The 115343-nt window shown below is 35.6% G+C and carries 124 protein-coding genes and 2 tRNA genes (2 of these 126 only partly in view); 73 read left to right on the forward strand and 53 right to left on the reverse strand.

The features are described 5' to 3' along the window. From J7E44_RS14220 to J7E44_RS14250, 7 genes are all read left to right on the forward strand, one after another. Nucleotides 1–440: the 3' portion of a hypothetical protein gene (locus tag J7E44_RS14220; protein WP_214830999.1), read on the forward strand. 70 nt of this gene lie to the left of the window's left edge; only the last 440 of its 510 coding nucleotides appear in the window; the start codon falls outside the window, past its left edge; the stop codon is at nucleotides 438–440. Beyond that, nucleotides 440–946 (forward strand): Imm26 family immunity protein, encoded by a 507-nt coding sequence (locus J7E44_RS14225; RefSeq protein ID WP_214831006.1) that lies wholly within the window; start codon nucleotides 440–442, stop codon nucleotides 944–946. Before J7E44_RS14220 ends, J7E44_RS14225 begins: the two co-directional genes overlap by 1 nt. A 301-nt stretch (nucleotides 947–1247) precedes the next feature. Further along, nucleotides 1248–2312: a hypothetical protein gene (locus J7E44_RS14230; RefSeq protein WP_214831008.1), complete on the forward strand. Its 1065-nt coding sequence runs from the start codon at nucleotides 1248–1250 to the stop codon at nucleotides 2310–2312. 132 nt (nucleotides 2313–2444) lie between these two features. Continuing rightward, nucleotides 2445–2555 carry a DUF1877 family protein gene (locus tag J7E44_RS14235; protein ID WP_251040600.1) on the forward strand — a complete coding sequence of 37 codons (111 nt, stop codon included), beginning with the start codon at nucleotides 2445–2447 and terminating at the stop codon, nucleotides 2553–2555. A 105-nt stretch (nucleotides 2556–2660) separates the two neighbouring features. After that, nucleotides 2661–4448 carry an RHS repeat domain-containing protein gene (locus tag J7E44_RS14240; protein ID WP_353050491.1) on the forward strand — a complete coding sequence of 596 codons (1788 nt, stop codon included), beginning with the start codon at nucleotides 2661–2663 and terminating at the stop codon, nucleotides 4446–4448. Nucleotides 4449–4979: 531 nt separating this feature from the next. Next, on the forward strand, nucleotides 4980–5267 hold the full coding sequence (locus tag J7E44_RS14245) for a hypothetical protein (protein ID WP_214831010.1): 288 nt from the start codon (nucleotides 4980–4982) through the stop codon (nucleotides 5265–5267). After that, nucleotides 5264–5494: a hypothetical protein gene (locus tag J7E44_RS14250; protein WP_214831013.1), complete on the forward strand. Its 231-nt coding sequence runs from the start codon at nucleotides 5264–5266 to the stop codon at nucleotides 5492–5494. The genes J7E44_RS14245 and J7E44_RS14250 overlap by 4 nt, the downstream gene beginning before the upstream one ends. Before the next feature lie 154 nt (nucleotides 5495–5648). On the opposite strand, the gene ltrA is transcribed toward J7E44_RS14250, so the two are convergent. Further along, nucleotides 5649–7463: a group II intron reverse transcriptase/maturase gene (gene ltrA, locus J7E44_RS14255; RefSeq protein WP_214831014.1), complete on the reverse strand. Its 1815-nt coding sequence runs from the start codon at nucleotides 7461–7463 to the stop codon at nucleotides 5649–5651. Between the two features lie 190 nt (nucleotides 7464–7653). On the opposite strand from ltrA, the gene J7E44_RS14260 reads away from it, so the two are divergent. The 4 genes from J7E44_RS14260 to J7E44_RS14275 all read left to right on the forward strand — a co-directional run bounded on the left by J7E44_RS14260 (nucleotide 7654) and on the right by J7E44_RS14275 (nucleotide 10959). Continuing rightward, on the forward strand, nucleotides 7654–7995 hold the full coding sequence (locus J7E44_RS14260) for a hypothetical protein (RefSeq protein ID WP_214831023.1): 342 nt from the start codon (nucleotides 7654–7656) through the stop codon (nucleotides 7993–7995). A 221-nt stretch (nucleotides 7996–8216) separates the two neighbouring features. Beyond that, nucleotides 8217–8990: a helix-turn-helix domain-containing protein gene (locus J7E44_RS14265; protein WP_214831025.1), complete on the forward strand. Its 774-nt coding sequence runs from the start codon at nucleotides 8217–8219 to the stop codon at nucleotides 8988–8990. Between the two features lie 156 nt (nucleotides 8991–9146). After that, on the forward strand, nucleotides 9147–10628 hold the full coding sequence (locus J7E44_RS14270) for a DoxX family protein (protein WP_251040581.1): 1482 nt from the start codon (nucleotides 9147–9149) through the stop codon (nucleotides 10626–10628). A 58-nt stretch (nucleotides 10629–10686) separates the two neighbouring features. Then, nucleotides 10687–10959 (forward strand): DUF6520 family protein, encoded by a 273-nt coding sequence (locus tag J7E44_RS14275; RefSeq protein WP_214831027.1) that lies wholly within the window; start codon nucleotides 10687–10689, stop codon nucleotides 10957–10959. A 32-nt stretch (nucleotides 10960–10991) separates the two neighbouring features. Here the strand turns inward: J7E44_RS14275 and J7E44_RS14280 are convergent, their stop codons facing one another. From J7E44_RS14280 to J7E44_RS14300, 5 genes are all read right to left on the reverse strand, one after another. Then, on the reverse strand, nucleotides 10992–13520 hold the full coding sequence (locus tag J7E44_RS14280; protein ID WP_214831035.1) for a S9 family peptidase: 2529 nt from the start codon (nucleotides 13518–13520) through the stop codon (nucleotides 10992–10994). Beyond that, a complete protein-coding gene (locus J7E44_RS14285) occupies nucleotides 13510–14883 on the reverse strand; it encodes a RagB/SusD family nutrient uptake outer membrane protein (RefSeq protein WP_214831042.1) in 1374 nt (457 codons plus the stop codon). The genes J7E44_RS14280 and J7E44_RS14285 overlap by 11 nt, the downstream gene beginning before the upstream one ends. Before the next feature lie 11 nt (nucleotides 14884–14894). Beyond that, nucleotides 14895–17981: a SusC/RagA family TonB-linked outer membrane protein gene (locus tag J7E44_RS14290; RefSeq protein ID WP_214831045.1), complete on the reverse strand. Its 3087-nt coding sequence runs from the start codon at nucleotides 17979–17981 to the stop codon at nucleotides 14895–14897. A 146-nt stretch (nucleotides 17982–18127) separates the two neighbouring features. Beyond that, entirely contained in the window at nucleotides 18128–18955 is an 828-nt protein-coding gene (locus J7E44_RS14295) for a FecR family protein (protein ID WP_214831047.1), read from the reverse strand. 86 nt (nucleotides 18956–19041) lie between these two features. Further along, on the reverse strand, nucleotides 19042–19572 hold the full coding sequence (locus tag J7E44_RS14300) for an RNA polymerase sigma factor (RefSeq protein WP_214831049.1): 531 nt from the start codon (nucleotides 19570–19572) through the stop codon (nucleotides 19042–19044). 283 nt (nucleotides 19573–19855) lie between these two features. Here J7E44_RS14300 and J7E44_RS14305 point away from each other — a divergent pair, with 283 nt between their 5' ends. Both J7E44_RS14305 and J7E44_RS14310 read left to right on the forward strand, forming a co-directional pair. Next, on the forward strand, nucleotides 19856–20572 hold the full coding sequence (locus J7E44_RS14305; protein ID WP_214831051.1) for a hypothetical protein: 717 nt from the start codon (nucleotides 19856–19858) through the stop codon (nucleotides 20570–20572). Between the two features lie 198 nt (nucleotides 20573–20770). After that, entirely contained in the window at nucleotides 20771–21364 is a 594-nt protein-coding gene (locus tag J7E44_RS14310; RefSeq protein WP_214831065.1) for an RNA polymerase sigma factor, read from the forward strand. A gap of 388 nt (nucleotides 21365–21752) precedes the next feature. Here the strand turns inward: J7E44_RS14310 and J7E44_RS14315 are convergent, their stop codons facing one another. The 3 genes from J7E44_RS14315 to J7E44_RS14325 all read right to left on the reverse strand — a co-directional run bounded on the left by J7E44_RS14315 (nucleotide 21753) and on the right by J7E44_RS14325 (nucleotide 25690). Next, nucleotides 21753–24428, reverse strand: a complete 2676-nt coding sequence (locus J7E44_RS14315; protein WP_214831066.1) for a TonB-dependent receptor — start codon at nucleotides 24426–24428, stop codon at nucleotides 21753–21755. Nucleotides 24429–24432: 4 nt separating this feature from the next. Then, nucleotides 24433–25287: a GLPGLI family protein gene (locus J7E44_RS14320; protein ID WP_214831067.1), complete on the reverse strand. Its 855-nt coding sequence runs from the start codon at nucleotides 25285–25287 to the stop codon at nucleotides 24433–24435. A gap of 67 nt (nucleotides 25288–25354) precedes the next feature. Further along, on the reverse strand, nucleotides 25355–25690 hold the full coding sequence (locus J7E44_RS14325) for a hypothetical protein (protein WP_214831068.1): 336 nt from the start codon (nucleotides 25688–25690) through the stop codon (nucleotides 25355–25357). Between the two features lie 477 nt (nucleotides 25691–26167). Between J7E44_RS14325 and J7E44_RS14330 the strand changes: the two genes are divergently transcribed. The 6 genes from J7E44_RS14330 to J7E44_RS14355 all read left to right on the forward strand — a co-directional run bounded on the left by J7E44_RS14330 (nucleotide 26168) and on the right by J7E44_RS14355 (nucleotide 34712). Continuing rightward, nucleotides 26168–26548 (forward strand): hypothetical protein, encoded by a 381-nt coding sequence (locus J7E44_RS14330; protein ID WP_214831069.1) that lies wholly within the window; start codon nucleotides 26168–26170, stop codon nucleotides 26546–26548. A gap of 39 nt (nucleotides 26549–26587) precedes the next feature. After that, a complete protein-coding gene (locus J7E44_RS14335) occupies nucleotides 26588–27022 on the forward strand; it encodes a hypothetical protein (protein ID WP_214831070.1) in 435 nt (144 codons plus the stop codon). 234 nt (nucleotides 27023–27256) lie between these two features. Further along, nucleotides 27257–28453: a FecR family protein gene (locus J7E44_RS14340; RefSeq protein WP_214831071.1), complete on the forward strand. Its 1197-nt coding sequence runs from the start codon at nucleotides 27257–27259 to the stop codon at nucleotides 28451–28453. 319 nt (nucleotides 28454–28772) lie between these two features. Beyond that, nucleotides 28773–32021, forward strand: coding sequence for a SusC/RagA family TonB-linked outer membrane protein (locus J7E44_RS14345; RefSeq protein WP_214831072.1), 3249 nt, complete (start codon nucleotides 28773–28775; stop codon nucleotides 32019–32021). A gap of 10 nt (nucleotides 32022–32031) precedes the next feature. After that, the gene (locus tag J7E44_RS14350; RefSeq protein WP_214831073.1) at nucleotides 32032–33408 is read left to right on the forward strand and encodes a RagB/SusD family nutrient uptake outer membrane protein; all 1377 of its coding nucleotides are present in this window, start codon (nucleotides 32032–32034) and stop codon (nucleotides 33406–33408) included. Then, nucleotides 33408–34712, forward strand: a complete 1305-nt coding sequence (locus tag J7E44_RS14355; protein WP_353050492.1) for a TlpA family protein disulfide reductase — start codon at nucleotides 33408–33410, stop codon at nucleotides 34710–34712. Before J7E44_RS14350 ends, J7E44_RS14355 begins: the two co-directional genes overlap by 1 nt. Before the next feature lie 52 nt (nucleotides 34713–34764). Here J7E44_RS14355 and J7E44_RS14360 read toward each other — a convergent pair whose 3' ends face one another. After that, nucleotides 34765–35055 carry a hypothetical protein gene (locus J7E44_RS14360; protein WP_214831075.1) on the reverse strand — a complete coding sequence of 97 codons (291 nt, stop codon included), beginning with the start codon at nucleotides 35053–35055 and terminating at the stop codon, nucleotides 34765–34767. Between the two features lie 597 nt (nucleotides 35056–35652). Further along, complete coding sequence (locus J7E44_RS14365) at nucleotides 35653–36507, reverse strand: LytTR family DNA-binding domain-containing protein (protein ID WP_214831076.1); 855 nt, start codon at nucleotides 36505–36507, stop codon at nucleotides 35653–35655. Nucleotides 36508–37204: 697 nt separating this feature from the next. On the opposite strand from J7E44_RS14365, the gene J7E44_RS14370 reads away from it, so the two are divergent. After that, nucleotides 37205–37801, forward strand: a complete 597-nt coding sequence (locus J7E44_RS14370) for a Crp/Fnr family transcriptional regulator (RefSeq protein WP_214831077.1) — start codon at nucleotides 37205–37207, stop codon at nucleotides 37799–37801. Nucleotides 37802–38603: 802 nt separating this feature from the next. Beyond that, nucleotides 38604–38954, forward strand: coding sequence for a Crp/Fnr family transcriptional regulator (locus tag J7E44_RS14375; RefSeq protein ID WP_214831078.1), 351 nt, complete (start codon nucleotides 38604–38606; stop codon nucleotides 38952–38954). A gap of 135 nt (nucleotides 38955–39089) precedes the next feature. On the opposite strand, the gene J7E44_RS14380 is transcribed toward J7E44_RS14375, so the two are convergent. Both J7E44_RS14380 and J7E44_RS14385 read right to left on the reverse strand, forming a co-directional pair. Continuing rightward, entirely contained in the window at nucleotides 39090–39305 is a 216-nt protein-coding gene (locus tag J7E44_RS14380; protein ID WP_214831079.1) for a hypothetical protein, read from the reverse strand. A gap of 103 nt (nucleotides 39306–39408) precedes the next feature. Further along, a complete protein-coding gene (locus J7E44_RS14385; protein ID WP_214831080.1) occupies nucleotides 39409–39819 on the reverse strand; it encodes a hypothetical protein in 411 nt (136 codons plus the stop codon). Between the two features lie 345 nt (nucleotides 39820–40164). Here J7E44_RS14385 and J7E44_RS24265 point away from each other — a divergent pair, with 345 nt between their 5' ends. After that, nucleotides 40165–40863, forward strand: coding sequence for a hypothetical protein (locus tag J7E44_RS24265; protein WP_353050493.1), 699 nt, complete (start codon nucleotides 40165–40167; stop codon nucleotides 40861–40863). A gap of 1621 nt (nucleotides 40864–42484) precedes the next feature. Here the strand turns inward: J7E44_RS24265 and J7E44_RS14400 are convergent. The 12 genes from J7E44_RS14400 to J7E44_RS14455 form a co-directional block, all read right to left on the reverse strand. Then, complete coding sequence (locus tag J7E44_RS14400; protein WP_251040582.1) at nucleotides 42485–43291, reverse strand: PRTRC system ThiF family protein; 807 nt, start codon at nucleotides 43289–43291, stop codon at nucleotides 42485–42487. Beyond that, on the reverse strand, nucleotides 43288–44013 hold the full coding sequence (locus J7E44_RS14405) for a prokaryotic E2 ligase family D protein (RefSeq protein ID WP_214831081.1): 726 nt from the start codon (nucleotides 44011–44013) through the stop codon (nucleotides 43288–43290). The genes J7E44_RS14400 and J7E44_RS14405 overlap by 4 nt, the downstream gene beginning before the upstream one ends. Beyond that, nucleotides 43997–45181 (reverse strand): hypothetical protein, encoded by a 1185-nt coding sequence (locus J7E44_RS14410; RefSeq protein ID WP_214831082.1) that lies wholly within the window; start codon nucleotides 45179–45181, stop codon nucleotides 43997–43999. Before J7E44_RS14410 ends, J7E44_RS14405 begins: the two co-directional genes overlap by 17 nt. 17 nt (nucleotides 45182–45198) lie before the next feature. Next, entirely contained in the window at nucleotides 45199–45417 is a 219-nt protein-coding gene (locus J7E44_RS14415; RefSeq protein ID WP_214831083.1) for a PRTRC system protein C, read from the reverse strand. Nucleotides 45418–45439: 22 nt separating this feature from the next. Further along, on the reverse strand, nucleotides 45440–46063 hold the full coding sequence (locus tag J7E44_RS14420; RefSeq protein ID WP_214831084.1) for a PRTRC system protein E: 624 nt from the start codon (nucleotides 46061–46063) through the stop codon (nucleotides 45440–45442). Continuing rightward, the gene (locus J7E44_RS14425; protein WP_214831085.1) at nucleotides 46050–46442 is read right to left on the reverse strand and encodes a hypothetical protein; all 393 of its coding nucleotides are present in this window, start codon (nucleotides 46440–46442) and stop codon (nucleotides 46050–46052) included. Before J7E44_RS14425 ends, J7E44_RS14420 begins: the two co-directional genes overlap by 14 nt. A 2-nt stretch (nucleotides 46443–46444) precedes the next feature. After that, nucleotides 46445–46666, reverse strand: coding sequence for a hypothetical protein (locus J7E44_RS14430; RefSeq protein WP_214831086.1), 222 nt, complete (start codon nucleotides 46664–46666; stop codon nucleotides 46445–46447). Beyond that, entirely contained in the window at nucleotides 46663–47280 is a 618-nt protein-coding gene (locus J7E44_RS23960; protein WP_251040583.1) for a hypothetical protein, read from the reverse strand. Before J7E44_RS23960 ends, J7E44_RS14430 begins: the two co-directional genes overlap by 4 nt. Before the next feature lie 4 nt (nucleotides 47281–47284). After that, on the reverse strand, nucleotides 47285–47701 hold the full coding sequence (locus J7E44_RS14440) for a hypothetical protein (protein WP_214831087.1): 417 nt from the start codon (nucleotides 47699–47701) through the stop codon (nucleotides 47285–47287). 13 nt (nucleotides 47702–47714) lie between these two features. Continuing rightward, nucleotides 47715–47963 carry a hypothetical protein gene (locus tag J7E44_RS14445; RefSeq protein ID WP_214831088.1) on the reverse strand — a complete coding sequence of 83 codons (249 nt, stop codon included), beginning with the start codon at nucleotides 47961–47963 and terminating at the stop codon, nucleotides 47715–47717. Between the two features lie 52 nt (nucleotides 47964–48015). Continuing rightward, nucleotides 48016–49089, reverse strand: a complete 1074-nt coding sequence (locus tag J7E44_RS14450; protein WP_214831089.1) for a DUF932 domain-containing protein — start codon at nucleotides 49087–49089, stop codon at nucleotides 48016–48018. Between the two features lie 65 nt (nucleotides 49090–49154). Next, nucleotides 49155–49544, reverse strand: a complete 390-nt coding sequence (locus tag J7E44_RS14455; RefSeq protein ID WP_214831090.1) for a single-stranded DNA-binding protein — start codon at nucleotides 49542–49544, stop codon at nucleotides 49155–49157. 443 nt (nucleotides 49545–49987) lie between these two features. Here J7E44_RS14455 and J7E44_RS14460 point away from each other — a divergent pair, with 443 nt between their 5' ends. The 3 genes from J7E44_RS14460 to J7E44_RS14470 all read left to right on the forward strand — a co-directional run bounded on the left by J7E44_RS14460 (nucleotide 49988) and on the right by J7E44_RS14470 (nucleotide 52505). Then, nucleotides 49988–50263 carry a helix-turn-helix domain-containing protein gene (locus J7E44_RS14460; protein WP_214831091.1) on the forward strand — a complete coding sequence of 92 codons (276 nt, stop codon included), beginning with the start codon at nucleotides 49988–49990 and terminating at the stop codon, nucleotides 50261–50263. Next, nucleotides 50253–50552, forward strand: coding sequence for a hypothetical protein (locus tag J7E44_RS14465; protein WP_214831092.1), 300 nt, complete (start codon nucleotides 50253–50255; stop codon nucleotides 50550–50552). Before J7E44_RS14460 ends, J7E44_RS14465 begins: the two co-directional genes overlap by 11 nt. 417 nt (nucleotides 50553–50969) lie before the next feature. Then, the gene (locus tag J7E44_RS14470; RefSeq protein WP_214831093.1) at nucleotides 50970–52505 is read left to right on the forward strand and encodes a SulP family inorganic anion transporter; all 1536 of its coding nucleotides are present in this window, start codon (nucleotides 50970–50972) and stop codon (nucleotides 52503–52505) included. Nucleotides 52506–52643: 138 nt separating this feature from the next. Here the strand turns inward: J7E44_RS14470 and J7E44_RS14475 are convergent, their stop codons facing one another. The 6 genes from J7E44_RS14475 to J7E44_RS14500 form a co-directional block, all read right to left on the reverse strand. Then, the gene (locus tag J7E44_RS14475; protein WP_214831094.1) at nucleotides 52644–53861 is read right to left on the reverse strand and encodes a site-specific integrase; all 1218 of its coding nucleotides are present in this window, start codon (nucleotides 53859–53861) and stop codon (nucleotides 52644–52646) included. 247 nt (nucleotides 53862–54108) lie between these two features. Next, nucleotides 54109–54180 (reverse strand) — tRNA-Glu (locus J7E44_RS14480). A gap of 10 nt (nucleotides 54181–54190) precedes the next feature. Next, nucleotides 54191–54445 (reverse strand): 30S ribosomal protein S20, encoded by a 255-nt coding sequence (rpsT, locus tag J7E44_RS14485; protein ID WP_214831095.1) that lies wholly within the window; start codon nucleotides 54443–54445, stop codon nucleotides 54191–54193. Nucleotides 54446–54512: 67 nt separating this feature from the next. Beyond that, complete coding sequence (locus J7E44_RS14490; protein ID WP_214831096.1) at nucleotides 54513–54833, reverse strand: hypothetical protein; 321 nt, start codon at nucleotides 54831–54833, stop codon at nucleotides 54513–54515. A gap of 11 nt (nucleotides 54834–54844) precedes the next feature. Then, a tRNA-Glu gene (locus tag J7E44_RS14495) sits at nucleotides 54845–54919 on the reverse strand. Nucleotides 54920–54977: 58 nt separating this feature from the next. Continuing rightward, the gene (locus J7E44_RS14500) at nucleotides 54978–56270 is read right to left on the reverse strand and encodes an N-acetylmuramoyl-L-alanine amidase family protein (RefSeq protein ID WP_214831097.1); all 1293 of its coding nucleotides are present in this window, start codon (nucleotides 56268–56270) and stop codon (nucleotides 54978–54980) included. 54 nt (nucleotides 56271–56324) lie between these two features. Here J7E44_RS14500 and J7E44_RS14505 point away from each other — a divergent pair, with 54 nt between their 5' ends. The 3 genes from J7E44_RS14505 to J7E44_RS14515 are packed head-to-tail and all read left to right on the forward strand — an operon-like array spanning nucleotide 56325 to nucleotide 59815. Beyond that, nucleotides 56325–58925, forward strand: a complete 2601-nt coding sequence (locus J7E44_RS14505) for a putative LPS assembly protein LptD (RefSeq protein WP_214831098.1) — start codon at nucleotides 56325–56327, stop codon at nucleotides 58923–58925. Between the two features lie 54 nt (nucleotides 58926–58979). Continuing rightward, nucleotides 58980–59360, forward strand: coding sequence for a RidA family protein (locus J7E44_RS14510; RefSeq protein WP_214831099.1), 381 nt, complete (start codon nucleotides 58980–58982; stop codon nucleotides 59358–59360). Continuing rightward, a complete protein-coding gene (locus J7E44_RS14515; protein WP_214831100.1) occupies nucleotides 59360–59815 on the forward strand; it encodes a hypothetical protein in 456 nt (151 codons plus the stop codon). Before J7E44_RS14510 ends, J7E44_RS14515 begins: the two co-directional genes overlap by 1 nt. Nucleotides 59816–59868: 53 nt before the next feature. On the opposite strand, the gene J7E44_RS14520 is transcribed toward J7E44_RS14515, so the two are convergent. Continuing rightward, complete coding sequence (locus J7E44_RS14520; RefSeq protein WP_214831101.1) at nucleotides 59869–61404, reverse strand: trypsin-like peptidase domain-containing protein; 1536 nt, start codon at nucleotides 61402–61404, stop codon at nucleotides 59869–59871. 401 nt (nucleotides 61405–61805) lie between these two features. On the opposite strand from J7E44_RS14520, the gene trhO reads away from it, so the two are divergent. Next, nucleotides 61806–63176 (forward strand): oxygen-dependent tRNA uridine(34) hydroxylase TrhO, encoded by a 1371-nt coding sequence (gene trhO / locus J7E44_RS14525; protein WP_214831102.1) that lies wholly within the window; start codon nucleotides 61806–61808, stop codon nucleotides 63174–63176. Between the two features lie 80 nt (nucleotides 63177–63256). After that, complete coding sequence (locus tag J7E44_RS14530; RefSeq protein WP_214831103.1) at nucleotides 63257–63832, forward strand: 5-formyltetrahydrofolate cyclo-ligase; 576 nt, start codon at nucleotides 63257–63259, stop codon at nucleotides 63830–63832. On the opposite strand, the gene J7E44_RS14535 is transcribed toward J7E44_RS14530, so the two are convergent. After that, on the reverse strand, nucleotides 63781–64365 hold the full coding sequence (locus J7E44_RS14535) for a hypothetical protein (RefSeq protein WP_214831104.1): 585 nt from the start codon (nucleotides 64363–64365) through the stop codon (nucleotides 63781–63783). The two genes, J7E44_RS14530 and J7E44_RS14535, sit on opposite strands and share 52 nt — an antisense overlap. Further along, a complete protein-coding gene (locus J7E44_RS14540) occupies nucleotides 64349–65530 on the reverse strand; it encodes a hypothetical protein (protein WP_214831105.1) in 1182 nt (393 codons plus the stop codon). The genes J7E44_RS14535 and J7E44_RS14540 overlap by 17 nt, the downstream gene beginning before the upstream one ends. A gap of 184 nt (nucleotides 65531–65714) precedes the next feature. On the opposite strand from J7E44_RS14540, the gene J7E44_RS14545 reads away from it, so the two are divergent. Further along, a complete protein-coding gene (locus tag J7E44_RS14545) occupies nucleotides 65715–66056 on the forward strand; it encodes a hypothetical protein (protein WP_214831106.1) in 342 nt (113 codons plus the stop codon). Nucleotides 66057–66136: 80 nt separating this feature from the next. Here the strand turns inward: J7E44_RS14545 and J7E44_RS14550 are convergent, their stop codons facing one another. The 11 genes from J7E44_RS14550 to J7E44_RS14600 all read right to left on the reverse strand — a co-directional run bounded on the left by J7E44_RS14550 (nucleotide 66137) and on the right by J7E44_RS14600 (nucleotide 76038). Further along, a complete protein-coding gene (locus J7E44_RS14550) occupies nucleotides 66137–66904 on the reverse strand; it encodes a TrmH family RNA methyltransferase (protein ID WP_214831107.1) in 768 nt (255 codons plus the stop codon). A gap of 20 nt (nucleotides 66905–66924) precedes the next feature. Further along, entirely contained in the window at nucleotides 66925–67716 is a 792-nt protein-coding gene (locus J7E44_RS14555) for a CPBP family intramembrane glutamic endopeptidase (RefSeq protein ID WP_214831108.1), read from the reverse strand. A gap of 89 nt (nucleotides 67717–67805) precedes the next feature. Further along, complete coding sequence (locus tag J7E44_RS14560) at nucleotides 67806–68663, reverse strand: LytTR family DNA-binding domain-containing protein (RefSeq protein ID WP_214831109.1); 858 nt, start codon at nucleotides 68661–68663, stop codon at nucleotides 67806–67808. Nucleotides 68664–68685: 22 nt separating this feature from the next. Continuing rightward, nucleotides 68686–69096: a hypothetical protein gene (locus J7E44_RS14565; RefSeq protein WP_214831110.1), complete on the reverse strand. Its 411-nt coding sequence runs from the start codon at nucleotides 69094–69096 to the stop codon at nucleotides 68686–68688. A 7-nt stretch (nucleotides 69097–69103) separates the two neighbouring features. Continuing rightward, complete coding sequence (locus J7E44_RS14570) at nucleotides 69104–70606, reverse strand: DNA recombination protein RmuC (RefSeq protein WP_502757514.1); 1503 nt, start codon at nucleotides 70604–70606, stop codon at nucleotides 69104–69106. A gap of 129 nt (nucleotides 70607–70735) precedes the next feature. Continuing rightward, the gene (locus tag J7E44_RS14575) at nucleotides 70736–70969 is read right to left on the reverse strand and encodes a hypothetical protein (RefSeq protein WP_214831111.1); all 234 of its coding nucleotides are present in this window, start codon (nucleotides 70967–70969) and stop codon (nucleotides 70736–70738) included. A 262-nt stretch (nucleotides 70970–71231) separates the two neighbouring features. Beyond that, complete coding sequence (locus tag J7E44_RS14580; protein ID WP_214831112.1) at nucleotides 71232–72206, reverse strand: DUF6624 domain-containing protein; 975 nt, start codon at nucleotides 72204–72206, stop codon at nucleotides 71232–71234. Nucleotides 72207–72662: 456 nt separating this feature from the next. Then, entirely contained in the window at nucleotides 72663–73310 is a 648-nt protein-coding gene (locus J7E44_RS14585; protein ID WP_285439774.1) for a dihydrofolate reductase family protein, read from the reverse strand. Nucleotides 73311–73755: 445 nt separating this feature from the next. Further along, a complete protein-coding gene (locus J7E44_RS14590) occupies nucleotides 73756–74226 on the reverse strand; it encodes a YciI family protein (protein ID WP_214831114.1) in 471 nt (156 codons plus the stop codon). 63 nt (nucleotides 74227–74289) lie between these two features. Beyond that, on the reverse strand, nucleotides 74290–75468 hold the full coding sequence (pncB, locus tag J7E44_RS14595; RefSeq protein ID WP_214831115.1) for a nicotinate phosphoribosyltransferase: 1179 nt from the start codon (nucleotides 75466–75468) through the stop codon (nucleotides 74290–74292). Between the two features lie 93 nt (nucleotides 75469–75561). Further along, on the reverse strand, nucleotides 75562–76038 hold the full coding sequence (locus J7E44_RS14600; protein ID WP_214831116.1) for a Dps family protein: 477 nt from the start codon (nucleotides 76036–76038) through the stop codon (nucleotides 75562–75564). A 102-nt stretch (nucleotides 76039–76140) separates the two neighbouring features. Between J7E44_RS14600 and J7E44_RS14605 the strand changes: the two genes are divergently transcribed. The 8 genes from J7E44_RS14605 (at nucleotide 76141) to J7E44_RS14640 (ending at nucleotide 85441) form a co-directional block, all read left to right on the forward strand. Next, a complete protein-coding gene (locus J7E44_RS14605) occupies nucleotides 76141–77733 on the forward strand; it encodes a DUF8728 domain-containing protein (RefSeq protein ID WP_214831117.1) in 1593 nt (530 codons plus the stop codon). Nucleotides 77734–77882: 149 nt separating this feature from the next. Next, the gene (locus tag J7E44_RS14610) at nucleotides 77883–78836 is read left to right on the forward strand and encodes a sulfatase-like hydrolase/transferase (protein ID WP_214831118.1); all 954 of its coding nucleotides are present in this window, start codon (nucleotides 77883–77885) and stop codon (nucleotides 78834–78836) included. A gap of 98 nt (nucleotides 78837–78934) precedes the next feature. Beyond that, the gene (gene rpsL, locus J7E44_RS14615) at nucleotides 78935–79348 is read left to right on the forward strand and encodes a 30S ribosomal protein S12 (RefSeq protein WP_002983146.1); all 414 of its coding nucleotides are present in this window, start codon (nucleotides 78935–78937) and stop codon (nucleotides 79346–79348) included. A 23-nt stretch (nucleotides 79349–79371) separates the two neighbouring features. After that, on the forward strand, nucleotides 79372–79848 hold the full coding sequence (rpsG, locus tag J7E44_RS14620) for a 30S ribosomal protein S7 (protein WP_034684795.1): 477 nt from the start codon (nucleotides 79372–79374) through the stop codon (nucleotides 79846–79848). A 6-nt stretch (nucleotides 79849–79854) separates the two neighbouring features. Then, the gene (gene fusA / locus J7E44_RS14625; protein ID WP_214831119.1) at nucleotides 79855–81972 is read left to right on the forward strand and encodes an elongation factor G; all 2118 of its coding nucleotides are present in this window, start codon (nucleotides 79855–79857) and stop codon (nucleotides 81970–81972) included. 17 nt (nucleotides 81973–81989) lie between these two features. Next, nucleotides 81990–82295, forward strand: a complete 306-nt coding sequence (rpsJ, locus tag J7E44_RS14630) for a 30S ribosomal protein S10 (RefSeq protein ID WP_002661363.1) — start codon at nucleotides 81990–81992, stop codon at nucleotides 82293–82295. Between the two features lie 361 nt (nucleotides 82296–82656). Beyond that, on the forward strand, nucleotides 82657–84840 hold the full coding sequence (locus tag J7E44_RS14635; RefSeq protein WP_214831120.1) for a TonB-dependent siderophore receptor: 2184 nt from the start codon (nucleotides 82657–82659) through the stop codon (nucleotides 84838–84840). Between the two features lie 106 nt (nucleotides 84841–84946). Next, the gene (locus J7E44_RS14640; protein ID WP_214831121.1) at nucleotides 84947–85441 is read left to right on the forward strand and encodes a low affinity iron permease family protein; all 495 of its coding nucleotides are present in this window, start codon (nucleotides 84947–84949) and stop codon (nucleotides 85439–85441) included. A 30-nt stretch (nucleotides 85442–85471) separates the two neighbouring features. Here J7E44_RS14640 and J7E44_RS14645 read toward each other — a convergent pair whose 3' ends face one another. The 7 genes from J7E44_RS14645 to J7E44_RS14675 form a co-directional block, all read right to left on the reverse strand. Further along, nucleotides 85472–88189: a hypothetical protein gene (locus tag J7E44_RS14645; protein WP_214831122.1), complete on the reverse strand. Its 2718-nt coding sequence runs from the start codon at nucleotides 88187–88189 to the stop codon at nucleotides 85472–85474. Between the two features lie 48 nt (nucleotides 88190–88237). Then, nucleotides 88238–89239, reverse strand: a complete 1002-nt coding sequence (locus J7E44_RS14650; RefSeq protein ID WP_214831123.1) for a hypothetical protein — start codon at nucleotides 89237–89239, stop codon at nucleotides 88238–88240. Continuing rightward, nucleotides 89239–89652 carry a hypothetical protein gene (locus J7E44_RS14655; protein ID WP_214831124.1) on the reverse strand — a complete coding sequence of 138 codons (414 nt, stop codon included), beginning with the start codon at nucleotides 89650–89652 and terminating at the stop codon, nucleotides 89239–89241. Before J7E44_RS14655 ends, J7E44_RS14650 begins: the two co-directional genes overlap by 1 nt. Before the next feature lie 146 nt (nucleotides 89653–89798). Next, nucleotides 89799–90599 (reverse strand): hypothetical protein, encoded by an 801-nt coding sequence (locus tag J7E44_RS14660; RefSeq protein WP_214831125.1) that lies wholly within the window; start codon nucleotides 90597–90599, stop codon nucleotides 89799–89801. Between the two features lie 18 nt (nucleotides 90600–90617). Further along, nucleotides 90618–91349: an MIP/aquaporin family protein gene (locus J7E44_RS14665; RefSeq protein WP_214831126.1), complete on the reverse strand. Its 732-nt coding sequence runs from the start codon at nucleotides 91347–91349 to the stop codon at nucleotides 90618–90620. 24 nt (nucleotides 91350–91373) lie between these two features. After that, complete coding sequence (glpK, locus tag J7E44_RS14670) at nucleotides 91374–92870, reverse strand: glycerol kinase GlpK (RefSeq protein WP_214831127.1); 1497 nt, start codon at nucleotides 92868–92870, stop codon at nucleotides 91374–91376. A gap of 19 nt (nucleotides 92871–92889) precedes the next feature. Then, a complete protein-coding gene (locus J7E44_RS14675) occupies nucleotides 92890–94479 on the reverse strand; it encodes a glycerol-3-phosphate dehydrogenase/oxidase (RefSeq protein ID WP_214831128.1) in 1590 nt (529 codons plus the stop codon). Between the two features lie 114 nt (nucleotides 94480–94593). On the opposite strand from J7E44_RS14675, the gene J7E44_RS14680 reads away from it, so the two are divergent. The 29 genes from J7E44_RS14680 (at nucleotide 94594) to rplQ (ending at nucleotide 109364) form a co-directional block, all read left to right on the forward strand. Then, entirely contained in the window at nucleotides 94594–95358 is a 765-nt protein-coding gene (locus tag J7E44_RS14680) for a DeoR/GlpR family DNA-binding transcription regulator (protein WP_214831129.1), read from the forward strand. A 227-nt stretch (nucleotides 95359–95585) separates the two neighbouring features. Then, on the forward strand, nucleotides 95586–96212 hold the full coding sequence (gene rplC, locus J7E44_RS14685; protein ID WP_034738787.1) for a 50S ribosomal protein L3: 627 nt from the start codon (nucleotides 95586–95588) through the stop codon (nucleotides 96210–96212). Further along, nucleotides 96203–96832 (forward strand): 50S ribosomal protein L4, encoded by a 630-nt coding sequence (gene rplD / locus J7E44_RS14690; RefSeq protein WP_214831130.1) that lies wholly within the window; start codon nucleotides 96203–96205, stop codon nucleotides 96830–96832. The genes rplC and rplD overlap by 10 nt, the downstream gene beginning before the upstream one ends. Nucleotides 96833–96835: 3 nt before the next feature. Continuing rightward, the gene (gene rplW, locus J7E44_RS14695; RefSeq protein ID WP_214831131.1) at nucleotides 96836–97126 is read left to right on the forward strand and encodes a 50S ribosomal protein L23; all 291 of its coding nucleotides are present in this window, start codon (nucleotides 96836–96838) and stop codon (nucleotides 97124–97126) included. A 22-nt stretch (nucleotides 97127–97148) separates the two neighbouring features. Continuing rightward, a complete protein-coding gene (gene rplB / locus J7E44_RS14700) occupies nucleotides 97149–97970 on the forward strand; it encodes a 50S ribosomal protein L2 (RefSeq protein ID WP_214831132.1) in 822 nt (273 codons plus the stop codon). Between the two features lie 2 nt (nucleotides 97971–97972). Beyond that, nucleotides 97973–98251, forward strand: coding sequence for a 30S ribosomal protein S19 (rpsS, locus tag J7E44_RS14705; protein WP_027387215.1), 279 nt, complete (start codon nucleotides 97973–97975; stop codon nucleotides 98249–98251). A 2-nt stretch (nucleotides 98252–98253) separates the two neighbouring features. After that, complete coding sequence (rplV, locus tag J7E44_RS14710) at nucleotides 98254–98652, forward strand: 50S ribosomal protein L22 (protein WP_214831133.1); 399 nt, start codon at nucleotides 98254–98256, stop codon at nucleotides 98650–98652. Between the two features lie 7 nt (nucleotides 98653–98659). Continuing rightward, complete coding sequence (rpsC, locus tag J7E44_RS14715) at nucleotides 98660–99397, forward strand: 30S ribosomal protein S3 (RefSeq protein WP_214831134.1); 738 nt, start codon at nucleotides 98660–98662, stop codon at nucleotides 99395–99397. A gap of 78 nt (nucleotides 99398–99475) precedes the next feature. After that, nucleotides 99476–99901: a 50S ribosomal protein L16 gene (rplP, locus tag J7E44_RS14720; protein WP_054512044.1), complete on the forward strand. Its 426-nt coding sequence runs from the start codon at nucleotides 99476–99478 to the stop codon at nucleotides 99899–99901. A 12-nt stretch (nucleotides 99902–99913) separates the two neighbouring features. Beyond that, on the forward strand, nucleotides 99914–100102 hold the full coding sequence (rpmC, locus tag J7E44_RS14725) for a 50S ribosomal protein L29 (protein ID WP_200241614.1): 189 nt from the start codon (nucleotides 99914–99916) through the stop codon (nucleotides 100100–100102). An 11-nt stretch (nucleotides 100103–100113) separates the two neighbouring features. After that, nucleotides 100114–100371, forward strand: a complete 258-nt coding sequence (gene rpsQ / locus J7E44_RS14730; protein WP_052186088.1) for a 30S ribosomal protein S17 — start codon at nucleotides 100114–100116, stop codon at nucleotides 100369–100371. Continuing rightward, entirely contained in the window at nucleotides 100371–100739 is a 369-nt protein-coding gene (gene rplN / locus J7E44_RS14735; protein ID WP_034684837.1) for a 50S ribosomal protein L14, read from the forward strand. Before rpsQ ends, rplN begins: the two co-directional genes overlap by 1 nt. A gap of 22 nt (nucleotides 100740–100761) precedes the next feature. Continuing rightward, nucleotides 100762–101088, forward strand: a complete 327-nt coding sequence (gene rplX, locus J7E44_RS14740; RefSeq protein WP_179469468.1) for a 50S ribosomal protein L24 — start codon at nucleotides 100762–100764, stop codon at nucleotides 101086–101088. 13 nt (nucleotides 101089–101101) lie between these two features. Further along, nucleotides 101102–101653, forward strand: coding sequence for a 50S ribosomal protein L5 (gene rplE / locus J7E44_RS14745; RefSeq protein WP_214831135.1), 552 nt, complete (start codon nucleotides 101102–101104; stop codon nucleotides 101651–101653). A gap of 3 nt (nucleotides 101654–101656) precedes the next feature. After that, nucleotides 101657–101926: a 30S ribosomal protein S14 gene (rpsN, locus tag J7E44_RS14750; RefSeq protein WP_214831136.1), complete on the forward strand. Its 270-nt coding sequence runs from the start codon at nucleotides 101657–101659 to the stop codon at nucleotides 101924–101926. A 144-nt stretch (nucleotides 101927–102070) separates the two neighbouring features. After that, complete coding sequence (gene rpsH / locus J7E44_RS14755) at nucleotides 102071–102469, forward strand: 30S ribosomal protein S8 (RefSeq protein WP_214831137.1); 399 nt, start codon at nucleotides 102071–102073, stop codon at nucleotides 102467–102469. A 17-nt stretch (nucleotides 102470–102486) separates the two neighbouring features. Then, nucleotides 102487–103032: a 50S ribosomal protein L6 gene (gene rplF / locus J7E44_RS14760; RefSeq protein ID WP_214831138.1), complete on the forward strand. Its 546-nt coding sequence runs from the start codon at nucleotides 102487–102489 to the stop codon at nucleotides 103030–103032. A gap of 14 nt (nucleotides 103033–103046) precedes the next feature. Further along, nucleotides 103047–103400, forward strand: a complete 354-nt coding sequence (gene rplR / locus J7E44_RS14765) for a 50S ribosomal protein L18 (protein WP_214831139.1) — start codon at nucleotides 103047–103049, stop codon at nucleotides 103398–103400. 19 nt (nucleotides 103401–103419) lie between these two features. Next, nucleotides 103420–103941, forward strand: a complete 522-nt coding sequence (gene rpsE / locus J7E44_RS14770) for a 30S ribosomal protein S5 (protein WP_214831140.1) — start codon at nucleotides 103420–103422, stop codon at nucleotides 103939–103941. Between the two features lie 10 nt (nucleotides 103942–103951). Then, nucleotides 103952–104128, forward strand: coding sequence for a 50S ribosomal protein L30 (rpmD, locus tag J7E44_RS14775; RefSeq protein WP_007839493.1), 177 nt, complete (start codon nucleotides 103952–103954; stop codon nucleotides 104126–104128). 18 nt (nucleotides 104129–104146) lie between these two features. Beyond that, nucleotides 104147–104596 carry a 50S ribosomal protein L15 gene (gene rplO, locus J7E44_RS14780; protein WP_214831141.1) on the forward strand — a complete coding sequence of 150 codons (450 nt, stop codon included), beginning with the start codon at nucleotides 104147–104149 and terminating at the stop codon, nucleotides 104594–104596. Nucleotides 104597–104605: 9 nt separating this feature from the next. Then, nucleotides 104606–105985 carry a preprotein translocase subunit SecY gene (gene secY / locus J7E44_RS14785; RefSeq protein WP_089028776.1) on the forward strand — a complete coding sequence of 460 codons (1380 nt, stop codon included), beginning with the start codon at nucleotides 104606–104608 and terminating at the stop codon, nucleotides 105983–105985. Nucleotides 105986–105988: 3 nt separating this feature from the next. Then, nucleotides 105989–106204 carry a translation initiation factor IF-1 gene (gene infA, locus J7E44_RS14790; protein WP_034684855.1) on the forward strand — a complete coding sequence of 72 codons (216 nt, stop codon included), beginning with the start codon at nucleotides 105989–105991 and terminating at the stop codon, nucleotides 106202–106204. Between the two features lie 63 nt (nucleotides 106205–106267). Beyond that, a complete protein-coding gene (gene rpmJ, locus J7E44_RS14795; RefSeq protein WP_007839480.1) occupies nucleotides 106268–106384 on the forward strand; it encodes a 50S ribosomal protein L36 in 117 nt (38 codons plus the stop codon). Between the two features lie 9 nt (nucleotides 106385–106393). Beyond that, entirely contained in the window at nucleotides 106394–106771 is a 378-nt protein-coding gene (gene rpsM / locus J7E44_RS14800; RefSeq protein WP_214831142.1) for a 30S ribosomal protein S13, read from the forward strand. 12 nt (nucleotides 106772–106783) lie between these two features. Further along, the gene (gene rpsK, locus J7E44_RS14805) at nucleotides 106784–107173 is read left to right on the forward strand and encodes a 30S ribosomal protein S11 (RefSeq protein ID WP_089028777.1); all 390 of its coding nucleotides are present in this window, start codon (nucleotides 106784–106786) and stop codon (nucleotides 107171–107173) included. 19 nt (nucleotides 107174–107192) lie between these two features. Next, on the forward strand, nucleotides 107193–107801 hold the full coding sequence (gene rpsD, locus J7E44_RS14810; RefSeq protein WP_214831143.1) for a 30S ribosomal protein S4: 609 nt from the start codon (nucleotides 107193–107195) through the stop codon (nucleotides 107799–107801). A gap of 33 nt (nucleotides 107802–107834) precedes the next feature. After that, nucleotides 107835–108830 (forward strand): DNA-directed RNA polymerase subunit alpha, encoded by a 996-nt coding sequence (locus J7E44_RS14815; protein WP_214831144.1) that lies wholly within the window; start codon nucleotides 107835–107837, stop codon nucleotides 108828–108830. Nucleotides 108831–108836: 6 nt separating this feature from the next. Further along, on the forward strand, nucleotides 108837–109364 hold the full coding sequence (rplQ, locus tag J7E44_RS14820) for a 50S ribosomal protein L17 (RefSeq protein WP_214831145.1): 528 nt from the start codon (nucleotides 108837–108839) through the stop codon (nucleotides 109362–109364). Between the two features lie 99 nt (nucleotides 109365–109463). On the opposite strand, the gene J7E44_RS14825 is transcribed toward rplQ, so the two are convergent. Further along, nucleotides 109464–109898, reverse strand: coding sequence for a hypothetical protein (locus J7E44_RS14825; protein ID WP_214831146.1), 435 nt, complete (start codon nucleotides 109896–109898; stop codon nucleotides 109464–109466). 179 nt (nucleotides 109899–110077) lie between these two features. Here J7E44_RS14825 and J7E44_RS14830 point away from each other — a divergent pair, with 179 nt between their 5' ends. From J7E44_RS14830 to eno, 5 genes are all read left to right on the forward strand, one after another. Continuing rightward, the gene (locus J7E44_RS14830) at nucleotides 110078–110710 is read left to right on the forward strand and encodes a response regulator transcription factor (protein ID WP_214831147.1); all 633 of its coding nucleotides are present in this window, start codon (nucleotides 110078–110080) and stop codon (nucleotides 110708–110710) included. A gap of 6 nt (nucleotides 110711–110716) precedes the next feature. Continuing rightward, nucleotides 110717–111460, forward strand: coding sequence for a hypothetical protein (locus tag J7E44_RS14835; protein WP_214831148.1), 744 nt, complete (start codon nucleotides 110717–110719; stop codon nucleotides 111458–111460). 589 nt (nucleotides 111461–112049) lie between these two features. After that, entirely contained in the window at nucleotides 112050–112838 is a 789-nt protein-coding gene (locus J7E44_RS14840) for a sensor histidine kinase (protein WP_214831149.1), read from the forward strand. A gap of 131 nt (nucleotides 112839–112969) precedes the next feature. Continuing rightward, complete coding sequence (locus J7E44_RS14845; protein WP_214831150.1) at nucleotides 112970–114568, forward strand: hypothetical protein; 1599 nt, start codon at nucleotides 112970–112972, stop codon at nucleotides 114566–114568. A 262-nt stretch (nucleotides 114569–114830) separates the two neighbouring features. Next, on the forward strand, nucleotides 114831–115343 hold the 5' portion of the coding sequence (eno, locus tag J7E44_RS14850) for a phosphopyruvate hydratase (protein WP_214831151.1). The gene runs 780 nt beyond the window's last position; only the first 513 of its 1293 coding nucleotides appear in the window; its start codon is at nucleotides 114831–114833; the stop codon falls past the right edge of the window.

Genomic DNA, 115343 nt, shown 5'->3' on the forward strand with positions numbered 1-115343 from the left:
ATATGCAGTTGATTGCATATGATTTAACACAGCTTAATAGTGATGTGGTGAGAATTTTTGAAAAAAAATATTTTCTGCAAGAAATGCCGAGTAATGAAACAATTATAGGTGATAAAATATTGACGTATGCTCACTGTTCAAGTGATTTTGGTCTGAAAATGAATCTCTGGGTAAAGATTGGGAACAATTTGAATGTAGGAAATATTAGTTCAATATTATTTAGAGATACTAACGATTATGGGACAGGACCAGGTGAAGAGCCGATAAAAATATCTAATAATTGGTTCGTATGGCATATTGATGACAAAACTTTTACGAAAGTTGGGAAATTAGAAGAAAAAAATAAAGATTCTTACATTGGCATTGTTATAAACCCTCTGGGAATAGTTGAGATTGCTAAAGGAAATAAATACCCCGTTAACTATCCCGCTTTTGAATAATGGCAAAAAGATTAAAAACTAAAATAGGTGATATTTTTTCAATAACTTTTAATGACAAAGAAAAACAATACATGCAATTAATTGCATTTGACTCGACACAACTTAACAGTGATGTTATCAGAGTATTTAAAAAAATATATCACATTGATACAGCTCCGAAAGACGCGGAAATAGTTAATGATGAAGTGCTTTTTTATGCGCACAGTGTTACTGACTTTGGACTTAAGTTACAACTGTGGGAAAAGATTGGAAATACCGATGAAGTAGGAAATACGAGAGATATTTTATTTAGAGGTACAAGTGAATATGGGGAAATGATTAACAATGAGCTTATTAGGATTTCAGATAAATGGTATGTTTGGACGATTAATAACGATTTTATTGATGTTGGAAAATTAGAAGAACAAAATAAAAAAGCTGAAATTGGTATAGTTGTAAATCCTTATGACATTGTCGACAGGATAAAAATAGGAAGATATAATTTCTTTTATCCTGATTTTGAATAGTGACAAAAAGCCTAAGAATCAAAATTGGTGACATTTTTCAATTACTTCTAATGATAAAGGAAAACGTGAACAAATGGACATATGGCTTTAATGTGTAAATTTAATTTTCAATAGCATTATATGTAATTGTTAAATAAGGGCATGTAATATTTGCCCTTATTTTTTTAGAATTTTTTGGTAAGTACGCAAGACTTTAAGACGAATATAGTAATAGAATGTAAAGGATGAAACTAGACGATGTATGCAAACCCGATAAACTATAATATAATACAATCACCAGGAAAAAAATATACCGTACAAGATGGATACTAATATCTATTACATACCTGAACACAAAGCTGTTTCAATTACAAGTAATTTCGCTGAAGAGAAAAAGTGGATGGATTTGGGAGTGAACCCCAAAATCGAATATATACCTATGACAATTTCTGATTTTAGCAAATATGGGATCAAAGGCATTGGGTTTACAAAAGTAGATAACAACTACTTTCAGACAATAAAGGGTATATTTTCAGACTTTAATTTTAATAGTGTTGCTTTTCATAATTCTACAGTAGATCTATCCAATGTCACAATAGATGTACGGGAACTCTTTATAGGTGATAAGTCAAAAATTGATATATCTGCAAAGAATTTCAAAAACCTTAAAGAAGTTACCTTCTTATCTGTGAAAACTTTTAAAGGGAAAGTACTTTCCCCGCTTGATAGCGTTGAGAAAGCAGTTCTGTGGGACAGTACCAAAGCTTCCACATTACCTGAAATGTTTCCGAATCTTAAAGAGTTGACAATTAATAAAGGTGGCTTAACAGAGTTAGATCTTATAAATAATAAAAATCTTGAGAGATTGGACATACGCTTATGTTCTAAACTGGAACGAATCTTATTACCCGATAACCATAAACTTAATTATGTATTTATAGAAAACTGTAAAAATTTAGATGTTAGTAATTTACCTGTGTCGGTAACTTCAGTCTGGCCTGTTAGAAAAGAAAAAAAAGATACAAGTTCAATAAGCAAAAACACAACAGGAGATCAAGATATTGATAGTTTACTTCATGATCTAAAAGACAATATGGAAAATTATATGAAAGATGCAAATCCATATTCTCAAGACGATATTGAAGAATGTATTGATTTATTGTCAAATCATGTAAAAAGTGTTTTTAAAACAAATTCGAAAGATGAGGCATTGAAAATCGTAAAATCAACTATTTTAAAACTTAATGCTTTAAATGATAAATGCGATGGCACTTTGATTGAAACAAATGAGAGAGAACAGATTGCAGAAATAATCATTTTAGTAGGTAATAAGATGGGGTATAATGATGTGGATGAAGATGTTACAGAAGAATGGAGGGAATGGTAAATAATCAATAAAAATTAAAGGAGCCGTGTTATATCAACTTTTATGATTTGACACGGCCCTTTTATTTATTTTAATGTAAATCTGCCTCTTATTTAAAAACTAATTAAAATAAGTGCTATCGAAATTATGAGCATGATAGGAAATTTACTTCGAGTGACAGAATCTGAACTTGAAAATTATTTAAAAGACAGTTCATTATTATTAGATCGTATCAATAATCAAGACACAGAAAATTTCCAGTAAAAAAGTAGGAAATAACCTACAAAATATTGAGTATACTTATGACATTAGAGGCTCAGTAATCAAAGTTAATAATCCAGCCTTAGTGGAAAATTATTCGGATACGAAGTGAAGTATACCAATCCTGTTGGTACTTCATCAAAGTATAATGGAACTATTAATGAAATAGACTGGAAAACGGCAGGCGATAATGTTTTAAAAAGATATACCTATACCTATGATGGGTTGAATAGACTGAAAAAAGGCGCCTATTCTGAACCAAATGCTTCTGTTCCTGAGAATAACCTGTTTAACGAATCTGTGGGATATGATATAAACGGGAATATTACTTCTCTTCAGAGAAATGGGAAAAATTCTTTAGGTGCCACAGGACTGATTGATAACTTGACCTATCAATATACAGGGAATAAACTCAATTCTGTAACTGATGCTACTGGTGACTATGCAGGGTATCCTGACACCTCAGGGAATCCAATTACTTATGATGACAATGGGAACATGAAAGATCAGGTGGATAAAGGTATTCTTCGGATTGATTACAATGTTCTCAGCCTGCCTGATAATGTGGTGTTTGATAAAACCTATAGTCCCAGAGTGATAACAGAAGATGTAGAGATCAACGTAAATACCAAATATCTATACAGAGCAGATGGAACAAAGCTCAGAAAAACGTATACATTTGGTCTGGGTAGAACGAACTTAGAAACCAAAACGATAACTGAATATCTAAACGGATTCCAATATGAGGCCAGAGACACAGGTACAGCATTCAGCCAGGTTCTTAAGTTTGTGCCTACAGCTGAAGGGTACTACAATTTTGAAAATAATAAGTATATTTACAACTATACAGATCATTTAGGAAATGTAAGGCTGAGTTATGCTAAAAGCTCAACAGGAAGCGCAGAGGTCATTGAAGAGAGTAATTATTATCCTTTTGGATTAAAGCACACTATCAGCTTAAATGGAAACCTTGCCTACAATTATGGTTACAACGGCAAAGACCTGCAAAAGGAAACAGGATGGAGTGATTATGGGGCCAGAATGTATATGTCTGACATCGGAAGATGGGGGGTAATAGATCCATTAGCGGAGACCAGCAGAAGATTTTCACCTTATAATTATGTTGTAAATAATCCTATCAGCTTTATTGATCCAGATGGAAGAAAATTTGCAATGCCTTATGAGCAAGGTGATATGGCATCCCAGGATCCAAACTCTGGATGGTGGATGGGAATGACAGGAGAGAGAACCCATATTTCGCCATTTAAAAATTATGGTGGTGGTGATGTATATGATCAGAAGCCTGCTACTTTTGGAGAAACACAGGAATTTAGGGATATAATGGCTTATCTTGCGCAACCAGATTATTTTGCTGGAATCAATTTTGAACAATTTGGAAATGGTGACCCAACACCTAAAAGAAAATATCTCAAAAATGAAAGCAGTTTTAATATCTGGGGTATTGAAACAAAAAAAATACAATATCAACTAGATAATGTAAATATGAATTTAGAATTTAAACAAATAACTAAACAAATAAAAGAACTTACAAGTAAAGTAGACAAGGTGATGGACTGGACGCCAGGAATAGGTGGAATTAAAGGTGCTTATGATTTTATTAAGGAAGGCGTTAAAGTTCTGAATCCTCAATCACTTACATTTGTGTTGGGAGCTACAACAATTTTACTTGAGAATGCAAATGCTGAAAACTTTTTGGAAATGTATGAAGATGTTCGAAGCAATTACACTGATATCCATGCTGCATTCCCAGCCAATCAGAAAGGAATAACTGTAAATCTGGATATGGTTGTAGGTCCTCAAAATCATATCTGGTCGAGATATAGTTTTTATGATATAAGTACACATCGATATTTAGGAGGAAGAACTTTTGAATAAATTAAAATATGAAACTTAAAATAACTGTATTAGTGTTAACTATTCTTATATTCTTTATTAGAATATTTTACAAAGAATCAACAAATTTGCTTGATAATAATTTTAATCATTTTTTTGGAGTAAATTTAGACAGGATTGTGATATATATTTATCAGATGTTTGTATTTCTTTTTATTACATCTGTAAAGAAAATTAATATAATAATAGTTTTAACTTTACTATTAATCAATCTCTTTTTAATTATTTGCTATACAATTCCTCTTAGCGATTAGGGTAATATATCAAAGTTATTGATAATAGTTTTCAAAAACTTAAAGCACTGATTTTCGAACCTCATGCTAACGCATGCTATAACAAAAAACAAATAAAAAGATTAAAATTTAAGATGCAAGCTTATAATTATTTACGAACGGAGTATTGCGGCTTATTACAGGGAATGCTCGGCTTATAATTTACACTTTACATTATTTATAATCAGGAGGGAATGTTTTCCGTCCTGTTTTTTCATTATAATATTTAAGGTGTATGTAGTTGATTATAAAGGAATGTATTGATGAGCTGGAAATTGAGGTGTATAAATTTTTGGAAGACAGTATTGTTGTATGTTCGTCAATACTCCACCAAAATCATGGGATAAGGGATTGTGTCAAAACAGGGGGTGAAAGCCGTCTGTGGTTGTTTATTTTGGCCTATACGGAAGAATATTTATCCATCGAGGGAATGGGTTTCGCTAAACTCCGAAAAATAGCTTTGGATACCCTGATTTGGTGTTTGGGATCAATGATCTGTCGCTATGGCGGGTTGATGACCCCAAAATGAAGGAACGTACAGGAGCTTGGAATTGGAGCAGGTACAGCACGCACATGTGGGATATTAATTATATTTGGCCTGGCTGTAATAGCATTCGCTACCACACATGGCAGCCAAGGGTGTACAGTTTGCCCCGAAATGGAGTGACCACAGGTTCTTCCCCAGTTTTGGTGGTAAAAAGAATGCGAAAAACAGTTTGTGGTGAGGTTACAACATTCTGTATACTAAATGAATAGCTCCGGATCTCATCGACTAATAATTCTTCTTTTTTCGAGTGATGATGATTTATCCTATTATAATCTTTGTTTTCGGCAGAGCTGGTACTCTAGGCAGCATTCAAACCAGAAATTTTACTAATCTTAACGCATTCAATTTATTGTAACCGCTGACCTAAGTGCGGGGATCACCCCCCGCACTCGGCTTCAAAACCGGACGTGCCACTTTCATGGCATCCGGCTCCTCGACTATTTGGTGCTTGTCAATCACACCTCTCCCGTGAATTTTGTGGTGACAATGTGTGTGAAGTAAGACGAGATTTATTATTGCATTATTGTTGTGATTCTTATCTTTATGGTGATTTTCGATTTGGTCATCACTTTTAAAGAATAATTTACAGTGCCCGCATTTTCCTTTTTGGCGTTTAAGTAGTTCTGCGGTTCTTTTGCTAATTGTTGCGTAGCGGCCTAACCTTGTCGCCCAGTAAATGAAGTCGCCATCATACGGACTTCTTGTCCCTTTGACCTTAACATAGTTCCTGAATGTCCACTCATAATGCTTTCTGAGTACCTGCCCTTGTATGGTTTTGAACGTCCATTTATCCTTTCCGTGGGTACGGAAGTATTTGGTTTTTATCCATTTCCGTCCCTTTTTGGGATGTCTGTATAACGCCCATTTCCATAATTTACGGAAGGTTACTGTACTCATTTTGCTGAATGCGGCACTGGATGCGGAGTATTGGTAATAGTTTGCCCATCCGCTGATGATCGGGTTCAGCGTTTTGATCAACGCTTCCTGTTTCACCGGCCGCATTTTCCTTATGGTAGTTTTTAGCTTCAGAGAGTGCCTTTTCAAGGCATCCCCACTTGGCTTGATCATCAAGGTGTATCCTTTTTTATTATTTGTTTTTGGATATTGACGGATATTAAAGCCCAGAAAGTTGAAGCCCGGATCTGTTCCTTCATGCTGGCTTAACGTGTGACATAACCTCGTTTTCGAAGGTTTCAATTCCAATCCTACGTTACCTAACCACTGTGCTATGTATGCTTTCGCTTTCAGCACAATATCACCGCTTTTGTGGATCACAATGAAGTCATCGGCATATCGGATGATGGATATGGTATCCTGCCATTTTCCGGTTATCCCTTTCCTGTGCAGTTTGCAATAGTCCATCAGATCACGCCTTAAGTATTGCCTGGTGTCCTCTTCCATTCCATGCAACGCGATATTGGCAAGCAAAGGTGAAATTCCTGATCCTTGCGGTGTGCCGCTTTCATTGGATTTCGGAGGAAACCCCTTGTCCACAATACCCGCTTTAAGCCATGATTTAATGATTCTGGTAATTTTTGGGCAGGCATCTACTTTCTTCAATAATTGCTGGTGGTTGATGTTGTCAAAACATCCGGCTATATCAGCATCCAAGACGTAAGCCTGTTTTCTGAAGGCTGCGCCATATATAGCCCTGATCGCATCGTGGCATGATCTGCCCGGACGGAACCCATAGCTATCAGGCTCGAACCTTGCTTCCCATTCTGGCTCTAAGGCCATCTTGAGTAGTGTCTGTTCCGCTCTTGTCGATATTGTGGGAATACCGAGTGGCCGTTTTTCACTTTTACCGGGTTTGTCTATCCAGACTCTCCTGATTGGTGTGGCCTTTTCGTTGAGCTTTAAGTTATTAGACAGTTTGTTTCGCTGTATAGGTGTAAGCGATGCAACACCATCTACTCCGGGCGTGTTTTTGCCCTTGTTGTCCTGTGTCACTTTTCTAACGGCTAGCAACTTAGCTTGTTTTGAGGCTAATAATAGTCTTTGCAGGTGTCTTACTCCCTTTTTATTGTCGTTTAAAGAGGCTCGATAAATTCGTTTTTGCAGCTTAAAAACAGCCCGTTCGGTTATATTCCAATCGATCTCTGACCATTCACATTCATACCTTAACTTTTCAGTTTGGTTCATAACTTCTTTACTGCTACCTGCAACTTTATCTTCCAAATAATCGTGTTTCCGTCAGCTTATCCCAAACATTACTTTGGGCGTTTGCTTCTGAAACAATCCCAACCCATACTCATCGCATGCGGCTGACTGCCTGCTCAAAGTTTTACCCTTGAGAGCGGGTATGGTGGTTACTCCGTTCCGTATTCCTGTTTTGCGTTGAACTTAGATTCCTGCTGTTCACCGGGAATTGACTGGTATCAACCTGAACTTTGATAGTTTCAGATTAGTCTGGTATTCCGCACCTTTTGGTGATAGCGTAATCAGTCCCTTTCGCTATTTCGCCATTACGATGATTCAGACACAGGTTTCTCTCGTAATCTTATTCAACTTTGCTCGATGGGGTTCCAGACCGGACTTCTGGTTACCACCTTTTAACCCATGCTCGCACAAATATGATCGTCAGGCCATACTCATGTGGGTTATGCTTTCATCCCGATACCTGGGAGATTGGAATCACACCAATACAGAATTACAGTTAAACGCATCAAGCGTTCTACACATTCCTGCTATCTCAGCAGTTCCGGTGTAAACGGATCGCAGACCAAAATTGGGGAAGAACCACATTCATCATAATACATAGTAGATGCAAAATTGGCTTTGAAGTTACTCTTCTTTTATCTATGATCTATGTGAGTTAAACTTTTTGCTCTATGCATAATTCTCGCTTATGAGAATTAAACTTGTTTTTCTTAATTAAATGAATTACATTGACTTTTTATTTAGTTTCTCTCTAGACTAAACAACGTGCTCATGAGTGTCTTCTTACTGTCTTTGATCGACAAGAGTATTGGCGGAGCGATGATTAAGTTATCACAGCTTCCTTTACGGTTTTTGCTATTAAGCTATAACCATCAAGAAATACTAGCAGGATTAGTTGAAAAAATTTTAAAGACCTATATCAGGTTTTTCCAGTGCGTGCAGATTATTCCCAGTGAATATAATTATTCCCAAAACGGCATTGTAAAAATGTTTGACCTTTTGAATATTAACAGTGATAATTTAGACCATATTGAAAGAAAGCTTATTAATCTGATCGAGACTCCTATCACTAATTTTGCGATACCCGTTAATATTCACTTATATCAATCCGGGCAGCTTTTTTGGTACACGGGAATAGGAGTTTTAGAGAGCACTGGCCATTCAGCTGCTTTTTTTCTTCATAGGTTCTCTATCAGTACAGCATCCATAGACTATAGTCCTAGCAGTTTACACTACTTGGATAATATACTTAATAGTGATAATCTCATAAGGTCAGTATCCCCTCGAAAAGTTGCTGCTGATTACGGAAAGAACTATAACCACTTTCAAAGGGATTGTAAAGAATATTTTGGCGATACTTTCCATCAAATGCATAATAAAATGAAGATGCTAGCTGTGCTAGCTGACATTATGTTCACCGATTACAGTTTTAAGGAAGTGGCATATAGGAATGATTTTTTTAATTATAATAGTATGTATATCCTATTTTGCAGAAAGTACAAATTTCCGATAGACTCCATTCCCAGATTACTGACTGAATTTTAGTCGAAATCAATCCATTTACAGACTTTGGGACTATTATCAATATTTAGAGTATTATTATCAATGCTTTTTATACTTTTTGACATGTTTTTAATACTATTTTCAATATTTCCTATTTTTTAATTGGAGAGCTTTAGGTTGGTAAACAAACAAAGCTCCATGACTAAACTTCTTCAAATATTACCAGTTATTTTTTCCTATTTCTTTGTATTGCTGTTCTGCTATGCAGGTATAAGTAAAATACTGGATTTTGAGAATTTTCAGGTACAGTTAGGGCAGTCTCCTTTGTTAAGTGCGTATGCAGGTTTGTTGTCATATGCCGTGATTGTTACCGAGCTCTTGATTGTATTGATGCTTTGTATTAAAGACACCAGATTAATAGGACTTTATCTTTCACTTGGGATCATGGTGAGTTTTACAGTGTATATTTATCTTATACTAAATTACAGTGATTTTGTTCCCTGCTCCTGTGGAGGAGTTTTAGAAAAGCTGGGTTGGACTGAACATTTGATTTTTAATATGGTCTTCATCTTTTTCGCATTTACTGGAATTTATATTTTAGACCAACCCAGAGAAAAGAAGGTATATAAAACTATTATCAAAACCGTATCAATAAGTATTGTTTCTGCAGCTGTAGTCATTGGATTATTTTTATCATCTGAAAATGTAATTAAGAAAGAAAACAACTTTACACGTCGTTTTTTATTACATCCGGTAATTGAAGACAAAACATTGAAGCTTGACAACAAGAATTATTATTTTGCTGGTAGCGATGATGGTAATATTTACTTGGGAAGCAAAATCCTACCACAAACTATCACCAATGTAGATACCCAACTGACCCAGGTGGGAAAATTCAAAATCATACCTGATAATCTAACCCATACCTATCGTAATATACGGGTGCAGGTTAAAGCTCCATATTATTACTTTTATGATGGTACTGTACCTGTCATATTCCGTGGGAAGATTGGTGATTCTTCTGCCAGAACAATTAGTTTTGGGGATGCCTATTTTTCTCAGATTGTTATACAGGATTCTTTACGCTTTGCACTGAGAACGCAGAGTAAGGAAAAATTGGAATTTGTTCTCGCAAGTCTGAATCTTGCTGAGGTTCCAAAGGTAAAACTTTTACCAACTGTTCTTGAGAAACAATTGGATGGGGTTTTTGATGTTGATGGCAGGCTTATTTCTAGCAGCAATTCTCCACTCATGATCTATACCTATACCTACCGGAATCAGTTTATTGTGATGAACGATAGTCTCGCAGTTCAAAGACGGCTTAATACTATTGATACAACAAAAACTGCGAATATCAAAACGACTGCACTTTCCGATGGTAAACATAAAATGGAAGCACCGCCGATGAAGGTTAACAGGCTCTCTGCAGCAAATAGAAATCTTTTATTTAACCAATCTGATCTGATGGGTAAACTTGAATCCAAAGAAGCCTGGAGGAAGGCAAAAGTGATAGATGTTTACCGTACTGATAGGCAGGAATATATTGGAAGCTTTTATATCTACAATAAAGAAGGCAGTAGCATTTCAGACCTAATGGCAACTGATAAATATCTATATGTGCTGCGAGGAAATGAACTGATTCGATATCAGTTGACTAAACCAATCCTCAAACAATATTAATAACAGGGAAAGCTGAAAACCTGAAATAGAGTAGGCGCTAATCTTAAATAACTTTATTATGAGAAAGTTTTTTTTACCTGCTGTTATTGTACTGATCGGTGCAGGAACAGCATTTGCTGGCCACTTAGCAAAAAACAAATCAAAAGCGATTGTGGCAGGGTATCGCGTTGTGAGTTTAGGCGGAGGACAATTTAGCTGTGAGAATGCTGAAAAAGATTGTAGTGACGTTGATTCCGGACCGATTTGTACATGGTCGGACGGTGTTACTTCTTTGAAGCAGTTTGACACACCGACGATGTGTGGAGAAACGCTACACGAAATCGAACCGTAGTAAAAAAAGGATGCCAACGGCATCCTTTTTTGTTAGTTAATCCAGGGAGCCTTCTTTTTTGATTTTAAGTAATAATCCCACCATTCCAGAGTTTTGATGTTTAAATCTCTGCTTTCATCAGTTCCTTTTCCAAGGTCATGCCCTTTCTGATTATATAATAAAACTATCACAAGCTTACAGTTCCGTAAAAGCCCCATGTAAAATTCCATTGTCTGGTCTGGGGGAACATTTTCATCTTTTAGCCCGGCCCAGAGTAACATCGGGGAACTGACTTTCTCCACATTATTGATTGGGTTGTTCCTGTAATATTTTTCTTTGCTCTCTGAAAATGGAGTGCCCATTTCAAACTGCCCGATTTCAAAACGGGAATAGTCAGCAATGTTAAAATGATTGTTATATGAAAAATAGAATTTGACGATATCGCTTACTGAAGAACCGGAGACATACGCTGCAAAGCGGTTAGAATGTGCAGCAATGAAATTGGTTTCGTAACCGCCCAAAGAATGTCCTGTCAAGCCGATTTTGTTTTTGTCAATGCCGAGGTTGGTACTTGTGGCATCCAAACCTGAATGAATACAATCGAGCGCGGAAATCCCCGTTCCCCTTTCGTCAAAGATTATATCCGGCAGGAATACAAAATATCCTCGTTCCAGAAGAATACGGAGGTTAAATCCATCTTCATCAAAATCTGGAATTGGATATACGCCGGAAGATTCGCTCTGTTTTTGATAGATCCTTACCACCATTGGGTATTTCTTTCTGGGATCAAAATGCACAGGATAATAGAGTATTCCTTTCAGTGGGGTGCCGACAGAATTGGTGTAAGAAAGTATATCCTGTTTTAAAAGTGATACTGTTTTATCAGTAATGCCTGAGGAAAATAATTCCTTCTTTGTGTTACTTATTAAATCATACATGAATAGCTTGGGAGCTTTATTGAAGTTTTCTTCAATACTAAATATCTTTTTTGCTTCAGCATCATATTTGACCTCTTTTATCCTGTTATCGGTAGATGGAACCAGGGTTTTGGAGTTTCCTTTTTGCCAACTGATATAGGATGAACGATTATTTTTTTTATCGCGGACTCTTATTAGCAACGGTTTTTGCAGATCCACGGTATTAATTTCAAATCTGGAATTGAGGAGACGGTATGTATTTTCTGTATTTATATTGATGATTTTAGTTTCACTTCCTATGGCAATAGCCAGAGGTTTTGGTTTTTTAGTATTTAAATCCATTCGCCAAAGATCATTATCATTGCCAAAGAAGACCTGTCTGCTGTCTTTACTAAAAGCCGGAGTTTGGAGGCCTTTCTGGATATCAGTAATTGAAGATGCATTAATATCATACATTTTCCATGCTTTATATCTTTCATCGTAGCCCATTATGTATCTGCCATCTGCACTTCCAATAATATGAAATGTGTTGGAGAAAATCATCTTGGAAGAGCTGGACTGGGTATCAAACAGGTACATGTTATATAAAGGTGTACTGCTTACATAATTGAACTCCTCTGTAACATTAAAGGCTAAAAGATAACGATCGTTATTGATCGGTGCATAGGAAGAGAACTGATCCTGCGGAAGTTTGATTGTCATGTTGGCGTCAGTTTTCCACAGGTAATATTGATGTTTCTGTGTTCCGGTTTTCTTAAATCGTAAACTTTTGTCATTGCCATACCAAATATCTAGCATTTTGTTTTCCGTTGGACGGATTCTTTTATCAAAGTCAATCAGATATGCTTCCCCATTTTTTATATTGGTGACAGTAATAAGGTCAGCTTCAACTGTAGAAAGATCCGTAGGGTGTAGTACCACGCTGGTTGCCGTATTGATAAAGGTGACTTTTAATCTGCAAGAATCGATGTTTGAGCTCGTATTAGATTTCTCCGCTTGCGGAATCACAGTTTTTTCCTTCTCTGTAATAACCAAATGTTTGCCAGAAGGTATTAAATCCATTCTTGTAACTTCGTTATTAGTGGCATAAAGGATAGTGAACTGATTATTTGACCAGGTCAGAATTTCATATTTTGATCCTGTCTTCTTAGTTAAGTACAGTTTCGATTTTTTATCTGTAATATAGTTCTGAACTTCTGAAACAAATTGAAGCCTAATCCCTTTTATATTATAGATAGCCAAGTTCTCATTTTGATCGAGAATGACATATAAGTTAATTTCATCTAATCCTTCCGCTCGTCTCACATTGTGGTAAACTTCTTTTCTGTTATTTTTAAAATCATGAAACTCCCCCCTGCCGTTTTCTGAAACCAGCAAATGACCATCCTTGAAGAATGTTTTCTGCCCATTCAATTTGATTAGGGTCGTTGCTGGAAGATTATATTTTTGAGTATCAAATACAAGTACTGTGTCATTATTGTTTTTATAGGACTTGTTAACAGCTACAAAGCGGCTGTCTTTAGAAACCGTCAGGTTGCCGATCATGTGGAATGCCGACATCCAGCTTTGTAGGGTGTCAGCAGTTTTGGTTTTCTGCCCAAACAACAAATGAGACTCTGCTAATAGGATAAATAACAGTAAGCAGCCCTTGATCTTAGTAGCCATTGTTCTGCGGATTTAAATTGGGGTTGAGCAGCAGTTCTTTTTGGGGCAGTGGCCAAAATTTGTGGTAATCTTTCCAGTTCTGTTTAACGGGGAAAAGAGTGTTCAGTTTATTGAATCGTTTTAAATCAAGGAACCGATGTCCCATTTCTGTAAAAAATTCCTTTCTGTTCTCCAATAATATCTCATTTAATAATGTTTCTTTTGAAAATGGCAGAATTAAGAGAGCAAGGCCTGCACGTTGTCTGGTGGCGTTTAAAAATGGTAAAGCTTCAGGTATTTTATTCTGCTGTGCAAGCGCTTCCGCTAATAATAAGTATACTTCTTCCAAGCGAAATACAATAGAATATTCCGTGGTGTTGTTGGTACGGTTCTTATACTTCTCCGCACGACACCAAGTGGTACCATTAAACGATACTGCTGCCGTCCAGTTCAGCTTTCGCAGGTCGGCCGGATTAAAAGCTGTAACCAGATTTTGTGAAAGTGCAAAATTGGAAGGAGCAGCATTGATAAAATAATAGGCTGCCGCCTCTTTAGTAGCATCCCCTGAGTTTTTTGGTTTCAGCTGCCATAATATATGAGTCCCTGACTTATTAAATACTTTGGTGATGTTAGTTTCAAATTGGTATAAGGGGCTTTGCTTGATCTCTTTTAGTAAATTTTCTGCTTCACTCCATTTGTTTTGTAACATATAAACTTTAGCGAGCATTAACTGAGCAACTTTTCTATTGGGAAAAATACGCTCTGTGTTGCGGTATTCATCCACAAGCAGGCTAATGGATTGTCCCAGATCACTTTCCAATTTTGTTAAAACCTCACTAGAAGCAATTTTAGCAAGTGATTGATTGACCTGATAGTTGGTGGTATCAGGATAGGGTATATCCCCGAAAATTTGTTGTAAATAATAATACAAGATTGATCTTACAAGAAGGGCCTCAGCCTTTATTCTGTTCTTTTCGGTGGTGGGTAATGTAGTTGATTTCTCCGCTCCTTCTATAATGGCATTGGCAATATAGATTTTTTGATAAGCACTAGACCAGTAAGAATAAACTGTTGGGTTTGAATCGGCCTGTGTATTGTTATAAAGTTCAAGAATGCCCGTTGTGGATGCCGAGGCATAATAATCCAGATCATCTGAATATGTTCCAAGTAATTTGCCTGTTTGATCTCCGGCTAATGGGGAATTATCCCAAGAAGCTGCATATAATCCTGCCAATGCGGCATTGGCAGTCTGCACGTCCTCAAATACTTGTACTGAGGTAATTTGGTTATCTGGCGTATCCACTTCAATCATTTTTTCGCATGAAGTGCATATTTGAAGTATAAATAAGACAAATATGATATAGGTAATTTTGTATGTTTCCATTTTAAAATTGATTAAAGGTTAAACTGTGCACCAAAAGCATATGTTCGAAGCGGGGGAAGGAAGCCCATTGAAGCGAACTCAGGGTCAAGACCAAAATATTTTGTCCATGTTATGAGATTTTGTCCCTGAAAATAAACTTTCACCTCCCTGAAGACACTATTTCTGATCGGAATCCGATATTCGATCTGTAGATTTTTAAGGCGGATAAAAGAGGCATCGGAAACTGACACATCACTGTTTTGAAAAAGTGAATGTGAGGGGTTAACTGTTGATTTGTAGGGCATATACAATCCATTGGGATTTTGGGCTGACCATACGTTTAGGGCTTCGACAGGCAAATTAGTCATCAGGCCTGGTGATGGCAGTATATAGTTATAATTCCTGCTTCTTTGTTTTACGAACTGGAAAAGAAAAGATACATCCCAGTTTTTATATTTTAGATTATTATACCATCCGCCAAAATAATCCATGCCTATGTTTTCAATTGTCTGGCGGTCATCCGCTGTGATTTTCCCATCACCATTAAAGTCCTTAAAATTGTATTGACCTGTTTGTGGATTGATCCCTTCCAGTTGATAAAGCTTAATAATTGAGGTGGGCTGTCCTATTACGTAACTATTTGCGTAGGTTGAGCCTTCCAGACCTGTGAAAGAAAGTAGTTTATTTCGCGGGAAGCTTATGTTTATTCCGGTTTCCCATTGAAACCTCTGTGATTTAAAAGGGTGACCGCTGATCTCCAGTTCCCATCCCGTGTTTTGTACCGTAGCATCGAGATTGGCCAATACTGAGGTAAAACCTGTAATAGCGGGTAATTGATAGCCCACCAATTGGTTCGAAGAGCGGTTCTGATACCATGCTGTAGTAAGATTGATGCGGTTTTTGAAAAGTCCCAATTCCAAAGCGGCTTCAAGCTTGGTTGTTTTTTCCCAACTATAATCTGGGTTATAGAGACGGGAAGGGGCTAGTCCGGTAACGCCATTGTAAATAAAAGTTGATACGGTATAGGTATCAAGATACTGATAATCCCCAATGTTATCACTTCCCGCAGTACCATAACTTCCTCTAAGCTTTCCAAAGCTGAGCCATTTTGCCTTTTCGAAAAAATTTTCTTTCGAGAACAGCCATGCTCCACCAATTGCGGCAAAGTTTGCAAACTTTTTATTTGGACCGAAACGACTGCTACCGTCCCTACGCCCTGTGATGTTTAGGATAAATCTTTTTTCAAACTGATAATTTAATCTTCCAAAAACCGCTGCGTATCTATATTCTGTTCTGATCTGGTCGTTGATTGTTTTGGTTTGGGCAGCTGCTATATTTTGGATAAACACATTACTTTCAAAACCAGTACCCTTCATTGAGCCCTGACTGTTAACTTCATTCTGAAAAGATCCTCCCACAAGCACGTCAAGCTCATGATTCCCTTTTAAATAACGCCAATTCACTTGGGGCTCTACAATAAATGAAAAACGGTTCTGGTTATATTTATAAGCCTGAGAAAGAGCAGCAGTTGCCCCTGTGGATGGATTCATTGTCGTATGTGGACGAAGAGACCATTCTTCAAAAGCCTGATAGTTAATTCCAGTATTTAGTTTGAGTCTGATATCCTTAGATACCCTGAATTGCGCATTGAGATTGTTTAAAAACTGAATATTTTTATTAGAATAGGTTGCTTCATAGGCTGCTATGGGATTATCAAATGTATTGTTCTCCCAGTTTAAGCTTCCATCTTCATTATAAAGTGTGGGTGCATTTGGTGCCAGCAAAAATGAATTTCTGGTAATATCCGAATTTATCATATTGTTTTCCTGTATTGAAAACATGTTTGATATGTTTAACTGCAACCTATCACCCTTAGAGCGATGGGTAATATTGTTTGAAATATTGTTGGTTTTGTACTTAAAGTTTTTTCCGAAAACTGTTGTCTGTTCATTGTGGGCAAGACTCAATAAAAAAGTAGTGGTGTCGCTTCCCCCGCTTAGTGAAAGCGTGGAGTTAGATGAGGTTGCTGTGTTTCCTATGAGTGTCTTGGCCCAATCTGTATCACGGCTTTGGTCCCAAGTACCATTCAGGTCATAAGCGGTGGCAGGATAAACATTAATGCCACTATTGGCAAAAGCTTGTTTTCTCATATTGAGGTATTGCGTGGCATCCATCATTTCAAGGTTTGACATTGACTGGCTTAAACTATAGGTTGTATTAAAGCTTAATCTTAGCACTCCTGATTTTCCTTTCTTGGTCGTTACAAGGACAACACCATTTGCACCACGCGAGCCATAGATTGCGGTGGCATCAGCATCTTTGAGTACCTCTATGCTTTCGATGTCACTAGGGCTAATGCTATTCAATGGATTGATACTTCCATTTGGGATAGCTGTTGATGAATAAAGAGAAGAAATTTCAGTTCCAAAAGGAACCCCATCAACTACATATAGCGGTTGACTTCCATCTATTCCACTGTTAGAAATCGTCCTTAAACTGTTTCTTCCACGTATTTGCACCTGATACCCGCCACCTGGAACACCTCCATTTTGGATAATACTTACCCCTGCCATACGCCCCTGCACGGTAGAAAGTACATTGTTTACAGGCTGGTTCTCTATTTCTTTTGCTGTCACCTTAGCAATACTTCCGGTGCGTTCTTTATCCTTTACCGAGTAGTATCCGGCATTCAGCGTAATTTCTTCGATTTTGGTTTCCCTGTTAAAAAGATCAATAGTATCTTTCCTTTGCTGTGTGGCCATCAAGGGAATACTTTCCTCAGTATCCGAAACAGATACTTTGCGTATTTTCTGCCGGATAATAATGGTATTATTATAGATTATAGCCTCAAAGGGTAAGCCCTTTAGTATTTTACTGGTACAATCCAGCACACTTTCATCAGTACATTTTACCCCCTGAATCTTATATTTTTCTAATTGATCAGTAGAATAAGCAAAGGATTTGATCTTGTTTTCTGTAATGAAACGTTCAACCGCTTCTGTGGCAGGGATTTGTCCCGCCGAATAATTGACCTTTATTTTAGAAAGATCTTGTTGCTGCCCTTTGAAGAGACTTATCCCCAAAATAAGGAATAGGGCAGCCGTGCAAATATTTTTCATATTTTTGCATTGTATTAAAATTAGTAACTCAGTGAAGATTTTGTTATTATTTTGGTACATGACCGACGGTGGGACCCGTCGGTCTTTTTGTACCTCACTTACCTTATCTATCAGGTATCATGGCTGGAGTCATGAGACACCATAGCCTACTTTTCCAGTTCAAATGTTGAATCATTGTTTTGTTTTATATTTAGATTGCTTTGTATTGCCAGTGTTTGAATAAATGCAACAGCCTTAGCGTCAGGTACTGTGATTGTAATTTTTATGTTTTCAAGTTCTGAGGGGTATTGTACCTTGATCCCATATGTTTTCTCAATAATCTTTACTGCATCATTTATGGGGCATTTATTGAAGATGAGTGTCGCCGTTTTGTCCTTAGTGGCTGGAATCCTTTCCTCATTTGTTTTAGTAACAGAAGCCACATTTGGTGATCCATAATTGCTAAATGTCTGTTGAGGTTTCAATACAATGGGTTCTTTGGAATGCCCTTTTTTATAAACCAGTACTTTTCCCTCAAACAGATCAACCTTGAAAGTCTGGCCACTCTGGGTAACCTTAAAAACAGTTCCAAGCACCTTTGTTTCATATCCCTTTCCATGAACAATAAATGGGTGTTTTTTAGATTTTGTAACATTGAAAACCGCATCCCCTTCAAGGAAAACATCTCTTGTTTCAGTAGGAAATGATTTTTCAACGGTCAGCTTAGCTCCTTGTGAAAGGATTACAACTGAACCATCGGCTAGTTTAATTTCAAAATTTTGTGATCCGGCTAGGTAAACATCAGGTTTGAAAATGGTGTTATATCCAAGAATACTACCTACAGATAAAAAAATAACAAGTATTGCAGCTTTAAAATAGAATTTTTTAATCTGTTTCCTACGCTCATGGATAGCTATGTCTCTTTTGAGATTTTCCCACATCCTTGAATCTTTTTCAGGAGTGAAATCGGGAAGGGGCTTATTGTTATCGTCCATAATAAAGAGGCCTTTATTATATAATATGCAGAAACGTAAAAAACCACACCCCCTACTGTGTTAATTTTATCTATTTTTAACGGTATTTAACTATTTTTAATAGTTTTGTGCTGTTTCTTCAGAAAAAGCATAGCTTTTGATATTTGGTTTTCTACAGCACTTTTAGAGATATTAAACTGCTTGGCAATTTGATCTTGGGTAACCCCGTCAAATTTGTTCATCATAAAGATTTCTTTACGTGCTGGAGGTAATAATTTGAGACTTTCCTCAATGGCATCAAGTTGTTGTTCCCGAGTTTCTTTTTCCAGCAGTTCTTTAAAAGAGTTATCGGCATATTCGATATCCTTTACACTACAGAATGGCTGCTTTTTAGACTTTCTATAAAATTGAGCTACGTTTTGTTTGATTGTGTGAAATATAATATGCTCTAAGTTCTCATTACTGAGCTGATCACGATACTCCCAAAGATGTATAAATACATTCTGCATAACGTCTAATACATCATCCTCATTTTGAATTGCACGACTGATGTACTGAAATACAGGAATCTTGTATCGGTTATAGAACTCATTGTAAAAGCCCCATTCTATATTAATATGTTTTAAGAAGAACGTCACGGGAGGGATTATTAATAGTTCAAATTTATGTATTTTTTCAATACGAAATCAGCTGAGTTTCTCTGACACGCAAGAATATTTATGACTTTATATGTTCTTCAAGCCGGATAATGTCATGTTTAAGGGATAGAAACATTTATAGTATTAAAGTAAAATACTAATTATATTAGCGATTTTAAAGTTGAAATGTAAAGTGAGTAAAATTGTATATACGACATAATTAAATGCATACCATTGTGTTAACTTTAATTTACTAAGTACTATTTTCGTACAAATTCTATAAATGTCCAGAACTACATCTGCTGAATCTACAACAATCAGATTAACGACTTTCCTAAGAGAAAACCTAACCCTATTGCTAATTGTTCCAACTCTACTGGGAGGCTTTGAGCAATTCGCCATACTCTGCTTTAAGTCCTTTACCCTCCTTCTTTATTATTCTCCCACGCAAGTACCTGTCGACGGTATTTCAATATTGGTCAAAGTACCCATATTTCTGGTTGCTGTTTTTACTAAGGTGCAGTTCGATGAGGCCAGGAACAATATAAAAGCAAAATGGGGTACGCTTGTATTTTTCTCAACATTTATCATTATGGTCATTGCTCTGATATGCTTATTATTTGTAAAAGAAGAATATAAACTACTTGGTAGGGTCTGCTATCTGACAATCGCAAATATCCTGGTACTTTGGGGGCTTCTGAAGCAAAAAAGATTTTTACAGACTTTTAATAAAAAGGCCTCATTTGTGACCGCTCTCTCTATTGTATTTTCTATGTTTTTCAACATTTTTACGAAGCCAGATTACAGTGAAATCAGCAATATTAACAAACTAACAGTTAAAATACGGATAACATACCCAAAGGCAAAATTGCTTTACTGTAATGATAAGTATTTATTTTTCGAGCGAGATTCCACTCAGTTTAGCAATATAGATAGATATGAAATTGTACCTCTAGAACATCTTTTTTTAGAGCATTATGATCCAAAAACTACACAATAATCAATAAGAACGAATAAATAAAGTTAAGCGGTCCAATTTACATACTAACTTACCTATATGTACAGGATGTCATAATAATCTTCCTGAATTTGCCCTTGCTTAGATGACAACGGCAGTTTTTGTGATCTATTTATTAAAGTAATAATTTCATTATAAAGACAATTTTTTTTAACTTTAATTTCATATTGATTGTTAATCATGAATGCCCCACCCATAGTCAACGAAAAAGAATTACTGCTTCGGCTTCGACAGGGGGATTATGTTGCTTTCGAAAAAATTTACTCCATTCATAAAGAAAAAATAGCAGGCCGTATTTTCAGGCTCCTCAAATCGTGGGATCTGGTAGAAGACGTCTTACAGGAACTTTTTATACGCCTTTGGAAAAACAAGGAATTGATTGATACTGAAAAACCCATTGATGCCTATCTTTTCCGCATTACTACAAATCTGGTTAATGATTATTTCCGGGGAATTTCTAAAGATAAAAAATTAGCCGACGAATTATGGTACAGGATATCAGAACTGTACAATCCATTTGATGAGGTTTCTCAAACCAAAGCAGATCAGGAGCTTTTTCGCTCTATAGACAGGCTTCCTGAGCAACGAAAAAAAGTTTTCATGCTTTGCAAGATGGAAAGGAAAAGCTACGCTGAAGTGAGCAAACTTCTAAAAATTTCGGAAGCTGCGGTTAATGATCATATCACTAAAGCAAACAGATTCTTAAAAGATAATTATGATAAAGCTATCCCTTTTGCGGTAATGTTGTTCTGTAGTCATCTAATTGGATTGTGATTAACTTAACAGACATATCTTAAGCTTGGACTCCCCACTTTTATAACATTGATCAAAGCATTAAATAAAAGGAGCCCTTTTTATAAGAGCCCCTGGCCGATACTTATAGTGTAGAAATGGAAATTTCCTACTCAAATTTAATATAAGGTTGTTTTAAGATCTTATGATTCAAATCATAAAATCATGTTTTTTCTTGCAATATTCAACAGCGCTGATATTTTTTTCCTTCTTAATCTTAGGGCTGCTCCTCTCTGTCCAGTTTGTTTTTAAATTGTATATTTAAATTAACAGAAAACGATCTGAGGAATATTTTCTGCAAATACAACAGGATTCCTGTTGATTTCTATACCAATAGGAAATACGATGACCGATAGGTGTGTCATGAACTTCACAGGGAGAATGAATATTTTATAAAAAAGGTTCTTTCCCTGATCGGTGTCTGGCTAACTGATAATAGATTTGAATTTAAATTGATCTGTGTATAGGTATGCTGGTCTAAAAGGTTCGTAGCATGCAATTCAAAAAAACTCGTCCACTTTTTGGGTCTGTACCTGATATTTGAGTCCAGAAAAAAATTATTGATCGGCTGATGGCTATACTGATGGTATGATACAGAATTATAAGCCAAAATATATGAAAGCCTATCAGTTATACTATGCCGCCAATCAGCCTGAAGCTCACCCAACCTGTTTGTATTTCTTATTACTGCCGCGCCTATGGCCTCCTGTTTATTTATGAAATTTCCGAATTTCACTGAAATTGAAAGTTTCGCCCCGGTGAAGATATGCTTTCTCATTGTTGCTGAATAGCTGATGTTGTAATTAACGAAAGGCGAAAGTCCACCATTGTAAAAACCTGTACCTTTTTGAACACTTATATTGGTGCATGCTGAGAAGGATGTCGCCAAAGCGTATACATATTTTGAAATGTTCCCATTTAATGAATATTGATCAGCGCTATTTTCATACATCACGGCTGATGATCTTGTGAGACCGCCGTCAACCGTGTATGCACTGATAAAATTCGCCTTTGATCTGCTGTAGGTTACGTTAAGGTTGAAAAATAGCATATTCAGCGGTTTCCGGTAGGAATACCTGGTAGCGAAAGAGCTAATAGCTGTTTTTGGAAGTGGGGTATCATTGTAGTTAAACTGCCTATAGTTGACCAGGACAGTTCCGGGATAAATATCGGTTATCTGACCGAATTCGGTCTGTCCTGAATACTTTAGCTCCAGTTCACTGTATCTGCCTATTGTTTTTCGTACTTCAATTACAGGGTTGGGTACAAAAAAAGGGCTCTTATCGGGACCTATCCTGCCACTGCGCGTGAAGGTAATATAATGGAGAGAAGGCATAGATGCTATGCTTATCGATCCCTTCTTAACAACATAAGCTAGTGAACTATTACCATATAACTTCAAGTGATCAAATACCAGGGCATTTCTGAAGCTATCCCCAACTAAATATGCTGTAGTGCTGTCAGATGTTTTGTACAGGCCGCTGTTTAAACTGTTACTTTCGAGCTCTGCTCCAAGCGCAGTAGAAAGGATAAAAAACTTGAATTTTCGCTTATATGATCCCGCAAGGTTTACAAAGAGGTTTTTGGTGGAAACCTGTTGATCGAGCATCCGGTAAGCCAGGCCTTCATTAACTATTTCGGGCTGAATACCCGGTGAAATGATGAGGTTTTCATGTGAGGTATAGCGCTGTATTATAGTACCGTACTGAATGACCTGGTTTACACCTACGGCTTTAATGATCACCGTTTCATTACTTAATGAAAGAAAGCCCGTAGGCTGGAACTGTCGCAAAACCTGTTCATTCTGTGTAAGGTTACCGTTTCTGTTCCATTTGGGAAGATCTATTGAGGTGACGGATCTGAGGTATACCGAACTGCTGTTCCTCTCTAGCTGGGCCTGCATTTGCCAGTGATGCAGCCTGAAAAGATTATCCTGTAGTTCGCTATAGCGGACCGTGTCGTTATCTGTAAGGAAATAATAAATGTTGTTATTGTAGACATACTTGTGTTTTAACCCAAATCTCGAAACATTGACTCTTAAGGCCCAGTCACCCCGAAATTTAAATAAACTGTTGCTGTTCGCCGCATTGTCATTGTTCATCAAGTAATATTTCTCGGCGATACCGGGTTGCGCCGCAGTCTGTATCGATAATAGTGGTTGGGGACGTTTCACCTGTGCTCCATAATCAGCGGAAACAGCCCCGAGGTTTGCATTTTCATTTTCCAGGTTTTCACCGATATTGTTAGCTTTCAGGTTATTGATGCTCTTAAATTTCTTTCTAAAAATCAGATTGTTCATCCCGGCCGTGTATGCATTGTTGCCGGCTCCGGCATGGCCCGTAGTTGTTGTAACCGTTCCTGCACTGTCACTGAGTTTAAGGTTCAGGGAAAAGCTGTTTGAAAGTACATATCCGTTCAGCGCTTTGACTGGCTGATCTCTTTCGATTACCTCTACCTGTTCCACAGCCTTGACGGGTACGTTATCGGTGGCGAGCCTGTACCTCCCTTCTACAAGGTTGTCCCCATCTATATAGACATTCGTAATCCCCTTTCCATTATAACTGATGGCACCTTTGTCATCAACCTGTATACCGGGCAACCTACCAAGCAGGTCTGCGATTACCCTGTCACTTTTGTCTACGAAAGATTTTACGTTGTACTTTAGGGTATCGCTAGACAGGACGATGTCCCTTTTCGACTTTATGGCAACCTCTTTTAACTGGCGAACTGATTTTGCCAGTATAATCAGATAAGGCTTATTGTTGCTGGATATGACCGGAACTACAGATTGTCGATATCCCAGTGCCGAAATTTTAATGGACAGCTCTCCGGCAGGTTGGAATTGGCACGTGAAGGTTCCCCGATCATCTGTTTTTTCAAAAACAATTCCGATGCCGTTACTCCTTATAATGCTCACTGTTGCTCCCATAATTGGGTTTCCGACACTATCCTTAACCTCTCCTCTGACGGATACAATATCCTGTGCAGGTAACCTTGCCGTTAAAAATAGCAGGATAAGCAACACGAATGGCTTTATGCTATGCACATCCTTACTTTTTTACCTGATCAAGTTCAAGCGGATAATTTATCCTCACCTTCCTTTGCAGTTTTGTCTGTATCCCCTGGTCAACTTCTACTTTTTCCACAACTGCCTCTCCGCCACTGAATTCGCCTATATCAAGCCCCTGCATAAATGCGTTTTCCATCCGTTCATAGTCCCTGTAGGTGGTCGTAATCACGTCTTTTGGCAAATCCAGGATCTGATTGCCAGAAGCTTTCACATCCAACATTACTTTCGTACACGTAAATTTTATCATCTGCCGATCGTCATATGCTTCCAGGATCAGCCCAGGGAGCCCGTGCAGTTTCCAGGGTCCAAAACCTGCGGATATGTCGGTTGTAAACCATGCAGTATACTCACGGCCTTTGCACATACCCCTGGCCATCTGGCACGGATAACCAAGAATTGTCTTTGTTTCTTGCATAACTTTCCAATTCGTTTGTTCCAAATCCTCTTTAATCAGATAATTTTGATTGTCAAAATTCTTGTTAATGTACTGCATATGTTTTGATTGCAGCGTATAGATCTGATCAGTCGTTACCGGCGTAAAAATGCCCATGTCCGTGTGGGAACTTCCGGATCTTTCCGAAGCTTCGATCTTTGCAAGAAAAACCGAATCCTGGATATGCTTGGTAAAGCTTGAATAGGCACTCTTACCGGCATCAAAGACCAGCTGGAAATCCTCTTCGTGGATGATACCTTTGTTAAGCGTATCCCGGATATGGAAAAAATGGTATGACGCGATCCCGTACGGCGGATCGTCCGCACTGGTGCTGCCCCAGCAGAAAGAGACAAAAATGCAGGAAAAGACTGCACTGATGAAGATTCTAGTAAAATAATTCATAATTTTTCATAACTGATGAAATAGACCACCCCCTTTTCTTTTATTGATTTAACCCGTTGAGGTCATTCTACAAGCAGCCGCTGCCGCCTGCTGTGATATAAAAATAATAATTATAGGCAGTGTTGTACATATGCGCTCCATTGGTGTAACCATCAGGTGCGGATACCCATACCCTCACTATGTGTCCACATGCGTCGGTGAAATCACATGAGCGTTGGATGCGGAACAGCCCACTTTCCTTATTGCTGCTTTGATTTACTGTGGTACTGGCCTTTAACTTTTCCAGGCCTAATTTTACTTCCACTTTCGTTACGACAGGTCGACTTTTTCCCAGATCTGGGGTGTTTGCAAATACACTGGTTCCCAGAACCAGACATATTGCTGCGATAAATAAACTTTTCATAGTCCTTGTGTTTTTAAATAATCTGATAAATATTAACATAAACAGAAACTAGGGGTGGCCATCTCAATGTTTAAATTAAAAACAAAACTATAAACTAATTCACAAATATGAGAATTAAATAAAAAATATATCTGCTTTCCTGGCATATGAAAATTTACATCAGCAGTTCAAAGAAACCCGCTGTTTAGCTGATTATGTGAGCTTGATTGAGAAGGTCCTTACAAAGAAAAATAATGATACACCAGGAAGGTATTGTTTGGTAGCACACTAAAAGATGTAAACCGCATTTTTTATTTTTTTCTTATTATGCAACTATTGGTTTTGCAGCTTTCTGCGTAATACTATCAAAAAGCTGCCTATGGAAAACTTCCGGTTTATACAACCTTCATTTATAGACAAGAAAAATTATCTGCTCCCAAAGCATCATATTCAAAATCTTAATTAACAATAATTATTTACAATTTAACCAAACTACGCATGGCTAAACAACCAATGACACCAACGGGTGTACAAAACAAGATCAACGCACTTTACCTATTATCAGACGCCGCTTTGCAAGCAGAAGCGGAAGCTATCCAGGCAGACTTTAAAGCATGGATAAAAGCAAACTTTAGCCTTAGTACTCAACAAGGGGATTATCTGGATAGGCTGAACAGTCAAATCTCTACTTATTTTGGATCACAGTCCTCTATCTGTTTTTCAAACAGGTTACCAATCGAATTGATCTATCCTGAACCACCGACAGGGGAATACTCAAAATGGACAGGTGCATCAAATAGCCTTGCTGTCAAATCAGATGGTAGCAGGATACCTGTAGCAACAGGCACACTCACTTTTGAGTTTACCTATACGGTTTAAAATCAACTTATTTTATAATTGACTTTTTAATCATTCAAAATGACTACACCTACGTTAACTATTCCAACATTTAGATCTGAAAAAGTTGCTTTCATTACAAAATCACCGCTATCTGTCAGCGGTGTGCAAAGTAAAATGGAAGAACTATATTCATTAAATGAAGAGCAATTACAGGCTCAGGCCGATGCCGTTCAAATGAATTTCAAATCTTGGATAACGGATAATTTTTTTCTTTCTGGCAAGCAGAAAGCATATCTTGCCCGGTTAGACAATCAGACTACTACCTATTTTGGATCACAATGTTCGGTCTGTTTTACTAACAGGCTGCCCATCGAATTGATTTACCCAATTCCTCCCGAAACAGATTATTCAAAATGGACAGGAAGCTCAAATTCTCTCGTTATTAAATCAAATGCCGAAGGAAAAACAGTTGCACTAGGTAAACTCATATTCGAGTTCTCTTATACCTTGTAGACCTAAAATCAGTTCTTAAAGCCCGACAAGTAAAACTCTTTACTTGTCGGGTCTTTTTAAGGGGCTATAATAAGTGAAGAATTATTAGACCATTAATCTATTATATCGTAATTTATAACTGCTGCAATAATTTTATTTATCTATTAATCAGTTGTTTACAGAAAAACAACTTTTTTATAAACCGACAGGGCTATTGGTTTTGCATCCAACTGCGTAATATTATAAAAAAAAGCCTTGGAAACTGATCCACATATCAAAGAACTCTTTACGAAATACCTAAACAACAGTATTAATAGGGAGGAGTATGTTGTATTGCTAGGGTACTTTGGGAAAGAAGAAGATCAAGGTGATTTACGCCAGTTCGTTATGGAAGCTTTATCAGTTGATAATTCAGAATACGACAATGTAGAATTAGCTAGAGTAGTAGATGCAGTTGCCTCTCAGCTCCGAGAAAAATTACAGCCAAGAGAAACGGTTCGTTTGAGAAGATACCTTCCTTATGTAGCAGCTGTGCTCCTTTTAATTTCTTCAGTCACCGCCTACTATCTTAGCAGGACAGATCAAGGATATCTAAAACAAAAACAAGGTCTCGCCAATGATGTAAAACCGGGCCATAGCGCTGCAACCCTTACCCTTGCAGGTGGCAGGAAAATTTCACTCAATGACGTTTCTGCCGGGACTTTAGCCGTGGAATCCGGTATTACTGTTTCGAAAAATAAAAACGGAGAATTAATTTATACCATTTCCAGTACCAATGGAGCTTCTGAGCACAGCATTAACACTTTATCGACTGCAAAAGGAGAAACCTATCAAATTGTGCTGTCTGACGGCACCAAAGTCTGGCTTAACGCCGGTACTACTCTGCAATACGCTGCAAACCTGAGAGAGCAGGGAAAGCGGAAAGTAAAGCTGGCCGGCGAAGCCTACTTTGAAGTTTTTAAAGACAAAAGTCATCCGTTCGTGGTAGAAACACCCACACAGTCAGTTGAAGTCCTGGGCACACATTTTAATATCAATAGTTATGCTGATGAAGGACGAACGGTGACCACCCTTGCTGAAGGGTCTGTAAAAGTTTCGGCTTTGCAAAACGCCGATCAGAAAGCCGTTATCTTAAAACCGGGCGAGCAGTCTCTTTATTCCAATGGTGATATAAATGTGCGTGCAGCCGACATGCAGACAGCACTCTCCTGGAAAGAAGGCCAGATTTATTTCAAGGATGCATCCCTACAGGAAGTCCTCAGGCAGGTAAGCCGATGGTACAATATTGAGGTTGAATATAAAGGGGAACCGGGTAGTGAAGTTTTTAACGGCGGTATTAAGCGCACAGCCAATCTATCGGCAGTACTGCGGATTCTTGAACTCAGTAATGTCCATTTTAGCCTCAATAAAAAGAATAATGTAACTTTTCTGACCGTCAGTCCAGAGAAATAAATGTCCATTGTCCATCAATTAGCAAGAGAAGCCTATGAGGTAGTTTTTTATTTTTAGTTAATAATACCCACAAAAAAACCGGAGGCATTGTTCTAGAATGCTCCGGTTAAACTGGGTTTAGTGACAATCAGCACGAACCGATTTATCAACCGACTATAGGGCATCTAGCACGCTCTCAAATGCGATGCACCTATAGCAAAACCTAAACAAACATATGATTTTTTTCTCAAACTCAGACTATGCAGAGCCATACAGTCTTACAGTTTATTGGTCCCTATACAAAAAGGCTCTGCCGAAAATACCTTTACACCCCGCAATTATGAGGGTGCATTTAATCTTATTCATCGTGCTTGTTTCCTGCCTCCTTGCTTCTGCAACAAGTGTTAGAGCTCAAAATGTAACGATAGAAGCCAAAGATGTACCGATGTATAAGGTCTTTAAACAGATAGAAAAGCAGACAGGCTTTCTATTCTGGTATAAGGGCAGAATGTTGGGTAAAAACACCCCCATCACCGCCAACATCAAAAATATGCCGATTAAAGCTGCTTTAGAAAAAATCTTTGCAGATATTCCTTTTACCTATGAATTGGTAGAGGGAACCATTGTGGTAAAAGAAAAAACAGCAGTTAAAGAAAAGAAAGAGAAACAGACTACACAGACTGTGACCGGAATAGTAAGTGATGAAAATGGAAACCCTCTTTCCGGTGCTACAGTATCAGTTAAAGGAACAAACCAGACTACAGTGACCAATAGTGAAGGAAACTATACCCTTTTAAATGTCCCGGAAAATGCTGTTTTAATTGTCTCTTATATTGGCTATGTGGAGCAGGAGGTCACTGTAAAAAATGCCAGTAAAATTATCCTAAGCAGAAGTGAATCCAAGCTTGATGAAGTACAGATCATTGCTTACGGTACAACAACAAAACGATTAAATACCGGCTCGGTGGGCAGTATATCCGGAACTGATATAGCGAAACAACCAGTGAGTAACCCGCTCGGCGCTCTATCAGGCAGGATACCCGGCCTTGTGGTTACCCAATCAACGGGAGTGCCAGGCTCTTCATTCAATATCCAGATCAGGGGAAGAAATTCCATCGCTCAAGGGTCACAACCATTGATATTGATTGATGGAATTCCTTTTGCAGCAGGTAATGAAGGGGTTTCGGTTCTACCTTCGGCCTTGACAAATGGTGTCACAGGCACGTCGTTGAGTCCTTTCAACAGTATCAACCCTAGTGATATTGAGAGTATTGAAATATTAAAAGATGCTGATGCTACAGCCATTTACGGCTCAAGGGGAGCAAACGGCGTAGTGTTGATTACCACAAGAAAAGGCAGGGCGGGAAAAACGCAGGTAACAGCCAATATCAACCAAGGTTTTACAGAGGTTGGAAAAACAATGAAACTAATGAACATCGGACAGTATCTGGAAATGCGGAAGGAAGCCTTTGCCAACTCTGATATTACCCCGACTGTCTCTAATGCTCCTGATCTCCTCGCCTGGGATCAAAACCGATATAATGATTACAAGAAAGAACTTATTGGAGGTACCGGAAAACTCACCAACGCTCAGCTATCAATATCGGGTGGTTCTTCGGAAATACAATATTTAATAGGTAGTTCATTTTACCGGGAGACTTCGGTATTTCCCAATGCGCTACCTAATACCAGAGGAAGCGTAAACACGAATCTAAACCATAGCTCGAAAGACAAACGTTTCAATATTAATCTTTCGAGCAGCTATACTGCAAGTGAAAATAGAACTGCTGGTGCAGATTTAACTTATTATACATTTTTAGCTCCCAATACACCAGAATTTTTTACCACGGAAGGCGGGTTAAAATGGGTAGAAAACGGAGGTCAGTATGAAAATCCATACCGTTACCTTTTCCAAACCTACAATGTAAAAACCAATAACTTGGTGAGCAGCTTAAATATTTCTTATAGGATTTCGGATGACTTAACGATTAAGATCTCAACTGGATACAATCAACTGAGCAGTAAAGAAAAGCAGCTTATTCCCATCCGTTCACTTTCTCCCAATGCAATACAGCAGGTAAACTCTTCCCAATTTGCAAATAATGAATTCAGTAGCTGGAACATTGAACCTCAGATAGAATATTCCAGACATGTAGGAAAAGGAAAACTAAACCTTCTGCTGGGCGGAACAATTCATCAAAGGCGAAATACTGGAAATACGATCTCTCTCAGCGGCTTTAGCAGTGAAGCCTTAATGGAGAGCTTTGGTGCAGCAAGCACTATTAATTCCGCGAGCAATTTATCTACTCAATACCGATATTCAGCAGTGTTTGCCAGATTGAATCATAATATTGAAAACAAATATCTCTTTAATCTCACGGGGCGGAGAGATGGATCAAGCCGATTTGGAACAGGAAAGCAGTATGCCAATTTTGGAGCATTGGGTGCTGCTTGGATAATTACTGAAGAAGAATGGTTAAAGAATAAGCTTCCTTTTCTAAGCTTTGCAAAATTACGGAGCAGTTATGGTATTACAGGAAATGACCAGATCGGCGATTACCAGTTCCTTGATACCTGGCAGGCCGACGGCCAGACTTATCAGGGGACGAGTACATTAAGACCTACAGCATTGGCCAATGCCGATTACAGCTGGGAAGTTAATAAAAAGTTTGAAGCCGCAATTGATATTGGATTTCTGAAAGACAGGATTTTATTTTCTGTGGGCTATTACCGCAACCGCAGTGATAATCAACTTGTAGCCTACAGGCTACCTTACCTAACAGGTTTTGCTTCTATCATTCGTAATTTTCCGGCATTAGTACAAAATGACGGGTGGGAGCTCTCGGCAAGTGCAGATATTTTAAGGAATGGTAAATTTCAGTGGACTATTTCTACCAATGCAACATTATCCCGAAATAAATTAGTCTCCTTTCCTGGAATTGAAACTTCAACATATGCAACCCTATATAAAGTTGGAGAATCATTAAACAGTTTGTATAATTACCGTTACACCGGTATTGACCCACACACAGGCTTGTATCAATTCAGAGATGTAGACGGGAATGGAATTCTCAATTACCGTGACCTGCTGGTTAATGGCAATGTCGATCCTAAAATTTATGGAGGTATCAATAATACTATCATATATAAAAAACTGGAATTAAGTGTATTCTTCGATTATCGGAAACAGACGGGAAAAAACTTTTTGTATTCCATATTTTCACAGTCCAAAATCCCCGGTACACTTTTTAATCAGCCGGTCATACTTACAGACCGCTGGCAGAGTTCATCAAGCGTTGCAGAATACGAAAAGTACTTATCTGCCGTGAATACCAATGCCGTGAACGTTCAAAATTCTGACAGGGTTTATGGAGACGCATCCTATATACGCCTGCGCAATATATCTTTAAATTATACACTTCCTGTAAAATTTAGTTCAAGGTTTTATTCATCTGTTGCCCGCATTTATGCACAGGGGCAAAATATTTTTACTTGGAATAAGCAGAAGGGTTTTGATCCCGAAATGCAGAACCTTTATAGTCTACCTGCCTTAAAGGTCTTTATCATCGGAATACAGCTCACATTTTAAATCAAGTAATATGAAATCATTAATCTATACTTTAACCATAGTGCTATTATTTTCTATTTCATCCTGTAAGAAAATTATTGAGGTGGATGCTCCTATCGACCGCATTAGTTCCGGTAGTGTCTTTTTAGAAGACGGAACCGCTTTATCTGCGGTTTTAGGTCTTTATAGTTCATTGGCAAGTCAGACTCCAACATTTTCAGATGGAGCGGCCACTATCTGGATGGGGCTTGCTGCAGATGAGCTTAATTATACAAGTACCGACGCAGAGATTATAGCATTTAACACCAATATGCTTACATCCTCTAACAGCCTTGTATATCGTGATTTTTGGCGTAATCCCTATGAAATCATCTATCAGGCCAATGCCTGTATTGAAGGTCTGGAGCGTTCAGCTTCGTTAACTTCCCTATTAAAGAAACAGCTTACAGGAGAAGCTCTTTTTGTAAGAGCCTTCTGCTACTGGTATTTGGTAAATTTATTTAGTGATGTGCCCTTGATCTTAAACACAAATTATGAGCATAATTCTTTAATACCAAGAACCCCTGCTCAAAACATCATGGATCAAATAATCTTAGATTTGCAGACAGCACGCGGTCTGCTTTCCATAAATTATCCATCGGACGGAAAACTTCGGGTGAACTATTATACTGCCACTGCTCTGCTGAGTAGGGTCTATCTTTATCGGAAGAACTGGCAGGCTGCAGAAGAAGTGGCAACCGAAATTATCAGTTCAGGGAAATACAGTCTGGAAACCGATCTGTCAAAAACATTCTTAATTGGCAGTAATGAAGCGCTGTGGCAGATTGCCCAGCCTGAAAATAGCCTATTTAACACGATCGAGGGAAGCAGACTCGCTGTAAGTTTAGCAGGAACTGCTATACCAGCTTATACCATAAGCCCAAGTCTGAATAGTAGCTTTGAAATTGGGGACAAGCGCAAGACCAGCTGGACTGCCACAAAAATTGTCGGCGGTGTAACTTATAATTTTTCATATAAATACAAAGTGCGGTTTAGTACTGCTGCTAAAACTGAATATTGCATTGCTTTTCGACTGGCAGAAATGTACTTAACTCGTGCGGAAGCGCGTGCACACCTGAATAACCTAGCAGAAGCTGCAGCTGATCTTAATCTTATCCGCAACAAAGCAGGGCTGACAGATTTTGTCGGCACTGACATGAATGCGGTTTTGGGTGCTGTACTTAAAGAAAAACGGGTAGAGTGCTTTGCGGAATACGGGCAGCGGTGGTTTGACCTGAAACGTACAGGCCAATTAGACAAGATCTTAAGCAATATAAAATCTGCGTGGATACCTAACGCTGCCCTGCTTCCAATTCCGATTACAGAGTTAAATCTTAATATTAATTTAAACCAAAACCCAGGATACTAATGAAAACAAAATATATTTTAACGACCTGCTTATTATTTCTCTTTTTTAGGGGCACTCTATATGCGCAAAAACCTCTATCCATTGGTGACAAGATACCTGACGTCCTATTGAAATCGATGCTGAATTATTCCAGCAGTTCCGCTAGGTTTTCGGAATTTGGAGACAAAGCTGTAATACTTGATTTTTGGTTTATAGGCTGCGGTTCCTGCCGGGATGCAATGCCTCATCTTGACAGCATCAGTAAAAAGTACAAAGACGATGTACGAGTGCTGCTTGTAACTTGGGAGGATAAGAAAAATGTAGAAGAATTTTTCAGGGATAATCCCATCGGCAGATCTGTAAAATTTACACAGGTAGTGAATGACAGTACTTTAAAGAAACTTTTTCCTGCAAGGGGTTTTCCGCATCAGGTATGGATTGATAAAACAGGAGTTGTACGATCAATTAATGATGGTACTCATACCAATGATATAAACATTGACAAGTTTATATCAGGCCAGCCCTTACATATTCCTCTTAAAGCAGATGAACTTGATGGCAAGGTGGGTTTTGCTGAAGAGCCTCAAATTAGTTACTACTTTGAAAGTAATAAGAAAAACATCCTTAACTATTCTTATTTTAGTAAGTACCGCAAAGAATTTATAGGAGGATCTGGGATTGAAGTCGATACAGTTAATCAGCTGGTAAGATTTCAGTGCCGCAATGTTGACTTTCTAGGATTATACGATAGAGCTTATGCTTCACTCCTAGGAAATCCAGACTTACACCGTCCGACAAGGATGATAAGGCTTGATGGGGGAAAATTAAATATTCATGGGGACTACACAACCTTCTCTGATATCTACTGTTATGATTTAATTTACAAGGGAAAAGATAAAGTTTCAGGACCGTGGACTTTCGGCCAGCATATGGTGATAGATTTGGATAACTTTTTTAATGTGAAAAGCCACTTAGAAACACGGCAAATAGAATGTTATGTGATCAAGGATAATGGAACTTCGAAAAATTATATAAATGCCCTTCCAGGAGAATCAATAAAAGGTTTTTTAGTTGGTGAAAAACTAGAAAAAGGAAAATTATTTAGAGTTAATAGATATCTCTCTGAGAGTTTAAAGGAACTACTTAATACATATAGTGATAAACCTATTTATATCGAACTGGCACTCGGTAAAAGAATCAGTTTTGAGATGGTATGGAACCCGGACAATTTAGCGGAAATGAACAGCAATCTCGAAAAATTTGGTCTACAAATAAACTTACAAAATAAAGATCGTGATGTTATTGTGTTAGAAAAAAAACAGTAAGGATAAATAAAAACAGCCGTATCACAAGATACGGCTTGAGTTGAGGAAATCTTTAGTTTTTTGTTGTTTGTGAAACGACAGAACCCTCTGGTTGCGGATTTCCATTGTCATCAAGATCAATTGCTGAGTAGCCTTGAGCACAAATGTTTGATCCTGGCGTCCCACATTGTGTCTGTTGAGTGCTTTGTGATCGCTGTCCTAAATAGCTGCCTCCTGGACTGAACCAATAAAGATCTGCTTTTTTATCGTTTACTTTTTCTGTATTTGCTTTTGTGAACGCAAAAGCACCGATGGTGCCACCAGCAATAAGCAATGCTGCAATGGCCGTTTTTAATGTTTTCATTTTGATTGTTTTTTTGGTTAAGATTTTGGCAATGAATATTGCCTCAAATGGACTGAAAAAGGCATAAACATAAAGTAGTTGCTTATGGAATACTTTTGCAATCTCAAATTAATAGAGTTCTCATGTTACACCCTTAAGGGATTCATTACTTCGGCGTGATTATTTATTGCCGTTACTATTCTGCCTTCATAAGCCGCACCAAGAGGCTTTTCCCTCCGGTACTTAAGCCATTTAGATCAGTCTGCTAACTAAAGCGTCTCTGAACATATACCTTACCCCTTCTGCCTAATCAATGAACGGCAAAGACCGTTTACCTGTGGCATCGCATATAGGATACATTTTTTGGCTCGCTATGATTATTAAGGTTAATAAATCCAAATCTAAACACAATCAATAATGTAAAGCAATAGCATTTGTCATACGGTACACCAAACCGACATAAATTTGTATCCAAACCGCACAAATTGTTGCGAAACCGACATAAATTGTACGCCAAATCGCATGTAATAGATGCACTAATTGATAAATTAGTGCAAAATTTTAGTCATTTTATTGTGAATAATGATCAAAAAAAATATCATTAAGGGCTGGCATTTTCTAACTGCTTGTAAAAAAGCTCTTAAAGTCCACAATGTTTTCCTTAGTTACACGAAAAAGGTCTCTGTCCTTATTTTGGATTGCCTCGTAATATTGTGGCTTAAAATTAACTTGTATCGTATCCCGTTTTACACCAGGTACATAACCAGTAACGACATTCCGGTTAATAATTACAGATCTGTTAATTCTGGAAAAATTAGCAGATTGAAAACGCTCTGCCAAATAGACCAGTGAATAATTTGTTGGATATTCATTCCCGGTAATAGTAACTACTTTGGTCAATCTTCCAGAGCGGTAAAAAAATAGAACATCAGTACTAACTTCCAGTACAATATTTTGCCCACTGTACTGAATGGTTAATATGGGGGCATTGTTGCCTTCTGAAACATTATTAATTTCATCCTGATCAGAAACCAGATTTTTTGGCTCGGTCAGCAGCAAAAAATGAATGAGGTAATATAAATTCAGAATGGTAATCAATGCAACGATTATCGGAAAATCCACAAGAAAAAAATCGTTTTGAAATATATTCTCACCCAAAACCTTAAAATAAATGGACATTAAAGCCACATCAAGTATTGAAGGCATTATGATACCGCAGACCAATTGAAATAAAGATCTCTTAACCGGTTTACTTCTCCAGTTGTAATGCTTATCTAGCCAGATTGTTATTTTATGAACAAGGTAAGTAAGTAGCATCGCGGAGACAAAGCTAGCTGCTACTGCAACATAAAAGCCCATTGACGTAATGGCTTTTAGAAAGAGATGTAGACGCCCATGTAGTACAATATAAACGGATGCAACGAGAGCAGCGCCGATGCGTAGCTTCCTATTGTTATAGTTTAAAGAGTCCATGTTAAAAGTTTTTATCACACATCCATGTGAAATATTATGTAATGAATATACAAAAATGATTTTTTATTAACTTTATGCAAATTAGGAACTTATGAAAATGACTTGGGAATTGGAACCTTTGTCAAAATATTCGGTTGAGGTTGTCCTTAGCGAAGTATTTGCTTTGTAGGAGCCAGGGGCCAAGATTGAGCTGGTGCCATTAGTCGCGATTTTAAATAATGGTTAACAGATCATTTTGTTTTAACTAAAAACGAAGTCAATTCTTAAATAGAATTGAGAGCGCACAATAAAATATTTTAGGGCCCAATATGCTTACTGCTTTCAAAATTACAAGGAAATTTTCCTTGACTACCCTCCTTTCCTGGTGAACCAAGTTTTACAATATTTTTGGCTGCCCCATAACACTATTGAGCCGATTGCGAATGATCTGGGTGAAGAGGATGGCATAAATGGATATTTACTTTCGAGGTGCGCTATAATATCCAATGTATCCTTAGGTGGCTATATGCTTTTATAGCAATCGGGATTTGACTTCCAGTGCTTGAAGAAACGAATGCATTGGATGATACAATATCCCGAGATTTGCGAAAACGCTGAATTCTAGTCGTTAGGAGGTATAGTGGTCTTGTATTTGTATTATAATTAGTTACGATTTACGTCACTTCCAGACGTTTACTCTAAACCTAAACAAAATGATATGATAATCGATGAAGACCTATTACTACAAAATGGAGCAGAATATCAGGAGTATGAACCCAGGGAGGTTCTATTCAGGAAAGATGATTGCCCTCGCTTCTTTTTTCAAATTGTTAGCGGAACAGTCGAATTGAACAATTACCATGAGGATGGAAAGGAATTTACTTTAAATATCCTTTCTGATGGCCAGAGTATTGGGGAGTCACTCCTTTTCAGTGATAATTATTATCCTATGAATGCCACTGCCAAGACACTTTGCACAGTCTTAAAATTAGCAAAATCCAATTTTCTTGATCTTTTATTGAAAGATCAAGCTAGTACAATGAATCTATTCAGATGTCTTTCAGACCGTCTTTATTACAAATACATTATGTTGTTTAATAATTCTACATCAGAACCTGTTACTAAAATTCGAGCATTGCTTGATTATTTTAAAAGATTCAGCTTAGAAAGGCAGAAATATGGATTTTTTGTTCCTTTCACGCGACAGCAGATTGCTAACCTGACCGGACTTCGCGTTGAAACTGTTATCAGAGCTGTAAAGAATATGGAGAAAATGGATGTTGTCCAGCTGTCAAATGGCAAAATATATTATTAAGAAAAGAAGAATAGCAGTATTACTGCAAATTTAAACTGACGTTTTTATAAAGGATCAAAAGTGAATCTTAAAAGCTTTTTATTCAATTAACCTTTATATTGAGATTGACTGTGGAGGGTTGTCAAGTCTGAAATTTCATTCCTTAAAAATAACTGGTTGCAATATTTACGGCAAATAAAATCTTTTTAACATAACAACTGTTATACTGCTGGAAATGTGAAGCTCAACGGCTTAATCTTTCAAAAAAATATATTTCATTTTAACATTTAAATTATTAGCAATGGCAGATAATAAATCAAAAAAAGGGAATGCTGACCGTTCTAAACTGAGTGGTTCAGAATAGTACGAGATACAGTATTTCAAAGATCAACTGGATGTCACCTCTCAAGCAGTTGTTGGTGCAGTAAAGGCTACCGGCTCCAATGATAGGAAAACGCTTGATACATATTTAAAAAAGCGTCATAATTTGACGTAAGTAGGTGTGTTAAGGGAGCAGGCTAAATATTTTTCAAGGTAAAAGCATACTGCATCCTTCTAATATAGCCGAATTCCCTTCAGGTTTATCGAATTGATTTAGAATTCTGACTATATATGGGTTAATTCTTTTTGTGAAATAGGATTCAACTCACCAAAATCAGAAACAGTGAAATCGATTGTTTTGCAGGTTTTACTTTTGTAAAACTTCAGGTGGCTCAATAATTACGTATATTTGTTAAGCCTATAAAAACATTTTCCGAGCGGGTATGTCTATTGTTGACTATAATAAAAGATTAGTTGGGATTTTGTTATAAAAAAATGTAATATGATCATTAATGAGAATCTTTTACTTCAATACAGTGCAATTTACGAGTATTATAAAAAAAATGAGGTTATTTTCTATGACGGACAATTTGCAAACTTTTATTTCCAGATACTCTATGGACATGTAGAATTCAGAGATATTAAGCATGCTAATGCGATTATTTCTTACAACTATTCAATAGGGCAGAGTTTTGGTGAGTTCTTTTTATTTAGTAACAAGAGATACCTTGTAAGTGCTGTAGCAACTACAGATTGTATAGTTTTAAAACTTTATAAACGTGCTTTCCTTAAACTTTTAAGGGACAACCCTGAAGAGTCCCTTAAAATAATGCGGCTTCTTGCTGAATCCTAAATTTTATGTATTTAGATACTTTTCTTTAAGATCAAACCCTTCTTAAAACCAGCACTACTTGCCTTTTATAGACTAAAAAAGCGGGCCTTTTGACCCCTGGTTGAAGTTTTTGTATATAAATTAAGATAGGGAAGATTAACTTAATTCCTCTGGATCTGCTATTATTTTACTATTTTCCATAAATATCCCAGAGCCCTTTCTTTCTTTCTTTCTTTCTTGTATTTGGCCAGCTATTGTGGGTGGCACAGGGTTATTTTGAGATCTATTGCGGTCTGCACCATGACTGAACGATGTGATGTATTTTAATGTGGCATTAGAAAGTTCAATCATAAAAGCCTCCCCAAAGTCCATCGCATTTTTGTCCGTCGGCTCGCCTATAATAGCACCGACCTTATATGTTTTATAATATCAGCAAGGGCCAGGGCTCTCGAAAATGTAAAGGAGCATTTTATCTCTAGGATAAAGAGTTGATAATATCTAAGTAATCCCTACTACTTAGACCTGAAACTTTTATTTTTATCCGTTTTGGAGAATCTTTTTCATTTGATCCCACCTCAATAATAAACATATCTGAAAATAATAACTGTACTCTTTTAAATGTTCTCAATCTATTAACAGGATATTCCACGACAGGGTATATTATACTCTTTTTTAACGGGTGATGATACTTTATTGAAAAAATGACACCATTATTTTCAAAGTAAAAGACCCTTAGCTTCATTAACCTGTATATAATAAATAGAGTTAATAGAAATGATAAAAAAACCAGGGGCCACCTGAGTTCCTCATTGATTAAAGATTTTAAAACATAGCCGGTTACAGCAAGAAAGACATTGAAAATCAATATCCCTACAAATGTCTTCATCTTTAAATAGACCTTGTCTTTATTAGTTACAATCACGAAATTTCAGTTTAAATTATATTTTTATACGGAGGTATTGCAAAATTAATGTATTATATTACTCGATTCTTAATTTTTTTCTATTATTAAAAAATATTAAATAATCACTATTTCCGGAATTGATTTATCGGGATAAATTCGTAAACAAAAGGGAGGTATTTTTAAACCCTCACTTTTTGATGGGTATTAACCAAATAGGAAATAGTAGTGAATTTTAAAAATGTTCATATCGGAAGTTTCATCAAGCAGAAATTTACAGAGTCAGAAATAGAGATTGACATCGTATGTAAATTCTTTAATTGTGCAGAGATGGAAATAACGGAAATGTATGAAGCAAAAAGTATTAATACAGAGTTATTACTAGGGTGGAGCAAATTATTGAGGCATGATTTTTTTCGGATTTATTCTCATCATTTAATATTATTTGCCCCTGCTCAGGATACAGATCCTAAAAAAGCTGTACAAAAAAAAAGAAATGCTAGCAGTCCTGAATTTCGAAAAAATATTTATACCGTAGAAATTATAGATTTTATATTAGAGACGGTATCCAAAGGGCATAAAAGCAGACAACAGGTTATTAACGAATACGGGATACCCAAGACGACACTCTATAAATGGATTGTGAAATATCAGCATCAGTATCAATGGACTGAGAATGAGCAGTATACTAGTGTTTCAATAGGCAAAAAAAGCTCCCCGGATTACAGGCTTATTTTATCAGATGTTCTAGAACAAAAGTTTCCGCATAAAAAAGAAACCTACAGATCAATTTTAGAGAAGGAGGAATTGTCCGCCCTTGATGTGATAAAGCTTAACCGTAAAATCTTCGAAGGAGATCAAGACCGTAGCCAGCAAAGTCAAAAACATCGATCTTATGACAAGTCTGCTATTCTAGAAATTCTAGATTACCAAAAGAGACATGGCTTAAATAATACTCATGTAGCAATTCACTTTAATCTGAGTAGAAATACTGTTGCTAAATGGAAAAAAATATTTTTGAAAGAATAAATGGCACTATCTTGTTTTTTACAAATGGAAATTGTTGTGCCGAATAACACTACATATTAAAGCAATTGCCGTAAATAAAAATATAAACTATTTCCCAAAGACTGATATATTTTCCTTCAATTGCAATAGTTTTTTTTTACCAAATGGCTTAAATCGAAATATTCTGTTTCTATGACATCATAAGAATAATCCCTCAGGAGAGTTTCTATTGATACTCTTGACGGTGGATGTTCGAACTTCTTCCACTGGGATGAAGAAAAAAAGCGTCCATTCTGATATAGGATATTCAATCTTTGTACTATTATTGATTAAGCCCGAAATTAATTTCGGGCTTAATTTTTAAATACTTGATGATTAAGTTGTTGTATACCACAACTTATTCTGAATGCATTTTTAATTAGAGGGAATCACGTAAAAAATGCTTTTTCATGGTTAATTGTTTTTAGAATTAGTTCAAAATTAATAAAAATATTTCATTATTAGAAGAATTAATTTATAAATAATCAAATATTCATACTATTATGCAATATTTTGTAAATTTGCTTTTTCGAAATAATTTTTTTATCATTTGTGTTTTTACCTCCCAATTATTGGGAGGTTTCTTTTTATTTAATAAATTCAATGAAATTTCCAAACTTTTAAAATACAACATAACTATGGAGCAACTTAAGAATCTGGAAGGAACAGAAATGGGACAAACTCAAGCACATGGATGAAATCCGCTACTAAAAAATTTTTACTCATTGAAAGTGATAAAATATCAAGGTTCTTTGTATTCCTTTTCAGAGGGACACATTATGTCAGTCGACCATTGAACTTAAAGCAGAGAAATACGGGACATTTCCAGGAAAATAAAAGTCAACTAAAATAGGAATAAAACCAATCACTAATGCGCTACCTTGAATTATATTTGGGCTACCTTATTCTATTAGGCTAATAAACTGACCCGTTTGATTAATGGTTAGATTAAGCCAAGTATAAGAAAGAACCAAAACCTAATTGTTCGATAGCTTTCTTTGCTTATGGTATAAAGGACCAAACAGCTAAGCCTGCTGGCCACTGTAATACCCCTGAAGATTATAGAATACTTCATATAAGTATTTCCGATAAGTAAAAGTATGATCACTAGAAATTCAATCTGAGGACCATCTTTTCGCCAAGATGAAATCATCTTCTTAGTATTAATGTAACTTAACCGTTTAAAATTAAAGTCTTAATGCCAATACAACTACTGTAAATGTTTTCATTATTTGCGGTTTATGTTTATTACTTATACTCTCCACAAAAGTAAATCCTCTCAAAGAAATATTCGTTGAACTAATTCAAGAAAATCAGTGGATCAGTGAAACCGGCAGGATAAATTGTTAAACAGTATCAGATCTAGTCAGTGATTCCCAATGTTCAGATATTGCACCCTTCTATGTGCAAAGAAATGAAGTTAATGCCAATATATACGGGGATATGTGGAATATCCCACGAAAAAAACTGCAACTGTATTCGCCAATCAGGCTGTGGTAGCAGCAGCGGTATCGACGAATGGTGTTGCACCGATTTTCCGCACAAAGACTTTCCCGACCTCAGGAGGGTGTGTCTTTGTGCCGACCACTATTTAGCAGCAAGGTTATACTTTGATCGGTTGACTACGAAAATCTTTTAGGTTTAAGAAAAACCCCCTGTTTTCGGTCATCCCATTTCGGAATAAGTTCCATAAAAGAGAAGATCCCATTTGTGCCAATGCCGAATTGATATATAAATCCTGTTTTTCCAATGCTTCAGCCAATGAACAGCTTGGCGTATCGTCTTCGGATTCAGATTTTTTTAGGAGTTCTCCAAATTCCTCGGTAACAAAAGGCAGATGGGCAACTGTTTCATATTTATTGGAATTGGGTTGCTTAATTTCCCCAATTGTTTGCAGGATAACCTGTCCTGTAAACTTTGCGTTACCGAAATCCATCCAATATTTTGAGGTGTTGCGGTACGCCCATTGATTATTAATCCCTTTCAAAATTTCTGCAATTTCAAAACGTGCGCTTACACTGTCTAGGCAGGAAATATAAATATTTGCCTGTGCATTTTCAGGGTGTTTACCTAAAGCATTTTTTTGAAATTTAATGCTTTCAGCTTTCCAGTTTGTGCCTGACCACCTGTTTGCACGGTTGATTAATGCAACAGATTTATATAAACCTTCTTCACTTTGTGCAAAACGTTGTCTGCCTAAATTAGCTTCCGTTATCCTATCATCATCCCACAACCTCACGGACAAACCAGCATGCCCCAATTCAATTAAACTATGATTCATTTCAAGCAAAGCGGTTAATACCTTTGAACCTGTTCCGCCTGCACCAATTAAATTGATTTCAATTGGATTAGTCGGATTCAGTAGGTAGTTATCTGTAAAGTGGACTCTTGTTTTTTGGGGTGTTATCATCGCAGTATATTTTTTAAGGTTTTGTTGGTTTTTACTAATACATCTTTAGGGAAAGGCTTATTGGTGTTGATTAACTTTTTCCAAGTACTTACAGCGTTTCCCTTTATGGGATTATGTCCGCCCATTAAGTGGCTGAAAAAAGAGTTAAAAAAATAGTTTTCCCAAGCGGTGGTAAATTCTTCTAGTGATGACGTTTTCTTAATCCTGACATCTACCGTTCCCATGCATACCACACCATCTGAATAAACGTTGAAAAATGGCGCGTGATAAAGCATTGTTTTTTCCGTAGGTCTGCTAACCGTTTTAAGCGCATACACAGAAAGTTTGTTGCGGTTCGCTACCCACAGCATAGGGGGAACATTAACTTTTCCATTTGGGACACCTAAATTTTCCACAAAAAACATATCCCTGCACTGCGCTTTGCTGTACCATATTACAATACCATTATGTATGGGGTCAATTTGTAAAATATGACTGCCAATAATACCATTTGATTTTAAAAAAGGCTTTTTATCATCGCTTTCTATTTTTAGCGATTTAGCTAAAACATTTGCTTCCCTGACCGTTAAGGGGTGGGCATTAATTAAATTACCGTGTTTATCCATATCGAATGATTCTACATAGCAATCGGGATGTGTTGATAATGTTTGATAAAAAATCAATGCCGATTTAGGATGATACAATGTTCCGAAGTTTTCTGTAAGGTCAGTGAAAGTGTTCATTTTTTTGTTTTTTATAGGTGTTAAGCGAATAAATCAATTCATCCAATAAATCAAACAGTCGATTTTCAAAATTCAGATTGTTGTCTGTCAATGGACTTCCGTCAAAACATTTGAAGATTGTGGGCTCATTAAGTTCGCTGTATTCGTTAAACTCATTGTTAATACATTCGGAAAGGCTTTCAGAGAGCCAACCGCTACTATCTGCCCAAAAGGAAATGTATTTTTCCATCGATACACATTCTTGCTCGTAATTGTCCTCGTCTTCGGCATTCATGTGTTTTGCATTTCTAAAAATGCTTTCGGCAGGATATAGCGTATAAAGTGAAAAGGCTTCTTTTGCTACTTTCAGGCAGTCGGTGTCAAATTCGTCACCCACTTTGAAATGATTTAAGCGGTGTTCAAATACCGCTAAATTTTTGCGGCTAAACATTTTTTGTTCCATTTGCTCACCTACCCATTCCGCCTGTTTGAGTTCGTCTTTGCAGTTTTGGTTGCCCTCCTGCTCATTATCTTGCTCTATCCAATCACCCATCATTTCGTACTGCCAAAATAAGTAACTGCCTTCCTGACGGTAGTACGGGATATCTGCTACATGATATAAATAACTGCAAACGGAGAGTAGTAAAAGAGCCGTTTTCCTTCTTCTTTTATCTTTAAGCATTGTAAAGAGTGGAAGTACGGGGATATAGTACAGGGTTAATCCTGTGTTGCAACATTCCTGTGTCATCAGAAAAGTTTTGTTCTTTTCCTGCACCAATTGTAAACTTTCCAGATTCTGAACTTTGTTTTTTAACTTGATTTTAGTGTCCCATATGGAAAGTGCTATATTGTAAGGATAAGAAAAATGCCCTGTTTCTATTCGTTCAATTCCGTAGTGTTTTGTAAGTTTGGAGAGGGATAGATAAAAATCCCTCTCCGCTTTAGCTGTTTTCATACAGGGTTGTACGGTTTCTGTTTCTTTCAGTCTTGGCAGGAATGAAGTCTTTAGAAAACCATTGGAAGCATGGCCATCGGTAACGATTTCCTTTTGTCTTTCCTGATTTCCTGCGCATCTTTTGTACGCCCCATCCAATGTGCAAATTCCTGAAGCTGTCGGTTCAACTGTCGGCTCTTTTTTTCCTCGGGTGTTTTTACTGTTCCCGATATGATATGTTGTTGCATGATTCATTTTTTTTGAATTTTTAGTTAACCTTTTGTTCCCATTACACTTTCAAAACTGTACTGCATAGTATCATTTTTAATCTGCGGTGCTGATATTTTCGCAGTTGTCAGTATAGGGTAGGTATTTGAATAGAAATTGAGTACAGTCTCAACAGTCCACTTTGGTTCAGGGTCGGTCAATTTGATTTCCTGACCTTTATCTTTGAGTATAAACACTCGCTCTAATTGCGTTGCTAATAGCATAGTTTGATTTTTATTTAATACTTTAATTCGTCTTCCTCCTCGTCTTCGTCGTCCACGTCCCCACTGCATAATTGGGGTAAAGTGCCTCTTTTTCGGGTTCGGGTTTTTCTTCCTGTGGTTCGGATGTGAAGTTAAAAAGGCTCGGTGCAAGGAACTTTTCAAGTTCTCCCATGCGCTTACGAATTGCTTCTGAATGCTCAGGAAAGTCACCGATTTTTGGTAACGCCGTCCATGATTCTTTGTATTTTCGTTCTTTTTCGAGGTCAGCAGACTTTGACATGGCTTCCTGAAATTTTTGGTCCTTTCTGTCTTTTTCCTTTTTCTCCTTATCGGTTTTTTCCTTTTCCATTGCTGATTGTTTTTTAGATTCCTCTAATTGTTTCATAAAGGACTCCATATTAACCATCAAGCCCGAAGCAGTACGGAGCGGGGTAGTTATATTTTCAAAAAAACCGTTATCAAGGTCTTCGGCTGTCCCCCTTAAATTAAGAGGGACTATTAAATGTTTGGCATTATCGCCACACGTTTCGTTTTGGAGCAATACCGATACTATCCAATTGCTTTCTGCGCCCTTTTTTATCGTGATTTGTAAGTCACCTTTGATATTCATTTGCGCTATCTGATTGAAAAAATTAGTCGATTCCATAATTGAGGATTATTTTTTTAGTAATTAAGTTGATAATACTTTCTTCGTTATGTCCTATGGCACGTAGACGTTTTTCATAACTTGCCATATTTTCAGTATACTCTGCTCTGCCTTCTTCTCCACGCAGAATAAGCAGGTGTGTATTCCAATCGGGAAAAGCATTTTCAATTATTTTGTTGAGCTTTTCAGCGTATTTTCTTTCCTGCTCCTGACTTTCTTTTGGAAAACCAATTTTAGCATACGTTGCCAGTACGTGCCAATAATGTCTTGAACTACATTTATCGGCTTTTCTGTGTGCTTTTACATATTCATTAAAAAGCCAGTTCGCAAATGCATTATTTTCGTCGTGTTCCATGTCAGTGGATTTTAGTGTGCCCATTTTCATTTTTTTTGATTTTTTAATAGTGGTCTGTTGCCAATACATTGATAATTTACTTTGTAACCATTGCTTTCGATGATACCCTCCAATAGATTTCTTGCGCTACTGGCATCCCAATCGTCACTTTTGGTCATTTCCAAATAGTGTAGTCTTTCAAACTCTTTTATCATTCTTGCAATGATAGAAAGTGCCCTGTATTCGGTTTTGTCTGCTAAATTGCTCATGTCAAATTTTTTGATTTTAACTTTAAGAGTTTTTCGTATAAATCTTTCCAATAGTTCTGTCGCTCCCCATCCGTTGGGATGGATGGAGTATGCTGTAGGTCTTTAAAATCCCTCGCTTGTCTTATTGCTTCTTTAAGGTTGGTTACTTCTAACTGTTTCCCGTTTAGATCGGTTACTTTCATCACTGTAGGTTTAATGTTAAAATGTTCTTCTAACCCGCTTTTTCTTGGGATAAATTTTTCAATAAGAAGCTTTGCTTTTCGATTGATGCGCTCAGCATACTGTTGTGCTTCCTTCTTGGTTCTGCATATTCCACTATTAACTTTCCAGGTTACTTTTGTTTTATGGACGAATGGCGGTGTATTGAATGCGTTGTAAGTTGTTCCCAAAATCTCAACATCACGTTTCACCTGTACTACCACTAGATAATTTACATTTTCACCTATTTCGCTATAGGAGGTAGATAAGAGCAGATTGTCCTTTTCATCAATAATTTGGAATTTTTCATAATCTGGGTCATGGAGTATGATTTTGAATAAATCATCTATGATGAATGTCCCATCAAGTAAAACCCGTTCCTCATATTTTTTGTACTTTATAATTCCGATTTTCATATTTTCAATTCTTATCTTTGTTGTCTGGCCTGATTAAGATCAATTTTGCTTCTCCAAAAAGTAGGTGTATTGCCTGACGCAATTTGTGGTTGCACTCCGGTTTTTCGGTATACTCAACAAGACAATAAATCGTAAACAATGCTTCATATCCGTCAAATAACTGGTCAGCAAACCAGCGGTGGTTTCTGTGTAGCCTGTTACCATATTTTTTTAAAAACTGATCTATGTTCGTAACCAACTGGAACCAAAAATTATGTGTTACCAATGTGGCTTTCCAGTTGTATCTGATTTTCTGTTCGTCTTTTAGAAAGTGCTGTATTTCCAGTTCCATAAAAAGAGTAATGTTGGGTAGCTCTTCGGGAAGTAAGTCAGCAAGGAATTTTCCTTTTTCAACGTTGTTCATTTTTTCTAAACTTTTCATTTCGTTGTTTTTGTTATAAATAAACTTTGAGTTTTTTCGATTCCATCAAGTTTGACGGGGTTAGCGGTTTCCATTGTTCAGCCATTTCACACAGGATGGCGTGGTAAATAATCTTGGCTGTCCTGTAGCTGTCTTCCTCTTCGGCTTCGTAATTCAAAACACCGCTATCTATGGCCTTCATAAATAATCTCGCGATTTCGGATTTGGGTGGATTTATATCCAATAGTTCTTTAAGCTTTTCTGTTAACTGCGCGTTGTTCATATCATGGGATTTTAAATGGCAACCACCTTGTCAGGCGGTTGCCTGTGGTTGGTTAATTAAGGTTGAAAATATCTTCCCCTTCTGTTGAGAAGGCTGTACACAGTTCAAAAGCTTTTTGTGCTTTGAGTTGCGCTGTTCCACCCATGACAATAGATTGTAATTTTGCTTCATCATCTTTGTAGGTACGGACGTTTTGATAATACCCTGTGACGGCGTTGTACGCCCCAAACAATGTCCCTTTGGTCGTCTCCATCTGTTGGCTATCGCTTATCATGGCGTATGCAAAGGCATCTTCTACGGTATTTTTGAAAACCGTTGAAATATCATCGTCATTGCCGTTTTGCAGGTGTTTCATGGTTTCATTGTTAGGGCATAATGCTAACTGAATGAGCTTTTTCACCTCCCTATCATTCACCTTCACTTTTGCCCATTGGTTAAAAATCCCCTCTAGTTCAATAGTCATTTTGTTTGCCAGTCCCATTACTTTATGAGCATCCTCCAAACGTTGTTTTGCTCCCGAAGTATGGCGGATACGAACCACATTGCTCATATTGCGCAGGGAAGCGTTAAGCGTATTCTGGCAGACTATTCTTATGGGTATAAAAGCGGCTGTAATACTTCCCTTACCATCGTGTGAGGTGGTCAGGAAAATGTACTTTTCTACGACATCGTCGCCATTTCCAATACGGATATAATCAGGTAGTTTGGCGGTAATAAAAATACGCTCCCCATTGCCCAATGCTCCTGCTGTCTCGTATAGAATACCGTCGCCACCCCCTACAATGGAATCAAAGAATGAGAAGGCTTCACGGTTCTGTACAATTTGGTAGTCTTTGCCCACTACACCGAGTACGGCATTGTTGTCGTTTCTGACATTGGCGAAATAGTTTGGAACATGGAGTTCACTGTCTGCAATCTCGATGCCCTGTGAAGTCTCTATAATGCCCGAACCTTTTGTAAAAAGTGGGGTTTTGATAACTTCATAATCTAAACCTGCGTGTTTGATTGCTTCTTCACTTGTTGGATAGTCTTCAACGATTTGCCCTAATCCGTGCCATGCTTTCTGCTGTACACTGAAAAATGAATAATTGCCTGTTCTGCTGTTGAAATTTAAGTTATGTGCCATGATGTTAAATGTTTATTGTTACAATTGATTTTAGAGAATATGTAAAGACTGTTGAGTCATTGCTATTAAAATGGGAGGTCATCTTCTTCCTTTTTTACAGACTTGCTGTCCTTTGCAGCAGTGTTAGCTTCTGCGGTTTGTGATTTCTTCCCACCTCCGTAGAATTTGATTTGTGAGGTATGGAAATTTAGCCCTGCGTGTGGTTCTCCGTCACTGCCTTGCCATGCTCTTGTATATACTCTGCCCGATAGTTCTACCAAAGTACCTTTGGTAAGTGCTTTTGCTACATTAGGACTAATCCAATAGGCGCAATCGAAGTAGGTTGTTTGCTCGATGCGTTCTCCCTGTTTGTTCTTGTAGCTGTCGTTTGTAGCTACTGAGAAATTCACGACTTGTTTGTCCTGCAACACGGTGCGTACCTCCGCATCACGTGTCAATCGTCCGATAATGTTCATAATCTTTGTTTTAAGGTTTTACATTCTTGTTATGCTTCCATTTCCCTTTTCCAGTGCCTTTTCCGAGAAGATTTTTTCAAAAGAAAAAACGGAAAAAAAGAAAGCAGACAATAACATCAGACAGTAGCTTATAGCAAGAAAAAAAATGATTTAATGGGGGTTCCTTTAGGGGGAAACCGTTCATTCATTTATTTTCTTGATGGGATAGTGTGCGGGGTGTCTTATGTAACTTGGCTGCCTTTTTGTCCGTTTCTTATGAAAAATTCTTCCATCCATTATTAAAAAACCTTTCCTAATTTTCAAATCAACGGCATAGAAAAGAAGATCAAGGATTAGCCAAAGACAGCCTTATAAAGCCAATAAATTCCTCTTTGTGATGAATGAGAGCCATAGGAACTATCTTACAGCGACAAATGAAAGTTTAACAGAAATAATAAAAGCAGATGGAAATAGACATCATTACACAGAAAGATCTCCAGGTTTTCAAGCAGGAATTGCTAAAGGAAATCAAAGATTTAATAGATGGCCGGGTTGGCAACACAGCGGAACGGGAATGGCTGAAGAGCGGTGATGTACGTAAGATGTTGAAAGTATCGCCCGGTACTCTCCAGAACCTGCGGATCAATGGAAGTCTTCCATATAGAAAGATCGGGGGCAGTATGTATTACCGCACGAAGGATATTGCTGAAATGATGGAACAGAAAGAGCATGACAACTAATTGGACTGAAAAAGCACAGGTTGTACTTAGTCATTTTTTTAAGAGACTAGCAGATGATGTCCGGATTCTGCCGATACATCTGGGATTAATAATGGCATTACTTTATTATCATAATGGTGAAGAATTTATAGATGATTTTCATGCGAGCCGGAGAAAGCTAATGAATTTTTCAGGAATACGATCTGTTAATACTTATCATAAGTATCTTTCCGAGCTAGTTAAGTATGGCTATATAGCCTACATTCCTTCATGGCATCCAAAAAAAGCAAGTCGTTTTAGGTTTATTTAGTTTACATTTTTATGAACACTAAAGTACCAACTCGTATTATTCTTTCAAAAAGTTCCAAAACGGGTCTGTCACGATTTAATTTTGCAAAGAGATCTTCCAATAAATAGGGTCATCAGAGGAGCCGATATCTACATATCAATAGACCTTGATACAAAATAAAAAGAAGCAAAACAGAAACTTAAAATTATATCTACTTGTACTTTTTAATTTAATTAAGTCTATTTTTTTATATTTGTAGTCTCTTATGAAATTATTCAGAATTACATCTTCCCAAATTACACCGCCTTAATTTAGTTTGGCCAATAATTTATTATATATCCAAAAAACCTTTTGGGTAATTTTTCTTATACTTTTCAAAATAGACTTTAAATAATTATTCCCATGGTGTTACTATGGGCTAAAATATAGATTATACATATGGAAAACACTTTCTTTAGTTTTCAATCATTACGAAATGTAAATATTAAAAATGAAATTTTAGCAGGATTAACTGTTGCCATGACCATGATTCCGGAATCATTATCGTTTGCGATTCTGGCAGGGCTTTCACCATTAACAGGGTTATATGCTGCCTTTTTAATGGGTATAGTAACAGCATTTCTGGGTGGTCGGCCCGGAATGGTATCCGGTGGTGCAGGTGCGACTGTGGTGGTACTGATTGCTTTGGCTTCTACTCATGGTGTCGAGTATCTTTTTGGTGCGGTAGTATTGGCAGGAATTCTACAATTGTTAGTTGGTGTTTTAAGGCTCGGAAAATTTGTGAGATTAATTCCACAACCCGTTATGTATGGCTTTTTGAATGGACTAGCAGTGATCATTTTTATGGCACAAGTAGCACAGTTTAAGATTGTAAAAAATGGAGTAAGCTCCTGGATGGAAGGATCTTCCTTTTTAATTATGGCTGGGTTGACACTTCTGACCATTGCCATCGTTTTTATTTTCCCTAAGATTACAAAGGCTGTTCCATCCTCACTAGTAGCAATCATTGTTGTTTTCGGTCTGGTTCACTTCTTAAACATAGATACCAAAAAAGTTATAGATATAGCATCTGTCAGCGGCTCTCTACCTTCTTTTCATATTCCAAATATTCCCTTTAATATAGAAGCCTTACAAATTATCTTTCCTTATGCAGCTATCATGGCGGGAGTTGGACTTATTGAGTCTTTGTTGACCTTAAATATGGTAGATGAGTTGACCAATACGAAAGGTAATTCCAATAAAGAGGCCTGCGCGCAGGGTGTTGCTAATATTACCAATGGTTTTTTCGGAGGAATGGGAGGATGTGCTATGGTTGCACAGACATTGGTAAATATAAGTGCTGGAGCACGAACCAGAATCTCGGCAATTATAGGAGCGCTGACTATTTTAATTATCATTCTCGCTGGAGGGCCAATCATTGAACAAATACCAATGGCAGCGTTGGTTGGCGTAATGATGATGGTAGCTATTGGAACGTTTGAATGGATATCTTTCCGTATCATCACTAAAATGCCTAAATCAGATATTTTCGTGGGCATGCTTGTAGCTGTAATCACAGTTTTACTACATAATCTAGCTTTAGCAGTACTGATTGGCGTTATTATATCAGCATTAGTTTTTGCCTGGGATAATGCGAAAAGAATCAGAGCAAAAAAATCAATTGATGAATCTGGTAATAAAGTGTATGAGATTTACGGGCCGCTTTTCTTTGGAAGTACAACCGCATTTGTCGACAAATTTGATGCAATGAATGATCCGGGTAAAATCATTATTGATTTCAAAGAATCTCGTGTAGCAGATATGTCAGCCATAGAAGCTCTAAAAAAAGTAATCGAAAAATACAAAACATATAATAAAGGTGTAGTTCTAAAACATTTAAGTTCCGACTGTATACAATTATTAGAGAATGCAAATGGATTTATCGAAGTGGATTTACATACCGATCCAACTTATAAAGTGATGCCGGGCAAATAATCAAAAAGCAGAATTCGCACATTATGCAGATTGGTATTTAGCTGGAAAATTCTTGATGCTAAATTTATTATATCATAAAAAAGCATCTTGACAGTTAATATCAAGATGCTTTTTGCGAAAGAGTAGGACTGGGGGAGGTTATTGCGATTGTAATTTTTGCTGTAAGATTTCCATATCAAAACCAACACGGGTGTCTAGGAGCTTAGCATAATGCTGAGTAGTTTTGATATTAATATGACCAAGCATTTTCGATACTGTTTCGATAGGGACATTATTTGAAAGGGTAACTGTAGTAGCAAAAGTATGACGGGCTTTATGAAAAGTAAGCTCTTTGGTAATCTCGCACAAGTCAGCTATTTCTTTGAGATAACTGTTCATTTTTTGATTGCTCAGTACAGGTAGGGCGAGTCCCTTTGCAACAGACGGTGGGTAGTCAGCATATTTCTCAATAATTTCCAGTGCGTTTGGCAGTAATGGTATATTCGAATTAATTTCTGTTTTTTCACGGCTTGTAAGTATCCATAATTTTGTGTCTACTCCCTTAGCAATGTCTGAAGTCCGTAATTGTTTAACATCGATGTAAGATAATCCGGTATAACAGCAAAAAACAAAGATATCCCGAACATGCTGTAACCGTGGAATCTTGAAATCTTTACACTCTATTCTTGCAAGCTCATCTCTAGTGAGGAATTCCTTTTCTTTAGCTCTTACTTTTGGTTTGTAGAGGATAAATGGATTTTCTTTGATCCAGCGGTGTGCTATACAAAGATTAATGATTTTGCGGAAATGCTTCATGTATTTTGCAGTTGTTATGGCAGAACAGCTTTTATCAGATCGTAGAAAAAATTCTAAACCTACAATAAAAGAATGGTCAATCTGCATGATATCAATATCCTTTGTTTTATACTGTTTTAAAATATATGTACTGATATGATTTGTTGTGGTTTTGTAGCCTTTTAAGGTATTAGATTTGAATTCTTTTCCTAATAGAGCTTCCATTTTTTTATTATGGTCCTCAAATTCCTGTATTAAATACCTCCGATCAATATCCTTTCCAAGAAATTTTAGCTTAAGCAATTCAGAGGTAACCTCAGAACCTTCTTTGGTCAATTGCAGATGAATATTTGCAACCTTACGGTCGAGCGCATCTAAATAGGTATTTAGTAATTTGCTTTCCTCTTTGGTTCCGTTCATTCTATTTGCTTTCGAATTCCATCTTACGGGCTCACATTCTTTTCCGGTGGATACTTCCTTAGGAATGCCATTTAGTGTGATTCGCAAATAAATTGGTTTAGGTCCACTTACATAATTTTTGGGTTTCTTCAAATAGAAGAGTAATGAATAATTTGTACTCATGATTTCACTAATTTAGGTTAATAAAGTTAGCCTAGCAGTGAAGGTAAATCAAGATGTATACGTTGTGTATGTGTTATAATTAGATGCTTACGTTATTCTCAGTGAGTATTTTACTTGGTAACATTGACTCACTGAATGACTCACTTTTTATTTGAGAAAAATTGAATATTTTGGTAACCCTATAAAGCAAAAAACCCTGCAAATCATATGATTTGCAGGGTTTTACATGTTTCGATTAGAAACCTAGTAGCCCGTAGGGGAGTCGAACCCCTCTTACCAGAATGAAAATCTGAGGTCCTAACCGATAGACGAACGGGCCAACTATCCGTTTACGCTAATTTATTAACGTGCTTAGTTAATTTACTTTTCAAGTTAGCAGCTTTGTTTTTGTGGATAATATTTTTCTTAGCTAATTTATCCAACAAAGAGATCACTTTAGGCAATTGCTCTGCAGCAGAAGCTTTGTCTTCTTCATTTCTCAATACCTTCATCGCTGATCTTGCAGTCTTGTGGTAGTATCTGTTACGAACTTTTCTAACTTCGTTTTGTCTAATTCTCTTTAATGCTGATTTATGATTTGCCATATCGTTCAAATGTGAGTGCAAAAGTAAAAACTTTTTTCTTATCTGCCAAATTTATTTTTAAAAAAAATCAATTTTCTTCAGATAGATATTTTCTCAGTTTGTCTATTGCTTGTTCTATTTTAAAATTTTCTTGTTCTTTATCTATTTTCTTGATAATATTTCCCAACATTATCATTGCATTGTTCCATTCTCCAGTAGTATTGGTGAAGGTTAGTCCATCTATGGTTACTTCAAAGGCTACCCTTTCTCCATACCTGTAAAGCCTGAAACTTATTTTCTCATCTCTGCCTATTATCCCATCTTCATTAACTTTCAAGTCGTAACTTTTTGGGTTAGAGTGGATTTTCTTAAAAAGCAATGTCGCTTCTTGAATTTTTAAATCCGGCATGATATCAAATTTGGTAGCCTATAGGGGAATCGAACCCCTGTTGCAAGAATGAAAATCTTGAGTCCTAACCACTAGACGAATAGGCCAAATTTTGAGGTTGCAAAAGTAATAATTTACTTCTTAACTTCAAAATTATTTTTTGTTCTATCTGTAAACCTTTTGTATGATAGTATTCTTAATTCCCTTTGATTCAAGGTCTTTCTGAAGTTTTACAGCATCCTCCAAAGTGTATACTTTTCCATAAGTATAGTAGAAAGTTCCGTTTTCTTTATTCCTTTCTACATCTTTTAGGGTTTGGAGAATAAACGAATTGCCATTCAATTTGTCACCAACATACAACTCGATGGTGTAATATCCGGTGCTTATTTTTTGGTTAGGCATAAATCCTACGGCAAATGCATTTTTAAATCCAGCATCTCTGGCTGTTTTAAGATTGATATCTTTTATAGATGCCATATTGGTTACCCCATAATAGTATTTATATTGGCCGTTGTCTTTTATTGGAAGAATATAGTTTAGCCCTTTTAAAGCAGGATCACCATCGTTATATTTGGTAGGTGAACTCATCAGCAGGATTCTGAAGTCATTTTTTAAAGCCACCTCTACAAGCTTTTCAGGCTCAGGCTTTTTAGTGGCCATAACAGAAGAGCCACCGGATTTTCTGTCAATTGCTTTCTTATAATCGATAATAGCCTGATAGATACTTTCTGCAATCTCATCCTGTCCTTTGTCAGATGCTAAATAATGACTTTCTTCTGCATGATTGATAAATCCGGTTTCAATAAGAACGGAAGGCATTGCATTCATACGAAGAACGTGTAAGTTTTTTTGGAAAACACCTCTTGAGAACCTTTTATCTTTATTTACAAAATTATCTTCTACCAAACCTCCAAATAGAAGACTGGATTCAAGATATTTGCTCTGCTGAAGCTTTAGTGCAATTAAAGATTCCGGTGAGCCGGCATCATAAGAACCAAAGGTCTGTCTATCTTTTTCATCCAGAAAAATCACATCATTTTCTCTTTTTGCCACTTCCAGATTGGTGTCATTTTGATCGGGTCCCTGAACATAGGTTTCTGTTCCATACGCCGAAGATCGCTGTGCAGAATTACAATGGACGGAAATAAAAAGATCAGCTTTGCTTCTGTTAGCAAGATTGGTTCTATCGGAAAGAGAAGGGTATTCGTCGAATTTACGGGTATAGATTACTTTAAAGTCTTTATTTTTTTCAAGCATCCTTCCTACTTTTAACACAACGGAAAGGGTTACATCTTTTTCTGCTAAAAGTCCAATATCGCTATAAGTTCTCTTCGCACCAGAATCACTTCCCCCATGTCCAGCGTCTAAAACGAGTGTGAATTTTTTTTGTGAAAAAAAGAAATTACTCGATAGTATGAGGAGAAATGATAAAATTATTTTAAATTTTTGTTTGTACATCTTACAGTTTTAAAAATTATACTAATTTTGAGCCTTAATTATATATAAGAAAAATTGGCCAAAACCGTCCTCAAAAATATATTACAAATTTTAATTATCCTAATTTTTAACAATTTTTTAGCACAGAAAACGCCTGAGAAATTGCCTAAAAATACGGTAATTAATGATACTATTTCCAAAAAGGATACCATTGTTGCAAAGAAAGAGTCATTAGATGATGTTCTTATGACAAAGGCGGATAATATCCGTAGAGATTTCCCAAAAAAAATGATATACCTGAACCAAAAGGCCCAGGTGAAATATCAGGATATGCAGATAGATGCAGATTATATCTCTATTGATGAACAAAAGAACCTAATTTATGCCCGAGGTAAACAGGATTCTTTGGGGAAGAAATTTATAGAACCTGTGATCACAACACAGGCAGGGAAAAAATATGAGACCGATCAGTTCAATTACAACTACAAAACAAAGCAAGCTATTGCATATAACGCAAGAACTGAGGAAAGTGAGGGGGTAATTATTGCTAATAAAACTAAAAAATATAATGATTCCGTCTTTGCTATGAGGCATGCCCTATATACTACGGATGAATATTTCCTGAAGAAAAAAGATACTGCAGCGGATTATCATTTATTGGCCTCTAATATTAAATTAATTAAAACCAAAGAGAAATCACAGATCATTACGGGACCTATACAAATGTATATAGAACAAGTGCCAACTCCACTTATTATGCCTTTTGCCATCTTACCTTTTTCCAGTAAAAGATCAGCAGGGATTTTAATACCGAGTTTTGGAGAACGACAGGATGTAGGGTTTTTCCTGAACGGGATCGGATACTATCAGCCGATAGGTGAGCATTTTGACATGAAGGTACTTGCAGATATCTACACAAAAGGAAGCTGGAATGTAAGACCTGAAATGAATTATACCAAGAAATACCGGTATTCTGGAAATTTCGCGGCAGATATTGGAACTACCATAAGGGGAATTAAAGGATTGGATGATTATTCCAGAAGCAGTACCTATAGAATTGCATGGAGACATACGCAGGACACAAAGGCAAATCCATTTCTTACATTTTCAGCCTCAGTGGATATTGTAAGCAACAAATTTTATAATAACACCATTAACAATAATTATATATTCAATCAGAATGTATTGAATACTCAACAAAATTCAACGGTATCGCTTACTAAAAGGTTTCTAAAGCTACCGGCAACTATTACCGGAACAGCATCATATTCCCAGAATTTTGCTACAGGTTTAGCGGATTTACGTTTACCTCAGATGAACGTAGCGATTAATCAGTTTTATTTATTCAAATCAAAAACAGGTGTAAGACAAGGTCTCTTAGAAAATATTACCGTAAATACAGGTTTGAATTTAACAAACTTTGTGACAACCAACGAAGGGGAGCTATTTACAAAGGCGATGTGGGATAAACTTCAGACAGGTCTTAAAAATAATATAACATTAGGAACCAATACAACGGTAGCCAAATATTTTACATTCAGTTTAGGAGCTACAATAGACAATGCATTAACTACAAAAACACTCACAAGATATTATGATCCTTTGAGTAATAACAGCAATAAAGTAGTTGATCAAATCAATAAAAAAATTGCGGGATATTCCACATTTTCAACCACTGCCAGTTTACAGACCACATTGTATGGAATGCTTAATTTCAAAAAAGGGGCTGCAATTGAAGCAATACGACATATGATGACTCCAAGTATTGGATTTACTTATTCACCGGATTTTGGATCGGCAGGCTTTGGATATTATAAGAATTATTATGATGCAAACGGAGCTTTAACTCCTTATTCGATTTTTGATAAAGGAATTGTCGGTTCACCTACCAGCGGAATGCAGGGATCTTTAGGTTTCAATATTGGGAATAATATCGAAATGAAGGTGAAGTCTAAGAAAGACTCTACAGGGGTAAAAAAAATAAAGATATTTGAATCCCTAAACCTTTCTGGAAGCTATAATTTTGCAGCTAAAGATCATCCATGGTCTATCTTTACAATTAACGGACAATCTTCGTTTTTTGAAAATAAATTGAGCGTGAATACGAGTTTGTCACTGGATCCATATAAAATTCTTTTTGCTCCGGGATCAGATACAGGGATCAGAACTGAACAGTTTGGAAGCTTTAGTGTACAGGGCTTTAATATTCAGGTATCCTATCCTTTAAGCAGTGAGATCTTTGGAGAAAAAACAGATTACGCGAAGAAATATCAGTCTAAGGGAGAAATAAGAAATGAAAATTATTATTTTGATGATGATCATTACGCTCATTTTGATCAGGCATGGACTTTAAATGTTAATGCAAATTATGCGTATTCCAGAAGTTTATCCCGCTTTGGTAATAAAATTGCTTCTGTAGGATTGGATGGAAGTCTTAAGCTTACTCCATTCTGGAATATAAATGGGAGTACCCACTATGATATGATCACTAAACAATTGGCATATACGAGAATAGGTTTCTCTAGAGATCAGCGAAGTTTTACAATCAATTTTAATTGGGTACCTTTTGGACAGTACAAAGTATATGACTTTTTCATTGGGATAAAAGCTAATATTTTAAGTGACGCCCTTAAATATAAGGACAGAAGTTTTACACAACCGAATGCACCTTTCTAATATGAGATTGACTTTTGAGAATAAATTTTATATTTGCACCCAAAATAAATTCTAATGAAAAAAATAATAAACACAGTTAATGCTCCTGCAGCAATCGGACCTTACTCGCAAGCAAACTTTGCAAACGGAGTTTTATATATATCAGGTCAGATTCCTGTAGATCCGGCATCTGGTAAATTGGTAGAAGGAATTGAAAAAGAAACACATCAGGTGATGAAAAACCTTGAGGCTATCCTTACGGAAGCTGGAATGACTTTTAAAAACGTTGTGAAGGCATCAATATTCCTTAAGAGTATGGATGATTTTGCAGTGATGAATGATATTTATGCATCATATCTGGATGCTGAAAGCTATCCGGCTCGTGAAACTGTACAGGTTTCTTGTCTGCCTAAGAATGTTGATATTGAAATTTCGATGATTGCACATCAGGATTAATGAGCTTTATAAGAAATACATTTGCGGTGTTGGTGGGGCTTACTATAGCCGGCCTTATTATTACTCTAGGTATAAGAGTTTTTCCGCAGTGGATTACTTTTGATGCTTTTGCTCCCTTTGAACATTGGCAAAGATTCCTTTACAGCATGAGAAACGATGATGCTTTTTTTGGATTCTTATTATTTATTTCAGGCTTGGGAACAACAATAGGCGGAGTGGCTACAGCAATTATTGTGAAGTATGCGAAAGTTGCTTACGCTATTCTAATAGGCTTTATAATGTTGTTTATTGCCATGCTGGATGTAATTGTATTTCCTTATCATCCTACATTCTATAAAATATCAATATTTCTAACCTTTTTTCCTTTTTCATGGATCGGAGGTAAAATTGTAGAAATAATTTATGAAAGGAATAGGAAAAAAAGAATCGCTGATAAAATGAATAAAACGAAATAAAAAAAACGCTGCATTTGCAGCGTTTTTTTATTAAAATTTTTAGGTAATATCCGTTAAGGCATTTTGAAACCTTTGGTATACATTCTTCCATATTCGTCTACAAATTTCACCTGGACATTTCCTTGGTATTTATTCAGAGCCTTTTCAACATCTTCTTGTGAATTGACAGGCTTACCATTTATTTCTATAATGATGTAATTGTCTACAATACCTATTTTAGCCATTTCACTTCCTTCAGACACATTTTTAGCGATTACACCACTATTTAATCCGTAGCTGGTTTTAAATGAATCACTCAATGGAGTGAACTCAGCACCGATTTTTTCTGTAACACTTAGGTCAGCCTTTGTTCTGGCAGAAGTTCCTCCATTCTGATCTTTTAAAGTAACAGTTGTCACGTTTTCTTTACCGTTTCTTGTATAGGTTACCTGAACTTTATCACCAGGACGCTTGCTTCCTACAGCCATTGAAAGATCTGCAAAATCAGTAATTGCTGTTTCATCAATTTTTGTGATAATATCACCATTCTTAATTCCTGCATTTTCAGCACCACTCTTGTCAGTAACCTCTGTAACATATACACCAGAGCCTACTTTAATGTTGGCTTTCTTCTGCTTATTATACATGGCAACCTGTTGGTCATCTGAAAGATCTAAAGAAGCAACTCCTAAGAATCCTCTCTGTACAATTCCAAACTTCTTAATGTCTTCAACAATTTTTCTTGCTAAGTTAGCTGGTATTGCAAATCCATAGCCTTGATAGTATCCTGTTGTAGACTGAATAGCAGAGTTGATACCGATAAGATCTCCATTTGCATTTACCAATGCCCCTCCTGAGTTTCCTGGATTAATAGCAGCATCGGTTTGAATAAAGCTTTCAATAGGATTACTTGCTTTCCCCTGAGATCCCAGAATACCAATTCCTCTGCCTTTTGCTGAAACAATACCTGCTGTAACCGTTGAGTTCAACCCAAGTGGATTTCCAACAGCAAGAACCCATTGTCCTACTTCAATATTATCAGAATTAGCAAAATTCAGATATGGCAATCCTTTCTCTTCAATTTTTAACAGGGAAATATCTGTATTAGGGTCAGTACCTACTAGTGTAGCGATGTAAGCCTTTTTATTGCTAAGTACAACTTCCAGTTTGTTAGCACCCGCTACTACGTGGTTATTAGAAATAATATAACCGTCTGGTGAGATGATAACCCCCGAACCCATTCCTGAAGGCATATTATCAGGAGCTTGCTGCTGTTGCTTCTGTCTTTGCTGTCCGCCACCTCTTCCTCCAAAAGGATCTCCGAAGAAAAAGTCAAACAAATCCTGTTCAGAAGCTCTGCTTGATGTTCTGCTCTGGTAATTTTTAATAGTAACTACTGCCGGGACTGTTGTCTTTGCTGCTTTTACGAAATCATCCCCTGTAGTACCGGTATTCATTCCTACGAACGAAGTATTGGCTGCAGAAGTAAAATAAGACTGGTCGCCGTTATTGGCTCCGTGGCCAAAATATTGTATTGTGCCAACGGTAGTAGCTCCTGAGATAACTCCTACTACGGCAAATGGTAATAGTTTTTTTAAAGTGCTCTTCATTGTATATCTTCTTTTATTTTATTAATTAATTTAGGTTTTAAGGTAAACAAATTTAATGCTAAATAGGTATGCAATTATCATGATGTGTTTCAGTTTTAACTAAAATTTAACAGCAATTGCAATAATTTATGTATTATACTATAATTCTTAAAATCCCAATTAACGAACCTTAAAAAATTATTAAAGACAATATGACATATAGATGGCAGTATTGTCATGAAGTTAAGTTTAATTATTAATATAAAAATGTCTCATATCAATAAATATCTGTAATTAATAATAAGAATCCAACAGATCATTTTTCCGATGTCATCGAGATTGTGATTTTGACTGATCAATATACTCAATTGAAAAATTATTATATTTGCAAAAATATTTTTCTTACTTAAACCGTTTATAGCATGCAACTGTATAACACTTTAAGCGCAGAAGAAAGAGCTCAACTTATTGATGAAGCTGGTAAGGAACGTCTTACATTGTCTTTCTATGCGTATGCCAAAATTGAAGATCCCAAAAAATTTCGTGACGAATTATTTATAGCTTGGAATGCACTAGATGCTCTTGGCCGTATTTATGTTGCACATGAAGGAATAAATGCTCAGATGAGTATCCCTGCTGATCAATTTGAGGCTTTTCGCGATACGTTGGAAGTTTACGAATTTATGAAAGGTATTCGTTTAAATGTAGCAGTTGAGCAGGACGATCATTCTTTTTTAAAATTGACCATTAAAGTTAGACATAAAATTGTCGCTGACGGTTTGAGTGATGATTCTTTTGATGTTACCAATAAAGGGATTCATTTAAAAGCAAAGGAATTTAATAATTTACTTGAAGATCCAAATACAATTGTAGTTGATTTTAGAAATCACTACGAAAGTGAAGTGGGGCATTTTGAAGGTGCTATTACTCCTGATGTAGAAAATTTCAGAGAAAGTTTACCAATTATCAACGAACAATTACAAGATTTTAAAGAAGATAAAAACCTTTTAATGTATTGTACAGGGGGAATTCGTTGCGAAAAAGCCAGTGCTTACTTTAAACACCAGGGTTTTAAGAATGTTTTCCAATTGGAAGGCGGAATTATTGAATATACACGTCAGATAAAAGAAGAAGGTATAGAAAGTAAATTTATTGGTAAAAACTTTGTGTTTGATCATCGATTGGGAGAGCGAATTACAGATGATATTATTTCACAATGCCATCAGTGTGGTAAGCCATGTGATAACCATACGAATTGTTCTAATGATGCCTGCCATTTATTGTTTATTCAATGTGATGAATGCAAAGCAACGATGGAAAATTGCTGTTCTACGGAATGTTTGGAAACCATACATTTACCTTTAGAAGAACAGGTGAAGTTAAGAAAGGGATTGCAGGTTGGAAATAAAGTTTTCAGAAAAGGTAAGTCTGAAGCTTTGAAATTTAAAAATTCAGGCGATTTAGCAACTAAGCCTTTAGCAAAAGCTGTAACAAAAGATATCCGAAAAAAAATAACTGTCAAAAAGGTATTGCTTGGAAAGGCAGAACATTATTATACGAAATCAAAAATTGCACAGTTTTTAATTGAAAACAAAGAACTTTCAGTAGGTGATAAAGTATTGATTTCTGGTCCAACAACTGGCGATCAAGAGCTTACAATTACTGAGATTTTTGTAAATGGAGGCCCTTGTGAAACGGCAAAAAAAGGAGATCAAATCACTTTTGAACTTCCTTTTAGAGTCCGTTTATCTGATAAGTTGTATAGAATTTTGCAAACTTCTGACAACGCATAAAATAGGTAGAAGCATCGAACTCTTCTTACGAAGCAACAAGCTTGTCTTGTAAAAAGTATTTTAATAAAAATAATCTGATCATGCTGAAAGCAGAGCTTAGAAAAAAATATATGCAAAAAAGAAAAACCTTGTCTCATGATGAGGTTTTCTTCTTATCTGAAAGGATTTTCAAAAATTTCGTTACTTATTTTAAACCTTCAGCAGGACAAAAGGTTCATATTTTTCTTCCTATCGAAAGGTTTTTGGAGATTAATACACGGATTTTTGTTCAATACTTTTTAAGCCATGGTATTCGTGTTTTTATACCGAAAGTTGTGGAACAAGAGCTTATTTCAGTAGAAATTTTTTCAGACACTGAATTTGTAATGAGTGCATGGGGAATATCAGAACCTATTTCCAATCAGGATTCTGGAGAGCAAAGTTTTAATTATGTAATAACTCCCTTGTTATATTGTGACCACAAAGGGAATAGAGTAGGATATGGTAAAGGATTTTATGATGGTTTTTTTGAAAACCTTTCTTCAGATTCAAAAAAAATCGGAGTGAATTACTTCAACCCCGATGAGATTATTGATGATATCTGGGAATATGATATCGCCTTAGATTATTTAGTGAGTCCCACTGAGGTACTGTCTTTCCTTGCTGGAGGTGAGTAAAAATTTAAAAAGTAAAATTTAAACTCTTTCTTAAACTTAATAGGTTTGGAAATAAGTGTATACTGCGCATTTTTCTCAAATGTTCCCAATGATCTATTCTTATCGTCAAAATATTCAACATTGAATTTTGCGTAGTCCAGAGTGTCTTTTTTATAATAGTCTTTATGAACCTGGAGGTTATTTACTTTCACTGTTTTTACTTTTAGACTGTCTAATTCTTTAAACAGTTTTCTAAATGTCAGACTGTCAGGCTTGTGAAAGTAACTTTCCATTTGCGAAAAGATCACAGTGTCAATTTCTGTATTCCTTTTTCCGGATAAATATAGCGTAGATAGGTCTAAAAGCTCCTGTACTTTTTGCTTAGTGATAGAGTTAATGGCCTGCATACTGTCCATTTGAACTGCAGGATAACTTTTTGTATTGGTGCTGTTTCTGAGTTTATCCAAATCACTCACTTCCTTTTTCTTGTTGTTACAGGAAACAAAAGCAGCTAATAACAATAGGGCAATTAAAAAATTATTTATTCTTTTCATCTGTATTTGCAATTTTAAATTTAATAGATATTATTTTGCCTTTGTCATCTTTTTTCATTTCAATCACTCTTAGATTCTTAAGTGATGTGGTAGGCGTTGTTACGAGGGTAATGTATTTCTGCTTATCTAAAGTTTCTATACCATAAGTGTCATTGTCATAGACCTGATAAATTACGGCGCTATTGCTGATCAGGTTCTCTAATTGTTTTCTCTTTTGTTTAATAAGAGCGAATTGCTCCTCTGGATTACCTCCTTTTACATCTTTTATTGAGAAATAATATGCGGCCATTTTATAGTCGTCAGGCTTCATCTCGATCATTTCTTCTTTAGGGGCATTTTCTAAACTTCGGTTTACAGTAAGAGGCTCATAAAAAGGTGCACTAATCTGCATTTTAAGAACCTTATCCTTAGTTGAATATCTAAAGCATTCTCCAGGATTTATCTTGAATAGAATAGGAGATTCATTTTCTTTAAAAACTTTTATTTCTAAAGTATTAATTACTGCAACTCCTCTGTCTGCATCCGTAAAACAATATTTATATTCTTTAGAAAAAATTTCATCCTTAAAACCTAAGACACCCGTAATGATAATTAAAACTGAGGTAATCATTGCCCATGCATTCTTTTTTACGAATTTTTTACTTGGCTCAGAATCTTTAATTTCTCCCGAAGTGTTAAAGTTTTGATTTTGGTTAATTGGTTGATTTTCAGTATTTGATTTTTGTAAATCAGAGTTTTCTGGCCCTTTTATCACATTTTTTTGTGATTGTCCTTCAGATTTTATGACTTGTGGAAGTTGATTGACGGTTTCCTCTAACTCCAGCATTTCTTCTTCACTAAGATCTTTCTCATCCTGCAATAATTCTCCTGCAAAAAGATGCTGTTTCTTAAATTCATACCAAGAGTCGTAACCTGCATAAATACTCAGTAAATTGAGCATGTCAATCCTCGGTAATTTGGTAACAGGAGCATTTTTAAAATAGGTGTAAAATGATTTTTCGCTGATGTTTCCCTTAGCCTTTTTGCGAAGATCTTCCTGGAAATAGATAATATCAATACCCTTCCACTTAGAAATATCATCAAAGGAAGGAGTGTATTCTTCTAGATATTGAGCCTGTACATCCTTTTTCAGCTGCTCAAAGTGTAATAGATCTAAATCTGTCAAGTGTATATAAAGTGATTAAGTTATTGGTTTTCAGTAATATTTATTTGTAAAACTGTTTTACAAAGTTATTACAATTATTTTTCATAGACAAATTTTCTATCTGCTATACCTTTGTCTTGTTCAATTAATAGAACGAAAGAAAAATTTTATAAAACAATATTAACAAAATTAAATTTAATTTATTATGAAAAAGTCATTATTCGTAGCTGCTATCGCTGCAATCTCTCTAGTTGCTTGTAAAAAAACTGAAGCTACTTCTACTGAAGGTGCTGCTGATTCTGCTGCTGTTGCTGCTACTGATTCTGCTGCTGTTGTAGCTGATTCTGCTGCTCAAGTTGTTGATTCTGCTGCTACTACTACTGTAGATGCTGCTAAAGGTGCTGCTGCTGCAACTACTACTGCTGCTGCTGACGCTGCTAAAGGAGCTGCTGCTGGTGCTGCTGATGCTGCTAAAGGAGCTGCTGATGCTGCTAAAGATGCAACTAAAGAAGCTGCTAAAGAAGTTAAAGACGCTACTAAAAAATAATTTTAGTAACTTAACTAAAATAAAAGAACCGTTTCGCTTGGCGAAGCGGTTTTTTTATGCTTTATATTTTATTAGCTTTCTTAATGTCTTTTCTGTTTTAGAGATTCATAACAGGTAATCGCTACGGCATTACTCAGATTTAGAGAGTCGATGCTTCCTACCATAGGAATAAGTGTATTCTTACCTTTACCGATCCAAAAATCGCTTAAACCTGAATGCTCTGTTCCAAATAGAATGGCAGATTTTTGGGTCAGATCCCTTTTATATAGGTCTTCAGCACTCTCATCCATAATCGTTGTATAGATACTGAACTGATTCCTTTTCAGAAAATCCAGGGTCTCTTCATTTTCAGCTTGAAAGACTTCCATTCCGAAAAGACATCCAACACTGGAACGAATTACATTTGGGTTGTAAAAATCAGCTTTAGCATCAGTTATAATTAATGCATCAATTCCAAAAGCTTCACAGCTTCTTAAAATAGCTCCCAGATTTCCCGGCTTTTCAATACCTTCAACAATAATTATAGTCGCATTTTCTTTAGGATTAAAAGAAGAAAGTTCAGATTCTTTGATCTTATAAATTCCAATAATACCTTCAGAACTTCCGCGATATGCAATCTTTTCATAAACTTTCTCACTTACATAATATACTTTACCAGTAGGTGTTTCTCCTTTGAAGATACTCTCACAAATAAAAAATTCTATAGGTTCAAAATCAAACTTTTGTGCCCTTTCATTTTCCTGCTGTCCTTCCACTACAAAAACTTTAGATTTCTTTCTGAATCTGTTATCGGTAAGAAGCTTGGTAATATTCTTGATTTTATCGTTCTGAAAACTCTCTATTAGCATTCTGCAAAATTATGCAAAATTTATTGTTCAGTTTCCTTACTTTTTAAGAAAAGACTTTTCATTGTGATTTCAAATGGAATTTTCTTTTTCTTCTTATAGTAGATGGTAATGAATATGATTAGAAGTATTGATGTGAATTTAAAGAGATTACCATATAAGTTGCCGGATACATTTTCTGAAACATTGAATATCTCCCAATATAAATTCATGAATAGATGAACAAAAATTGCTGTCCATAAGTTAAGGTTCCACTCCATATAGATCCATGAAAAAAGGACAGATCCTAAGAAGGTAATTGTAAATATTTCAATAATCTCAACAGTATCTTTGCTTTGGTATAAATGAACCTGTGCAAAAAGAAATGAACCTAATAGTATAGAACCAATGAACCCCAACCTGCTGTATTTGTATAAAATTCCGATTAAAAAAGCTCTGAAGATTAACTCTTCAAAAAAAGATGACGATACTGTATTGATAAATAAGGATTCAATATCGGTTTTTTCAATTAACTGGAAGAATAAAAAATAACCGATCAACATTGGTAAGGTGCCTGTAAATGCTAAAGCAAATCCTATGAATGGGGATCTATTCAAAGAAAGTAAATTCACTAACTTCTTTTGTGGAAATAAGATTTTTAATGTTATAATTAATGGAATCAAAGATATTGAATAGGCAATAATGTGGGCAAAGGCTTTACTGGCAAAGATCTCTTTGCTGTAATTTTGAATGGGTTTGAAGCAGAAAAGATCAAAAAAATAGTAAGAAAGAAACCCAAGAACAAATACAATATAAAAATAAACAGTTTTACTCATGTTAAAAAATTTGAGCAAAAATGTTTCTTAATAAAGAGATTGTCAAATCTATGTGACCAAAAGCAGAATAATGTGACGAATAACAAAGATTATACGTTCAGACTTTGCAGTAAAGAAATTACATACGGGGCATAGCTTCTGGAAACAGGAATTGCAAGGTCTATTTTTTCTATACTTAATTTGTATCCCTGAGCATTTCCTTTAATGTTTTTTACTTTATTTAGATTGATAATGTATGATCTATGACATCTCTTAATGGTGTGTGTTTCTACCTGATTCAACAGCTTTGATGAGCTTATCCTCAGCAAAACTTTTTTTACAGTATGATGTTCATTATAATAAACAGCACAATAATTTTCCAAAGATTGGGCATAGATAAAATCGTCTTCCAAGATCTCTAGTTTAGAGGTGCCTGTACTGATTTCTAAAGTTTTTTTACTTAAGTCGTCATCTATAATAGGTGTTTCTTGTAATTGAGCAGAAATCCTCATTGCAGTATTTTCGTGGTCTTTTTTTAGATAAATATATCTTGATAAAACATAAATAATAGAAATGGGTATTCCGATCGCAAAAGTATACATAAGCATGTAGAGGTAATTGACGAAGTCGAGTTGTACATGGCTAATTATTAGTGAATTATAAAAATATGATGGAATAGATGCTAATAATAAAATGCTGGATATTTTTATTAATTCATTACCCACATTCCAATTATTGATCTTTAGAACCAAAAGATTAATGATGTAGAAAAAGATTCCAAAAATAATAGAATAAGGGAAGAGTAAAAGATATTTATATTCATGATGGAATTGATCCGTATCAAATGGTTGAAAAATAATTAAGAAGAGGTAAATCAGAATTCCTGCAGATAGTGAAGAAACTAGCACTTCTTTTTGAGATTCAGATTTTGGATAAGGGTACGATGTAAAAGAAAATATTTGAATCATCTTACAAAATTGAAATTCTATTTTAAGCTTGCACTTTCAAAGGAGACCTTAAAAGAATGAGGTTTCCAATAAACAAAGAAAGACCACTTGCTATCCAAAGGTAGTATCCCAAACCATAAGAGACTATAGGAGATTTATGTCCTGCTTCATCAACGGTTATTGATTCTGCAGACAGATAGTATAAAGACATACAGATCGCCAGAAAACTAAAAACGGTTGAGATTTTCACCTGTTTCAACAACAAAAAGAATAATGCGATAAAAAACAGAGGATTGGCAAGCCATGCAACCCCTTCTCCAAACAGATCCATCCAGCCTAAAAGGAAGCATGCAAATGCGTGCATCTCATTCCCTTTTGTATATACAGCTGTTTGTGTCAGGGAAATTATAAATATAGCAAGACTTACGATAATAACGATTTGTGATCTTTTCATTGGATTATTATTCTAGATTCGGTGTAGCTTCACCGTTTTCAATAAGACTTTGAGGAAGTTCCTTTTTATTCTTTATTCCTAGTGATTTCAGTTTTTGAGTTTGGTTGATCAGATTATCATTTCCTGTTGAAAGTTGCTTATAGGCATCATTGAAAACATTCTTTGCCTGATCCAAATTCTTACCTACTTTTTCAAGGTTCTCAACGAACCCTACAAATTTATCATACAATTTAGCTCCTCTATCTGCAATCTCCATAGAATTTTTATTTTGATACTCACGTTTCCACAAGTCGGCGATCAGTTTTAGGGAAGTGATCAAATTGCTTGGATTTAAAAGAAGAATCCTTTTGTCATAAGCAAAATTCCAAAGATTCTGATCAGCTTGCATTGCTGCAATATAGGCTGGTTCACTTGGGATAAACATCATCACAAAATCTAAAGATTTTCCATAATCATCATATGCTTTCTGGCTCAATTGATTAATATGGTTTTTTACAGAACCTAAATGCTGGTTAAGTTTTATAGCATGGATATCAGGATCAGTTTCATCTACCAGCTCCGTAAATGCTGTTAAAGAAACTTTTGAATCTATGATCACATTTCTTTCATCAGGGTATTTTACCACAGCATCAGGACGCATTTTCTTTCCTGAAAATTCTGAAAATAATGCCTTGTTATCTTCATCCCGAAGTTCATGTTCAAGAAAATATTCCCTTCCTTTTACCAACCCTGACTTTTCAAGGATACTTTCAAGGATCATTTCACCCCAGTTACCCTGTGTTTTGCTTTCGCCTTTTAATGCTCTTGTCAGCTTCTTTGCATCTTCAGAGATCTGTTGGTTAAGTACGGCAAGCTCTCTTACTTTTTCAGCTAAAGAAAAACGTTCTTTATTTTCTTGTTCATAAGCTTCATTGACCCTGTTTTTTAGATCTGCAATTTTTTCCTGAAATGGTTCCAGAATTGTTTTGAGATTACTTTGATTCAGTATGGTAAATTTTTCTGATTTTTCCTCCAGGATTTTATTGGCTAAATTTTCAAATTGGATTTTTGAATCTTCCTGGATTTTTATTATTTCTTCCTTTTGAGTTTCAAGGGATTTCTTTAAACTATCATTAATTGCAGATAATTCTGAATTACGGGCAAAAATATGTTGTTTTTCTGTTATTAAACTTTCAAGTTGAGAAGTTTGTTTTGCAGTGATCTGTTTCTGTTCCTGGAACTGAGTATGTAAAGAGGAGTGTTCTGCAGAAATTTTAGCGTACTCATTTTTTAGATCATTTAATAGATCGAGTTGCTGCTGGTTAAGATCTTTTTCGATATTAATATTTTGATTAAGTTCCTGGATTTTTAGACTAGAATTTTCTAAATCTGAACTATTCTTAATAGATAAATTTTTAATTTCATCATAAGAGGTTCTTGAAACCATTGATGATTTCAGGATATAGTATAAAACAATAGCGCCTAATATTCCGCCAACAATAAAACCAACGATTAAATATGTCATCTCCATTCCCCAAAATTAGGAAAAAAAGCTGGGTGTAAAACTTGTTAAGATTTTTTTCGGGTTAAGGTTTGTCAGTTTTTACGGTCCACAAAAAAAAGTGAGCCGGAAAGCTCACTTTATCTATTATAGGTCAGATTACGGAGTGATGATAATCGGATCCGGGAAAGGTTCAAGAACCAAGGGTTTGCACATTGCGGCTGGTTCGCATCTTCCACCCATACATATAAAATTTGTCATAGTAGTGGAGCCGTCAGGACATCTGATCAAGGCTTCGCCAGGACACCCTCCAGGGCATTGTGCAGGATACAAAGTTCCTCCAAAGACATCTTTCAAATTTGTTCTTGAAAGTTTTGTTAAGTTCTTTTTCATGGTTTAATTTTTTTTGTTTAGTAATTGTTTTATTCTTGACTTTCTTATAATATAATTTATAAGAAATTGAATTACAGGCTAAAATAGTAAAAATTAAATCACTATTGCGTTATAAAAGAAATATTTTAAATAAAGATTTTTCTTTCATTAAAATAACAAATATTGTCCTTGCTTATGATTGTCATTCTCGGTAGAATGAAGTTTGGCGAAGGATCATATTGGGAGCAGATCGGGAACCTCGTTCTTATAGGATGAAGGATTTTTATTTCTTTTTTGTTTTTTCTTCCAGTTTAGGTAATTCTTTTTTGTACTGTTCAACATCCCATTTAATTTGCCAATTGCTCACATATTCTGCTAAAGGAGGAAGTCCAACTTCTGCACGTCTTTTATCTACATTATCGGGGTCTTCTAAAGGAGATACAAAGTAAACCTGTGTTTGTTGATCACGTCCGATTTGGCTGCCGTAAATTTGTTTTTTGCCTTGTCTTAATGCTACTCTGTCTTCGAGCAAAGCTAAACTGCTGCCCTGTGCTTTACCATTTTTTACAGCATCTCTCATCATCGGTAAATATTTTTCTTGTGTCGCGAGGTCAGCATGCTGGATCACAAGGAATAATGTGGTGCTTCCTTGGCCGCCCACAACATCAGGGCCTACCCAGCCATATTTATCAAGTATTTTTTTTACTTCTATTAAATTCAAAGAATCTTTTTCGTCTATCATTTTCCAATGATCTTTTATTTCCTTTGAATTCTGTCCATACTTTTTCTCAATTCCATCAATTTCTTTTCTGTATTTCTGATCTTCAATATAGATATTGCTTAGCATTTCTACCAATGGTTTATTAAGATTAGCTTCTGCTTTGTCTTTGTTCTGCTTGATTTTTTCCAATAATGGTTTCCATCGGATATCGGCATGTAAAGAGTTTAAATCTGTGTCAGTTGTTATATGATTATAATTGGTGTACTTTGCAGCGACTCTGTTAAGTTGAAAGAACGCACTGTCTGGGACTGATGCCAATGCCCACGAACAAGCAGCATTATATCTGTCATTTATAGAGCCCTGCCAGCCATTAGATTTAAACGCTTCGGAATATCTGTCTGCTGAATTTCTGAATTCTTTTGCATTATAAAGTGATTCTGCAGTTTTAACTTTATCATGATATTCTTTGGGAACACTTTGCCCAAAACTAAAGTTTGTTGTTAGAATAATTATAAAGACTAAAATTGTTTTTTTCATAAAATTATGATTGATTGTTAGTTTAAAGACTATGACTAGATCCAATATGTTTGTTGGACTAATTATTTTGTAGATTATGAATTTACATTTATTTTGCTAATAAAAGAAAATTTTATGTGGTTTTAGAACGTGATTTTGAACTCTTTTTTGAAGGTCATAAAGATTGATATGATAACCCATAATTTTCTCAACAATCTCAGCTTTCATTTTAATTTCTCCTCCTGTGATAATAGAAAAGCCTTTTCTAATGTATTTGATTTATCTTGGCAGTAATTGCAGGTTATAGGGAAACCAGGCAAGGATGAAAGACTAAGTTTATCTTTTATATTGATGGATTTTTTAAACTCATGAAAAGGTTGTTTGTTTTTTCTTTAAAATTTAATTTTTCAAAATCACAAATTTTTGTCTGCGAAAAAAACTTTGTACACTAACAACAATAAAAGTGGCAAGTTGTTTTCATTTTACGATTGTTGAGTAGATATTGGCTATGATTCCTGAATCAAAGTGGGTTGAGCTTTCAAGTTTTAAGTCAATTGGATTTGGGGCCAATGCAAACAATGGAATACCTTTGCCAAGAATGACAGGGTGAATTACCAGTCGATATTCGTCAATAAGTTCATGTTTAACAAGGTCTTGAGCAAAGCTGGCACCCCCATGAGCCAGAATAAACTTACCGTCTTGCTGTTTAAGTTTTGTAATGTCAGAAACTATATCACTCGCAATTGAGGCTTCTGACCAGGTTCCTGCACTTTTAGAAATGGTAGTTTTAACAATTCCTTTTTCGGCATCTTGACGTGAACTGTCTTTGAAAGCCTGGGTTGTTAATTCATCTCTAGTTTGCTCTACAAAACCCTTCTTTGAAAAAACAACTTTTGGTATTTCGTTCATTGGAACTGCCAGAGGGTCTGGTGATGTGGGCCAATAGGCAACCATATCATGAAATGTCCGGCTACCCATAATGTGAACTCCCGCATCCCAAAGTGTTTTTTCAATCCAATCAAATGCTGATTGATCTCTTGTCCGCAGTAGCCAATCAATTTCTCCATTTGGTCCACAGACAAATCCGTCAGCGGACACGGACATTTTTAAAACTAGTTTTCTCATTGGTCCTCCTTTTAAATTCAAACCTATCTCATTTCTTTAGTGTATCATGTTATGATCACTTACATTCAAATCTACGTATTATATCAATGTTATATTTATATATTATGATATTTGCATTTAAAATATCTTAAGTACATTGTTTTTAAACACAGTTGCTAAAAATGGAGCAATAAATACAGCTGGATTATCGCTTGTTTTTCCGGTAATTACTATTTATGATCCAATAATTAAATAAGTTGGAATAAGAAACTTAAAGCGAAAATCGATAAAACAATAGATTTATAAAAAGCAGGGAGAACAATAGTTGAGCTGATAATTGAAGAAACAATATTTCTAATGAAACTATTAATCAAAGTTTTTAAATATGCTTTTTAAGTTTTTAACATTCTTCTCTATCTGATTATATTTTGTTTGGGCTCCGAAAATTTAGTGAAAAAGTCCTTTTTTAAGGATTTTCTTTTGTGATTTCTTCGTGGTGTTTTAAATATAAAGGCAATGCAGCAGATCCATACCATGGAAATATTTCGTAACTAAAAACTCCGGCTTGTACTGCAGGATCTGTTTTTACCCATTGCTCGGCTTCCTCTTTGGATTTGGTATTGAAAATAAACATCCCACGATAGGTTTCTTTATTCTTTTCTAAAAAAGGCCCGGCAACTATGATCTTACCTTCATCCGCTAACTTACCAATATTAGCCATATGTCCTTTCATTAATTCACCCATTTTCACTTTATCTTCAATCTTTGCGGATCCTGTAGTAAGCATGACAATGGTATAAGCTTTCATTCCATATTTGTCAGCTCCCAATGAGGTAGCCAGTTCTTGATTGAATTTTGGTTTTGCTGCTTTTTTCTCCTGAGCGAAAGATAAAGCTGCTATCAAAAGACTAAGGGAAAAATAAATTTTTGATCTCATAATAGTTATGATTTATTTAGTTGTAAGTTTAATATCTGATGTCTCACATCTGGTGTCTAAAACTTAATCTTTTATTCTTAAGAACTCTTTTGCCAATTCAATCATTTTCGGATCACCCGTATATTTTCCATGTTCATCAGAAAGTTTTACAGTTGGAATCCATTCTTTATTCGGAGCTTGTACTCCAATTAATTTCATAACAATATTCATAGGTTTTAGTCCAACATCATTGGTGAGATTGGTTCCTATACCAAATGAAACACCAATTTTTCCTTTACAGTATTTTGTGATCTCTTCTACTTTCTCAAGGTTTAAGGCGTCAGAGAAAATAATATATTTGAATAATGGATTAATTCCGTTGTTCTTATAGTGTGCAATTGTTTTATCAGCAAATTCAAGGGCATCTCCACTGTCATGACGTACCCCATCGAAAAGTTTTGCGAATTTTTTGTCAAACTGTTGAAAGAAAACATCTGTAGTATAAGTGTCTGAAAGGGCAACTCCCAGGTCTCCTCTATAAACATCTACCCAGTGTTCCAGGGCTAATTCATTGGCCATCTTAAAACCGTATTCAGCACCATGAAACATAAACCATTCGTGGGCATGAGTTCCAATAGGTTTTACACCAAATTTCATAGCGAAATGCACATTCGAACTACCGGTAAAAGTTGAATCTTTTCTTTGCGTTAAAGCTTCCATAACAAGGTTCTGAACCTTATAAGAGTGTCTTCTTCTCGTTCCAAACTCGGCAAAGGTAACACCAAGTCTGTTCAAAGAGTCAGCTTTCTCAAGTGTCTTATTCATCACAACCTCATTGGAATCTCTTTCCATATGGTTCATTTCATAATGCAGTTCACTGATAAGGGCTAGTAATGGAACTTCCCAAAGAATGGTTCTGTACCATAAACCTTCCACAGAAACGGTAAGGTCATTTCCTTTTTGAACAATTTTTACTTCAGATGGATCATAATGATAACCTTCAAGAAAATCAAGATAGGGTAAAGCCAGATAAGGACATGTTCTTGCCAGAAATTTCTTCTCATCCTTGGTAAGCTTGAGTTCTGCCATTTTAGTTACTGCTTCTCTCAATGCTGCATCAAAACCTTCCGGGAAAAGATGCTGTCCTCTGTTTATAAATTCATATTTTACAATCGTGCTTGGAAATAATTTCACCACTGCGTTTTGCATGGTTATTTTATAGAAATCGTTGTCTAGAATAGAATTCAATCGTACGTCGTGCATATTGTGTAATTTTAACGCAAATTTAATAATTAAAAATAAAAATCGTCTAAATGTAAGACGATTTTTTTAAATATATCGATGATTTTCGTTCGCTTATTTACCAAGATAAGAGTTGTACATCCATACTTCTTTTTCCTGTTCAGTGATATAATCGCTCATTTGGGAATTTGTCCCTTCATCTCCGGCTGCATCGGTAATATCCAAAAGTTCTCTCTGTAGATCCAATACTACTTTAAAAGAACTTAAAATGTTCTCCACACTTTTTGTTCCATCAGTTACTTCTTTACTCTCTTTTATAGTGGCAACTTTTAAATAATCTGAATAATTATGGGCTGGTGTTGCTCCTAATGTCAAAATTCTTTCTGCAATCTCATCAATCTTTAATACAAGGCTATTGTAAAGCTCTTCAAATTTTGGATGTAAAGTAAAGAATTGATCGCCTTTAATATTCCAATGAGAACCTCTGGTGTTTTGATAGAATACGGAATAATTGGCTAAAAGTGTATTTAGCTTTTCTGAAATGTTTTTACAATCGGTTTCCTTTAGACCGATAATACTTGCATTTTTCATACGTTTATTTTTTTATGCTATATAAGCAGTAAATATTATGCCGAAGTTGCAGGTTCCTGATTGATGATACTTATCTTTGGTATTCTTATAATTTATCATAAAATGTCGTCATCCCGAAATATTGGTTTACAAAGTTTCTTTTCTTCCCTCATCGTATTTTTTGGTGTATGCCTGTTCTATTATATTCAGTCAGTTTCAAAAACGGATGGACATTATATATATCCAATTGATGATGCTTACATTCATCTTGCTATGGCAAAGAATTTTGCATTACATGAGGTGTGGGGGATTACGAGATATCAATTTTCTTCCACTTCTTCTTCACCATTGTTTACTTTTGTTCTTAGTTGTTTAATAAAAGTCTTTGGGAATAACGATCAGATCCCACTGTACTTTAATATTTTTTTTAGCATTGGAATAGTTTATTTCCTATCAATATATTATGCTGAATTTTTTAAGGATGTAAAAAAAACTGTTTTAGCGGTCATATTCACCTTATTTTTTGTGGTTTTGCACATTCAGATGTTATCGGGTATGGAGCACATCTTTCAGGTATTTCTTTTTGTCGTTAATATTTTTTGCTTTTATTATCGAGATAAAAAAAGATATGCTGTTTTAGTATTTTATCTTACCATTTTTCTAATGGGACTTGTCCGTTTTGAAAGCATGTTTTACTTTGTGATTTTTGCTTTTGTTTTAATATTAATGAAAAAGTGGAAAGAAGCAATGAGTATACTGGTTGTTGGATTTGTTCCAATTTTGATTTTCTGCTATTTTAACTATCGGCAAGATGGTTATCTTTTCCCCAATTCTGTAGTAGTAAAGGGAACAAAACTAAGTTTAGACTCAAATTTGCTGTCACAGCTTAAAACCATCTTTCTTGATAATTTTATATTAAATATAAGCTTTTATAAAGTTGGTTTTTTCCCTGTTTTATTGTCAGCTGTCTTCATTTACAGAGATTTGAAGACTAAGAGTTTCAGGGATGCTATTAACAGTAATTTTTTACTTGTGGTATTCTTTCTTCTGATGATATGCCATAGCATGTTTGCGGATCTAAAGGGAATGTTCCGTTATGAAGCATATTTACTTATAGGATTTTCTATGGTGCTTATCCCACGGGTCAAAGATTTATTTTTTGATGTTAATAATTATATTAGAAAAGAAAAGATCATTACCTTACTGGTTGTTATAAATATTATACTTCTTTTCTATAAAGGCTGGGTAGCACATTGTATTCTTGAGAATGGTGGAAAAAATATTTATGAACAGCAGATACAATCCGCTAGATTTTTACACACCTATTATAATGATTCCAAAATAGTAGCTAACGATATTGGAGCAATTACATATTATACAGATATTCATTTATTAGATATTGCAGGTTTGGGATCTACAGAGATGATTCCGTTTAACGAGAACAAAAGTTTTTTTAATAATAAGCTTAAAGATTTTCTTACCCAATATGGCTCAGAAAACAAATACGAAATTGCTGTTGTTTATGAAGCCTGGCTTCAGGGGTATGTTCCAAAAACCTGGAAGAAAACTGCCACCTTGAAAATTAAAAATAAAGTGACTGTAGCAAGAGATGAGGTGTCCATATATTCTATAGATCCAACTAATGAAGAGAGGCTAAAAAAGAATATAAGAAGTTTTAATTGGAATAAAAAGGTAAATGTCCAAATTATGGACTAGGAGATCATATACTTATGTTTTCATATTTTATGTTTACAAAGACATTGTAATAGATTGAATCATGTTTCTTAGATTTAATAATTTATTAATATACCGATTAAGTCTATTTCCCTAGCTTTACACATTAAACACACAAATAAGAAAAAATTATGAAAAAAATTGTATTGTATTTTATCCTAGGTCTTTTAGTGATTTCTTGTACAAATGACAACCAAGAAGTACAAACGGTGATCGATAATCAGTATACATACCAGACGAAAAATATAGTTTTACTGGTGGTTGATGGTCCTCGTATGTCTGAGACTTGGGAAGAAGTCAACAGAGAAAATATTCCCAATAGAGTAAGTCTTTTAAGTCAGGGTGTATTTATCAGTGATTTTAAAAATAATGGAAGTACCAATACTAATCCAGGACACAGTGCTATGTGTAGTGGTGTATATGAGAATATTAAGAATAATGGGACCGAGTTGCCGGGATATCCATCTATTATGCAGCAGTGGCTCAAATATACAGGAGAAGATAAAACTAAAGCCTGGATTATAACTTCTAAAGATAAATTGGAAGTACTGAATGACTGTAAGCTTGAAGATTGGAAAGGAAAGTTTCAGCCAAGTGTTGATTGTGGAATCAATGGTAATGGCTCAGGTTATCGACCTGATGCTGTGACTGTGGATAAAGTAAAATTGGTGATGGAGAAGTATTCTCCCAATATTATTGTGATCAATTTGAAAGATGTAGATTCCAATGGGCATGCCAGCAATTGGAATGGATATATTGACGCCATAAAGAAAACCGATACCTCCATTAAAGAAATCTGGGATCATATCCAGTCCCTGTCTGCTTATAAAAATAAGACGACACTTATCGTTTCTAATGATCATGGAAGACATTTAGACTCGAAAGGGGGATTTGCACAACATGGAGATGACTGCAATGGATGCCGACATATCGAATTTTTTGCGATGGGTCCGGATTTTAAGAAAAATACAATAATTAGTACAGGCAATTATGAACAGATTGATATAACCAGTACCATGGCTGAACTTCTGGGGGTTCCATTACAATATGCTAATGGCAAAATAATAAAAAATGTTTTCAAATAAGTATTTTGTTTTCTTTTTAAATGTGAATAAAAAGACTTAACTGCTTGTCAATTAAAAAATAATTACTATTTTTGCACCTTAAAATAAAAAGCAATTAAATGCCTACTATTCAACAATTAGTAAGAAAAGGAAGAGCCACGCTTGCCAAGAAGAGCAAATCGGCTGCCCTTGATTCTTGTCCACAAAGACGAGGTGTATGTACGAGAGTGTATACTACCACTCCTAAGAAACCTAACTCTGCACTTAGAAAAGTTGCAAGGGTAAGACTTTCAAACGGTAAAGAAGTCAACGCCTACATCCCGGGCGAAGGACATAATCTTCAAGAGCACTCGATAGTATTGGTGAGAGGCGGAAGGGTGAAAGACCTACCGGGAGTACGTTACCACATCGTAAGAGGTGCATTAGACACCGCTGGTGTTAATGGAAGAACACAGAGAAGATCTAAGTACGGAGCTAAGAGACCTAAGCCAGGTCAGGCAGCTGCTGCACCAGCAAAAGGAAAGAAAAAATAATCATTAAATAAGGTACAAAAACAATGAGAAAGACAAAAGCGAAAAAAAGACCGTTGTTACCAGATCCAAAGTTTAATGATCAATTGGTAACTAGATTCGTAAATAACTTAATGCTAGACGGTAAGAAGTCTATCGCATTCAAAATTTTCTATGATGCATTAGAAATCGTAGAAAATAAAAAAGGAGAGACTGAAAAAACAGCTCTTGAAATCTGGAAAGATGCCCTTACTAACGTAATGCCTCATGTAGAAGTACGTTCAAGAAGAGTAGGTGGAGCTAACTTTCAGATCCCTATGCCAATCAGAGCTGATAGAAAAATTTCTATGGCAATGAAATGGTTAATCAAATATTCAAAAGCTAGAAATGATAAGTCAATGGCTTTAAAATTAGCTAATGAAGTTGTTGCTGCTTCTAGAGAAGAAGGTGCTGCATACAAAAAGAAATCTGATACTCACAAAATGGCGGAAGCTAACAAAGCTTTCTCACACTTTAAATTCTAATTAGAAATGAGTAGAGATCTAAAATTTACAAGAAACATTGGTATTGCTGCCCACATTGATGCGGGGAAAACTACCACTACAGAAAGGATTTTATTCTATACAGGTGTTAACCATAAAATTGGTGAAGTTCACGATGGTGCTTCTACAATGGACTGGATGGAGCAAGAAGCAGAAAGAGGTATTACCATTACTTCTGCAGCGACAACTTGTAACTGGAATTTCCCAACTGATCAAGGTAAAACTTTACCTGAAACTAAACCTTACCACTTCAACATCATTGATACACCGGGACACGTTGACTTCACAGTAGAAGTAAACAGATCTTTAAGAGTATTGGATGGATTGGTATTCTTATTCTCTGCAGTAGATGGAGTAGAGCCTCAGTCTGAAACAAACTGGAGACTTGCTGACAACTACAAAGTAGCGAGAATGGGATTCGTAAACAAAATGGACAGACAAGGGGCTGACTTCCTTAACGTGGTAAACCAGGTTAAGACTATGTTAGGATCTAATGCAGTTCCAATCGTTTTACCAATCGGTGCTGAAGAAGACTTTAAAGGTGTTGTTGACTTAATTAAAAACAGAGCTATCATCTGGGATGAGGCAGGACAAGGAGCTACTTTCGAGGTAGTGCCAATTCCTGAGGATATGAAGGCTGAAGTTCTAGAATATAGAGAGAAATTAGTAGAAGCTGTTGCTGACTACGATGAGACTTTGATGGAGAAATTCTTCGAAGATCCAGATTCAATCTCTGAAGATGAAATCAACGAAGCTCTTAGAAAAGCTACTATCGATTTATCTATTATCCCAATGACTTGTGGTTCTTCATTCAAAAATAAAGGAGTACAGTTTATGTTGGATGCAGTATGTAAATACTTGCCTTCACCATTGGATAAAGACGATATCAAAGGTACTGATCCAAGAACTGATGCTGAAATTACAAGAAAACCAGACGTAAACGAGCCTTTCTCGGCTTTAGCATTTAAGATTGCTACTGACCCATTCGTGGGAAGATTAGCATTCTTCAGAGCATACTCTGGAAGATTAGATGCAGGTTCTTATATCTTGAACACTCGTTCTGGAGATAAAGAAAGAATCTCAAGAATCTATCAGATGCACGCTAACAAGCAAAATCCAGTAGAATATATTGAAGCTGGTGATATTGGTGCTGCGGTAGGATTCAAATCTATCAAAACTGGTGATACAATGTGTGACGAGAAAAACCCAATCGTTCTTGAATCGATGGTTTTCCCTGATCCGGTAATTGGTATCGCTGTTGAGCCTAAGACGAAGGCTGACCAAGATAAAATGGGTAACGCATTAGCTAAATTAGCTGAAGAAGATCCAACGTTTACGGTTAGAACTGACGAGGCTTCAGGTCAAACAATTATATCTGGAATGGGTGAGCTTCACTTGGATATCATTGTAGACCGTATGAGAAGAGAATTCAAGGTAGAAGTAAACCAGGGTCAACCTCAGGTAGAATACAAAGAAAATCTTACAAAAGTTGCTAGTCACCGTGAAGTTTACAAAAAACAATCTGGTGGTAAAGGTAAATTTGCTGATATCGTATTTGAATTAGGACCTGCAGACGAAGGTAAAATCGGTCTGGAATTTATTAACGAAATCAAAGGTGGTAACGTTCCTAGAGAATTTGTTCCTGCAATTGAGAAAGGCTTTAAAGCTGCAATGAAGAACGGTCCTTTGGCTGGTTTCGAAGTTGAAGGTATTAAAGTTGTTCTTAAAGACGGATCTTTCCACGCGGTGGATTCTGATGCTCTTTCTTTCGAATTAGCTGCTAAAATAGGATTTAAAGAAGCGGGACGTGCTGCTAAGCCAGTAATTATGGAGCCTATCATGAAACTGGAAGTTGTAACTCCAGAAGAATATATGGGTAACATTATTGGTGACCTTAACAAAAGAAGAGGAACTATCAGTGGTCAGGAAGAGAAAAATGGTGCTGTAGTTATCAAAGGATCTGTTCCACTTTCTGAAATGTTTGGATATGTAACAACTCTAAGAACACTTTCATCAGGAAGAGCTACTTCTTCTATGGAATTAGAGAAATATGCTCAAACTCCTCAGAACGTTGCGGAAGAAATTATCGCTAAATCTAAAGGTTAATTTTTTAAATTAGAAAAATGTCACAAAGAATCAGAATAAAACTAAAATCTTACGATTACAACTTGGTAGACAAGTCTGCTGAGAAAATCGTAAAAACGGTAAAGGCTACTGGTGCTGTTGTAAACGGACCAATTCCATTGCCAACTAATAAGAGAATCTTCACTGTGTTGAGATCTCCACACGTAAATAAGAAAGCTAGAGAACAGTTCCAACTTTCAGCTCACAAGAGATTGATGGATATCTATTCTTCTTCTTCTAAAACTGTGGACGCTCTAATGAAATTAGAGTTACCAAGCGGTGTAGATGTTGAAATTAAAGTGTGATAACGTGCACTAAGCCGTGATTATATAAAAATCCGTCCCTTTTAAAGAGACGGATTTTTAATTGTTATAAACTTTAAAGAGATAAGTTTAATAAATGCTAAGCAATATAAAGATTGGTGAATATTATACTGGGCAGTATCTATTATAGAATGAAAATAAGTGTAACGAATTTTAATAGGAAACAGCTAATGAGTTGTTTCCTGTTTTATTCTATAAGGACCCGCCATTATGACTAAGAATATGTTTGCAAATATTGAAAGACAATTAAGATTTTGTATATCATAATTCTTTTTGCTGAGATATGTCAATTCTCATTTTTTATTTAGAATTATTAAAAATAATAATTTTGCAAAAAAGAATTATGAGAAAAACAGTATCTATTTCTTTAGTAGTATTAGGGATTGGTTTTGCCAATGCACAAAAGCTTAATGATACTATTAGAAGAGAAAAAACGATCGAAGAAGTTGAGTTATTTGGAGAAAGAAAAAAACAGCCTGACGGTCTTGAAGCCATTACAAGGCTGCCTCTTAAAACCCGAGATCAGATTCAAAGTATTTCAGTAATTTCTTATAAAGTAATAGAAGATTTAGGAGGCTTAACCGTAACGGATGTTGCTAAGAATATTCCAGGTGTTACACAGTTTGGAAGCTATGGTGGGACAAGAGAAAGTATGTCGATAAGAGGTTATCGTGGTGTACCTGTTTTGAAAAACGGTGTTCAGATGGACTCTGATTTTAGAACCGGTGCCATGCTTACAGACATGCAAGGAGTTGAAAGCATTCAGGTAATAAAAGGATCAGCGGCAGTTACACAGGGAATTGGAGATGGATTAGGTTCTGCAGGTGGCGTTATTAATGTGGTAACTAAAGTTCCGAAATTTATCAACCAAACGAATGTTGGCTTTAGATATGGTAGTTGGGACTTTTACAGACCAACTATAGATTTTCAGCGAGTATTGGATTCTCAGGGGAAAGTTGCTGTACGATTGAACGCTGCTTATCAGGATAATAATAGTTTTAGGAGATTTATTAATACAGATCGTATTTACGTTAATCCTTCAATTGCAATTCGTCCGGATGATAAAACTGAGATTGTTGTAGAGATGGACTATATGCACAACAATACTACACCCGATAGAGGAACTGTCAATTTGGCGAAGGGAGATACAGAAGCAATATATAAGATGCCTGGCAGGAAATTTCTTGGATTTTCATCAGATAATGCAAAGATGGAGACTTTTAATTTTTCTACTACTGCAACAAGAAAATTAAATGATAAACTGAAAATAAGAGCAGCATTTATGAGCTCTTCATATCAAGCTGATATCACAGGAGCAGCGCTAGCTCCAATTGATCCAAAAAATCCAAATGAAATAAGAGATAGAAGTTTAACAAAATCTGAGCGTGAAGATTTGAATAAAGTTTTTCAATTTGATTTTATTGGAGCAGACGTGATGACAGGATTTATGAAACATACCTTCCAGGTTGGTTTTGATTGGAAAGAATCTAATGTTACTACAAAATCTTACATACCAAAGGAGATTGATCGTATTAATGTTCTTAATGAAATTAATAATATCCTACCTTCCGGTATCGATGCAAATAACTTCGATTTGATAAAGAAAAATCCTATAGTTAATACGGTAACACCAACATTAGGTTTAATGGCCCAAGATGTTATTACTTTTAATAAATATGTTAAAGCACATTTGGGAATTCGTTACAGCAGATTGAACGGATCTGATAAAAAACCTAGCTATGCATGGAATCCATCATTAGGGCTTATGATCTCACCGATCGAAAACATGAACGTTTTTGGCTCTTATACAAGTACAACTTCTTTAAGAAGTGCAAATAATGTATTACTAGAAGGAGGAACTGTAGGAGCTTCAACCACTAAGCAATGGGAAGTGGGGATTAAATCTGATTGGCTGAATGAAAGATTAAGATTCAATGTTACAATGTTCAATATTAATACTGACAATTTATCATATGAAGTACTAACAGGTGGAAATAGTACAGGAACTTATGCACTGGCAGGAGAACTGAAAAGAAAAGGGATAGAAGTAGAATTGATTGGGAAGATCCTTCCAAATTTGCAGGTAATGACGGGATGGGCTTATGTGGATGCTCAATACAAAGATAGTCCTTCATTTGTTAATGGCTCTGCACCAATTAATACACCAAAGAATTCAGCAAATGTCTGGTTGAATTATAAATTTAGTAGAGGAACTTTCGAAGGGTTTGATGTGGGAGCTGGAATTTATTATGTAGGAACGAGACCTGTTGATGATTATAAACAAAAATATTCTAATGCAGCCAGTGGCCATATTAACGGAACTCAGCTTGGTGAAAAACCATTCAATATGCCTGAATATACTACGGTAGATGCACAAATAGGGTATGTTTTCAAAAAAGGACTTGGTTTGAGAGTGTTCTTCAATAATATTTTCGATACCGTTGGTTATAATTCTTATTTCAGAGGCGGATATATAGATCAGATCCAGCCTAGAAATTTTGCAGTTCAGGTTAATTACAGATTTTAAATAATTAGAGAAGGATTTTGGAAAATCAATAGACTCTATTGTTTGCATTTTATTGCTTAAAGAATAATATTATTTAATACATTTATTCTTTAAAATAATATCCACGATGAGTCATAAGAGCAATAATTTTTTTGAAAAATTTTCAGATTGGGCAACAAAATTTACAGGAAGCTCATATGCGTTTATCGGAGCAACCGCTATTGTTGTGATTTGGGCTTTTTCCGGACCTGTTTTTCACTATTCTGAAACTTGGCAGTTAGTGATTAACACAGGAACGACAATAATTACTTTTTTGATGGTGTTTCTAATTCAGAAAGCGCAGAATAAAGATTCAAAAGCCATACAGATTAAACTCAACGAACTCATTGCTGCTCATGAAAAAGCAAGCAACCGGATTGTAGATATTGAAGATCTCTCTGAAAAGGAATTAGATCAGTTGCATACTTACTATGAAAAATTAGCTGATTTTGCTGAAGATGATGTTGATATCCATACGTCTCATTCTATTGATGCTGCCAAGAGAAATCAGAATTATAAGCATGATCTCTTTAAAAAGAAACATGATGAATGGCTGGAAAAACAAAAAAAGGAATCATTATGATTCCTTTTTTTATTTATAAAGTGAAAGCTGCTATTTCATGAAATAACTAAAATAAGAACAACTTCCCATAAGGCTTTTAGCTGCCTCAGTATCCGAGTACTGGGTTTTCAATAATGCAAAATAGGTACGGAACTTTTGATTCTTCGTATCATCCAACTGTTTTTGATATGTATCACTTTTTTCAGAGTACTTCGGATCAGAGTAGCTGATCTTAGATGGGTTGTTTGCTTCATACTGATAGTATTTCCCCTGTTCGGCACTAGCCATCTGAAATAGTATTCTTGCTTTTTCTTCTTTGTTTGCCGATAGATCCAATGCCTTTTTATAATAGTTAATAGCCAGATCAAAATTATCAGGTTCCATATAAGATTTATCAAGGAAATTTTTGTAATAATACTGATAAGGTGTCTTCTTATCTGTATTCCAAAAATCATATTTACCTCCATTACTGTTGTCGACATCCATTACGAACAATTGTCTGTAATAACCGAGAATAGAAGTGTTATATAATAAATTTCCAATAAGCTGACTGGCTTTAGCCGCTTTTTCATCTTTTCCACTGCTCATCTTTTTAAGCTGGATCGCTGCATCAGCTAACTCAAGTTTATTCATTGTTGTTTTAATGAAAGGAAACTGAGTGTAATTTTCATTTTCCATACTTATACCAGCAATACTTTCAAAGCTTTCCCAAACATTATGACCAAATACATAGCTCGGAATATTTCTGAAACCATTGTATTCACCGTCTGCATACTTGTGTGGAACCTTTGGTTGCTCACTTGAAACCCAGTCATAATTGATTCTTGGAATCCCAACAAAATCCTGAGCCTTCTGATAATAAGATTTAGCTTTTTCAAAGTCAGCCATTCTCATTGCGCGGTCGCCATAGATCACTCCAAAAAAAGCATCAATATTTCCTACATCATCCATGTTTTTGGCAATGATCTGTTGTTCAAATTGATTCTTATTTGGTTTTTTATAAAAATCCTCAACACTCTTCACTAAACTGGAGTTAGGGTTATATTGAAGATCAGAAAGTTTATTACTCATCAAGAATGACTTTCCATCTTCTCCCTGAAGGAAGTAACGGTTTGCTAAAACATCTTTAAGGAAAGAAGCGGTAGAAGGAACAGGACCATAATAGTCATCATAATCAGTTCTTGTGCTGTCTTTTTTTACCTCTTTTTCGATAAAATATTCAGGATAATCTTTCATTAAATGATCCTCATATTCTGAAGTTATTTTAGGCTGAGATACAATGTCATTCAGAACTTTCATTCTTTTTATTTCTTCAAGGTACTCTGGATTGGTTGTTTTGATGTCTTCCAGGATTTCTGTACTTGCTTTGTAATCTTTTTTCAGAAATTTCAGATAGGCATCTGCAATTTGCCAATACTCATCTTTTGATTTCTCTTTCGTCTTTTCGGTAAACTTTTCAAGATCATCCAGAAAATCTTTCTGATCTTTGTCGCCATACCAGTAACCTGCATTTTTTGTGTAGAACGGAATTCTGTTAGGATTATCTAATAGCTCATCATCGCTTTGATCAGATTTCCCATCGGCGGTCTTGTCTGATTTGGATCCACCAAACAGGTTCTTAAAAAATCTAACGATTTTCTGCCAGAATGAAAGCTCCTTTTCTTTCACCTTTGTTGTTTCTGTCTTCGTTGCTTCCGTAGAAGTCTTGGATCCTTCTTTTTGAACAGTTGCATTATCTGTGTCATCGGAAGTGTAATAATAAGTAGGAAGATAAGTTCGTTCCAGTTCATTGATACTTCTCACGGCCATTACTTTCAAAATTTCCGAATCAGGATTGATGTCGTACATCTTTTCCATGATTGGAATTGGATTTGTGAAATCTTCGTATCCCAAAAGAAAGTATGCCATGTTCTTTTCATTATCAGTTCCGGCTCTTTTTAAAATGTTATTAAAAGAAGCCGTATCCGAAAGTTTCATAGAAACAAAGGCAGACTCTTTACGGCTGTCACTATTCATAAAGACCTGGAAGAAGTTCCAGTTGGCATCGCCGTTCATTTCCAGACCTCTTTGTGCTCCTGCCAGTTGGTCGAGAGCCATAAAGTAAGGTGCTCCTTTCAATCTGATGGGTTCAACATAGGTTTTGAAAGCCTGAACTGCTGCATCGTAATTTCTGGTATAATGATTCAAACGTACGAGCTGATAGCCATATCGTTGTTTGATTTCAGAATTCTTAGCAGCGTTATATAGAGAAGTTAAAGCAGAAATTGTTTTGCTGTAATCAAGGTTTGTAGCATTCTTATCATTTTGCGTCCCTCCATAAAAATAAGAATTAGGGTTTTCAACGAAGTTAATCCTCATATAGGGTTCGAGGTATTTAGCTTCAATTAAATAATCAATTCCTTCATGATATTTTTGATAGAATCCTGAACCCAGTTTTTTTAGTAATTGATTATTTGGATTTCCTTTCTTTAATTCATTAAGGTCATTCATACCCATTTTATTCACCAGATAATCTGTTTCAGCGTAGCTTAATTGATTACCGAAGAACTTTTTCCATGCTCCAATATTTTCATCCGGAATTTGAGATGATTTAAAATCTGTGTAAAACCTTGTCGAGTAACTATGAAGGAATGGTAGATAAGATTTATCTTTTATGATGCTCTGAGTAAAGAGATTAAAATATTCATAGTCCGGGTCTGACCATGCACACGCTTCATACTTCGTATAGAAAAGTGACACGACGGCAAGAGAAAGAATATACTTTTTCATATTGGTTTTTGATGTTTTTTTGTTGTGATTTTATAATGTTTCGCAATTTTAAAAATCACCCTGAAATTGAGATGTTAGATTAAAATTTTGATTACTAACAAATTTACTATCTAATTGATAATAAATAATATTAAACTGCGATATTTTTTTATCCAAAAACGAGATTACATCATTACGCTGTTCACTTGTAACTTGTTCAACCTTTATCTTAAAACCTTTATTTAAATAACTTCCAAAGTAAAATCCGTCTTTTAAAATTTCGCTTTCGTGATCTGATATTTTTTTGAAGTTTGGGTTTTTCAGATCTTTGTCAGATAATGCGTTGATCAGTTTATGTTTTCCTAAGTGGTTTGTAACAATTCCCCAAGAATAAATAGGCAGCGCCACATCAATTTTCTTGATAGGGTAGTTTTCTAGTTTTGAAAGATAGCTTTTTAAAATATTGACGTCCAGTATGGAATTTTTATCAGATGTTTCCAAAGGTGAAGAAGTGGAATAACACATCAGATAAACTTTTGTCACAGGAGGTATGCCCATTTGCATTTTATCCTTTACCTGGTGAAGGCGAAGGGTGCAATTTATTTCTTTACCAGAGATTTTTTTTAGCTCTTTTAAAAAATTGAAATAATCATCACGGGTTCCTGCTGTCCAGTCACAATCTATTTGTATTTCCTGATTGACTTTTAAATGATATTGAGTAATTTTCTTTTGGATTAAATCGTTAACATGTTTAGCGAGAAATTGTATCTCGTCCATTGAAATGTTCAGGAAAGTCGGATTTGTTATAAAGACTGTTGGGACTATTTGTTTATCTGTTTGAAAACTAAGGTCTTTGGTAATAACTGCTACAGGCTCAAATCTCCCATTTACCTTGTCAATATCAAAAAATCTTGTATATAAATAAGGTGTTGTAACTTCATTTAAGGCTTTTTTCTCTTCCAGCTCTAACGAAAGTTTCGTTTTCCAGTAATAAAAAGTATACGGATGCTCTGTCTTTTTGCTACATGAAGTAAGCAAAATGAGGACTATTAAAAACTTGGCTATTTTCATTATTGATAAAAAACGCTTTCACAGGTACAACTTCCTTTATCACTTTCTAAGGCAGAACAGCAATCTTCAGATTTCTGAATATTTCCTTTTTCGTCAGTAAGATAGATTTTTTCTTTATCAAACTTTACATAAAATATTTCATTAAACTTCTTGAATTGTGCTTTCATTACTGTAGGGTTATACTTTCCAGCATTCATTTCCTCAGTGGTCTCTTCTCCACTAGCCTGATTTACCTGAACATAACCAAAATATACATCACCATTCTTTTTTACATTAAGATAATAGGCTGGTGTCCCGGTTCCACTATAACCTTCCACAATGTTGAAGGATCTTTTGCCAGTGAAGGGCGCTTTTGACTGGGCGAAAGAAAAAATGCTTATACACAGAATAAATAAGCTGAATACCTTTTTCATTTTTTTTATCAAATTTAAAAATATTTAGGCAAGAATTAGACCGTAAAAACCCGGTATTTAGGTTAGTTTTTAAGTTTTAAAGAAAGGAGTAAAAAATAAAACCATCCCAATAAAGGAATGGTTTATTTAATATAGAAAAAAGAGTATTAGAATACTGTTGCTGCAAGTTGAATTCTCGCATATTTATTAGAAGGATTCCACATTGCCATCATAGAAACTGGAAGTGTATAATGCTCTGTTATTTTTAAAGCTTTAGTTGCTTTTATACCAACATTCACTATATCGAAACTGTTTTTTCCATTTCCATATAAAAAAGTACTGTCATTAAAAGCAAATCCACCACCTACGAAAGCATCGAGATTTACCTTTTGATGGGCAATTACAGGATAACTCACTTGTACATAAGTAGAATATTTATTCTTTTTATAACTTCCATCCGGCTCCAAAACTACTTCTCCAGCATTGGCTCCACCATATAACATAATATCAGCTTCAACATTTAAAGGAAATGAGGGTCCAAAAGTATAATTGGTCCTTAGATCAATAATATGTGCCGTTCTTCTATTAGAGTAATTAAAGATGTCATCTGAGGCAACGGTTGTATTGATGTTTCTGGAATTAAATAAATCCCATAATCCAATATAAATCCGCCCATCTGAGTACTGAACATAATAATTGATTTCCTTGTAATGCGTACCATCTTTATCATCGGTTAAAGAAGATGCGCCCCATATTCCGACTTTCCATTTTTTTTCTTTATCCAGAGCGTAAGAAAGATTTCCCATTACCACAGGTTTATCTGTAATAATTAATCCTCGCCATAAATGGTTGTTCTGAATATTAGCGGTGAAATCTAGACGACCTTCGTCTTTGGTTTCTGTATTCTCCTGGGCAAAAAGAGACCCTGTACCTAAAATAATTAGGCATATAAAAAATAGTTTTTTCATTGTGTAAACTTTCTTTAGTTAACTTAAAGCGAGGTGCAATAAAGCCGCAAGAGTTGCTCCTAAAATAGGTCCCGCAATAGGAATCCAGGCGTAGCCCCAGTCACTTCCTCCTTTTACAGGAAGAATTGCATGCATAATTCTTGGTCCTAAATCACGAGCAGGATTAATAGCATAACCTGTCGTTCCTCCTAAAGATAGACCGATTGCCCAAACCAACAATGTAACAGGTAGAGCTCCAATTGTTCCCAAACCGATCTTAGCATTTGGATCATTGTTTAAAGTGAGATTCGGATCAGCAAAATGGAAGATCACAAAAACAAGAACGAATGTCCCAATGATTTCACTAATGAGATTTGAAATAGGTTTTCTAATCGCTGGGCCAGTACTGAAACATGCTAGTTTTGCACCTTCATCTTCTGTAATGGCAAAATGGTCTTTATTAAATACCCAAACCAAAAAAGCACCTAACATTGCACCAATCATTTCTCCGGCGATATATGTCGGAACTAAGTCCCATGAAAATTTTCCTGCGATGGCTAAACCTAATGTTACTGCAGGATTCAGATGGGCACCACTGATTGGCCCTGCAATGGTTACACCAACGAAAACTGCCAGAGCCCAAGCCGTGGTAATCACAATCCAGCCGGAACCGTTACCTTTCGTTCCTTTTAAAACAACGTTTGCCACTACGCCGTTTCCGAGTAGTATCATAAGCATTGTCCCGATAATTTCTGCTATAAATGGAGTCATAGTTTATGTTTTGTTTAATGGAAGTTAATCTTCTATCCAGTTTTGAGAGCGCTTTACAGCTTTGTTCCATAAATGGATCATTTTATCCGCTTTCTCTTTTTCCAGTTCAGGTTGGAAATGTTTATCTACGATCCACTGAGATTGGATTTCATCAATGTTCTTCCAATACCCTACAGCAAGGCCTGCAAGATAAGCAGCTCCCAATGCTGTTGTTTCTAAGGTTTTTGGTCTTGTTATTTTGACTCCTAGTAGATCTGATTGGATTTGCATCAGTAAATCACTTTTGGAAGCTCCACCGTCAACTCTTAATTCAAGACTACCAGTTCCTGCATCGGCCTCCATTGCTTTTACAATATCGTAAACCTGGAATGCAATTCCTTCTAAAGTTGCTCTTGCAATATGTGCATTTGTTGTTCCACGGGTTATCCCTACAATTGCTCCTCTGGCATATTGATCCCAGTAAGGGGCTCCTAAACCTGTAAGCGCAGGAACGAAATAAACTCCGCCGTTATCTTCAACGCTTTTAGCAAGATCATTGATCTCATCAGCTGAGTTGATCAATTTAAGGCCATCTCTCACCCACTGTATTGCGGCACCACCAACAAAAACACTGCCTTCTAAAGCATAATTTACTTCACCATTGATTTTCCATGCAACAGTGGTCAGTAAATTGTTTTTAGAATGAACGGCCTCTTTTCCTGTATTCATTAATAGGAAGCATCCTGTACCATATGTGTTTTTAACCATTCCTGGAGTAGTACACATTTGTCCGAATAAAGCTGCCTGTTGATCTCCTGCTATTCCTGCAATTGGAATTTTAGTGGAAAATAGAGTAGTTGCTGTTTCTCCATAGATCTCACTGCTTTGCTTAACTTCAGGCAGGATGGCTTTTGGAATATTAAATAACTCTAAAAGTTCATTATCCCACTCTAACGTCTGGATATTAAGAAGCATAGTTCGGCTCGCATTAGAAACATCTGTAATGAACATTTTGCCACGTGTAAGTTTCCATACCAACCAGGTATCAACGGTGCCAAAACACAATTTACCTGCTTCTGCTTTTTCTCTTGCTCCTTCTACATTGTCAAGAATCCACTTTAGCTTAGTCGCTGAAAAGTAAGCATCCAGTACCAGTCCCGTTTTCTCTTTGATCATGTCCGTATATCCTTGCTCTTTTAAAGAGTCACAATATTTAGACGTTCTCCTGTCTTGCCATACGATAGCATTATAAACAGGATCACCAGATTCTTTATCCCAAACGATCGTAGTTTCACGTTGATTGGTAATACCTATTGCGGCAACTTCCAATCCTGAAATACCTGCTTTAGCTATAACTTCAGCTGCTACCGAAACCTGAGAAGACCAAATTTCGTTAGGGTCATGTTCTACCCATCCGGGGGTAGGAAATATCTGTTCAAAACTTTTCTGAGAAACAAATTCTATTTCTCCGCTGTGATTGAATAAAATGGCTCTTGACGAGGTTGTACCTTGGTCCAGAGCGAGAATCAACTTTTCACTCATACTGTGACATTAATTAAGGTTAGATGGGTCTTGGTGAATAAGGAATCAGTAAATATCCTTTCGCCAATTCGATAAACTCTCTTTCCTGCTCATTGGCCCACTGCTCTGAATATCCGTTTTCTTTTGCGATGATGAAAGCGATTTTGTGTGCACTGTCGATCGCAGCTCTAGCATCTAAAAATAATAAACGGACTCTTCGGGCAAGGATATCCTCAATGGTCTGTGCCATTTCGCTTCGGATTGCCCAAATTGCTTCAGCAACTGTAAATGGATGATCAGGATGTATTTTTTCTGAAAATTCAGGATTGCTCTGTTGTAGTTTTTTGATTTCGGGTATGTCTGATCCGTAGACATATAAATGGTTGGTTCGATCAACCGCTTCAGGATTCATATTCCCATGAATGGAAAGATGTTCGGTTTTAGAAGCTGTTGTTCCTAATTGATGAACCTGCATGGCTTTATCTATCGTGTCTTGTGCCATTTTACGGTAGGTTGTCCATTTTCCTCCAATGATAGAAACCAAACCTGTGTCAGATGTTACCACTTTATGACTTCGCGAAACTTCTTTCGTACTTTTGCTTCCGTCTTTTGGAGCAGCAAGTGGGCGAAGCCCTGCATACACTGATTTTACATCTTCCCGTGTTGGTTTTTTTGATAGATATTGTCTTGCTGTATTTAGAACAAATTTAATTTCTTCTTCCAGCGCACGAGGCTCAAAACTTTCGCTTTCCAGTAAGGTATCAGTTGTTCCTACTAAAGCTCTGTCGTGCCAAGGAACGACAAATAGAACTCTTCCATCCGAAGTTTTCGGAATCATGATAGCATCATCGCTTTTTAAGAAAGATTTATCCAAAACCAAATGGATTCCCTGACTAGGAACCACAAATTTTCCGTGTTTTGGATTATTCATGTTTAATATGTCATTGGTGAAAACTCCGGTTGCGTTGATAACCACCTTTGCATGAATTTCGAATTGCTGTTTTGTAAACTGGTCTTCAGCAACTACACCAATTACTTTATCAGAATCGTTTTTAATTAAATTAATTACCTTAACATAATTAACAGCCGTTCCACCTTTTTCAATGATCGTTTGTGTTAAGTTAACTGCCAATCGTGCGTCATCGAACTGTCCGTCCTGATAAACGACCCCGCTTGCCAGGTTTTTTTGTTCAATAGTTGGCAGCTTTTCAATTGTTTTTAATTTACTAATGTATCGAGTTTTGCCTAAGCTTAATTTTCCTGCAAGAAAATCGTAAATCGAAAGTCCAATTTTATAATAAATTCCTCCCCACCAAGTATAATTAGGAATGATGAAAGATTGATTCTTTACTACATGAGCGGCATTTTTTGCCAGTAATCCTCTTTCCTTTAATGCTTCCTTTACCAAACCAATATCTCCCTGTGCTAAATACCGTACGCCACCGTGTACCAGTTTTGTACTTCTGCTGGAAGTCGCTTTCGCAAAATCGTGAGATTCCAACAGTAACGTTTTAAATCCTCTGCTTACTGCGTCCAATGCCGAACCTAAACCGCTTGCTCCTCCACCAATGACCAGAAAGTCCCATTCTTTTACGGTGGTTAATTTGCTGAGTTCTTCATTTCGTTTCATAATGTTTCGTTAAGTTTCGAATTCAAAGCTAATAATTAAAAATGAAACTAAAAAGAAAATAAGTGAAATTTTAATGTCTTGAAAAAAAATAATAACTTTGGTGAAAGAAAAAGAATGGAAAAATTAATACCAAGGCATAACGAGATACTGCATGAACTGGACAAAAAAGACTATGTTCTCGTACAGGAGTTATGTGAAAAGTATAATGTTTCTTCAGTTACGATTCGAAAGGATTTGAATTATTTAGAAAGCTTAGGTCTTCTTTTTCGAAATCATGGTGGTGCGAGTAAACATGTAAGATATGCTTATGAAAAGAATGTAGATGAAAAAGAAACAATTAATGTAGAAGCAAAACAAAGTATTGCTAAAGCTGCTCTAAAGCTGATTGAAGAAAACGACTGTATCATTCTGGCTTCTGGAACTACGATGCATTATCTTGCAAGGATGCTGGTGAACTTCGGAAGGCTTACAGTTCTTACTTCGTCATTAAGGGTTGCATTAGAGCTATGTAACAATCCCAACATTAATATTATACAGTTAGGCGGGGAAGTGAGAAAAAGTTCCACTTCAATTGTAGGTTCTATCTCTGAGACCATTCTTGCTCAGTTTTCTTGTAATAAACTATTTCTGGGTGTTGATGGGATTGATATGGATTTTGGAATCAGTACATCCAATGCAGCTGAAGCACATCTTAATCAACTCATGATAGAGTGCTCCGATAAGGTGATGATATTGGCTGATTCATCAAAGCTGAATAAGAAAGGCTTTGGAAAGATTGCTTCTTTGGATAAAGTTGATTATTTAATCACAGATGAAGCGATTCTGGAAGAAGATAAAAAGAACCTTGAAGAAATGGGTTTAAGTGTTATTACGAGATAGCTTCCACCTTGTTCCGGGGTAAGTTCAAAATGCATTCTAAAGCATGTTTTATTTTGTAAGCTACTAAAAATCAAAATATTTTGCTATAAAATTTGCCAATCTAAAAATTATCCATAAATTTGCACACTCATTTTAGGGGAAAAGTATGCCCATCTCAAACGTGGAAATTACTTTAACCATCTAAAAATGGGTATAAATAGAGGATAAATTTTATTATAACATAAACAATGTCAGGTATTATTGGTAAAAAAATCGGTATGACGTCTTTGTTTAACGAAGAAGGAAAAAACATTCCTTGTACAGTTATTCAAGCTGGTCCGTGCTCGGTTTTACAGGTCAGAACCATAGAAAAGGACGGCTACAAGTCAGTTCAATTGGGTTTCGATGACAAGAGTGAAAAGAACGTTGGTAAAGCGTTAGCTGGCCATTTTAAAAAGGCTGGTTCTGCTCCTAAAGCTAAATTAGTAGAGTTCTACAGAGAATTCGTTGATGAAGTAAAAGTAGGAGAAGAAGTAAAAGTTGATCTATTCGCTGAAGGTGAATTTGTTGACGTAACAGGAACTTCAAAAGGTAAAGGTTTCCAGGGTGTTGTTAAAAGACATGGCTTTGGAGGTGTAATGCAAGCTACTCATGGTCAGCACAACAGACTTAGAGCTCCAGGTTCTATCGGTGCTGGATCGGATCCTTCGAGAGTATTCAAAGGAATGAGAATGGCGGGTAGAATGGGAGGTAAGCAGGTAACTGTTCAAAACCTTCAAGTATTAAAAGTGGATCAAGAACAAAATCTTTTAGTAGTAAAAGGTGCTGTTCCGGGAGCTAAAAATTCTTATGTAATTATCAGAAAATGGAACTAGTAGTATTAAATACATCAGGAAAGGAGACCGGAAAAAAAGTAACTCTAGACGAATCTGTATTCGGTATTGAGCCAAATAAGCACGCGGTTTACTTAGAAGTGAAACAGTACCTTGCTGCACAAAGACAAGGAACTCATAAATCAAAAGAAAGAAGCGAAATTACTGCTTCTACTAAAAAACTTAAGAAGCAAAAAGGATCTGGATCTGCTAGATATGGTGATATTAAATCTCCAACTTTCAGAGGTGGAGGTAGAGTATTCGGACCTAAGCCAAGAGACTACAGATTCAAATTGAACAAAGCTCTTAAGAGATTAGCTAAAAAATCTGTTCTTTCTCAGAAAATGAGAGACAACAGCATTAGAATTGTGGAAGGTTTGAGCATTGCTGCTCCTAAAACTAAAGATTTCATCACTATCTTGAATGCGTTAGCATTAAGCGATAAGAAGTCTTTATTCATTCTTCCTGATACTAACAAGAATGTGTATTTATCTTCAAGAAACTTACCTAAGACTAAAGTGATGAAGTTCAATGAAATCAGTTCATATGACTTAATCAATGCAGGTGAGATCGTATTCTTAGAAGGTGCAGTTGAAAAATTCCAGGAAAATCTAAAGAAATAAATCATGTCAGTTATTATTAAACCAGTTATTTCAGAAAAAGCAAACTATCTTACAGATTTAAGAGGTGCTTATTCTTTCTTGGTAGATACTAAGGCGAATAAAATCCAAATTAAGAAAGCTGTAGAGGCAACTTATGGTGTGAAAGTAGCAGACGTTAGAACCATGATTTATGCGCCTAAAGTTTCTTCGAAACACACTAAAAAAGGTCTTCAAGTAGGAAAGACAAATAAATTGAAAAAAGCGGTTATCACTCTTGCTGAAGGAGAAGTAATCGATATTTTCGCTGTAAATTAATTATTAATTATAAATAATAGTAATGTCTGTTAGAAAATTAAAACCTATCACCCCAGGACAGAGATTCAGAATTGTAAACAATTTTGAGGAAATTACTACCAACAAACCAGAGAAATCTCTAACAGTTGGTATTAGTAAGTCAGGTGGACGTAACCAAACTGGTAAAATGACCATGCGTTACACCGGAGGTGGACACAAAAAGAAATACAGAATTATCGACTTCAAAAGAAACAAGCATGATGTTGAAGCAACGGTAAAAACTGTAGAATACGATCCAAACAGAACTGCATTTATCGCTTTATTAGAGTACGCAGACGGAGAGAAGAGATATATCATCGCTCCAAACGGTATTAAAGTAGATCAGAAAGTAGTTTCAGGAGAAAGCGTAGAACCAAATGTAGGTAACGCAATGAAATTGAAAAATATTCCATTGGGTACTGTTATTTCTTGTGTTGAAATGAAACCTGGACAAGGTGCTATTTTAGCAAGAAGTGCTGGTTCTTCAGCTCAATTAACTTCAAGAGACGGAAAATATGCAATCATCAAATTGCCTTCAGGAGAATCTAGAATGATCCTTACTGAATGTTATGCAATGATTGGTTCGGTTTCTAACTCGGATCATCAGTTAACTGTATCAGGTAAGGCTGGTAGAAGCAGATGGTTAGGTAGAAGACCAAGAACAAGAGCGGTAGTAATGAACCCAGTAGATCACCCAATGGGTGGTGGGGAAGGACGTTCTTCTGGAGGTCACCCAAGATCTAGAAATGGTATGCCGGCTAAAGGTTACAAAACTAGAAAGAAAAACAAAGTGTCTAACCGTTACATCGTATCTAAAAGAAAATAATTATGGCAAGATCACTTAAAAAAGGACCGTTCATCGCATATACTTTAGATAAGAAGGTTCAGGCAAACATAGAGTCTGGTAAGAAGACAGTTATTAAAACTTGGTCTAGAGCATCGATGATCTCTCCGGACTTCGTAGGACAAACTATTGCAGTACACAACGGGAAATCTTTTATCCCAGTTTATGTTACTGAAAACATGGTTGGTCACAAGTTAGGCGAATTTTCTCCAACAAGATCTTTCAGAGGTCATGGTGGTAATAAAAATAAAGGAAGCAGATAATCATGGGATCAAGAAAACAAGATAGTTCAATCGCAAGAAAAGAAGCTAACAAAGATGTTGTAAAAGCTTCATTAAATAATTGCCCATCTTCTCCAAGAAAAATGAGATTAGTAGTTGATATCATTAGAGGAGAACAGGTAGATAAAGCTCTTTATATTCTAAAATATTCTAAAAAAGAAGCCTCTAACAAGTTAGAGAAATTACTTCTTTCTGCTATGGCAAACTGGCAGGCTAAAAATGAAGGTGCTGATATAGAAGAAGCAAACCTTATCATTAAAGAAATATTCGTGGATAGTGCAAGACAATTGAAGAGACTAAGACCAGCTCCACAAGGTAGAGGTCATAGAATCAGAAAAAGATCTAACCACGTTACATTAATCTTAGGTAATAAAGAAAATTAATCAAGGTATGGGACAGAAGACAAATCCAATTGGTAACAGATTAGGTATCATCAGAGGATGGGATTCTAACTGGTTTGGTGGAAACGATTATGGAGACAGAATCGCTGAAGACTACAAAATCAGAAGATACCTTGAAGCTAGATTATCTAAAGGTGGGATTTCAAAAATTTATATTGAAAGAACATTAAAATTAGTAACAGTTACTATTACTACTGCTAGACCGGGACTTATCATCGGTAAAGGAGGTCAGGAAGTTGATAAATTAAAAGAAGAATTGAAGAAACTTACAGGTAAGGATATTCAAATCAACATTTTCGAAATCAAAAGACCTGAACTTGATGCAGTATTAGTTGCTGATAGCATTTCTAAGCAAATTGAAAACAGAATTTCTTATAGAAGAGCTGTTAAAATGGCTATAGCAAGCACAATGAGAATGGGTGCTGAAGGTATCAAAGTTCAAATCTCTGGTAGATTGAACGGTGCTGAAATGGCAAGAAGCGAATCTTTCAAAGACGGAAGAATTCCTTTATCTACTTTCAGAGCTGATATCGATTATCATATTGCAGAAGCTCACACTACTTACGGTAGACTTGGGGTTAAAGTTTGGATTATGAAAGGTGAAGTTTATGGTAAAAGAGAACTTTCTCCACTAGTAGGACAACAGAAAAAAGGACCTTCAGGAGGTGGAAACAGAGGTGGAGATAGAGATAACAGAAGACCTTCAAGAGATAAAAAAAATAATTAATAAAATTTTAGAGGATAGTTTTTAAATGACCGTTACTTTTTTAAAATCTAAATTCTAAAATCTAAAATTTAAGAAATTATGTTACAACCAAAAAGAACCAAATTTCGTAAAGTTCATAAGATGAAGATGAAGGGGATTGCTCAGAGAGGTAATCAACTTGCTTATGGTACTTTCGGAATCAAAGCTACAGAAGGAGCTTGGATCACTGCAAGACAAATTGAAGCTGCACGTATTGCTGCTACAAGATATATGAAGAGAGAAGGTCAACTATGGATCAAAATATTTCCAGATAAGCCTATTACTAAAAAACCTGCCGAAGTAAGGATGGGTAAAGGTAAGGGTGCTGTGGAATATTGGGTAGCTGTAGTAAAGCCGGGTAAAATTTTGTTCGAAGTGGGTGGAGTATCTTACGACATCGCTAAGGAAGCTTTAAGACTTGCTGCACAAAAATTACCGGTAGTTACCAATTTTGTAGTTGCTAATGATTTTGTTAAACCTCTATAATCTTTGAATACAATGAAAAAAGCTGAAATTAAAAATCTAAGCGCAGAAGATATTCAAGCTAAATTGACTGAAGCAAAAGCTGAATTCACAAAAATGAAATTAGCTCATAAAATCAGTCCGCTTGAAAATCCAATTCAAATCAAAGATTTGAGAAAGACAATCGCAAGACTAAATACAGAGTTAACCACTAAACAACAATAAGATTTTCATACATTATGGAAAGAAACTTAAGAAAAGAAAGAATCGGAATAGTTTCCAGCAATAAAATGGAAAAGACCATTGTTGTAAGTGAGACTACTAGAGTGAAACACCCGATGTACGGTAAATTCGTATTAAAGACGAAGAAATATACTGCACACGACGAGAACAACGAATGCACAGAAGGAGATACAGTTCTTATCCAAGAAACAAGACCTATGAGCAAGAGTAAAAGATGGAGATTAGTAAGAATCATTGAAAAAGCTAAGTAATGTTACAAACAGAATCAAGATTAAAAGTTGCTGATAACACAGGTGCTAAAGAAGTATTGGTTATCAGAGTTCTGGGAGGAACCAGAAGAAGATATGCTTCAGTTGGTGATAAAATCGTAGTTACTATTAAAGATTCTACACCATCAGGAAACGCAAAGAAAGGTCAGGTATCTAAAGCAGTTGTAGTAAGAACTAAAAAAGCAGTTAGAAGAAAAGATGGTTCATACATCAAATTCGAAGACAATGCTTGTGTTTTACTAAACGCTGGAGGAGAAATGAGAGGAACGCGTGTTTTCGGACCAGTTGCTCGTGAGTTGAGAGACAAAGAATATATGAAAATCATTTCATTAGCTCCTGAAGTACTTTAATTTTTAAAATTTTTATAAGAAAATGTCAAAGTTAAAAATAAAAAGAGGAGATAACGTAATCATTACTACTGGTAAGAAAGATATCAAAGGTAAAACTGGTGAAGTTATTGAAGTGATCAAAAAAGAAGGAAAAGACCCTAGAGTAATCGTTGCAGGACTTAACATCATTAAGAAACACGTTAAGCCTTCAGCTTCAAATCCTCAAGGAGGAATCGTAGAAAGAGAAGCTTCTATTCATATCTCAAACATCGCTTTAGTTGGTAAAGACGGTAAAGCTGTAAAAGTAGGTTACAAAACTGAAGGAGATAAGAAAGTAAGAATCGACAAAAAAACGGGTGAAACTTTATAATTTTAAATAACACATGGAATATATAGCAAGACCCAAGAAAGCATATAACGAAACAATTGTTCCTGCAATGATGGAAGAATTTGGGTACAAATCTGTAATGCAGGTACCTAAATTGGAAAAAATCATCCTATCTCAAGGATTAGGTGATGCCACTGCAGACAAAAAGATCATTGATTATGCTGTAGAAGAACTTACAAATATTACTGGACAAAAAGCTGTAGGTACAATCTCTAAGAAAGATGAGGCTGCCTTCAAATTGAGAAAAGGAATGCCTGTAGGTGCTAAAGTTACTTTAAGAGCTCATAAAATGTATGAATTCTTAGACAGACTTACCGCTTCAGCTTTACCACGTATTAGAGATTTTTCTGGTATCAAAGCTGATGGTTTTGATGGTAGAGGTAATTATAACTTAGGTATTACTGAGCAGATTATCTTCCCTGAGATCGTAATTGACAAAGTGAAAAAAATCCAAGGGATGGACATCACTTTCGTTACTACTGCGAAAACAGATAAAGAAGCGAAAGCATTATTAACTCACTTCGGTTTACCATTTAAAAAGAACTAAGAAATGGCTAAAGAATCAATGAAAGCGCGTGAGCGCAAAAGAGAAGCACTAGTTGCTAAATACGCTGACAAAAGAAAAGCTTTAAAAGAAGCTGGTGATTATGATGCACTTCAAAAATTACCTAAAAATGCTTCTCCTGTAAGATTACACAACAGATGTAAACTAACAGGTAGACCAAGAGGTTACATGAGAACTTTCGGTCTTTCAAGAGTAACTTTCAGAGAAATGGCTAACAATGGCCTTATCCCTGGAGTGAAAAAAGCTAGTTGGTAACAATTAATAATTAATCGGGACAATTAAGTTGTCTGGAAACTAAAGAAAAAAAATATCAGACCTAAGATTTTCTGAAGTCTGATATTTTAATCTTCAAGTCTTTTCAATACTGATTGTCTTCAACCAATAATTTAAAATAGAAAAATGGTAACAGATCCAATTTCAGATTTCCTAACAAGAGTAAGGAACGCACAAAGCGCAGGCCACAAAGTGGTGGAAATTCCTGCATCGAAAATCAAAAAGGAGATTACGAAAATCTTATTTGATCAAGGGTATATCTTAAACTTCAAGTTTGAAGATAGCGCTGTTCAAGGGACAATCAAAATCGCTTTAAAGTATGACAAGCAAACTAACAAACCAGCTATTAAATCTATTCAGAGAGCTTCAAGACCAGGTTTGAGACAGTACAAAGGTTCAACTGAACTTCCAAGAGTACTAAACGGTTTGGGTGTAGCTATTATCTCAACTTCTAGAGGAGTAATGACAGATAAGAAAGCTAGAGAAGAGAAAGTAGGCGGTGAAGTAATCTGCTATGTTTATTAATTTTTAATCAAAGGAAAATGTCAAGAATTGGTAAAGCAATTATAACAGTTCCTTCAGGTGTTACAGTTACTGAAAATAACGGTGTTGTAACAGTTAAAGGTCCAAAGGGAGAACTTACCCAGGAACTTACAGAAGGAATTACTTTAGAACAAAAAGATGGAGAACTGACTTTTAACAGACCATCTGATTCTAAGCAACACAGAGCGCTTCACGGTTTATACAGAGCGTTGATCAACAACATGATTGTAGGAACTGCTGAAGGTTTCACAAAACAGTTAGAACTAGTAGGGGTAGGATACAGAGCTTCTCATTCAGGTCAAAAACTTGAATTAGCTTTAGGATTCTCTCACGGTATTGTTTTAGAACTTCCAAAAGAAGTGGTAATCGATACATTGACTGAAAAAGGTAAAAACCCAATTATTACTTTAACGTCTTATGATAAGCAACTTCTTGGAATGGTGGCTGCAAAAATCCGCTCATTCAGAAAGCCTGAGCCGTACAAAGGAAAAGGTGTAAGATTCGTTGGTGAAAATGTTAGACGTAAAGCTGGTAAATCTGCTTAATAAATTATAAGAAAATGGCATTAAGTAAATTAGAAAAAAGAATAAGAATAAAAAGAAGAGTAAGAGGAAAAATCTCTGGATCTTCTGAATTGCCAAGATTATCGGTATATAAGAGTAATAAGGAAATTTACGCTCAGTTAATCGACGATAAAAATGGTAAAACTTTAGTATCTGCTTCTTCTAGAGAGAAAGGAGTTGACGCTAATGGAACTAAAATTGAAGTTTCTGCTGCTGTTGGTAAAGCTATTGCTGCTAAAGCAGTTGCTGCAGGAATTGAAAGTATTGTGTTTGATAGAAACGGTTTCGTATACCATGGAAGAGTGAAAGCTCTAGCTGATGGTGCGAGAGAAGGAGGACTTAAATTCTAATCATTAAATTTCGGAAAATATGTTAGGACTAGATAATATAGAAAGAGTAAAACCGGGAGGATTAGAATTAAAAGATCGTCTCGTAGCTGTAAACAGAGTAACAAAAGTAACTAAAGGTGGTAGAGCTTTCGGGTTTTCTGCTATTGTTGTTGTTGGAAATGAAGAAGGAATTATTGGTTACGGTTTAGGAAAATCTAAAGAAGTTGCTTCTGCAATTGCTAAGGCAGTTGAAGATGCTAAGAAAAATCTTGTGAAAGTTCCTGTAATGAACCATACAATTCCTCACCAAACTACTGCTAGATACGGTGGTGCAGATATCTTCTTAAGACCTGCTTCTCACGGTACAGGACTTATCGCCGGTGGTGCGGTAAGAGCAGTATTGGAATCTGCTGGTATTCACGATATCCTTTCAAAATCTAAAGGATCTTCTAACCCTCACAATGTGGTGAAAGCTACTTTCAAAGCGTTGTTAGATATCAGAAGACCTGAAGAAATTGCAAGAATGAGAGGAGTTTCTTTAACTAAAGTGTTTAACGGTTAATATAAAAACAATGGCAACAATCAAAGTAAAGCAAGTAAGAAGCGCTATTGGAAGAACAAAAACCCAAAAGAGAACGCTTGAAGCATTAGGATTTAAGAAACTTCACCAAGTTGTAGAACACGAAGCTACGCCTTCTATCTTAGGGATGATAGCTGCAGTTAGTCATTTACTTGAAGTTCAAAAATAATTTTAAAAAGAAATTAAAATGAATTTAAACAACATAAAACCTGCTGCAGGTTCTACTTTTAATTCAAAAAGAATTGGTAGAGGACAAGGTAGTGGAAAAGGAGGTACTTCTACAAAAGGTCACAAAGGTCAAAAAGCTAGAGCTGGTTATTCTCAGAAGATCGGTTTCGAAGGTGGTCAGATGCCTTTACAAAGAAGATTACCTAAGTTCGGTTTCAAAAATGTAAACAGAAAAGAATTTAGAGCAATTAACCTGGATTCTATCCAGACTTTAATAGAAAATAAATCTATAACAGGAGATATTACTAAAGAAGTTCTAATCGAAAACGGTTTAGCTACTAAAAACGAAATTGTGAAGATTATGGGTAGAGGTGAATTGAAATCTGCGGTTTCAATCTCTGCTGACAAATTCACTAAATCTGCTGAAGAGCTTATTGCTAAAGCAGGTGGAAAAGCAATTACATTATAATAGTAACTAATGAAAGAATTTATACAAACCCTCAAAAATATTTGGAGCCTTAAAGAATTAAGAGATAAAATTATCTTCACTTTAGGTATTATCCTTGTGTATAGATTCGCATCTTATATCTCTCTACCTGCAATTAATCTTGCACAAGTAGGAGATCTCTTAGAGCATTATAAAAGTCAAGGCGGTAACAAGCAAGGAGCAGGTCTCCTTGGCTTGCTTTCGTCGTTTACAGGGGGGGCTTTCAGCCACGCTTCTGTTATGGCACTTGGTATAATGCCTTATATTTCAGCTTCTATTATTGTTCAGTTGATGGGGATGGCAATTCCTTATCTTCAGAAACTTCAGAAAGATGGAGAGTCAGGTAGAAATACATTGAATCAAATAACTAGATGGTTAACTATCGGAGTTTGTTTAGTACAGGCACCTTCTTATTTAACTTCTATTACTCAATTATTTTTGCCGTATGCTCAGTTCCAGTCTGCATATTATGTAGAGCCAAATTCTATCATGTTCTGGTTACCAAGTATTGTTATTTTGGTTGCCGGTTCAGTATTTGCAATGTGGCTAGGTGAGAAAATTACTGACAAGGGAATCGGAAATGGTATTTCTATCCTTATTATGGTTGGTATCTTATCTAGATTACCTGAAGCATTTGTACAGGAAATGGCCGTGCAGAACGGAAAAGGAGGGATGGGGTCTATTATGATCCTTATTGAGGTAATATTCTGGATGTTGGTTGTTCTCTTAGCAGTAGTACTATCTGTTGCTGTGAGAAAAATTCCAATTCAATATGTAAGCAGAGCGCAAGCAAGAGGAGGTGTAAATAAAAATCTTATGCAAGGAGCAAGACAGTGGATCCCATTGAAAGTTAATGCGGCTGGAGTTATGCCAATCATCTTTGCTCAGGCATTGATGTTCGTACCAGGTTTATTAACCAAATTTGACGAATCCAATACTTTTCTTGCAGGTTTCAAAAATGTTTTTAGCTGGCAATACAATGTATTGTTTGCATTGCTAATTATAATCTTTTCATTTTTCTATACTGCGATTACAATTCCGGTTAACCAAATGGCTGATGATTTAAAGAGAAACGGAGGTTTAGTACCGAAAGTAAGACCAGGAAAAGAGACGGCTGATTATTTAGATGATATTTTATCAAAAATTACCTTGCCAGGTGCAATATTTTTATCTATCTTTGCAATCCTTCCGGCAATTGTACACGGAAGCTTAGTTCAGACAGATGCGTTCGCCCTATTTTTCGGGGGAACATCACTATTGATTATGGTTGGAGTTATTTTAGATACTGTTCAACAGATTAATACATATCTGCTGAACCATCATTATGATGGCTTAATGCAGTCTAAATTATCAAGAACGACTGGATATTAATTTATGGCAAAACAAAAACATATTGAACAAGACGGCGTGATAACGGAAGCACTTTCGAACGCCCAGTTCCGTGTAGAGCTAGAAAATGGGCATATACTTATCGCTCATATTTCTGGTAAAATGAGAATGCATTATATTAAACTTTTACCTGGTGATAAGGTAAAACTAGAAATGTCTCCCTATGATTTGACAAAAGGGAGAATTACTTTTAGATATTAAACAAACGCCAAATGGAGTCTTCGGGTTTCCATTTGGCTATTGTTAAAAAATAAATACTATCAAATGAAAGTTAGAGCATCAATAAAAAAAAGAAGCGCTGATTGCAAGATTGTACGCAGAAAAGGTGTGCTTTTCGTAATCAACAAGAAGAACCCAAAATTTAAACAAAGACAAGGCTAATATTAAATTATGGCGAGAATTGCAGGTATTGATTTACCAAAAAACAAAAGAGGCGTTATCGGTTTAACTTATATTTATGGGGTTGGTAGAAGTACATCTTCTGAAATCCTTAAAAATGCCGGTATCAGCGAAGACAAGAAAGTCAACGAATGGAATGACGATGAATTGGCTGCAATTAGAACTTACATCTCTGAAAACGTTAAAGTAGAAGGAGAATTGCGTTCTGAAGTGCAATTGAACATCAAGAGATTGATGGACATAGGATGCCAACGAGGAATACGTCACAGACTAGGACTACCTTTAAGAGGCCAGAGAACGAAAAACAACTCTAGAACCCGTAAAGGAAAGAGAAAAACTGTTGCTAACAAGAAAAAGGCAAGTAAATAATCGTTAGGAATTATGGCAAAACAAACTAAAGTAGTTAAAAAAAGAAAAGTAAAAGTTGAAGCTATTGGTGAAGCGCATATTCAAGCTTCTTTCAATAACATCATCATTTCTTTAACAAATAAAAGCGGAGAAGTTATCTCTTGGGCGTCTGCCGGTAAAATGGGTTTCAGAGGTTCTAAAAAGAATACTCCATTTGCTGCTCAAATGGCAGCTGAAAATTGCTCTAATGTTGCTCACGAAGCTGGGTTAAGAAGAGTTAAGGTGTTTGTGAAAGGTCCAGGTGCAGGTAGAGAATCTGCTATCAGAACTATTCACAATTCAGGAATTGAAGTTAGCGAAATCATTGATGTGACTCCTATGCCACACAATGGATGTAGACCACCAAAAAGAAGAAGAGTTTAATTTTTAGAATTTACCCATTATGGCAAGATATATTGGACCTAAAACTAAGATTGCTAGAAAGTTTGGTGCTGCAATCTACGGAGATGATAAAAACTTCGAAAAGAGAAAAAACCAACCGCCAGGACAACATGGTCCTAACAAAAGAAGAGGTGCTAAAAAATCAGAATATGCAGTTCAGTTAGCTGAAAAGCAAAAAGCTAAATATACTTATGGTATTTTAGAAAAGCAATTTGCAAACTTATTCGATAAAGCACACAGAAGTAAAGGTGTAACAGGTGAAGTTTTATTACAGCTTTGCGAATCAAGATTGGATAACGTTGTATATAGATTAGGTTTTGCTAAAACAAGATCTGGTGCAAGACAGTTAACTTCTCACAGACACATCACTGTGAATGGTGAGATTCTTAACATTCCGTCTTATTTAGTGAAAGCTGGTGATGTAATCGCTGTAAGAGAAAAATCTAAATCTCTAGAGGTTGTTGCTGATGCTTTGGCATCAAAAGCAAACTATGAGTGGTTACAATTCAACGATGAGAAAAAAGAAGGTACTTTCGTATCTGCTCCTGAGAGAATCCAAATTCCGGAAGACATCAAGGAACAGCTTATCGTCGAACTTTACTCTAAATAATTTTTTAATCAAATTTTTGCTCAACCCAATAATATGGCAATTTTACAATTCATAAAACCCGATAAAGTAATTTTACTTAACTCTGATGAATTTAAAGGTCAATTTGAATTCAGACCTTTAGAACCAGGTTTCGGGCTTACAATAGGTAATGCTTTGAGAAGAGTGTTGCTTTCTTCTCTGGAAGGATATGCTATTTCATCTATCAAAATAGAAGGTGTAGAGCACGAATTTTCAACTATTCCAGGAGTAATCGAAGACGTTACTGAAATTATTCTTAACCTTAAGCAGGTTAGATTAAAATCTACAGCAGAAAACCAGTCTAATGAGCAGGTTATCGCTAAGGTTTCAGGTCAAACGATTATTACTGCTGGAGATTTAGGTAAATCAATCAACGGATTTGAGATCTTGAATCCAGAGTTGGTTATTTGTAACCTAAACAGTGATGTAACTTTCGAAATTACTTTCAATGTAGAAAAGGGTAGAGGGTATGTTCCTTCTGAACAAAATAAGTCGAACAATGCACCAGTAGGTACTATTGCAATCGATTCTATTTTTACGCCAATTAAGAAAGTACAATACAGCATTGAAAATTATCGTGTAGAGCAAAAGACAGACTACGAAAAACTTGTATTAGATATAGAAACTGATGGTTCCATCAGTCCTCAAAATGCTTTAACAGAAGCTTCTAAGATATTAATTTATCACTTCATGTTGTTCTCTGATGAGAGAATCACTCTTGAAACTGAAGCTGTAAAAGCATCTATCCAATATGACGAAGAAACTCTTCATACAAGACAACTTCTTAAATCTAAATTAGCAGATATGGATCTTTCAGTGAGAGCTCTAAACTGTTTGAAGGCGGCAGAAGTAGAAACGTTAGGAGAATTAGTTTCTTACAGTAAGTCTGATTTGATGAAATTCAGAAATTTTGGTAAAAAATCTTTGACAGAACTAGAAGAATTAGTGCATTCAAAAGGTCTTAACTTCGGTTTCGACGTTGCAAAATATAAGTTAGACGCTGATAAATAATTAATAATGAGACACGGTAAAAAATTCAATCACTTAGGAAGAACAGCTTCTCATAGAAGTGCTTTACTTTCTAATATGGCTTGTTCTCTAATTGAGCATAAAAGAATCAACACTACTGTAGCTAAAGCGAAAGCTTTAAGAGTATATGTTGAGCCCCTATTAACAAAAGCAAAAGAAGATACTACACATAACAGAAGAATTGTTTTTTCATATCTTCAAAGTAAAGAAGCAGTAACTGAATTATTCAGAACAGTAGCTCCAAAAATCGCTGAGAGAAATGGCGGTTATACAAGAATCATCAAAACTGGTTTCAGACAAGGTGATGCTGCTGATATGGCTCTTATCGAGTTAGTAGATTTCAATGAGCTTTACAATCCTAATGCTGAAGAGAAAAAAGCTACAAGAAGAAGTAGAAGAGCTACAACTGCTAAAAAAGTAGAAGCTGTAGTTGCTGATGCTCCTGTAGTAGAAGAAAAAGTGGAAGCTCCTACAGCTGAAGCTGCAGACTCTACTGAAGAGAAAACTGAAGAATAATATTCATTCAGATATATATAAAAAACCGTTCAATTACTGAACGGTTTTTTTTGTTTTTATAATCTGGATTTTAAGATACAGTATCATTACGAAGTCATATTAGATCTTCGTTCTTTTCAATTCAATCACATTATTACCCTGTTCAAGGTGTAAACTATCACCCTTCACTCTTGCGGTCATATCATCTTTTTTATAAATGGTTTCCCCGTCTTTGCTTTCTGTTTTAGGAAGAGTAAAGGTTTTCTTATTACTTGTTATAGCAACAGTAGTTTCTTTCGGATCATTCTTAAAAACAACTTTTACCAAAGATCCGTCGGTTGCTTTATAAACATAATCTGTTTTTTCAATTCTTTTGCCATTCACATCAACAATTGATGTGTTTTCGGAGGCTGAGTCAATTTTCCCATTGGCATCTGTAATTATGGAAGCAGAGCTATCAATTTTGAGAACGTTTTTATTTCCACTCTCAGCTTTTTTACAACTTACAAATGATAATGCAGCAAGTGAAGCTGTTATTAGAAGTTCTTTTTTCATGTATATTATTTTTAATATGTTCAATTTAATTAATTCTTAATGATAAGAGAAATTTGATTAAATTTAGTAAAAACAAAAAACAAACCAATAACCACGAACTCAAATTTAAAATTACACAAAAGTGTAATTGATTCTACTTTGTTTTCTGTTGAAATTTGTATTAAACAAAAATAACGGACATGAGCATTTCCATAGCTATAGTAGAAGATGAAAAAAACTACAACAATGCGTTGAAGAAAGTCATCAATTACCAGACTGACATGAAAGTGATCGCTCAGTTTTATGATGGAAATGATGCACTAAACAATCTCTCTAAAATTTCTCCCAACGTTGTCATGATGGATATTCAGCTTCAGGATATGCTTGGAATTGAAATCATAGAAAAATTACGTAAGGATATGCCGGATACTCAGTTTATTATGTGTACGAGTTTTGAAGATGACGAAAAGATCTTCAATTCCCTAAAAGCTGGTGCAATGGGCTATCTTATAAAAGGAGAAAGCATGGATAAGATTCTTACTTCTATCCGTGATGTATATAATGGTGGTGCTCCCATGAGCTTTTCTATAGCAAGAAGGGTCTTGAATCATTTTGAAAAGAAGATCACAGATGTAAAAGGATATGATGAACTGACCAATCGTGAGAAGGAAATTCTTGAACTCCTTTCGCGAGGACTGTTATACAAAGAAATTGCAGATCAGAAATGCATTAGCATGGATACCGTAAAAAAGCATGTCGGAAATATCTATAGAAAATTGCATGTAAGCAATAAAGTAGAAGCGATCAATAAATTTAACCATTTTAAAAACTAAGAAACCATGAGAACGTTAGAAACAAAAAGAGAGATTATTAAATTAATATTTGATAATCTGAATAATCTCACTAAAGAAGACTTAATATCAATTTCAGATCTATGTTCATCTATCTCAAACATTGATTCAATTGGTAAGAAAAGAGATTTGGATATCTTAAATTTGGTGAATTTTTATAGGAATCCAAATCCTGTACCTGCACCTATAGGAGAAGGTTCAATTAGAATGTTTAACCGTCAAAGCTTTTCATATTTACAAAAAGTGTTTGTTATTCAGCCCAATATTGTAAATTTTTTGTTGGATGAAGGAAGTAATAAAATTGACATTTTTTTATTAGAAAGAGAAAAGAATCTTGATGTTGCTTATGGGAACTCGACTGATAAACAGTTCTATTATATCAATGGAGTAAACGGTGGCACCATAATGAGTGATTTTGTTAATCAAAGGAAGTTGTTTGAAGGGAATCTAAAAAATTTACTGGACATAAAGAAAAACCCTAATGGCCATATATGCCCTACCAAAATTATGATTGATAAGATAGATCTGGAAAAATTTAATCAATTTAAAGTAGGGAAAAATAATCCACAAGTGGAATTAGTGACTGGAATTAACCAAGATAGATCCAACAGTGATTTCTTTAATAGGGTAACATTAGTAATGAATTTTGTAAGTGAGATAGATGGTACACTTATTCCAGATCCAAATTATTATTTTGATACCTATCATCTTTGTCCTCCAGGGACTTGTTAACTATGATACAAGATTTTATATATTACTTTTTACTAGTGATGTGTCTTGTTGCTTCATTTTATAATGAAAAGGCAAGGCATAATTGCTTTTGGCTATACTTTCTACTGGTTTTATTTTATGAAATATTATTTTATTTTAGAGTGATTGGTGTTGAAATTTATGCAACATCGCCTATAGTATATTCATTATTTTTCATAAATGTTTATCTAAAAGAACTGTATAATGAAAAACGCTTTATTAGGTACATATCAAATGCAGTACTATTAATTGTTGGAGTTGTATTATACCCTAGTAGTAAAGGATATTCTATCAATTTGGGTATAATGATGTCTTTTATATTTATACTTTGTGGTCTAATTTGGTTATTTAACCAGTTTAAAAATAATAGTCAGATCCCCATAATATCTAAACAATTCTTTTGGGTAAGTGTATCTTTATTACTCTGGGCTGTTTTTTTTCTATTTAGAGTAACTCCTATGTATTTATTTGAAAAATCAGATGACGAGTTTCTTGCTGTATTAAATAGGATATTTCAACTGGTTACGATTACATCTTATATAATCTTTTTTAAAGGACTATTGTGTAAATTATGAAAGTGTTACCAGAGGAAATAAAGCAAACTTATATTATAGCAATTATTGTTATGATGCTATTCGTTGGGTTTATCATTTTTATAGTTTTATTATACAACAGAAAACAACTACTATACATAAAGGAAAAACAGCTCAAAGAAGCTGAACACCAAAACCAGCTTCTCCAGAAAGAACTTGAGAAACAAAGATCAATAGAACAGGAACGGGAACGGATTTCACATGATATGCACGATGACCTTGGAGCAGGGATTTCGGCATTGAAGCTTCAGGCTGAATTTTTAAAACAAAAGGCAGAGGATGGGGATTTAAGAAATGACATTGATGAGATGCTAAAGACTTCTGAGGAAATGAATGTTTCGATGCGCGAAATGCTTTGGAATCTAAATTCAGGAAATGATACTGTTGGTGATTTTGTTACTTATGCAAAGATATATGCTGAAAATTTCCTAAAGAAATCATCTATGAAATTTGTAATAAAAGATGGTGATGTTATTTCCGATACGGCTGTTTCAGCTGAATTAAGGAGGAATATGTTTCTCTGCCTAAAAGAATCGTTAAATAATATTTATAAACACAGTCAGGCAAGTGAATTAGAAATTTCATTCCTACAAAGTGGCAATGAATTTAATATGAAAATTTCAGATAATGGAATTGGCATTGATAACAATAAACCTGAAGGGAATGGTCTAAGAAATATGAAGCGGAGAATGAAAGAATTAGATGGAGAATACCAAATCTCATCTTCAGAAAAAGGAACTGCTTTAATTTTTACAGTTAAGATATAATTCTATAAAAATATAATATGAGACAGCACCAATAAAATGGTGCTGTCTCATATTATAATCACCCTTTTGTGTAATTGACCAGCGTCTAATTTAGTGGGAAATTTGAAATATAATTTTAAAAACTAAAAGCCATGAAAACTAAATTTTTTTTCTTGATTTTAATCGTGGTACTAAATTCCTGCGGTATTTACAATAACAGTTTTACAAAAAATAAAGCTGTGATGGAAAATGATGTAATTTATGCGGATGATTATTATTACTCACAAGCAGTAAATGAATATGATGCCGTAAAGAATATTCTTTTTGGATTAAGTACTAAAAGTATTGATGATTCAATCTCATTGATGGGAAAAATAGTTGAAAGAGGAAAGGTTGCTGAAAATGAGCTATTGAAAAAGGGTTTTGTAAATTGTAAATTTTCTTTACCTAGAAAATTGAAAGATTTAGATGCCGGTTTTCAGTTTAAACAATATTTCTTCACAAGTAACAATAAGGCAGCTCTGAATGCTTTTGGTATTGCAAATGTTTCTGCAAGTGAAAAGTTAAGTTATCTTGTTATTGATTTCCTTCAATATAAAGATATTATGTGCTATAAGCTACCTACCATCCGTTATGCTGTAGGAATTCGAGCTGAGTTCACCATTCACGATTCAAATATTATATTTAAGGGAAATGGAGTTGGTTCTTTAGCTCAATTGGCAATGGATGTTGAAAGTAATAAAAAAAAGGTAGATATTTCAATTAAAACGATTGGTATTACGGGGCTACAATCACGGGTTCCTTTACCAGAAAATAATAATTTCGATATTTCAACATTTGCTGATTTTAAAGCAGTTCTAACATTTATTAAAACTATGAAAGATGGTGATGCTGATGGAGAAATTACATTTGCTCCACAAATAATCCCTGTATTAGATAAGTATAGAAGTAATTTAGAATCTTCGGTTTATGCAAACATTGAAAAAATTGATTTATTGAAACAAAATATTGAAAATGCAAAACTTGGGGATGAAGATGAGTGGAAAAAAGATGTCATTAAAAACTTGAAAGAAGCATCTAAGGATTTATATAATTTGGAAGTTACTCGTATACGACAAAATAAGGAAAGGCTTGTTAATTATTCAAAATTTATACAGGATAACTCTTCCGTTAATAGTCTCATCAAACTAGATAGTGTGGCTACAAACATTTTTAAGACCCCTGCAAATGATACAAGGCCAAATGAGAAAAGTATTATAGAAGCTACAATACATCAGCTAAGTCTTAACAAACTTTCAAAAGCAAAAGAAATAGTTTCGGACTGTATTAGCGGAGATTGTGACAAAATAAAACAAAAATTAAATAAGATCACTGTAACACCTAAACAAAATGATTTACAGAAAATAAGTAAAGAGTTGGAAGATAAATATACCGATGGAGTTGAAAATAAAAATATTAAAAATGAAAAATGGATATATATCGGGACGATTAATAATAGTTCGATAGTATTAGAGTCAATAATTAATGAACTAAAAATAAATAGTATTTACGACTTGAAAATAGATTCAAAATATTCAGTAAATACAGATGCAAATATCAGAGATAATCATCCGGAAAGAAAAGACGAGGACTGGAATAAAGGAGCAATTATAGATGTTCTCAAAGAAAACAGGACATTTATAATACAGAAAATAGCAAGAATTCCAGGAGCTAACAATGAAACTTATATTTGGGCACAAATAACATATTAGATTCTAAATGACTTATTCCGGATGAACGAGAAAAATATGAATTAATCCAATAAAATAAGTGACGAAAATCAGTTACTATGTGATGCATTTTTAAATTCCCCAATTTGTAATGAAAACTTTGGGGAATTTTATGTTTTATTACCAAATATTAAAGTCTACTTTTTTCGTGACACTATTTTTTTCATTAAATTTGTAACTCAAGTATATTAATTAATAATAAACAACTGGAAGCATTTTTGCGGATAGTTTAAACAGAAAAATTATGAGTTACATTTCTTACATTGAAGCGAGACAAATTTTAGATTCGAGAGGGAATCCTACAGTTGAAGTAGATGTATTCACGGAGAGTGGTGCAATGGGACGTGCTGCGGTACCTTCCGGAGCTTCTACAGGAGAACATGAAGCGGTAGAATTACGTGATGGTGGTTCAGAATATAATGGAAAGGGTGTCCTTAAAGCTGTTGAGAATGTAAGAGAAGTAATTGCTCCTGAATTGGTGGGTCTGCCTGTTTTTGATCAAAATCTTCTGGATCAGATCATGATCGATCTTGATGGAACCAATAATAAAGGAAATCTTGGAGCAAATGCTATTCTTGGGGTTTCGTTAGCAGCAGCTAAAGCAGCGGCAACGGAATTAAGAATGCCTTTATATAAATATGTAGGTGGAGTGAATGCAAATACACTTCCTGTTCCTATGATGAATGTGATCAACGGGGGATCTCACTCAGATGCACCTATCGCATTCCAGGAATTTATGATCATGCCGGTAAAAGCA

This window comes from Chryseobacterium sp. ISL-6 (genome assembly GCF_018613715.1).
Lineage (GTDB): Bacteria > Bacteroidota > Bacteroidia > Flavobacteriales > Weeksellaceae > Chryseobacterium > Chryseobacterium paludis.

Coding starts and splice junctions, on each gene's coding strand:
- J7E44_RS14825 (WP_214831146.1), bottom strand. CDS start 109,898: ATGAAAAAAGAACTTCTAATAACAGCTTCACTTGCTGCATTATCATTT.
- rplR (WP_214831139.1), top strand. CDS start 103,047: ATGGCATTAAGTAAATTAGAAAAAAGAATAAGAATAAAAAGAAGAGTA.
- rplO (WP_214831141.1), top strand. CDS start 104,147: ATGAATTTAAACAACATAAAACCTGCTGCAGGTTCTACTTTTAATTCA.
- J7E44_RS14560 (WP_214831109.1), bottom strand. CDS start 68,663: ATGATTCAAATATTTTCTTTTACATCGTACCCTTATCCAAAATCTGAA.
- J7E44_RS14845 (WP_214831150.1), top strand. CDS start 112,970: ATGAAAACTAAATTTTTTTTCTTGATTTTAATCGTGGTACTAAATTCC.
- J7E44_RS14365 (WP_214831076.1), bottom strand. CDS start 36,507: ATGGACTCTTTAAACTATAACAATAGGAAGCTACGCATCGGCGCTGCT.
- rplQ (WP_214831145.1), top strand. CDS start 108,837: ATGAGACACGGTAAAAAATTCAATCACTTAGGAAGAACAGCTTCTCAT.
- J7E44_RS14375 (WP_214831078.1), top strand. CDS start 38,604: ATGATCATTAATGAGAATCTTTTACTTCAATACAGTGCAATTTACGAG.
- J7E44_RS14225 (WP_214831006.1), top strand. CDS start 440: ATGGCAAAAAGATTAAAAACTAAAATAGGTGATATTTTTTCAATAACT.
- J7E44_RS14370 (WP_214831077.1), top strand. CDS start 37,205: ATGATAATCGATGAAGACCTATTACTACAAAATGGAGCAGAATATCAG.
- rpmJ (WP_007839480.1), top strand. CDS start 106,268: ATGAAAGTTAGAGCATCAATAAAAAAAAGAAGCGCTGATTGCAAGATT.
- J7E44_RS14535 (WP_214831104.1), bottom strand. CDS start 64,365: ATGAAAAGAATAAATAATTTTTTAATTGCCCTATTGTTATTAGCTGCT.
- J7E44_RS14380 (WP_214831079.1), bottom strand. CDS start 39,305: ATGGACTTTGGGGAGGCTTTTATGATTGAACTTTCTAATGCCACATTA.
- J7E44_RS14675 (WP_214831128.1), bottom strand. CDS start 94,479: ATGAAACGAAATGAAGAACTCAGCAAATTAACCACCGTAAAAGAATGG.
- J7E44_RS14440 (WP_214831087.1), bottom strand. CDS start 47,701: ATGAAAAGTTTAGAAAAAATGAACAACGTTGAAAAAGGAAAATTCCTT.
- J7E44_RS14545 (WP_214831106.1), top strand. CDS start 65,715: ATGAAAAAGTCATTATTCGTAGCTGCTATCGCTGCAATCTCTCTAGTT.
- J7E44_RS14355 (WP_353050492.1), top strand. CDS start 33,408: ATGAAAACAAAATATATTTTAACGACCTGCTTATTATTTCTCTTTTTT.
- rplP (WP_054512044.1), top strand. CDS start 99,476: ATGTTACAACCAAAAAGAACCAAATTTCGTAAAGTTCATAAGATGAAG.
- J7E44_RS14650 (WP_214831123.1), bottom strand. CDS start 89,239: ATGAAAATAGCCAAGTTTTTAATAGTCCTCATTTTGCTTACTTCATGT.
- J7E44_RS14600 (WP_214831116.1), bottom strand. CDS start 76,038: ATGAAAAATGCAAGTATTATCGGTCTAAAGGAAACCGATTGTAAAAAC.
- J7E44_RS14530 (WP_214831103.1), top strand. CDS start 63,257: ATGCTGAAAGCAGAGCTTAGAAAAAAATATATGCAAAAAAGAAAAACC.
- J7E44_RS14660 (WP_214831125.1), bottom strand. CDS start 90,599: ATGAAAAAACTATTTTTTATATGCCTAATTATTTTAGGTACAGGGTCT.
- J7E44_RS14385 (WP_214831080.1), bottom strand. CDS start 39,819: ATGAAGACATTTGTAGGGATATTGATTTTCAATGTCTTTCTTGCTGTA.
- rplX (WP_179469468.1), top strand. CDS start 100,762: ATGTCAAAGTTAAAAATAAAAAGAGGAGATAACGTAATCATTACTACT.
- J7E44_RS14335 (WP_214831070.1), top strand. CDS start 26,588: ATGACTACACCTACGTTAACTATTCCAACATTTAGATCTGAAAAAGTT.
- glpK (WP_214831127.1), bottom strand. CDS start 92,870: ATGAGTGAAAAGTTGATTCTCGCTCTGGACCAAGGTACAACCTCGTCA.
- J7E44_RS14310 (WP_214831065.1), top strand. CDS start 20,771: ATGAATGCCCCACCCATAGTCAACGAAAAAGAATTACTGCTTCGGCTT.
- J7E44_RS14590 (WP_214831114.1), bottom strand. CDS start 74,226: ATGAGATCAAAAATTTATTTTTCCCTTAGTCTTTTGATAGCAGCTTTA.
- J7E44_RS14550 (WP_214831107.1), bottom strand. CDS start 66,904: ATGCTAATAGAGAGTTTTCAGAACGATAAAATCAAGAATATTACCAAG.
- rpsN (WP_214831136.1), top strand. CDS start 101,657: ATGGCTAAAGAATCAATGAAAGCGCGTGAGCGCAAAAGAGAAGCACTA.
- J7E44_RS14815 (WP_214831144.1), top strand. CDS start 107,835: ATGGCAATTTTACAATTCATAAAACCCGATAAAGTAATTTTACTTAAC.
- rplD (WP_214831130.1), top strand. CDS start 96,203: ATGGAACTAGTAGTATTAAATACATCAGGAAAGGAGACCGGAAAAAAA.
- J7E44_RS14415 (WP_214831083.1), bottom strand. CDS start 45,417: ATGCTATTAGCAACGCAATTAGAGCGAGTGTTTATACTCAAAGATAAA.
- J7E44_RS14410 (WP_214831082.1), bottom strand. CDS start 45,181: ATGAATCATGCAACAACATATCATATCGGGAACAGTAAAAACACCCGA.
- J7E44_RS14585 (WP_285439774.1), bottom strand. CDS start 73,310: ATGAGAAAACTAGTTTTAAAAATGTCCGTGTCCGCTGACGGATTTGTC.
- J7E44_RS14350 (WP_214831073.1), top strand. CDS start 32,032: ATGAAATCATTAATCTATACTTTAACCATAGTGCTATTATTTTCTATT.
- J7E44_RS14655 (WP_214831124.1), bottom strand. CDS start 89,652: ATGAAAAAGGTATTCAGCTTATTTATTCTGTGTATAAGCATTTTTTCT.
- fusA (WP_214831119.1), top strand. CDS start 79,855: ATGAGTAGAGATCTAAAATTTACAAGAAACATTGGTATTGCTGCCCAC.
- rplF (WP_214831138.1), top strand. CDS start 102,487: ATGTCAAGAATTGGTAAAGCAATTATAACAGTTCCTTCAGGTGTTACA.
- J7E44_RS14450 (WP_214831089.1), bottom strand. CDS start 49,089: ATGGCACATAACTTAAATTTCAACAGCAGAACAGGCAATTATTCATTT.
- J7E44_RS14445 (WP_214831088.1), bottom strand. CDS start 47,963: ATGAACAACGCGCAGTTAACAGAAAAGCTTAAAGAACTATTGGATATA.
- J7E44_RS14235 (WP_251040600.1), top strand. CDS start 2,445: ATGATAGGAAATTTACTTCGAGTGACAGAATCTGAACTTGAAAATTAT.
- rpsG (WP_034684795.1), top strand. CDS start 79,372: ATGAGAAAGACAAAAGCGAAAAAAAGACCGTTGTTACCAGATCCAAAG.
- J7E44_RS14460 (WP_214831091.1), top strand. CDS start 49,988: ATGGAAATAGACATCATTACACAGAAAGATCTCCAGGTTTTCAAGCAG.
- J7E44_RS14570 (WP_502757514.1), bottom strand. CDS start 70,606: ATGGAGATGACATATTTAATCGTTGGTTTTATTGTTGGCGGAATATTA.
- J7E44_RS14455 (WP_214831090.1), bottom strand. CDS start 49,544: ATGAACATTATCGGACGATTGACACGTGATGCGGAGGTACGCACCGTG.
- J7E44_RS14840 (WP_214831149.1), top strand. CDS start 112,050: ATGAAAGTGTTACCAGAGGAAATAAAGCAAACTTATATTATAGCAATT.
- rpsS (WP_027387215.1), top strand. CDS start 97,973: ATGGCAAGATCACTTAAAAAAGGACCGTTCATCGCATATACTTTAGAT.
- J7E44_RS14565 (WP_214831110.1), bottom strand. CDS start 69,096: ATGAAAAGATCACAAATCGTTATTATCGTAAGTCTTGCTATATTTATA.
- J7E44_RS14290 (WP_214831045.1), bottom strand. CDS start 17,981: ATGAAAAATATTTGCACGGCTGCCCTATTCCTTATTTTGGGGATAAGT.
- J7E44_RS14425 (WP_214831085.1), bottom strand. CDS start 46,442: ATGGGCACACTAAAATCCACTGACATGGAACACGACGAAAATAATGCA.
- rplB (WP_214831132.1), top strand. CDS start 97,149: ATGTCTGTTAGAAAATTAAAACCTATCACCCCAGGACAGAGATTCAGA.
- rpsH (WP_214831137.1), top strand. CDS start 102,071: ATGGTAACAGATCCAATTTCAGATTTCCTAACAAGAGTAAGGAACGCA.
- rplV (WP_214831133.1), top strand. CDS start 98,254: ATGGGATCAAGAAAACAAGATAGTTCAATCGCAAGAAAAGAAGCTAAC.
- J7E44_RS14230 (WP_214831008.1), top strand. CDS start 1,248: ATGGATACTAATATCTATTACATACCTGAACACAAAGCTGTTTCAATT.
- J7E44_RS14305 (WP_214831051.1), top strand. CDS start 19,856: ATGTCCAGAACTACATCTGCTGAATCTACAACAATCAGATTAACGACT.
- rpsT (WP_214831095.1), bottom strand. CDS start 54,445: ATGGCAAATCATAAATCAGCATTAAAGAGAATTAGACAAAACGAAGTT.
- J7E44_RS14285 (WP_214831042.1), bottom strand. CDS start 14,883: ATGGAAACATACAAAATTACCTATATCATATTTGTCTTATTTATACTT.
- rpsM (WP_214831142.1), top strand. CDS start 106,394: ATGGCGAGAATTGCAGGTATTGATTTACCAAAAAACAAAAGAGGCGTT.
- rpsJ (WP_002661363.1), top strand. CDS start 81,990: ATGTCACAAAGAATCAGAATAAAACTAAAATCTTACGATTACAACTTG.
- J7E44_RS24265 (WP_353050493.1), top strand. CDS start 40,165: ATGGAAATAACGGAAATGTATGAAGCAAAAAGTATTAATACAGAGTTA.
- J7E44_RS14360 (WP_214831075.1), bottom strand. CDS start 35,055: ATGAAAACATTAAAAACGGCCATTGCAGCATTGCTTATTGCTGGTGGC.
- J7E44_RS14470 (WP_214831093.1), top strand. CDS start 50,970: ATGGAAAACACTTTCTTTAGTTTTCAATCATTACGAAATGTAAATATT.
- J7E44_RS14320 (WP_214831067.1), bottom strand. CDS start 25,287: ATGAATTATTTTACTAGAATCTTCATCAGTGCAGTCTTTTCCTGCATT.
- rpsD (WP_214831143.1), top strand. CDS start 107,193: ATGGCAAGATATATTGGACCTAAAACTAAGATTGCTAGAAAGTTTGGT.
- J7E44_RS14250 (WP_214831013.1), top strand. CDS start 5,264: ATGAAGGAACGTACAGGAGCTTGGAATTGGAGCAGGTACAGCACGCAC.
- J7E44_RS14465 (WP_214831092.1), top strand. CDS start 50,253: ATGACAACTAATTGGACTGAAAAAGCACAGGTTGTACTTAGTCATTTT.
- J7E44_RS14345 (WP_214831072.1), top strand. CDS start 28,773: ATGAGGGTGCATTTAATCTTATTCATCGTGCTTGTTTCCTGCCTCCTT.
- J7E44_RS14555 (WP_214831108.1), bottom strand. CDS start 67,716: ATGAGTAAAACTGTTTATTTTTATATTGTATTTGTTCTTGGGTTTCTT.
- J7E44_RS14265 (WP_214831025.1), top strand. CDS start 8,217: ATGAGTGTCTTCTTACTGTCTTTGATCGACAAGAGTATTGGCGGAGCG.
- rplN (WP_034684837.1), top strand. CDS start 100,371: ATGTTACAAACAGAATCAAGATTAAAAGTTGCTGATAACACAGGTGCT.
- J7E44_RS14680 (WP_214831129.1), top strand. CDS start 94,594: ATGGAAAAATTAATACCAAGGCATAACGAGATACTGCATGAACTGGAC.
- trhO (WP_214831102.1), top strand. CDS start 61,806: ATGCAACTGTATAACACTTTAAGCGCAGAAGAAAGAGCTCAACTTATT.
- rpmD (WP_007839493.1), top strand. CDS start 103,952: ATGGCAACAATCAAAGTAAAGCAAGTAAGAAGCGCTATTGGAAGAACA.
- J7E44_RS14515 (WP_214831100.1), top strand. CDS start 59,360: ATGAGCTTTATAAGAAATACATTTGCGGTGTTGGTGGGGCTTACTATA.
- rpsK (WP_089028777.1), top strand. CDS start 106,784: ATGGCAAAACAAACTAAAGTAGTTAAAAAAAGAAAAGTAAAAGTTGAA.
- J7E44_RS14635 (WP_214831120.1), top strand. CDS start 82,657: ATGAGAAAAACAGTATCTATTTCTTTAGTAGTATTAGGGATTGGTTTT.
- rplC (WP_034738787.1), top strand. CDS start 95,586: ATGTCAGGTATTATTGGTAAAAAAATCGGTATGACGTCTTTGTTTAAC.
- J7E44_RS14430 (WP_214831086.1), bottom strand. CDS start 46,666: ATGAGCAATTTAGCAGACAAAACCGAATACAGGGCACTTTCTATCATT.
- J7E44_RS14325 (WP_214831068.1), bottom strand. CDS start 25,690: ATGAAAAGTTTATTTATCGCAGCAATATGTCTGGTTCTGGGAACCAGT.
- rplW (WP_214831131.1), top strand. CDS start 96,836: ATGTCAGTTATTATTAAACCAGTTATTTCAGAAAAAGCAAACTATCTT.
- secY (WP_089028776.1), top strand. CDS start 104,606: ATGAAAGAATTTATACAAACCCTCAAAAATATTTGGAGCCTTAAAGAA.
- infA (WP_034684855.1), top strand. CDS start 105,989: ATGGCAAAACAAAAACATATTGAACAAGACGGCGTGATAACGGAAGCA.
- J7E44_RS14610 (WP_214831118.1), top strand. CDS start 77,883: ATGAAAAAAATTGTATTGTATTTTATCCTAGGTCTTTTAGTGATTTCT.
- J7E44_RS14575 (WP_214831111.1), bottom strand. CDS start 70,969: ATGAAAAAGAACTTAACAAAACTTTCAAGAACAAATTTGAAAGATGTC.
- rpsC (WP_214831134.1), top strand. CDS start 98,660: ATGGGACAGAAGACAAATCCAATTGGTAACAGATTAGGTATCATCAGA.
- J7E44_RS14500 (WP_214831097.1), bottom strand. CDS start 56,270: ATGTACAAACAAAAATTTAAAATAATTTTATCATTTCTCCTCATACTA.
- J7E44_RS14835 (WP_214831148.1), top strand. CDS start 110,717: ATGAGAACGTTAGAAACAAAAAGAGAGATTATTAAATTAATATTTGAT.
- rpsL (WP_002983146.1), top strand. CDS start 78,935: ATGCCTACTATTCAACAATTAGTAAGAAAAGGAAGAGCCACGCTTGCC.
- rplE (WP_214831135.1), top strand. CDS start 101,102: ATGGAATATATAGCAAGACCCAAGAAAGCATATAACGAAACAATTGTT.
- J7E44_RS23960 (WP_251040583.1), bottom strand. CDS start 47,280: ATGAAAATCGGAATTATAAAGTACAAAAAATATGAGGAACGGGTTTTA.
- J7E44_RS14280 (WP_214831035.1), bottom strand. CDS start 13,520: ATGGCTACTAAGATCAAGGGCTGCTTACTGTTATTTATCCTATTAGCA.
- J7E44_RS14475 (WP_214831094.1), bottom strand. CDS start 53,861: ATGAGTACAAATTATTCATTACTCTTCTATTTGAAGAAACCCAAAAAT.
- J7E44_RS14420 (WP_214831084.1), bottom strand. CDS start 46,063: ATGGAATCGACTAATTTTTTCAATCAGATAGCGCAAATGAATATCAAA.
- J7E44_RS14520 (WP_214831101.1), bottom strand. CDS start 61,404: ATGAAGAGCACTTTAAAAAAACTATTACCATTTGCCGTAGTAGGAGTT.
- J7E44_RS14405 (WP_214831081.1), bottom strand. CDS start 44,013: ATGAACACTTTCACTGACCTTACAGAAAACTTCGGAACATTGTATCAT.
- J7E44_RS14510 (WP_214831099.1), top strand. CDS start 58,980: ATGAAAAAAATAATAAACACAGTTAATGCTCCTGCAGCAATCGGACCT.
- J7E44_RS14330 (WP_214831069.1), top strand. CDS start 26,168: ATGGCTAAACAACCAATGACACCAACGGGTGTACAAAACAAGATCAAC.
- J7E44_RS14270 (WP_251040581.1), top strand. CDS start 9,147: ATGACTAAACTTCTTCAAATATTACCAGTTATTTTTTCCTATTTCTTT.
- J7E44_RS14830 (WP_214831147.1), top strand. CDS start 110,078: ATGAGCATTTCCATAGCTATAGTAGAAGATGAAAAAAACTACAACAAT.
- pncB (WP_214831115.1), bottom strand. CDS start 75,468: ATGCACGACGTACGATTGAATTCTATTCTAGACAACGATTTCTATAAA.
- J7E44_RS14400 (WP_251040582.1), bottom strand. CDS start 43,291: ATGATAACACCCCAAAAAACAAGAGTCCACTTTACAGATAACTACCTA.
- J7E44_RS14605 (WP_214831117.1), top strand. CDS start 76,141: ATGTCGTCATCCCGAAATATTGGTTTACAAAGTTTCTTTTCTTCCCTC.
- J7E44_RS14580 (WP_214831112.1), bottom strand. CDS start 72,206: ATGAAAAAAACAATTTTAGTCTTTATAATTATTCTAACAACAAACTTT.
- rpmC (WP_200241614.1), top strand. CDS start 99,914: ATGAAAAAAGCTGAAATTAAAAATCTAAGCGCAGAAGATATTCAAGCT.
- J7E44_RS14295 (WP_214831047.1), bottom strand. CDS start 18,955: ATGGACGATAACAATAAGCCCCTTCCCGATTTCACTCCTGAAAAAGAT.
- rpsE (WP_214831140.1), top strand. CDS start 103,420: ATGTTAGGACTAGATAATATAGAAAGAGTAAAACCGGGAGGATTAGAA.
- J7E44_RS14645 (WP_214831122.1), bottom strand. CDS start 88,189: ATGAAAAAGTATATTCTTTCTCTTGCCGTCGTGTCACTTTTCTATACG.
- J7E44_RS14640 (WP_214831121.1), top strand. CDS start 84,947: ATGAGTCATAAGAGCAATAATTTTTTTGAAAAATTTTCAGATTGGGCA.
- J7E44_RS14490 (WP_214831096.1), bottom strand. CDS start 54,833: ATGCCGGATTTAAAAATTCAAGAAGCGACATTGCTTTTTAAGAAAATC.
- J7E44_RS14665 (WP_214831126.1), bottom strand. CDS start 91,349: ATGACTCCATTTATAGCAGAAATTATCGGGACAATGCTTATGATACTA.
- J7E44_RS14275 (WP_214831027.1), top strand. CDS start 10,687: ATGAGAAAGTTTTTTTTACCTGCTGTTATTGTACTGATCGGTGCAGGA.